The sequence below is a fragment of the Rhizobacter sp. P5_A1 genome (genome assembly GCF_056400745.1).
Map to the genome: position 1 here is coordinate 167,601 of NZ_JBFUKR010000001.1, position 111,763 is coordinate 279,363.

Below are 111,763 nucleotides of genomic sequence, written 5' to 3' on the forward strand. Positions count from 1 at the left end.
AGGCGCGTTCCGGCGCGGGCCTGGTCCAGGCCACCGCAGTCTGCGCAGAAGCGATCGCCGAGCGCTTCGGCGCAGGGCCGGTCGATGCGAAGATCCAGGCGCACGTCGTCGCCGTCGCGCGCTGATCCGCGCCGGCCGCACCGCTTCGACAGGCTCTTGCAGAAATTGCCGCAAACCGCGGCGCCGGGTGCGCATCTCGACCGTCGCGCACGGGTACGGCGATTGCCCGACGAGACACTTATTTCCGTCGCCACTCGCATCGGAGCCGCGCATGAGCAAGTCACCAGGCCATCAGAAGATGCCGGAGCACCAGGTCCGCGAGGAACGCGTGGCGCAGGTCGTGAAGGTCCGGGTCGGCGATGAAGTCATCGCCGAATCGGAAGACGTGATCCGCGTCGTCGAAGACGGCGCGCCGCTGCGCTACTACTTCCCGCGCTCCGACGTGCACATGGAAACGCTGCAGCCGACCGACACGACGACCGATTGCCCGTTCAAGGGCCGGGCCAGGTACTTCGACCTGAACGTCGGCGGCACCGCGATCAAGGACGCGGTGTGGAGCTACGAGATGCCCTACGACGAGCATGTCGACCTGGCCCAGCGCCTCGCGTTCTACGACGACAAGTACCCGCAGATCCGCGTTCAGCTCGGCGACTGAACCGGCCAGGCGGCCGATTCGATCAACCCTTCGGATCGGGCACGAAGGCCGGGAACGGGTCCGGCGCGAAGGGCACGCGGCGCGGCCGGATCACGCCGAGCGCGACCAGCCGGTCGTGGCTGTCGTAGCGGATCCGCACGAGCTCGTTCGGCTGCTCGCCGGCGCGCTCGAAGTGGGTCTGCGAGGTCGGCATGTACTCGCGTTCGCCGTGGCCCGTTCCGAGTCGATCCAGGCGCTCGTCGCGCGCCAGGCTGCCGGCGGATTGACTCTTCTGCATCGGTGCCGGTGCCGCGGCGCGCGGCGATGACTCGGCTTCGCGCAGGCGGCCGGCGGCGCTGTCGGCGGCGTCGATGTCGTTGCGGCTGTAGGGCTGCGGACGGACGACACGCTCGCGAAACACCGCGGCGCCGATCACGCCGACGTTGTCCGGCCGGTCGGTGCGCGCCGCATACGAATCCGGCAGCGCGGTGAAGTAGAACGCGGCGGCCTCGGTCAGGCTCTTGCGCCAGCCGGTGATCTCGGTGGTCTGGTACGGCGCGAGCACGTAGCCGGTCTGGCCCGTCGCCGCGGTCTCGCCGCTGACCGCGTTGACGCCGTCGATCGACAGCACGACCAGCACCCGTGCGCCGCTGCGGTTGCTCAGCCGCACCGCGTAGCGGCTGCCGGGCCGCCCGGCGACCCACGCGGCACCCTGGTGCGACCAGACCGGCAGGGCCTCGCCGCGGCCGCGGTCGACGAGTTCGACATCGACGAGCGTGCCGAGCGCGAACGCCGGGGCGGTGAAGGCGGCGGCAGCAGCGGCGGCCAGGGCGATGAAACGGCGGCGGTTCGGCATGACGATCTCCTGAAGAGGTGGGCGACATGCGTTGAACGGCGCAGCGCGCGCCACGGGGTGAACCCGTGCGCGCGATTTCTTCTTCGGGCGCGCCGCGAACCGGGCGCGCCCACCGTCACATCGTCTCGGAGAACAGTTCGCGTCCGATCAGCATGCGGCGGATTTCAGACGTGCCGGCGCCGATCTCGTACAGCTTCGCATCGCGCCACAGGCGGCCGAGCGGGTACTCGTTGATGTAGCCGTTGCCGCCGAAGATCTGGATGCCCTCGCCGGCCATCCAGGTCGCCTTCTCGGCGCACCACAGGATCACGCTCGCGCAGTCCTTGCGCACCTGGCGCACATGTTCGCTGCCCAGCATGTCGAGATTCTTCGCGACCGTGTACGCGAACGCACGGCCGGCCTGCAGCACGGTGTACATGTCGGCGACCTTGCCCTGGATCAGCTGGAACTCGCCGATGCTCTGGCCGAACTGCTTGCGGTCGTGGATGTACGGCACCACGTTGTCCATCACCGACTGCATGATCCCGAGCGGCCCGCCGGTCAGCACCGCGCGTTCGTAGTCGAGGCCGCTCATCAGCACGCGCGCGCCGCCGTTCAGCGCGCCGAGCACGTTCTCGGCCGGCACCTCGACGTTGACGAACACGAGCTCGCCGGTGTGGCTGCCGCGCATGCCGAGCTTGTCGAGCTTCTGCGCGATGCTGAAGCCGCGCATCCCGCGCTCGATCAGGAACGCGGTCACGCCGCGTGCACCCAGCTCGGGCTCGGTCTTCGCATAGACGACGAGCGTGTCGGCGTCGGGCCCGTTGGTGATCCACATCTTGGTGCCGTTGAGCAGGTAGTGGTCGCCCTTGTCCTGGGCTTTCAGCTTCATGCTGATCACGTCGGAGCCGGCCCCCGGCTCGCTCATCGCGAGCGCGCCGACGTGCTCGCCGCTGATCAGCTTCGGCAGGTACTTCGCGCGCTGCGCGTCGCTGCCGTTGCGCCTGATCTGGTTCACGCACAGGTTCGAGTGCGCGCCGTAGCTCAGGCCGACCGACGCCGATGCGCGCGAGATCTCCTCCATCGCGATCATGTGTGCGAGGTAGCCCATGTTCGCGCCGCCGTACTCCTCGTCGACCGTGATGCCGAGCACGCCGAGCGCGCCCATCTTGCGCCACAGGTCCATCGGGAACTGATCGCTCGCGTCGATCTCGGCCGCGCGCGGCGCGATCTCGGCCTGTGCGAACTCGCGCACCGCATCGCGCAGCGCGTCGACGTCTTCACCGAGCTGGAAATTCAGGCCGGGCAGGTTGTCCATGTGCTTGTCTCCTTGAAGGTGGTGTCAATGACGCACGTCGTCGCGGCCCAGCACGGTCATGACGGTCGCGGTCATCGTCGCGACGAGTTTGCGCTCGGCTGCCGTGCCGGGATCGAACTGGAACGCCTGGCCGTCGACCACGCTGATCGTGCGCCCGGACTTGGTCACCTGAGCTTCGAACCGAAGCAACGGACCGCGCGCCGGCGCCAGCAGGTTGATCTTGAACTCGATCGTCAGCACGCCGGCCCCGGCCGGCATCACCGTGAACGCGGCATAGCCGCAGGCCGAGTCGAGTGCGGTGGCGAGCATGCCGGCGTGCAGGAAGCCATGCTGCTGCGTCAGGTCGACGCGATGCGCCATCGCGAGCACGACGCGCCCCGCGGCGACCGCGTCGAGCGTGATCCCGAGCGTGGCCATCGCCGGCTGGCGCGCGAACGAATCGACCGTGCGCTGCTCGAAGTTCGGGTCCGCAATCATGAGGTGTCGGCTCCGGGCGGGAACCCGCCATTGACGTATACGTCAATTCTAGACCGCGGCCTTCTTCTGTCCTTGAGCCAGCAGGCGCCGGGCTTCCTTCTCGTGACTGCGCACCTCGTCGAGCGTGACGTGCAGATCGGCCATCTGCTGCTCGAGCTGCTCGCGGTGCGCCGCCAGCACGACCAGGAACTTCTTCAGCTGCGGCAGCGTGTCGCGCGGCGACTCGTACATGTCGACCAGCTCCTTGACCTCGGCCAGCGTCAGCCCGAGGCGTTTGCCGCGCAAGGTCAGCTTCAACCGCGTGCGGTCGCGCTGCGTGTAAATGCGGTTGCGGCCGCTGCGCTGCGGCGTGATCAGCCCGCAATCCTCGTAGAAGCGGATCGCGCGGGTCGTGAGGTCGAACTCGCGCGCGAGTTCGCCGATCGTGAAGGTCGAAGACATCTGCGTGACAGCGGTGGGAAGCGAAGCGGCCTACACTGGCCGATTGACGTTTACGTAAAGTGCGTCAACCGATCAAAGTGTAAATGGGGAACACGACGATGGCGATGAACGCACTCGAACTGCAGCTCGGCTATCCGCTCGGCGAGGCGCTGCCGGCACTCGGCACGACGCTCGAGGTCGCACCGGGCGTGCGCTGGCTGCGCATGGCGCTGCCGTTCCAGCTCGACCACATCAACCTGTGGCTGCTGCGCGATTCGATCGACGGCCGCGAAGGCTGGAGCATCGTCGACTGCGGCATCACGAACGACGCGACCCGCGCCGCCTGGGAGACGATCTTCGCGAACGAGCTGCAGGGCCTGCCGGTGCTGCGCGTGATCGTGACCCACATGCACCCCGACCACATCGGCCTCGCGCACTGGCTGACCGAGCGCTGGGGCGTGCGGCTGTGGGCCAGCGCGACCGACTACAACGTCGCGCGCATGGCCAGCAGCGGCCTGGCCACGATCGGCGGCGAGGCCACCGCGCGCTTCATGGCGAGCCACGGCCTGACCGACCCCGAATCGCAGGCCAAGATCAGGGCGCGCACGAACTACTACGCGAGCATGGTGCCGCAGCTGCCGGCGAGCTTCAGGCGCATGCTCGGCGGCGACACGCTGACGATCGGCGGCCGCGCCTGGACCTGCCACGTCGGCTACGGCCACGCGCCAGAGCACATCTCGCTGCATTGCCCCGAGCTGGGCGCATTGATCAGCGGCGACATGGTGCTGCCGCGCATCTCGACCAACGTCAGCGTGCACGAGGGCGAGCCCGAGTCGAACCCGCTGCGCCTGTACCTCGATTCGATCACCCGCATGAAGGCGCTGCCGGCGGATGTGCTGGTGCTGCCGTCGCACGGCCGGCCGTTCACGGGGCTGCACACCCGTGTCGACCAGCTCGTCGCCCACCACGACGAACGGCTCGCCGACGTGATCACCGCGTGCGGCGAGGCGCCGCAATGCGCGGCCGACCTGCTGATGATCCTGTTCCGCCGCAAGCTCGACCTGCACCAGACCACCTTCGCGATGGGCGAGTCGATCGCGCATCTGCATGCGCTGTGGCTCGACGGCCGGCTGACGCGCCGGCTCGATGCCGACGGCGTCTACCGCTTCTCGTTGGCCTGAGCCCTCAGACCGTGCGGCCGCCGTCGACCGGGAACTCGACGCCGGTGATGAACTCGGCGTCGTCGCTGGCGAGGTAGACCGCGGCGCGCGCGATGTCCTTCGGGTCGGACAGGCGCCCCAGCGGGATCGTCGCGACGAACTTCTTGCGGTTCTCCGGCGTGTCGGGCATGCCCATGAAGGATTCGAGCAGGCCGGTGGCGCCCATCACCGGGCAGATCGCGTTGACGCGGATGTTGTCCGGACCGAGCTCGACCGCGAGCGACTTGCTCATCAGGTTCACCGCGCCCTTCGAACTGTTGTACCAGGTGAGGCCGGGGCGCGGGCGGATGCCGGCGGTCGAGCCGATGTTCAGGATCACGCCGCTGCGCTGCCTGCGCAGCAGCGGCACGACCGCATGGACCATGTGGAAGATCGACTTGACGTTGATGTCGTAGACACGGTCGAAGGTGGCCTCGTCGACATCGAGCAGCGGCCCGTTGCGGTGCGTCCAGCCGGCGTTGTTGACGACGATGTCGAGCTTGCCGAATCGGTCGACGGTGGCCTTCACCAGCGCGTCGATGTCGGCGCGCTGCGTCACGTCGCATTTCACCGCGAACGCGTTGGTCCCGAGCGACGCGGCCACGTCGCGCGCGCCGGTCTCGTTGATGTCGGCCACCGCCACCTTGGCGCCCTCCGCGACGTACTGGCGCGCGATCTCGGCGCCGAAGCCGCTCGCGGCGCCGGTCACGATCGCGACCTTGTCGTTCAGTCTCATGATGATTCCTTTGTCATTTGCCGAAATACTGGACCACGGTCTTCACGCTGCAGAACTCTTCGAGCGCCATGAAGCCCTTCTCGCGTCCGTGGCCGCTCTTCTTCACGCCGCCGAACGGCAGCTCGACGCCGCCACCCGCGCCATAGCAATTGATGTAGACCTGGCCGCAGCGCATGCGCCGGGCGACCCGGGTCTGACGGCCGCCGTCGCGCGTCCAGATGCCGGCGATCAGGCCGAAGTCGGTCGCGTTCGCGAGCGCGATCGCGTCGTCCTCGTCGTCGAACGGGATCACCGCGAGCACCGGGCCGAACACCTCCTGGCGCGCCAGACGGTGATCGCGCGGTACCGGGCCGAACAGCACCGGCGCGACATAGAAGCCGCCGGCCGGCACGCCCTCGGCGACACGGCCTTGCGCGAGCACCGGGATGCCGCTCGCGCGCGCCTCGTCGATGAAGCGCTGCACGCGGCTTTGCTGCTCGGCGTTGATCAGCGGGCCGCAATCCTTGTCCATCGCCGGCGTGCCGGCCGACGACCGCGCGAAACGCTCGGCCACCTTCTTGACGAAGGTGTCGCAGATCGAACGCTGCACCAGCAGCCGGCTGCCGGCCGAGCAGGTCTGGCCGCCGTTCTGCGTGATCGCCTTCAGCACGAAGCCGGCCGCGCGGTCGAGGTCGGCGTCGTCGAAGACGATCTGCGGGCTCTTGCCGCCGAGTTCGAGCACGCACTTCAGCGTGCGCTCGGCCGCGGCCTTCTGCACCAGCGTGCCGACTTCGGGCGAGCCGGTGAAGGTGACGAAATCGATGTCGCGGTGCGCCGTCAGCGCGGCACCCGCTTCTTCGCCGAGGCCAGTGACGATGTTCAGCGCGCCGGCCGGCAGCCCGGCCTCCTTCGCGATCTCGCAGAACGCGAGCGGCGACAGGCACGCGTCTTCCGAGGGCTTGAGCACCGCGGCGTTGCCGGTGGCCAGCGCCGGCACGACCGAGCGGCCGAACATCTGCGCCGGGTAGTTCCACGGCAGGATGTGCGCGGTCACGCCGTAGGGTTCGCGCAGCACGACGACATGAAAGTCTTCGAGGTACGGGATCTGCTCGCCGTGCAGCTTGTCGGCCGCGCCGCCGTAGAACTCGCAGTAGCGCGCGGCGACGCTGATGTCGTTGCGCGCCTGGCCGATCGGCTTGCCGGTGTCGCGCGCCTCGAGCTGCGCGAGCTCTTCGTGGCGCGCGAGGATCAGCGCCGACATCTTCATCAGGATGCGGCCGCGCTCGGTCGCGGTCATGCGGCCCCACGCGCCGCCGAGCGCCGCGCGCGCGGCACGCACCGCGCGATCGACATCGGTGGCCGTGCCGCGCGCGAGCTGGTCGAACACCTCGCCGGTGCTCGGGTCGATGACGGGCAGCGTCTCGCCGCCGCTCGAGGGGGCCCAGTGGCCGCCGATGAAATGCTGTTGCATGGAGCTTCTCCTTAGCGCACGAACTGGTCGACGTAGCCCGCGCCGAGGCCGACGGCCTCGTAGTGAGCGCGGCAAATCTCGAGCTTCGTGAATACGTCTTCGCAGCCGGTCTGCCGGCCCTGCGCGTCGAGGTAGATCATCGCGCCGGCGATGTTCGCGCGGCCGATCCCGCTGCTGCCGCCGACGACCACCACGCGACGGGTCATGGGCGACTCGCGATGAAGGCCCGCACATCGGCCGGCCGCGGGATCGGCGCGACGGCGCCGAAGCCGGTCGTCGTCAGCGCCGCGGCGGCGTTCGCGTACTGCACCGCATCGAGCATCGCGTCGCCGGCGGCGAGGCGCGCGAGCAGCGCGCCGGCGAAGCAGTCGCCGGCGCCGGTCGCGTCGACCGCGTCGACGATGCGACCGGGCACCTGCGTCCTGCCTTCGGCGCTGCCGAGCATCGCGCCGTCGCGGCCGAGCTTGAGCACGACGGCCGGCGCGCCGGCGGCAAGGCACCAGTCCATGATGGCGTCGCGGCCACTGAGGCCGGTGAACTGCTCGGCGTCTTCGAGGCTCGGCAGGAACAGGTCGCAATGCGCGATCGTCTCCTTGATGATCGCGCGGGCCCGGTCCAGCGGCCACAGCTTCAGGCGCAGGTTCGAGTCGTACGCGACCCTGCAGCCGGCCGCGCGCGCCAGCGCAATCGCCGCGAACACCGTGTCGCACGCGCTGGCGCTGATGGCCTGGCTGATGCCCGAGACATGCAGGAACTTCGCGCCGCCGATCAGTGCGGCCGGCAGGTCGGCCGGCGTCATCCGGCTCGCGGCGCTGCCGGCCCGCAGGTAGCTGAAGGCATGGCCGTTCGCAGCGTGGGTCACGAAGTACACGCCGGTCGGCGCCTGCGGGTCGCGAATCACCGCGTCGGCGCCGACGTTCTCGGCCGCCCACAACGCCATCAGTCGATCGCCGAACGCATCGGCGCCGAGCCGCGAGATGTAGGCGGTGCGCGCGCCCTGGCGCGCCGCCGCGATGATCGCGTTCGAGGTGTCGCCGCCGAAGCCCTGGATGAAGTCCGGCGCGTTCGGCCGCTGCTGGTTGAATTCGACCATCGCCTCGCCGATGGCGACGATGTCGAGCCCTGCGTTGTCTGCGACCATCCGGATGCGCCCGTGTTTTCCGACGGCCTCACCGCGACGCCATCGCTGTTGCCGGCGATGATATGCCGGCTCGACGGGGTCGAATTGCAACGGCGGCGCGAATCCATTTCGTGCTCAACGCCGCTGGTGCGCGCAGGCAGTGTCGTATTGCGAGACGCTGGCGGTATTGCGCGAGTTCTGCGGCTGCTCTCCCGCATAGACGGTGCCCGCCCTGCCGTCCGGGTTGAAGGCCGAGCCGGGCGCCTGCGCCGAGTTGCCCGGCGTGTTGGGCGCGCTGGGGCTGCCGCACTCCTGGCTCGGCTGGCCGGTGCGCGTCGGGCCGAGCGTGGTGGGCTGCGTCGCGCGGCTCGGCGGCGCCGTCATCGTGTGGGCTGGCGGCGCGGCCCGACTCCCGGCCATCGGGGCCGCGGACATTGCGCCCGGCACCAGCACGAACGAGAACGCCGCGACGACTGAGGTGCAAGCGATCGGAATCCTGGCTTTCATGGTTCAGCTCCTTGCTCAAGTGCACGCTTGTGCGTGTCACGTGTATGCCGAGCCGCGGCGCGGCGGTTCATCGCTCGCGATGCGCAACCAATGAACCGATCGCGCCCGCGCCGGCATATACGCACACCGACGTAACGGACACGCACGGCGCGCGGCGCCGCGGCGCGAAGGAGACGCTCATGCGTTCATTCACCACCTGGCTGCTGCTCTCGTTGTTGGCCGGCTGCGTCACACAAGCCGACCGGACAGCGCGCATGCAGCGCGAAGTCGACGAGATGGTCGCAACCTATGGCCCGGCCTGCGAAAGGCTCGGCTACAAAAGCGATTCGGACCCCTGGCGCGACTGCGTGCTGCGCCTCAGCGCGAAGGACACCGCGGCGCGTTACAGCCGGATGCCGACGACGACATCCTGTTTCGGTCACCGCGGCTTCTTTCAGTGCTCGACGTTCTGAGCCGCGGCAGATGCGGCCCGCCGATTCAGGTCAGCCGGCGGCCAGGATGCGGCCGCGGCGGCGGTTCAGCAGCTTCATCAGCGCCAGCGTGCCGCCCATCACCGCGAACGAGACGATCGTGGTCACGGTGCCGAGCGCATAGATCGCCGGTGTCGTCACGGTGCTGGTCAGACCCTGCAGCTCGAGCGGCAAGGTGTTGACATCGCCGATCGCCTGCGAGGTGCGCGCGATCTCGTCCCAGCTCAGCGTGAAGCCGAACATGCCGACACCGACGAGGCTGGGCGCGATCAGCGGCAGCACGACGTGGCGGAAGCTCTGCCAGCGTGTTGCGCCGAGGTCGGCCGCGGCTTCTTCGAACGCCGGGTTGAAGCGGTTGAACACCGCCAGCATGATCAGCAGGCCGAACGGCAAGGTCCAGGTCAGGTGCGCGCCGAGCGCCGAGCTGAACAGGCCCATCGCGGTGCCGTAGCTTTCGAGCAGGCCGCCCAGGCCCCAGCGTTCGAGCAGCGTCTTGACGGCGGTGTCGATCAGACGGAACTGCAGCCCGATGCCGAGCGAGACGACGATCGACGGCATGATCAGGCTCGCGACCGAGGTGTAGAACAGCAGGCCCGAGCCGGCGAACTTCTTGCGAAACGCCAGGCCCGCGCCGAGCGACAGCAGCACGGTCGCGACCATCACGACCGCGCCGAGCGCGACCGAGCGGCGGAACGCCGCAGCGATGTCGACGACGCCCATGCCCTCCCAGAGCTTGCCGAACCAGTGCAGCGAGGCGCCGCGCATCGGAAAGGTCAGCCCGCCCTCCGGCCCCTGGAAGCTGAGCACGAAGATCGTGACCATCGGGCCGTACAGGAACAGCACGAACGCGGCGAACACGAACGCGAGCGCGTAGAAGCTGGCGGGGCGCCGGCCTTCGCGGGTCATCACAATTCCTTGCGGATGTCGACGAGCCGCGTCAGACCCCAGATCATCATCAGCGTGATCGCGAGCAGGATCACCGCGTTCGCCGCGGCCATCGGGAACTGCAGGTACGAGGTCTGGACCTGGATGATCTTGCCGATCGATGCGATCTGCTGGCCGCCCATCACGCCGATCGTCACGAAGTCGCCCATCACGATCGTGATCACGAAGATCGAACCGATGATGATGCCGGTGCGCGAGAGCGGCACGACGACGTTCCACACGGTCTGCCAGCCGGACGCACCCGCATCGCGTGCGGCCTCGATCAGCGCGCGGTCGATGCGCATCATCGAGTTGAAGATCGGCACGATCATGAACATCGTGTAGAGGTGCACGAACGCGAGCACGACCGAGAAGTTGCTGAACAGCAGCCACTCGATCGGCGTGTCGATCAGCCCGAGGCCCTGCAGCCCCTGGTTGATCACGCCGTTGCGGCCGAGCAGCGGCACCCACGAGATCATGCGGATCACGTTGCTGGTCCAGAACGGCACGGTGCACAGGATGAACAGCAAGGTCTGCGCGCCGACCGAGCGCACATGGAACGCGAGGAAGTACGCGACCGCGAAGCCTGCGACCAAGGTGATCAGCCAGACGAGGAAGCAGAACTTCAGCGTCGACAGATAGGTCTTCAGCGTGACGCACAGCTCGGCCGTGTTGCCGCAGCCGTTGAACACGTCGAGGTAGTTCTGCACCGTGAACGCCGGGATCAGCTCGTAGTCGGTCGCGCGCCAGGTGCTGACCGCCGCGACGAGCACGAGCGGCAGCACCAGGAACAGCACGAAGACGAGCGTGAACGGCGTGGCCTGTAGCCAGGCCGACGCGCGCGCCCGGTCAGGCCGCGACGAACTCATTCCACTTCTGGACCATGTACGCGTTCTCGTCCATGATCGCGTTCCAGCAGGCGATGCCGCCCATGCGCGTTTCGTAGCTGCCGCCGTCGCGCAGCGCGCCGGTCTTCGCGAGCAGGTCGCCGTTCGGCGACTTGATGTCCTGCGTCGCGGGCTTGCCTTCCATCCAGTAGGCCCATTCGTAGGCCTCCATCTTCGCCTTTGCGGTCTCGAGCACCGCGCTGTAGTAGCCCTGGCGGTTCAGGTACGCTCCGGCCCAGCCGTCGAGGAACCAGTTGATGAATTCGTAGACGGCGTCGGCCTTTTTGCCGGTCACCGACTTCGGCACGCCGAAGCCTGCCGCCCATGCGCGGTAGCCTTCCTTCAGCGGCTGGAAGCGGCAGTCGATGCCCTTCGTGCGCACCGCGGTGACCGCCGGCGACCACATCGACTGGATCACGACCTCGCCCGAGGCCATCAGGTTCACGCTCTCGTTGAAGTCTTTCCAGAGGGCCCGGAACTGGCCGGCCTTCTTCGCCTCGATCAGCGTCTTGATCGTCAGGTCGATCTCCTTCTTGGTCATGTTGCCCTTGTCGGGGTACTTGTACAGACCCGCGGCCTCGACGACCATCGCCGCGTCCATGATGCCGATCGACGGGATGTTCAGGATCGCGGCCTTGCCCTTGAACTCGGGGTTCAGCAACTCCTTCCAGCTGTCGATCGGGCGCTTGATCAGGTCGGGGCGGATGCCCAGCGTGTCGGCGTTGTAGACCGTCGGGATCAAGGTCATGAACTGCGTCGGCGCGGCCGAGAACGTCTTGGCGTCCGGCTTCTCGAGGTACATCACCTTCTTCGGCGCGGTGCCCTGGTCGCCGACCTTCTTGCCGGCGACCTCGCCCTTCGTGAACAGCGAGGTGATCTTGTCGGCGTTCTTGATCCGCTTGGTGTCGATGCCGAGCAGGTTGCCGGTCGGAATGATCTTCTTCAGCGAGAAGTACTCGGTGTCGATCAGGTCGAACGAGTTCGGCGCGGTCACGGCGCGCTTGGTCACGTCGTCGGTCGTGACCGGGATGTACTGGATCGTGATGCCGGTGTCGGCCTTGAACTTCTCGGCGATCGCCTTGTCCTGGTTCACCGCGGTGCCCAGGTAGCGCAAGGTGATCGGCTCGGCCGCGCGCACAGACGGGAAGCCCATCGTGCCGGTCGCGGCGGCCGCAGCGCCCTTGATCAGCGTGCGGCGGGTCGAGTTGAAGGGGGTGCTGTTGTCGGACATCGTCGTCTCCTGGAGCGGGCTGAAGGTTGAAGGGAAGTGCGAGGAGGGCCGCGATCAGGCCAGCGCGTGCGCTTCGTTGTCGGCCCACGAGACGAACACGGTCTCGCCGGCGGCCAGCGGGTGGGCGTCGAACTCGTCGTCGGGCAGGGTCACGGTCCATTGGCCGTCGGTCGCGTCGTGCGGCGCCAGGCTGACCTGCACGTAGCTGCCCTGGTACTCGACCGCGCGCACCGCCGCCTGGCGCGCGTCGTTGCCGGTGGTCGCGAGGCTGCGCTGCAGCCGCAGCCGGTCGGAGCGCACCGCGACCTTGCCGGTCGGCGTCTCGATCACGTTGTGCGCCCCCATGAAGCGCGCGACGAACTCCGAACGCGGCGCATTGAACACCTCGCGCGGCGACCCGGTCTGCTCGATGCGGCCCTGGTTCATCACGACGACCTGGTCGGCCAGCGCCATCGCCTCTTCCTGCGAGTGCGTGACGTGCACGAACGTGAAGCCGAGCTCCTGCTGCCAACGCTTCAGCTCGGCACGCATCTGCACGCGCAGGAACGGGTCGAGCGCCGAGAGCGGCTCGTCGAGCAGCAGCACGCGTGGTTCGGTCATCAGCGCACGCGCGAGCGCGACGCGCTGCTGCTGGCCGCCGGAGAGCTCGCTCGGCAGGCGGCTCAGGTACGGCGTCATCGCGACCAGCTGCAGCAGTTCCTTCGCGCGCGCATGGCGCTCGGCCACCGACTTGCCGCGCATCTTCCAGCTGAACGCGACGTTGTCGAGCACGCTGAGGTGCGGGAACAGCGCGTAGCTCTGGAACATCATCGCGGTGCCGCGCTCGGCCGGGCTGCGGTCGGTGACGTACTTGCCGCCGAGCAGGATCTGCCCCTCGGACGCCAGCTCGTGACCCGCGATCATGCGCAGGGTCGAGGTCTTGCCGCAGCCGGAAGGGCCGAGCAGGCAGCAGTAACTGCCCGACGGAATCGTCAGGTCGATGCCATCGACCGCGCGGGTGTCGCCGTAGCGCTTCACCAGCGACGTCAGCACGAGGGTGGAGTCGACAGTTGCCATTCGGCAGGGCGTACGCAAAGCATGTGCCACGGTTCGGCCGCACCGGGTCGCGCCGGCGCGACGCCAACGCAGTGCGCGCGCCCTGCGTTGGGGCGCAGCCGGCCCGCGCCCCGGGCGCGTGACTTGCTGGCGAGACTGCCATGAAGATTCGCGTCATCAACCCCAACACCAGCGCCGCGATGACGGCCGGCATCGGCGCCGCCGCGCGCGCCGTCGCGGCACCGGGCACGCTGATCGAGGCGGTGAACCCGAGCTTCGGCGCGGCCTCGATCGAAGACCACCACGACGATGTCTGGGCCGCCGCCGGCGTGACCGAACAGGTGCGCGCCGGCGAGGCGGCCGGCAGCACCGACGCCTACGTCATCGCCTGCTTCGGCGACCCCGGCCTGCACGCCGCGCGCGAGCTCGCGCGCGGGCCGGTGATCGGCATCGCCGAGGCCGCGTTCCATGCGGCGACCCTGCTCGCGACCGGTTTCTCGATCGTCACGACGCTGACGCGCACCTGCGTGATCGCCGAGCACCTGCTGCTGCAGTACGGCTTCGAGCGCCGCTGCCGCGGCATCCACGGCACCGACATCGCGGTGCTCGAACTCGACGACCCGGCGAGCCGCGCGTTCGAGCGCATCCTGGCCTGCGCCGAGCAGGCCCTGGCGAGCGACCGCAGCGGCGCGATCGTGCTCGGCTGCGCCGGGATGGCCGACCTGTGCCACGCACTGCAGCAGCGGCTCGGCGTGCCGGTGATCGACGGCGTCGGCGCCGCGGTGAAGCTCGCCGAGGGGCTCGTCACGCTCGGCCTCTCGACCAGCAAGCGCGGCGACTACGCGGCGCCGATCGCGAAGGACTACACGGGGCTGGCGGCGCCGTTCGCGCCGGGCCGCTGACGCGGTCGAAACACGCCGCGGTTCAGCGCCGCCGACCGCGCAGCCATTCGAGCGCCAGCAGCAGGCTCGTCGTGAACAGGATCAGCAAGGTCGCGACCGCGGCGATCGTCGGCGAGATGTTCTCGCGGATGCCGTTGAACATCTGGCGCGGCAGGGTCATCTGCTCCGGCCCGGCGAGAAACAACGCGACCACGACTTCGTCGAACGAAGTCGCGAACGCGAACAGCGCGCCCGAGATCACGCCCGGCGCGATCACCGGCAGCGTGATGCGGAAGAAGGTTTCCAGCGGGCTCGCGCCCAGCCCCTGGCTCGCACGCACCAGGTTGTGGTTGAAGCCCTGCAAGGTGGCGAGCACGGTGGTCAGCACGAACGGCGCACCGAGCGCGGCGTGCACCAGGATCAGCGCGGTGTAGGTGTCGCCCAGCCCGATGTTCGCGAAGAACAGGTAGGTGCCGACGCCGACGACGACGATCGGCACGACCATCGGCGCGATCAGCAGGCTCATCAGCAGCCCCTTGAAGCGGAACTGCGTGCGCGCGAGACCCACCGCGGCGCTCGTGCCGAGCACCGTCGCGATCAAGGTCGCGAGCGGCGCGACGATGAAGCTGTTCTTCGCGGCGCGCGCCCACTCGGCCGACGAGAACAGGTTGTGGTACCACTTCAGCGACCAGGCCGGGATCGGGTAGACGAGGAAGGAACTGTCGCTGAACGACAGCGGGATGATCACCAGGATCGGCAGCAGCAGGAAGCCGAGCACGCCGATGCACGCGGCGCGCAGCGCGTACCAGCCGAGCTTGTCGAGCGGCGTGGCGTAGGCAGGAAAGATCGGCAGCAGTCGCGTCAGCGCGGTCATCGTCTCGTCCTCAGCCCAGGCTCAACTCGGAGTTCGTCACGCGCCGGTAGATCGCATACAGCACCAGCGTCGCGCCGAGCAGCAACGCGCCGAGCGCGCAGGCCATGCCCCAGTTGACGTTGACGTTGGTGTACTGCGCGATGTAGTAGCTCAGCATCTGGTCGTCCGGGCCGCCGAGCAGCGCCGGCGTCACGTAGTAGCCGATGCTCAGGATGAACACCAGCAGCGCGCCGGCGCCGATGCCCGCGTAGGTCTGCGGCACATAGACGCGGAAGAACGCGGCCAGCGGCGGGCTGCCGAGCGACACCGCCGCGCGCAGGTAGGTCGGCGGCACGCTCTGCATCACGCTGTACAGCGGCAGGATCATGAACGGCAGCAGGATGTGCACCATCGCGATCACGACGCCGGTGCGGTTGAACAGCAGCGCGAGCGGCTGGTTGATCAGGTGCAGGTTCTGCAGCGCGTGGTTCACCAGGCCCTCGGACTGCAGCAGCACGATCCACGCCGCGACGCGCACCAGGATCGAGGTCCAGAACGGCACCAGCACCAGGATCATCAACACGTTGGCCTGGCGCACCGACAGCGTCGTCAGCCAGTACGCGAGCGGGTATGCGAGCAGCAGGCACCACAGCGTCACGATCAGGCTGATCTGGAACGTGCGCACGAGGATGCGGCCGAACGCGCGCTGCTCGGGGTCGACGCGTTCGACCGCGCCTTTCGCGTCGCGCCGCAGATCGACCGAGGTCAGCAGGTAGTCGGGCGTCCAGCGCGACGCGTTCTTCGCGATCGCCTGCCAGTACGGCGCTTCGCCCCAGCGCGCATCGAGCGCGAGCAGCGCGACCTGCACGTCTGCGGCCGGAGTGGCCGGCGTGGTCTGCGGCAGCGGCAGCGCCTTGTAGGTCGTCATCACCAGCGAGCGCGCGCCGGGCATCTCGCTGTTCAGGCGGCGCGCGAGCGCGCCCGCATCGGCGCTGTCGGGCAGGCTCGCGAGATCCCGGGTCAACGCCGCGAAGGCCTCGGCCGGCGGCGTGCCCTCGCGGTTCCAGCCCTGCAGCGCCACGGCGGTGCGCGGCAGCGCGTTCGCGACTTCGGGGTTCTCGACCGCGCGCTTCAGCAGCACGACGATCGGCACCAGAAAGGTCAGCGCCAGAAACAGCAGCAGCGGCAGCGTCAGCGAGAACGCGCGCCACTGGCGCTGCTTCTGCGCACGCGCCAGCGACTGGCGCAACGCGCGCGGATCGCCGATGGCCGCCGCTGCACCCATCACTGCGCTGCCCAGGCGGCGAAGCGCTTCTCGAGCTGCTCGCCCTGGTCGGCCCAGAACTTCAGGTCGAACTGCAGCGCGTCGGCCGAATTGGCCGGCGAGGTCGGCAGGTTGCCGAGCACCTTGGCGTCGAGCTTGGCCAGCGCCTTGGTGTTGGTCGGGCCGTAGGCGATGTTCTTCGCGTACTCGGCCTGCGCGTCGGGCGTGCTGGCGAAGGCGATGAACTTCAGCGCCGCATCCTTGTTCGGCGTGCCCTTCGGGACGACCCAGTAGTCGAGGTCGTAGATGCCGCCGGTCCAGGTGATCTTCAGGTTCTTGCCTTCGCGGTTCGCGGCATCGATGCGGCCGTTGTAGACCGTGCTGATCGTCACGTCACCGGCGACGAGGAACTGCGGCGGCTGCGCGCCGGCTTCCCACCACTGGATGCTCGGCTTCAGCTCGGTCAGCTTCTTGAACGCACGGTCGGCGCCGTCTTTCGTCGCGAGCACCTTGTAGACGTCGCCCGGCTTCACGCCGTCGGCCATCAGCGCGAACTCGACGTTGTAGCGCGCGCCCTTGCGCATGCCGCGCTTGCCGGCGAACTTCTTGGTGTCGAAGAAGTCGGCCCAGGTCTTCGGGCCGTCCTTCAGCTTGTCGCCGTTGTAGGCCATCACGGTGGACCAAACGAACACGCCGATGCCGCATTCGGTCACCGCCGCGGGCAGGAAGTCGCTCTTGTTGCCGATCTTCGAGTAGTCGAGCTTCTCGAACAGGCCCTCGTCGCAGCCGCGCGCGACGTCGGGCGACTCGACCTCGACCACGTCCCAGGTGACCTTCTTGGTCTCGACCATCGCCTTGATCTTGGCCTGCTCGCCGTTGTATTCGACCGCGACGACCTTCGTGCCGGTCTTCTCGAACGGCTCGTAGTAGGCCTTCTTCTGCGCGTTCGCATTGGCGCCGCCGAAGTTGACGACGGTGATCTGCTGCGCCAGGACCGGCAGCGACATTCCCGCAACGATGGCGGCGACCAAGAGACTCTTTTTCATGGTGAGACGTGCTCCAGTGGAGTGACAAGGGAAACGGATGACATCGGAAACGCCGCGCTCAGGCATAGATGCGCGTCAAGTCCGGCGGGAATTCCAGCCAGACGCTGTCGCCGACCGCCGGCACGGCCGGCGCCGACAGCGGCAGCTTGACGGTCGAATCGCTCTGCCCTTCGCCGACCTTGCAGAGCAGCCGCAGGTGGTCGCCGAAATAGATCACGCTGGCCACGCGCGCCTGCAGCACGTTGCTGCGGTCGCTGAGGCTCTGCGCGTGCAGCACGATGCGCTCGGGGCGGATGCCGGCCTGCACCGTCGCACCCACCGCCGCGCCGTTGACGTTGACGCCGGTCAGCACGCGGCCGTCGGTCAGCACGATGCCGCAGCGCTCGTCATCGGCGGCGCGCACCGTGCCGCCGAGCATCGTGCTGTCGCCGATGAAGCCGGCGACGAAGCGGTTCGCCGGCGCCTCGTACATGCGGTCGACGACGTCGATCTGCTGGATCGCGCCGTCGTTGAACACCGCGACGCGGTCCGACATCGTCAGCGCCTCGCTCTGGTCGTGCGTCACATAGACGAAGGTCACGCCGAGCTGGCGGTGCAGCTCCTTCAGCTCGATCTGCATGTGCTCGCGCAGCTGCTTGTCGAGCGCGCCGAGGGGCTCGTCCATCAGCACCAGCTGCGGCTCGAACACGAGCGCGCGCGCGAGCGCGACGCGCTGCTGCTGGCCGCCCGAGAGCTGGGCCGGATAGCGCTCCGTCATGCCGCGCAGCTGCACCATCTCGAGCGCCTTCGCGACGCGCGCGGCCTGCGCGGCCTTGTCGACCTTGCGCACCGTGAGCGGGTACGCAACGTTCTGGCCAACCGTCAGGTGCGGGAACAGCGCGTAGTTCTGGAACACCATGCCGAAGTCGCGCTTGTGCGGCGGCGTGCGCGTGATCGGCCGGCCGTCGAGCACGATCTCGCCGGCGGTCGGCGACTCGAAGCCGGCCAGCATCATCAGCGTCGTCGTCTTGCCCGAGCCGGATGGCCCGAGCAAGGTCAGGAATTCGCCGCGGCGGATGTCGAGGTCGAGCTGGCGCACGACGAGCTGCACGCCGTCGTACGTCTTCTGCACGCCGACGAAGCGCACCAGCGGTTCGGCACCATCGGGCACGTGGCGCGGGCGCGCGCCGGGCGCGGCGGGGGCGAGGTCGGATGTGGACATGGCGTGCGGCCCGGCTCGGTTCAGGCGGCCGCCGCGGTGCACGCGGCCAGGCTCTCGGCAAGGATCGCCATGCCTTCGTCAAGCAGCGCATCGGCGGCCGTCAGCGGCACCAGGATGCGGATCACGTTGCCCGAGGTGCCGCACGACAGCAGGATCAGCCCGCGCCGCGCCGCCTCGGTGACGACGCGCTTGGTGAGATCGGCATCGGGCTGCGCCACGTCGCCGTTCTTGCAGAGCTCGATCGCGACCATCGCGCCGAGCCCGCGCACATCGACGATCGCGGGCGTTCCGCCGGCCAGCGCCTGCAGGCCGACGAGCAGCCGCGTGCCGACGGCCTTCGCGCGCTCGAGCAAGCGATCGCTCTCGAACACGCGCAGCACCGCGAGCGCGGCGGCACAACCGAGCGGGCTGCCGGCGTAGGTGCCACCGAGGCCCCCGGGGCCGGGCGCATCCATCACCTCGGCACGACCGACGACGCCCGAGATCGGGAAGCCGCCGGCCATCGATTTCGCGGTCGCGATCAGGTCGGGCGCGACCGGCCATTGCTCGCTCGCAAACCAGGTGCCGGTGCGGCCGGCGCCTGTCTGGACCTCGTCGGCGATCAGCAGGATGCCGTGCTGGTCGGCGAGCGCCTTCAGGCCGCCGATGAACTCGGGCGGCGCGACGTAGAAGCCGCCCTCGCCCTGCACCGGCTCGACGATGAACGCGGCGACGCGGCTCGGCTCGATGTCGTTCTTGAAGATCAGCTCGACCGAGTGCAGCGCGTCGTCCACGCTGATGCCGTGCAGCGGGTTCGGGAACAGCGCGTGGAACACCTCGCCGGGGAACGGCCCGAAGCCGGTCTTGTACGGCGCGACCTTGCCGGTCAGCCCGAGCGTCATCAGCGTGCGGCCGTGGTAGCCGCCGGTGAACGCGATCACGCCACCGCGGCCGGTGGCGGCGCGCGCGATCTTCACCGCGTTCTCGACCGCCTCGGCGCCGGTGCTCAGGAACAGGCTCTTCTTCGCGAACGCGCCGGGCGCCAGCGCGTTCAGGCGCTCGGCCAGTTCGACATAGCCCTCGTACGCCAAGACCTGGAAGCAGGTGTGGCTGAAGCGGTCGAGCTGCTCCTTGATCGCGTCGACGATCTCGGGCCGGGTGTGGCCGGTGTTCAGCACCGCGATGCCGCCGGCGAAGTCGATGTAGCGCCGGCCTTCGACGTCCCACAGCTCGGCATTGCTGGCGCGCTGCACGAAGATCTCGTGGGCCTGGCCGACACCGCGGGCCACGGCGGCGCGGCGGCGGGTCATCAGGGCGGCGTTGTTCAGGTGGGCATCGCGTTGCATCGGCGGCATTCCTTGGTCGGAGTGGCGGGACTGTAGGCACGCGGCATGCGGTGCGCCATGTACAAAACGCCACGGCGGCCGGTGTACTGTACTGGTCTGCCGCCCTGTACATGGAAGCACTGATCCGGTGCAACACAATCGAGCATGCTGACGCTGCACCCCGACACCTCCGTCCCGCTGGTCAGCCAGATCGTCGACGGGCTGCGCCGCCTGATCTCCGATCAGACGCTGCGCCCCGGCGCCAAGCTGCCGTCGATCCGCGCGTTCGCCGCGGCCCACTCGGTCAGCGTGTTCACGGTCGTCGAGGCGTATGACCGGCTGGTCGCGCAGGGCTGGCTGGTGTCGCGCACGAACGCCGGCTTCTTCGTCGTCAAGCGCCGTACCGACGAGGCCGCCGCGCCGGGCGAAGCGCCGCGCGACGACCCGCGCTTCGACGCGCGCTGGTACCTGCAGCACATCTTCGAGACCCGCCGCCTCGCGCTCAAGCCCGGCTGCGGCTGGCTCCCCAACGACTGGCTGTTCGAGGAGGGCGTGCGCCGCAGCCTGCGCCACCTGGCCGGCGACGGCGCCGAACTCGGCGGCTACGGCCTGCCGCACGGCCACATGGCCTTGCGGGTGCTGATCACCGAGTCGCTGGCCGAGCAGCAGATCGCCGCGGGGCCCGAGCACGTGCTGCTGACGCAGGGCTCGAGCCAGGCGCTCGACCTGGCGGCGCGGCGGCTGCTCAAGGCGGGCGACGCGGTGCTGGTCGACGACCCCGGCTACCCGAACCTGATGTTCATGCTGCGCTTTCTCGGCGCACGCGTGATCGGCGTGCCGCGCACCCCGAACGGCTACGACCTGGCCGCGCTCGAGGCGCTGCTGATCGAGCACCGCCCCAAGGCCTTCTTCACGCAGCCGCGGCTGCAGAGCCCGACCGGCTCCGTGACACCGGTGGCGCAGCTGTTCCGCGTGCTGCAGCTGGCCGGCCAGCACGACCTCACGCTGGTCGAGAACGACCTCTACGTCGACCTCGACACCGAACGCCGCCCGTCGCTCGCCAGCCTCGACCAACTGCAGCGCGTCGTCTACATCGGCAGCTACTCGAAGACGATCTCGCCGAACATCCGCGTCGGCTACCTGGTCGCCCGACCCGACCTGCTCGACGACCTCGCCCAGTTGAAGATGCTGTCGGGCCTGACTTCGTCGGACCTGACCGAGCGGCTCGCGTTCGGCGCGATCTCCGAGGGCCGCTGGCGCAAGCACCTGAAGTCGTTGCGCGAGCGGCTCGGATCGGCCCACCAGCAGGTGGCGCAACAACTGACCGAGCTCGGCTTCGAGCTCTTCAGCGAGCCGAAGGCCGGCATGTACCTGTGGGCGCGCCACCCCGACCTGACCGACAGTGCGACGCTCAGCCAACAGGCCGCGACCGAAGGCCTGATGCTCGGCCCCGGACACCTGTTCCTGGTCGAGCCGCGCAGCACCGGCTGGCTGCGTTTCAACGTCGCGTTCAGCACCGATCCGCGCGTGACGGCGTTCCTCGCGCGCCAGATCGACGAGCAGGCCGGCAAGAGCTGAGCCGCGCCGCGGGCCGCCTCGGCACGCGCCGCTCAGTCGAGCAGCGGCACCAGCCCGTCCTTCAGGCTGCCGCGCGCGTGCTCGTAGTCGGGCAGCACCGAGCGCACGACATCCCAGAAGCGCGGGCTGTGGTTCATCTCGCGCAGGTGCGCGAGCTCGTGCGCGACGACGTAGTCGATGCTCGACATCGCGAAGTGGATCAAGCGCCAGTTCAGGCGAATCGAGCCGTCGGCGCTGGCGCTGCCCCAGCGCGTCTGCGCCGACGACAGGCTGAGCCGGGTCACGCGCACGTTCAGCTGCGCCGCGAAGTGCGCACAACGTTCCTCGAACACGCGCCGCGCCTGGCGCTGCAGCCAGCTCTGCACCGTGTCGCGGATCTGCTCCGGCGCCGCGGTGTGCGGCAGGCCGACGTGCAAGGTGAGCCGAGGCACGCCGGGCAGCGCAGCGGCATCGGTGTTGAGCACCGCGCCGCGCCCGGTCAGGCCGGCGCGCGGATCGAGCACGACGATCACGGTCTCGCCGAGAAAGGGCAGGCTCGCGCCGTCGCGCCACTCGACCTTCGCCGATTGCAAGCGCTGTGCGCGTTCCTGCTGTTCCTGCAGCTTCTTCAGGATCCAGCGCGCCTTCTCCTGCAGCGCCGCTTCGATGTCGTGCACGCCGACCCACTTCGGCGCGTTCACGCTCAGGCCCTCGGTGCCAACGATGAAGCCGATGCTGCGCCGGCGCGCGCGCTTCAGCGCATACGCGACGACGTGCTCGTTGAGCCGGATCTCGCGATCGGCCTGCGGGTGGCGGAAGACGGCAGGGGCAAGCACGCTGGCGATCGAGACCGGTTCGGGAATGGGCGCCGCAGGGGCGACGGAGATGGCAGGCGCCGCGACTTTCTCTTCGACGAAGGCCAGCGGCGTGACCTCCGGCGCCGGATCCTCGAACAGCGACAGCTGTTGTGCGTCGAGGGCTTCGGAGCGGCGGCGCATCGGCGGGGCAGTCAGCTCGGGGTGGTGGCGACGGGCGCGGCCAACGGCGGCTGGCCGACATAGGCCTGCGGATCGAGCCGGCGCATCTCGGTTTCGATCCAGTGCTCGACCTCGCGCATCAGCTCGTCGGGCTGGCGGCCGGTCGACGCGATCGGCTTGCCGACCGACACGTCGATCACGCCGGGCCGCAGCACGAAGCTCTTGCGCGGCCAGCAACGTGCCGAGGTCACGGCGATCGGCAGCACCGGCCGCTCGGTCTGAATTGCCAGCCGCGTGCCGCCGGCCTTGTAGACACCTTTGGCGCCGCGCGCCGCACGCGTGCCTTCGGGGAACATGATGACCCAGTGGCCCTTCGCCATGAACCTGCGGCCCTGCGCGGCGACCAGGTTCCAGGCCTCGGCGCGCTTGCTGCGGTCGATGTGGATCATGTCCATGCGCGCCATCGCCCAGCCGAAGAACGGGATGTAGAGCAGCTCGCGCTTGAACACGTAGCACAGCGGGTGCGGCATCAGGCCCGGGAACGCGAAGGTCTCCCAGGTCGACTGGTGCTTGGGCAGCAGCACGACCGGCGAATCCGGCAGGTTCTCGAAGCCGTGCAGCCGCGCGTGCACACCGCAGATCACCTTGGCGCCCCAGATCGCGGTGCGCAGCCAGCCGACGCACATCCAGTAGACGACGTTGCCCTTCGCGAAGATCGAGACGACCAGCACCGACAGCGCCCACGGGATCACCGTGATCGCCATGAACAGCACGAACAGCGCGGAGCGCAGCGCGTTGACGAACAAGCCCATCAGTCGAGCCTCCCGAAGCCCGAATCGGACTCGCCGGTGTCCGTGCGGCTCTTGCGCTCCTCGCGGATCAGGTGTTCGGCGAACGCGGTCAGGTCGGCATGCACGTGCGTGCCCGGCACCTGCGCGCACAGTGCCTCGATCTGCGCGCTGCTCATCTGCCCGCCCTTGCCGGTGCACACGAGGTGCGGCCGGCAACCGACCGCGACGCCGGCCTGCAGGTCGCGCAGCGTGTCGCCGACCACCGGCACGTCGCGCAGCTCGACGCCGAAGCGCTCGCCGATCTGCTCGAACAGGCCCGGCAGCGGCTTGCGGCAATTGCACGCGTCCTCGGGCGTGTGCGGGCAGAAGAACACCGCATCGATGCGGCCACCGTGCTTCGCGAGCAGCTGGTTCATCTTGACGTGCATCGCGTTCAGCGTGGCCATGTCGAAGGTGCCGCGGCCCAGGCCCGACTGGTTCGTCGCGACCACCGTGCGCCAGCCGGCATGGTTGAGCCGCGCGATCGCCTCGAGCGCACCGGGAATCGGCACCCACTCGTCCGGCGTCTTGACGAAATCGTCGCGGTCTTCGTTGATCGTGCCGTCGCGGTCGAGGATCACGAGCTTGATGGGGTTCATGTCAGCCTGCCAGCTTCGCCAGATCGGCGACGCGGTTCATCGCGGCGTGCAGCGTCGCGAGCAGGCCGAGGCGGTTGGCGCGCAGCGCGGCGTCGTCGGCGTTGACCATCACGCTGTCGAAGAAGGCATCGACCGGCGCTTTCAACACTGCCAGCGCCTGCAGCGAGGCGGCGTAGTCGCCGCGCTCGAACGCGGCGTCGGCGAGCGGTCGCGCGATGCGCAGCGCGTCGAACAGCGCGGTCTCGGCGGGTTCGCCCAGCAACGCGGGGTCGACGTGCGCGAGCACCGCGGCCTCGGCCTTCTTCAGGATGTTGCCGACGCGCTTGTTCGCCGCGGCCAGCGAGGCGGCTTCGGGCAGCGCCGCAAAGGCACGCACCGCGGCGAGGCGGGCCGACACGTCGGCGAGGCGGGGCGGGCGCAGCGACAGCACCGCGTCGACCTCCTGCGCGCTGTAGCCCTGCTCGCGCAGGCTGCCGGCGAGGCGCTCGTAGACGAAGTCGAGCAGCTGCGCGGGCGCGAGCTTCTCGGTCAGCAGCGGGCCCATCGCCTGCGCGGCGAGGCCGACGAGCTCGTCGAGCCGCAGCGGCAGGTCGGGTTCGACCAGCATGCGGATCACGCCGAGCGCGTGGCGGCGCAGCGCGAACGGATCGCGATCGCCGGTGGGCAACTGGCCGATGCCGAACAGGCCGACCAGGGTCTCGAGCTTGTCGGCGAGCGCGACCGCGAGGCCCGCATCGTTGCGCGGCAGATCGTCGCCGGCGAAGCGCGGCCTGTAGTGGTCCTCGATCGCGAGCGCGACTGCCGCGCTCTCGCCGTCGTGGCGTGCGTAGTAGCCGCCCATCGTGCCCTGCAGCTCCGGGAACTCGCCGACCATGTCGGTGACGAGATCGGCCTTCGCGAGCAGCGCGGCGCGGTCGGCGCCGGCCGCCAGTTCAGCGTCGCCGCGCCACTCGCCGAGCGCCGCGCCGATCTCCCGGGCGATCGCGCGCACGCGCTGCGTGCGATCGCCCTGCGTGCCGAGCTTGCCGTGGTAGACGACCTTGTCGAGCCCGGCGACGCGCGACTCGAGCGTGCGCCTGCGGTCCTGGTCGAAGAAGAACTTCGCGTCGGCCAGGCGCGGCCGCACGACACGCTCGTTGCCTTCGATCACGCGGGTCGGGTCGGACGGGCGGATGTTGCTGACGACGAGAAACCGGTTCGTCAGCTGCCCCGCTGCGTCGAGCAGCGGGAAGTACTTCTGGTTCGCCTTCATCGTCAGGATCAGGCACTCGGCCGGCACCGCGAGGAACTCGGCCTCGAAGCGGCAGACCAGCACGTTCGGGCGCTCGACCAGCGCGGTGACCTCGTCGAGCAGCGCGGCGTCGTCGATCGGCGTCAGGCCCTGCGTGGCCGCGGCGGCCTGCAGCTGCGCCGCGATCTCGGCGCGGCGTGCCTCGAAGCTCGCGATCACCGCGCCTTGCGTCGCGAGCGGATCGGCGTAGTGGTCGGCGTCTCTGAGCTCGATCGGGTCGACCGTGGCCTCGAAGCGATGGCCATGCGTCGCGCGCCCCGCGGTCAGCCCGAGTGCGCTGACCGGAACCACGTCGTCACCGAACAAGGCCACCAGCCCATGTGCAGGCCGCACGAAGTTGACGCTGGTCCAGCCGTCGGCGAGCTGGTACTGCATCAGCTTCGGGATCGGCAGCTTCGCGAGCGTCTCGTCGAGTGCCTTCTGCAGGCCCTCGGTCAGGGTCGCGCCGGTGAGGACGCTGTCGAAGAACAGCGCTTCGGCCTTGCCGTCCATCTGGCGCTTCAGCCGCGGCACCGCCGAAGCATCGGCGCCGACGCCGGCAAGCCGCTTCAGCAACGCCGGCGTGGCTTCACCCGCGGCGTTCAGGCCGACGCTGACCGGCATCAGCTTCTGCGAGACGGCCTTGTCGGCAGCCTGCGCGTGCACCGCGGTGACATGTGCAGCAAGGCGGCGCGGCGACGCGAACGGCGTGACGACCGACGCCTCGCTCGCGAGGCCTTGCGCGTTCAGGCTCGCAGCCAGCACCTGGGCAAACGCGTCGCCGAGCTTCTTCAGCGCTTTCGGCGGCAGCTCTTCGACGAACAGTTCGACGAGCAGGTTCTTCGTGGTGGTCGACATCACGCGGCCTTCTTCGCGAGCTGGGCGGCCACTTCGTGGCCCCAAGCCTTCGGCGCCATCGGAAACCCGAGGCGCGCGCGGCTCTCGAGGTAGCTCTGCGCGACCGCGCGCGCGAGGTTGCGGATGCGGCCGATGTAGGCCGCGCGCTCGGTCACGCTGATCGCGCCGCGCGCGTCGAGCAGGTTGAAGCTGTGGCCGGCCTTCAGCAGCTGTTCGTAGGCCGGCAGCGCGAGCTGCTGTTGCATCAGGTACTTCGACTGCTTCTCGTGCGCGCCGAACGCGCTCAGCAGGAACTCGACGTCGCTGTGCTCGAAGTTGTAGGTGCTCTGCTCGATCTCGTTCTGCTTGTAGACATCGCCGTAGCTCAGGCCGTCGGTCCAGGTCAGGTTGTAGACGTTGTCGACGCCCTGCAGGTACATCGCGAGGCGCTCGAGGCCGTAGGTGATCTCGCCGGTCGCCGGCTTGCAGTCGATGCCGCCGACCTGCTGGAAGTAGGTGAACTGCGTGACCTCCATGCCGTTCAGCCAGACCTCCCAGCCCAGGCCCCAGCAGCCGAGCGTCGGGTTCTCCCAATCGTCCTCGACGAAGCGGATGTCGTTCGCCTTCAGGTCGAAGCCGAGCGCTTCGAGCGAGCCGAGGTAGAGCTCGAGGATGTTCGCCGGCGCGGGCTTCAGCACGACCTGGTACTGGTAGTAGTGCTGCAGCCGATTCGGGTTCTCGCCGTAGCGGCCGTCCTTCGGGCGACGGCTCGGCTGCACGTAGGCGGCCTTCCAGAGCTCGGGGCCGAGCGCGCGCAGAAAGGTCGCGGTGTGGCTGGTGCCGGCTCCGACTTCCATGTCGTAGGGCTGCAGCAGCGCACAACCCTGTGCGCCCCAGTAGTCCTGCAACTTGAGAATGATCTGCTGGAAGGTGAGCATCGGCGGAGGTCTGCGTAAACCTTCGATTCTAGGGGCGCGCCGCGCGACGACCGCGTGCGCGCAGCACGCCCGCGCCGACGATCCCCAGCGCCAGCAGCGCCAGCGGCCACAGGCCGAAGTGCGCCGCCCACCAGGCGAACGGCGTGAGGCCGGTGCGGCCCTGCACCCGCGCATCCAGCACACCTTGTGTCAGGCGCGGCAGGCTCGCGGTGACGCGGCCGGTGTGGTCGATCACCGCGGTCGCGCCGGTGTTCGTCGCGCGCAGCATCGGGCGCTGGAACTCGAGCGTGCGCATGCGCGAGATCTCGAGGTGCTGCGCGATCGCGATCGTGTCGCCGAACCAGCCGATGTTGCTGAGGTTCGCGAACATCGTCGGCGCGTTGGCCTCGTCGGCGAAGCGCGCCGCGAGCTCTTCGCCGAACAGATCTTCGTAGCAGATGTTCGCGCCGATGCGCTCGCCGCGAAACGCGAACGATGCGGCGCCGGCCGGGCCGCGATTGAAGTCGCCGAGCGGGATGTTCATCAGCTCGGTGAACCAGCGAAAGCCGTACGGGATGAATTCGCCGAACGGCACCAGGTGGTGCTTGTCGTAGCGGTAGATGCCGTCCGGCAGCGCGGCGGTCGCCGCCGAGATGCCGGCCGCCGAGTTGGTGTAGCCGACGCGCTCGTCGCCGAGCGGCAGCCCGAGCAGCACCGCCTGCGGGCCGCGCCGGAAGTGCTCGGCGATCTCGTTCCAGTACGCCGGGTCGAGCTGGCTCGGCAGCAGCGGGATCACGGTCTCGGGCGCGACGACGAGCTGGCCGCGCGCGCCGAGCAATTGCGCACGCGTCCATTCGAGCGCTTGCGGCATCTGCGCGATCGCGAACTTTTCGTCCTGCGCCACGTTGCCCTGCAGCAGCGTGACGCTGAGCATGCCGTTCGGCTGCGAGAACCGCCCCGGGCCGAGCAGCGCGGCCGCGCCGAGCACACCGGCAAACGCGACCAGCGGCAGCGCGCGGGCGCGCCAACCGCGCGCCAGCACCGGCCACGCGGCGAGCACTGCAGCGACGAAGCCGATGCCGTAGACGCCGAGCCACGGCGCGAGCGCGGCGAGCGGGCCGTCGACATGCGCGTAGCCGCTCGCGACCCACGGGAAGCCGGTGAAGATCACGCCGCGCGCGAGTTCGGCGAGCAGCCAGAGCGCGCCGAACAGCAGCGCATCGGGCAGCGCCGCGCCGCTGCGCAAGCGCGCGAACGCCGCCAGTGCAGCCGCGAGGTAGAGCGCCAGGAACGCGCTGAGCAGCGCGATCGCCAGCACCGCGAGCCACGCCGGCAGCCCGCCGTACAGGTGCATGCTGATGAACAGCCACCAGGTGCCGGCCGCGAACCAGGCGGTGCCGAACGCGAGGCCGAGCGCCGCCGCGCGGCGCGGTGACGCGGCTGTCGCGCGCCCGGCGAGCGCCGCGACGACCAGCATCTGCAGCGGCCAGGCCGCGGTGTGGACGAACGGCAGGCTGTGGGCGACGCCGAGCAGCGCGGTGAGCACGAGCTCCGCAGCGAGCGGGAACCGCGAAGGACGCGCCGGGCGCGTCAAGCGCCGTCCGCCGCCGGCTCGGGGGCGCGCGTGACCTTGAACCAGCGCACCGCGCCGCCGCGTGTCAGCATCACCGTGAACACGAGATCGCCGATCATCACGGCCTCGCCGCGCCGTGGGACGCGGCCGAGCTCGTGGGCGACCAGCCCGCCGATGCTGTCGAACTCATCGTTCGGCAGCAAGGTGCCGAATGCCTCGTTGACGTTGACGATGTCGACATCGCCGGCGACGCGCTGGCTGCCGTCGGCCAGCGTGTAGATGCCGGATTCGGCGTCCTTGTCGTCGAACTCGTCTTCGATCTCGCCGACGATCTCTTCGAGCACGTCCTCGATCGTGATCAGCCCGGCGGTGTTGCCGAACTCGTCGATCACGATCGCAAGGTGGTTGCGGTTCGAGCGAAAGTCGCGCAGCAGCTCGTTCAGCCCCTTCGATTCGGGCACGAAGACCGCCGGGCGCAGCAGCGTGCGCAGGTTCAGGTCGGGCGAGCGCTGCAGCTTCAGCAGGTCTTTCGCCATCAGGATGCCGATGACGTTCTCGCGCGCGCCCTCGTAGACCGGGAAGCGCGAGTGGCCGGTGTCGATCACCAGGTGCAGCAGTTCGTCGTAGTCGGAGGCGATGTCGAGCTGGTCCATGCGGCCCGCCGGCACCATCACGTCACCGGCGCTCATGTCGGCCATCCGGATCACGCCCTCGAGCATCATCCGCGATTCGGGCGCGATCAGCGACTTGTGCTCGGCGTCGGCCAGCGACTCGATCAGCTGGTCACGCGATTCGGGGCCCGGCGCGATGAACTCGATCACCTTCTGGAACAGCGTGCGCCGCGTCGGCGGGGGCGCGGCGTGCTTGTCGCCCCAACGAGAGGGGCGACCGGATAGCGGCTCGGACATCGCGCGGGGGGCGGAAAGTTCAGGACGGGCAAGCTTAACTGAACAGGCGCGGTGCCTTGGGCGGCCCCACGCGAGCGCTCGCTTGACACATCTGCTACCTTGAAAGAGAGTCGAAGACCCTCAGCTTTGCGAGCGCTCCGGCGCAAGCACCCTTCCCCAGGCCTTTCCCTCCGCTTCCAAGGCAGATTCTCATGGCATTGATCCCCGCAACCATCCTGACCGGCTTTCTCGGCTCGGGCAAGACCACCCTGCTCAAGCGCGTGCTGACCGAGGCTCACGGCCAGAAGATCGCCGTGATCGAGAACGAGTTCGGCGACGAGAACATCGACAACGAGATCCTGGTGCAGGACAGCAAGGAACAGATCATCCAGCTCAACAACGGCTGCGTCTGCTGCTCGATCCGCGAAGACCTGCGCACGACGCTTTCCGACCTGGCCGAGAAGAAGCGCAAGGGTGAGCTCGATTTCGATCGCGTCGTGATCGAGACCACCGGGCTGGCCGACCCGGGCCCGGTGGCCCAGACCTTCTTCATGGACGACGAGATCGCCGAGAGCTACCTGCTCGATTCGATCCTGACGCTGGTCGACGCCAAGCACGGCGACCAGCAGCTCGACGACCGCCAGGAGGCGCGCCGCCAGGTCGGCTTCGCGGATCAGATCTTCATCAGCAAGACCGACCTGGTCGACGGCGCGACGGTCGACGCGCTGACCCACCGCATCAAGCACATGAACCCGCGCGCGCCGCAGACCCAGGTCAACTTCGGCGAGGTGCCGCTCGCCGACGTGTTCGACCTGCGTGGCTTCAACCTGAACGCGAAGCTCGACATCGACCCGGAGTTCCTGAAGGCCGCCGACGACCACGACCACGACCATCACGACCACGAGCACGGTGAGCACTGCGATCACCCGCACCACCATGTGCACGACGACGACGTCAAGTCCTTCGTGTTCCGTGCCGACAAGGCCTTCAACCCGGCCAAGCTCGAGGACTTCCTGGGCGCGATCGTGCAGGTCTACGGCCCGAAGATGCTGCGCTACAAGGGCGTGCTGAACATGAAGGGCAGCGATCGCAAGGTGATCTTCCAGGGCGTGCACCAGCTGATGGGCAGCGACCTGGGGCCGAAGTGGGCGCCGGGCGAGAAGAAGACCAGCAAGATGGTCTTCATCGGCCTGGATCTGCCGCGCGATATCTTCCTGCAGGGGCTCGAAGGCTGCCTCGTTTGACGTCTGTCGCAAGGGCGGCGCGAGCCGTGAAGTTTTCGCCGCTTGCGCCGGTGCAACGTGGCTACAATCCGCGGCGGCCGAAGACCTGCCCCTGTGCACAGGGTATAACCGCCGACGCGAGGAGAACGCTGTGAGCAAGACACCGGCCCCGAAAGCGCCCCCCAAGAAGACCGCCAGCGGCAAGGCGACCCCTGCTGCGTCGGCCTCGGCGAAGGCGGCCAAGTCGGCGAAGGCGGGCAAGCCGGCCGCGAAGGTGGCGTCCGCGAAGGCGGCGCCCGCCAAGAAGCCAGCGACCGTGAAGGCGGCGCCGGCGCACACCAAACAACCGGCGGCGGCGCCCCGCGCCACCGCCAAACTCGCGACCGCCCCCGCCAAGGCCAAGGCTCCGGCGGCGGCTCCAAAGCCACCCGTGATGAAACCCGCACCTGCTCCCGTTGTCGTTCCCGCCGCCCCGGTGGCCGCTGCCACCCCGGCGGCGCCGAAGAAATCCCGCGGCGCATCCAAATACCCCGCGCCGGCGGTGCAGGCCCCGCTGCCACCGCCCACGTCCCGCTTTGCCGACCGGTTCGCACCGCCCCGGCCCCCGACCCGTCAGATGAACAATCTCGAACTCGACACCCCGCGCCACGCGCAAAAGTCCGACCCGAAGCTCGCGAACGCCTGGAAGACCAAGACCGGGCGCGATCTGACCGAAGCCGAAATCCTCGCGATGCCTGAGTCGGAATACATGAACGACAAGCAGCTCGAATTCTTCCGCGTCAAACTGCAGACGCTGAAGGACGACCTGCTCAGCAACGCCGGCGAAACCACCGAGCACCTGCGCGAAGACACGTCGATCGTGCCCGACCCCGCCGACCGCGCGACGATCGAGGAAGAGCATGCCCTCGAATTGCGCACCCGTGACCGGGAACGCAAGTTGCTCAAGAAGATCTCGCAATCGTTGCAGCGCATCGATTCGGGCGACTACGGCTTTTGTGACGAAACCGGCGAACCGATCGGCCTCGGCCGCCTGATCGCGCGACCCACCGCTACACTGTCCCTCGAAGCCCAGCAGCGGCGCGAACTCAAGCAGAAGATGTTCGGCGACTGAACCGGCCCGGCCTGCCACGCGACGGCAGGCCCTGCGCACTGACTTTCATCCAGGAGCCCGCGAGCCCCGCGACATGTCGGAACCGAAAGACACGACAAGCTTCTTCCGCAAGGTCGTCAAGTTCGTCGCCAACCCGACCACGGAGTGGGCCGAACTCGGCGTGCCTGCCGAAGAGGCGCGCGAGACCGAGTTCGCCAAGGGCGAGTTGAAGGCGATGATCGAGCGCAAGCGGCGCAACGATTTCGTTCGCAAGCGCGAGTTCGACATGCTGCGCAAGGTGCGCCGCGAAGGCTTGACCAGCGAACAGCTCGCCGCGCTCGGCGGCTCGTCGCGCATCGACGACTCCGAAGCCAAGTTGCCCGACAGCGGTGCCAAGGCCGACAGCGGCGTGAAGGCCAAGATCGACGAGATCGAACAGCAGATGGTCGGCGGCGACGCACCCTACGGCAGCGCGCGCCGCACGCCCGAGTTCTACAACGCACCGACCGTGCCGGCCGCGATGAGCATGACCGCAGCGCGCGCCGCAACGCCGGCGCCGGTCAACTTCGAAGGCGCGCAGGTCGAAGACTTCATCACCGAGCGCGCAGTGCCGATGGCAAGCTCGCCGGTCGTGATGGGCGCGGGCGTCTCGCCGCTGAGCGCGGTCAAGTTCGACCCGACCGCCGCCGACCTCGCGCAGCCGTTCGCGCAGGAGATGACCGAGATCGCGCACGACCCGGAGCTCGACGAGGCGGTGATCGCGTTCGCGAACGCCGATTTCGAGCAGTGCGAGCAGGCCCTGTCGGCGCTCACCGGCCCCGGCGGCGAGCGCGCCCAGCACGCCGAGACCTGGCTGGTGCTGTTCGACCTGTACCGCGCGATCGGCCAGCAGCACAAGTTCGAGAGCCTCGCGCTCGATTACGCGCAGCAGTTCGGCTGGTCGGCGCCGCAGTGGTTTTCGCTGCCCAAGCTGGTCGCCGAGGCCGCGAGCGAAGACCGGCCGCGCAGCTCGCGCATCGACGGCCAGATCGGCTGGACCAGCCCCGAGCACATCGACCCCGACGCCGTCGCGCGGCTCGCATCGGTCTCGCTGCAGATGCCGTTGCCGTGGGTGTTCGACTGGAGCGCGCTGCGCGGCATCGATGCCGAGGCCTGCGCGCGCCTTTCCGATCTGTTCCGCAACTGGATCGGGCAGGATCTCGACATGCGCTGGCTCGGCGGCGAGCGCCTGTTCGCGGTGCTGCAGGAATCCGCCCCCACCGGCGTGCGCGATGCCGACCCCGCCTACTGGCAACTGCGCCTCGATGCGCTGCGCATGGCGAACCGTCCCGATCAATTCGACGAAGCGGCGATCGACTACTGCGTGACCTACGAAGTCTCGCCGCCCTCGTGGGAACCGGCGCGCTGCGAGGTGCGCGTGAGCGGCACCGGTTCGACGACCTCGTCGCCGCCGCTATCGCTGGTCAGCGATGTCTCGACCAGCTTTCTCGAATCGCGGCTGACCGAAGACACCGGAATGGTGCAGGTCGGCACGGTCGAACTGTCGGGCCAGCTCGTCGGCGACATCGGCGCCACGCTGAAGAAGATGGACACCGAGCTCGGCCCGGCAAGCATCGTCAACGTCTCGTGCGCCCGGCTGATCCGGGTCGACTTCATCGCCGCCGGCGACCTGCTGAACTGGGTGCTGGCGCGCCGCGGCGAGAATCGCAGCGTGCGTTTCATCGAGGCGCACCGGATGGTCGCGCTGTTCTTCGGTGCGATGGGCATCAACGAGCATGCCAAGGTAAAGGTCCGGACCGTCTAGATGGAACCCCCGGCTGCGGGTACGCAGCCACCCCCCGAGGGGGTCGCCCCTGGCTTGGGGCGGCCCGGCGCTCAGGGGCGCCGCTCCGACAACGGCTGCGATGGCGCTTGACCTCGCCGCAATCAACCCTATCTTCAACCGATGGAAAACTATCACGGCACGACCATCCTGAGCGTGCGTCGAGGCAATGTGGTCGCGCTCGGGGGTGACGGCCAGGTCACGCTCGGCACGATCGTCGTCAAGTCGTCGGCGCGCAAGGTGCGCAAGCTGTACCGCGATCAGGTGCTCGCCGGGTTCGCCGGTGCGACCGCGGATGCGTTCACGCTGTTCGAGCGCTTCGAGGCCAAGCTCGAGAAGCACCAGGGTCATCTGGTGCGCGCGGCGATCGAGCTGACGAAGGACTGGCGCACCGACCGCGTGCTGCGCCGCCTTGAAGCGATGCTCGCGGTCGCCGACCGCGAGGCTTCGCTGATCATCACCGGCAACGGCGACGTGCTCGAGCCCGAGTACGGGATCGTGTCGATCGGCTCGGGCGGCGCCTACGCCCATGCGAGCGCGCGTGCACTGCTCGCCAACACCGAGCTCGCGCCGGCCGAGATCGTCAAGAAATCGCTCGAGATCGCGGCCGATCTGTGCATCTACACGAATCAGAACCACATCATCGAGACATTGGAATGAAGTCGAGCATGACGCCTCAAGAGATCGTGTCGGAGCTCGACCGGCACATCGTCGGCCAGTCCGGCGCGAAGCGCGCGGTCGCGATCGCGCTGCGCAACCGCTGGCGCCGCCAGCAGGTCGCCGAGCCGATGCGCGCGGAAATCACGCCGAAGAACATCCTGATGATCGGGCCGACCGGTGTCGGCAAGACCGAGATCGCGCGGCGCCTGGCGAAGCTCGCCGACGCGCCGTTCATCAAGGTCGAGGCAACCAAGTTCACCGAGGTCGGCTATGTCGGCAAGGATGTCGATTCGATCGTCCGCGACCTGGTCGACATGAGCGTCAAGCAGGAGCGCGAGAGCGCGATGCGCCGGCACCGCAGCCGCGCGGAAGACGCGGCCGAAGATCGCGTGCTCGACATCCTCGTGCCGCCGGCGCGCAGTTCGAGCAACGACTTCGGCCTGGCGCCGCCGGCCACCAAACCCGAGGCCGACAACACCGCGCGCCAGGTGATGCGCAAGCGCCTGCGCGAAGGCTTGCTCGCCGACAAGGAGATCGAGATCGAGGTCGCCGACCCGAAGGCCTCGCTCGAGATCATGGGCCCGCCCGGCATGGAAGAGATGACCGAGCAGTTGAAGGGCCTGTTCGCGAGCGCCGGCGGCACGAAGAAGAAGGTGCGCAAGCTGCGCATCGCCGAAGCGCACAAGCTGCTGATCGACGAAGAGGCCGCCAAGCTCGTCAACGACGACGAGGTGAAGACCGCGGCGCTCGCGAACGCCGAGCAGAACGGCATCGTCTTCATCGACGAGATCGACAAGGTCGCGAGCCGCTCGGCGTACGGCGCCGAGGGCGGCGGCGGCGGCGCCGATGTCTCGCGCCAGGGCGTGCAGCGCGACCTGCTGCCGCTCGTCGAGGGCACGACCGTGAACACGAAGTACGGCATGGTCAAGACCGACCACATGCTGTTCATCGCGTCGGGCGCGTTCCATGTCAGCAAGCCGAGCGACCTGATCCCAGAACTGCAGGGGCGTTTTCCGATCCGCGTCGAGCTGGGTTCGCTCAGCGTCGATGACTTCGAGGCGATCCTGACGCAGACGCACGCGAGCCTGGTCAAGCAGTACACGCTGCTGCTCGCGACCGAGGGCGTGACGCTGGAGTTGCAGCCCGAGGCGATCCGCCGCATTGCGCAGATCGCGTTCGACGTCAACGAGCGCACCGAGAACATCGGTGCACGGCGCCTGTCGACCGTGATGGAACGGCTGCTCGACGAGATCAGCTTCGACGCGCCGAACCGCGACGGCCAGACCGTGCGCGTCGACGCCGCCGAGGTCAACGCCAAGCTCGCCGAGCTGGCGAAGAACGAAGACCTGTCGCGCTACATCCTCTGAGAGCGTGAGGGGCCGGCGCGGCCCGCGCTGCGCCGTTCCGCGCGTGCAACAATTGATTCATCGAATGGATCGGTGTTGCATCGGGAGGTGCCGTGAGCGCGAGAGAAGGAATCCTGGCGCGGTTCGCGTCGCTGAGCCCGAAGCTGCAGGCGGCGGCGCGTTTCGTCGTCGACCACCCCAATGAGGTCGTCATCGGGTCGATGCGCTCGCTTGCCGAGCGGGCCGGCGCGCAGCCGGCAACCCTGGTCCGGCTGGCCCAGCAGCTGGGCTACGCGGGCTGGCCGGAGCTGAAGTCGGCCTTCGCCGAAGAACTCGGGCTGCACACCGAGGGCTACGGTGAACGCGCGAAGGGTCTCGCTGCGCGCCGGCGCGATGCCGGTCTGCTGAGCGAGATGTTCTCTGCGCAGCAGCGCAACCTGGTCGCGACCGAGGCGTTGTGCGCGCCGGCGCTGAAAGATGCCGCGCGGCTGTTGCGCAAGGCGCGCAGCGTTCACATCGCCGGGTTCCGCGCCAGCTTTCCGGTCGCCTATGCCCTGATGTACGGCTACCGGCTGTTTCGCGACAGCGTGTCGCTGATCGACGGCCAGAGCGGCGCGCTCGAGATGCAGCTGCGCCCGCTCGATCGCCGCGACAGCGTCGTCGTGATCAGCTTCGCCCCGTATTCGCGCGAGGCGGTGATGGTCGTCGAAGGTGCTCGCGCGGCCGGCGCCCGCATCGTCGCGCTGACCGACAGCCTGGCGTCGCCGCTGGCCTTGGCCGCGGACGTGCCCGTGCTGTTCTCGACGGCCAGCCCGTCGTTCTTTCCTTCCGTCGCGGCCGCGGTGGCGGTCGTCGAGGCCTTGCTCGAGATCCTGGTGGCGGAGTCCGGCGAAGGCATCGCGCAGCGGATCGACAGCGCCGAGCAGCGCCTGTTCGAATCGGGCGCCTACCTCCAGGCGCCGACCCGGCGGCACGCTGGCCCAGCCCCCAAGTAATTCCCTCCTTGCCAGAATGGCACAAACGTTGCAACATACGATTGTGAAGAATCATTTGTTTCCACCTCGAGTCTGAGTCATGAGTCATGTGATCCATCGCTCGCTGCGCGCCGTGCCGCTGACGGCCGTCGGCGCCAGCGGCATCCGCATCACCGACCAGGCCGGCAAGTCCTACATCGACGCCAGCGGCGGCGCCGCGGTGTCGTGCCTCGGCCATGCGCACCCCGACGTGCTCGCGGCGATGCACGCGCAGATCGACAAGCTGGCCTATGCGCACACCAGCTTCTTCACCAGCGAAGCTTCGGAAGCGCTCGCCGATCGGCTGGTGCGCCATGCGCCACCGGGGCTGGACCAGGTCTACTTCCTGTCCGGCGGCTCCGAGGCCATCGAGGCCGCGCTGAAGCTCGCGCGGCAGCACTTCGTCGAGCTCGGCCAGCCCGAGCGCACGATGTTCGTCGCGCGGCGCCAGAGCTACCACGGCAACACGCTGGGGGCGCTGGCGGTCGGCGGCAACGAGTGGCGACGGCGGCAGTTCGCGCCGCTGCTCATCGATGTCGGCCGGGTCGCGCCCTGCTACGAGTACCGCGATCGCCAGGCGGGCGAAACGCGGGACGCCTACACGCAGCGCCTGCTCGCCGAACTCGACGCCGAGTTCCAGCGCATCGGCCCGCAGCGCGTGATCGCGTTCGTCGCCGAAACCGTCGTCGGCGCGACGCTCGGCGCCGTGCCGCCGACGCCCGGCTACTTCAAGGGCGTGCGCGCGCTGTGCGACCGCCACGGCATCCTCTACATCGCCGACGAGGTGATGTGCGGCATGGGCCGCACCGGCACGCTGCACGCGGTCGAACAGGAAGGCGTGGCGCCCGACCTGATGGTCGTCGCGAAGGGCCTGGGCGGCGGCTACCAGCCGATCGGCGCGGTGCTGGCCGGCGCGCGCGTGCTCGATCCGATCCGCCGCGGCAGCGGGCTGTTCCAGCACGGCCACACCTACATCGGCCATCCGACGGCGGCAGCGGCGGCGCTCGCCGTGCAGCAGGTCATCGAGCGCGACGACCTGCTGCGCTGCGTGCGCGAGCGCGGTGCCTTCCTGCAGCGCGCGCTGCTCGATCGCCTCGGCGAGCACCCGAACATCGGCGACATCCGCGGCCGCGGGCTGTTCGTCGGCGTCGAGCTGGTGCGCGACCGCGCCAGCAAGCTGCCGTTCGATCCGGGCCTGAAGCTGCATGCGCAGATCAAGGCGCAGGCGATGGCCAACGGCCTGCTCGTCTACCCGATGGGCGGCACGATCGACGGCCGGCACGGCGACCACGTGCTGCTCGCGCCGCCGTTCATCGTCAGCGAGGCCGAGATCGCGCAGATCGTCGACCTGCTGTCACTGTCGATCGAGCAGGCGCTCGCCGGCGCGGCCAGCGGCGCCTGAGCCGTTTTACCTCTCACCCCAGCGTCACCCGGAAAGACCGTCATGAACCCACGCACCACCCGCCCGCGCCTGCTGCGCCGCGCCGCCATCGCCGCCGCCTTCCTTGCCACCGGGAGCCTGGGCGCCCTCGCGGCCGAGCCGGGCGGCGTCTTGAAGAAGATCAAGGACAGCGGCGAGATCGGAATCGGCTACCGCGAGAGCTCGATCCCGTTCTCGTACCTGGACGACAAGGCGCAGCCGATCGGCTACACGATGGAACTGTGCAACCGCGCCGTCGACGCGCTGAAGAAGGAGCTCAAGCTGCCCGGGCTGAAGACCAAGCTGCAGGCCGTGACCTCGGGCAACCGCATCGCGCTGGTCGTCAACGGCACGATCGACATGGAGTGCGGTTCGACCGTCAACAACCCCGAGCGCCAGGCGCAGGTCGCGTTCAGCGACACCACCTTCGTGGTCGCGACCCGCTTCGTCGCCAGGAAGGCCGACAACCTGAAGACGCTGGCCGATCTGAAGGGAAAGACCGTCGCGGTGACCACCGGCACCAACACCGTCAAGCGCGTGCGCGAGCTCGACGCCGCGCAGGGCCTCGGGCTGACGATCATCAACGGCAAGGACCACGCCGATTCGTTCCTGCTGATGACCTCGGGCCGCGCGGTCGCGTTCTTCGAGGACGACATCCTGCTGACCGGCATCGCCGCGACCTCGAAGGCGCCGAACGACTACGCGCTGAGCACCGAGGGCTACAGCGTCGACCCGTACGCGATCATGATCCCGAAGGGCGACGCCGAGCTCAAGCGCGTCGTCGATGGTGTGCTTGCCGAGTTGTTCCGAAGCGGCGAGATCAACGCGATCTACGAGCGCTGGTTCATGAAGCCGATCCCGCCGAAGGGCATCACGCTGAACTTTCCCGTGGGCGCGGCGCTGAAGAAGGCGATCGCGAAGCCGACCGACTCGGCCGATTCGGCCGACTACCGGTGAGCACATCGTCCGCCGGCGCCGACCGGCTTGCGCCGATCCCCGAGGCGCAGTGGAGCGCCGCGCAGCGCCAATCCGCGCAGGAGATCATCGACGGTCCGCGCGGCGCGCTGCTCGCCCCGTTCATCCCGCTGCTGCGCAGCCCGGAACTGCTGACGCACGCGCAGCGCATGGGCGAGTACCTACGCTACCGCAGCGCGATCGGGCAGCGCCTGTCGGAGCTGGCGATCCTCGTGACGGCGCGGCAATGGTCGCAGCAGGTCGAATGGGCCATCCATGCGCCGATCGCGCGGCGCGAGGGCATCGCCGCCGAGACCGTCGAGGCGATCGCCGACGGGCGCCGGCCGTCGGGCATGCCGGACGACGAGGCGGCGGTCCACGACTTCTGCATCGAGCTGCATCGGCATCGCGGCATCAGCGACGCGACCTGGGCCGACGCGATCGCGCGTTTCGGCGAAGCCGGGGCGGTCGACCTGATCGGCATCAACGGCTACTACACGCTGCTGTCGATGGTGATGAACGCGGCTCGCACCCCGCCGCCGCCCGGCGCCACGGTGCCGCCGCTGCGCTGGCTCGCAACCTGACGCGAACTACAACGCGAGGCGGTGCGACTGCAGCTGCAGCAGCCCGTCGAAGATCAGCGTCTCGACGGTCTCGAACGGCAGGTCGATGATCGGCGCCAGCTTGACCGCGGCGCCGCCGGTCATCAGCAGCAGCGGCGTCTGGCCGGTGTGCTCGAGCAGCTTGCGGTTCATGCGCTCGACCGCGCCGGCGATCGCGTCGGCACCGCCGCTCATCAATGCATCGCTGGTGTTGGTCGGGAAGTCGACCGCCTCGCCGGTCGGCGCCTTCAGCCCGGCGGTACCCATCTCGAGCGCGCGCAGCATCAGGCCGAAGCCCGGCAGGATCAGGCCGCCGAGAAAGCGCCCGGACGTGTCGAGCGCATCGACCGTCACCGCGGTGCCGACCATCACGACCAGCGCCGGTCGCGCCGGCCCTTGCGCGAGCACGCGGTGGCGCGCACCGATCAGCGCGACCCAGCGATCGACGCCGAGCCGGCTCGGGTGGTCGTAGCTGTTGACGACGCCGCAGGCCTGGCTGCTCGAGACGACCCAGCGGGGCTCGACATCCCAGATCTCGAGCTGCTCCTCGACGCGGCGCTTCACGCCCTCGCCAGCGACCACGCAACCCAGCATGCTGCCGGGCGGCGGCAGTGAATGCCATTCGTTCTCGGCCAGGCTGTCGATCGTCTCGAGGAACACCGCACCGTGGTGCAGCAGCGTTGCACCGGGTTTCGGCGAGGTGTACTGGGCCCACTTCAGGCGGGTGTTGCCGATGTCGATCGCAAGAAAGGTCATGAGGGTCTCTCGATCAGGCCGGCGCGAGCGACGAGTCGACGCGGCTGCTGAGCAGCTGGCGCACGCGACGCATCGTCTGGCTCGCGGCCAGCGCGCGGTGCGGCTTCGTGATGCGGGCCTCGACCTCGTCGAGCAGGCCAGCGAGTTCGGCGCGCGTGCGTGCGCGGCGCAAGCGCATCAGGGTCAGCGAACCGGCCAGCGGCGCCTCGGCGCGCACCGCGCGCAGCAGGATCAGGCGCGCCTCGGCGACCACTGGATCGATCGCCCCGAGCGCGCCCGCGTCAGATGGCTGCCACAAGTTGGCCGTCGAGGGCCCGCCCAGCATCGAATCGCCCGACAGCGTCGGGTACAGCGAGCGCGATGGCGGCAGCAGCGAATCGGCCGCGACGGCGCCGCCATCGAAGCCCGACAACGGCAGGTCGACGTGCAGCACATCGGCCGGCGCCACCGGCGCGTCGATCAGCACCGCGAAGGTCGGCTCCGGCAGCATGATCAGCCCCATCTCGAGCAGCTCGCCGAAGCAGCTCTCGGGCACGCCGGCCTGCAGCGCCATGCTGCGCACCTCGGTCGCGCTGCGCCGGCCATCGACCAGAAACAGCACGGTGCGGTGGCGCTGGCTCACGCGGCGTTGGCGCGTGCTCAGTTCGGCCTGCCCTTCCGGGGTCTTGATCGGAATCGTGCCTGCGACCACGAGCGTCTCCTGTTTCTGCGACCCGGCCGGGGCGTTCAGCGCCCTTCTGACCCGGGGTATCCGCAGCATCCCAACGGCCGCGATTGTGCCGCCAAACGGAGGGCGCGGCGAGCTCGGGGGTGCCAGCGCGGGCGGTGCAATGTCACGAAGCGCGGAGGCCCGCCCCGGCGTTCGCCGCAGTCGGTCGCTCAGGCGAACGCGGCCAGCAGCGCGGATGACGCCTGCGCCGGCCCGAGCCGTGCGCGCAGCGCGTTGCCATCCAGCGCCGGGTGCTCGGCGCAGGCGCGTTCGAGCATCTCGGTCGCGAGCACGCGCAGCTGCGCGGCCGAGGCCCGCACGCGCGCGCGGAACTGCGCGTCGTCGAGCGTGTCGTTCAGGCCGCGGTTCAGTTCGGCGAACCACGGCAGCGCGGCATGGTCGAGCATCACCGCCGGGTTGCGCTTCGCGCTGAGCGCCGACCACGCGCGCAGGAAGGCCTGCACCGCGAGGTTCAGGGCCTGACACTGCGCAAGCTCGTCGCGCAGGCTGCCGAGCGCCGCGAGGTCGGTCAGCCGGCGCTGGAAGAAGAACTGCGCCAGCACGCCCCAGTAGTAGGTGTAGTCCCAGATCACCTTGACCGGCAGCACCTCGGGGTCGCCGAACAGCGCGTACTGGTCGGTGTACAGCGCCAGCGTGCTCTCGTAGAACGAGTGGTAGATCTGGTCGTAGACCCGGGCATGGGCGCCGAGTGCGCGGCCCGCGCGGTCACGCGCGATCAGCTCGGTGATGTAGGTGTTGGCGATGCCGATGAAGTCGCTGCCAGGCGAGTAGAACGGATCGAGGAACAGCCCGGCCTCGCCGGTCAGCGCCCAGCGCTGCGCCGAGAACACGCGGCTGCAGCCGTACGAGAAATCGCGCAAGAACGCGAAGTCCTGCAGCCGTCCGCGCTTGTCGTCGAGCGCGTCGAACAAGCGCGGCTGGTAGCGCTCGAGCCAGCGCATCGCCTTGTCGAAACTGTTCATCGTCTCGAGCGGGTGCAGGCGCGGGTCGGCGACGATGCCCACCGAATGCGAACCCGACGCGAGCGGGATCAGCCAGACCCAGTAGCCGGCGCCGACCAGGTGGTTCGTCGAGAGCCAGCGGGCCTGCGGGTCGCAGCGCGCGCGCCACGCGAGGTTGTCGGACCAGCGGTCGATGTCGATGCGGTCCTTGATGCGGAACCAGACCGCGTTGGCCTCGTGCGCGTTCGGTTGCGCGAGGCCGAGCTTGCGCTTGAGCAGCCCGGCGCGGCCGCAGGCGTCGACGAGCCAGCGCGCCGCGGCGTGCTGCGTCGCACCGGCCGCATCGAAGCTCAGCCGATGCGGGGCAGCGTCGTCCGGCGCGAGCTCGATGGTGCGCACGATCGCACCGTCGACGAAGCGGATGCCGCGCCGCTGCGCCTCTGCACCGAGGAAGTTCTCGAAGATGCCGCGGTCGATCTGGTAGCTCGGAACCGACAGGTAGCGGCTCGCGCCGATCTCGGTGACCTGGTCGATGTCGCGTCGCCCTTCCGAGAAGAAGAAGCGGAAGCCGAACTTGCGCAGCTGCGCCTGGTCGAGGTGATCCTTCAGCCCGAGCACCTGGCTGAAGTAGTGCGCGCCGATCTCGACCGACGACTCGCCGACCTTGTGCGCGGCCTCGGGCACCGGGTGGCGGCGGCGCTCGATCACCAGCACATCGAGGTCGGCAAAGCGCTGCTTCAGCTGCAGCGCGAGCGTCAGGCCGGCGAGGCCGCCGCCCATGATGACGACGTCGTGCGAAGGAGGCGCCAGACTCATGTCACGCAGTATGCCGACAGGCCACATCGTGCAGCCGCACGCGCAGCGCCAGCCGCGCCGACAGCGGCAGCGCCAGCGCCGCCGTGTCGCCCTGCGCGAGCGCCTCGAACAGCGGCAGCGCATCGCACATCGCATTGCCCGCGAGCGCCTGCGCCGCGCGCGAGCGCAACGCGATCGGCGCACTCGACCCGCTCGCGAGCGACCCCTCGAGCGCGGCCAGCGCGTGCGCGCTGCGCCGCGGCGCGATGACCAGCGCGACCGCGAGCAGGCCGCGGCTGTCGTTGGTCGACGCGAGCGCGCCGACGGCCGCGACATCGCAGCCGACCAGCAGCACCGGCCGCTCGTCGACGACGCACTGCGTCAGCGCCTCGAGCAGCCCGGCCGCGAAGCTGCGGTCGAACCCGCTGACGGCGGTGCTCGCGTGATGGCAACCGGTCGCGATGCCCCAGTAGCCCGACGCGGCGTTGTGCACCGAGTTGTGGAACTTCGTCGGCGAGAGCAGCGCCGGCGCGCTGGCCAGCGTGCTGCAGACCGCGTCGATCACCGCCAGATCGCCATGCGCCGACGTGAACACGCTGAGCAGCGTGTCGGCGCGCCGGCCGGATTGCGCGACCGCGTGCGTCGCGACCTCGAGCGCCAGCGCGACCGTGTCGGGCGCACGGCGGCGCTCGGCCAGCGGCAGAAGTTCCGGCGCGGGCCGGCGCACCGGCGGATCGACGCCGGCGCCTTCGTCACGGAATGCGGCGCGCGCGATCTCCCAGCCCGGCAGCGTCGGCGCCCACAGGGCGGCGCCCTCGATGAACACGCTCGGCAAGGCACTCATCTCACGCGCCTCGCGCGAACGCCAGCACGCAGTTCGTGCCGCCGAAGCCGAAGGAGTGACTGAGCGCGACACGCACGTCGCCGCGCGCCGGTCGCAGCCGGATCTGCGGACCGCATGCCGGATCGAGCCGCTCGCTGTTCACGGTGCCCGGCATGAGCCCGGTCTCGATCGCGAGCAGGCTGAAGGCGGCCTCGACGATGCCGGCCGCACCCAGCGTGTGGCCGGTGAAGCCCTTTGTCGAACTCGCATGCGTGCGCGGACCGAGGCGGCGCGCGACCAGGGCCGCCTCGACCGCGTCGTTCTGCTGACTCGCGGTGCCGTGCAGGTTGATGTGATCGACGGCCTCGGCTTCGATCCCGGCCCGCGCGAGCGCATCGTCGAGCGCGTGCTCGGCGCCCAGGCCCCCGGGGTGCGGCGCCGACATGTGGTGTGCATCGCTGGCCTCGCCGTGGCCGATCAGCTGCAGCGGCCCCGGCCCGCGCTGCAGCAGCGCGAAGCCCGCCGCCTCGCCGAGGTTGATGCCGCGCCGTGCCGCATCGAAGGGCTGGCACGGCTCGGGCGAGACCAGCTGCAGGGCGTTGAAGCCGAACAGCACGCTGTCGCACAGGCTGTCGACGCCGCCGACGACCGCGGCATCGATCAGCGCCAGCCGCAGCATCCGTTCGGCGGCCGCGAACGCCTTCGCGCTCGACGAGCACGCGGTCGAGATCGTCAGGCACGGGCCTTCGAGGCGCAGCGCCTGCTGCACGAAGTTCGCGAGCGAGTGCGGGGTGTGCAGCGTCGGGTTGCGCAGCGCGGCCGGGAACCGGCCCTGCGCATCGAGCACGCGGTAAGCGTCTTCGGTCGCGCCGATGCTGGAGGTCGAGGTGCCGACGACGAGGCCGACACGCGCTGGGCCGAAGCGCTCTCGCGCCGCCGCGACCGCATCGAGAAAGCCATCGGCGTTCAGACCCAGCCACGCGAGCCGGTGGTTGCGGCAATCCCAGCGCGCGAACCGGCCCGGCAGCGCTGCATCGAGCCCGTCGACGCGGCCGATCCAGGTCGGCAGTGGCGCGGGCCCGAAGTCGTTGCGGCGCAGCCCGCTGCGCTGCGCGCCGACCGCCGCGAGCATCTCCGCTTTGCCCGCGCCGACGGCCGAGGTCGCGGTGTAGGCGCTGACCTGAATCGGTTTCAGGGTCGGTGGCATGGCAGTCGAAGCGCAATGGCCGCAAAAGTCTATCGGAAGCGCAGGGCGATACACTCCCACACTCGCACTTGACGTATACGTCAATTGAACGACCTCCGGAGCCCGCGTGGCGAAACAAACACCCTCCCTGGCGGACTACCAGTTCAGCGCCGCGCTCGCCAAGGGCGCGGCTGGCCGCTTCGACCTGAAACGCTTCGATCCGGCCGCGAAGCCGTTCGGCAGCGGCGACAAGGCAAGCGACAAGCTCGCGGCCATCGCGCTCGCGACCGAGCTCGACGAGCTGCAGAACCTGTTCTATGCCGACCGTCGATTCCGCCTGCTGGTCGTGCTGCAGGGCACCGACACCGCCGGCAAGGACGGCACGATCCGCGGCGTGTTCGGCCAGATGAGCGCGCTCGGCGTGCACACGGTCGCCTGGAAGGCGCCCACCGAGCCCGAGCGCGCCCGCGACTACCTCTGGCGCATTCACGCCCAGGTGCCCGCCAACGGCGAGGTGACGATCTTCAACCGCAGCCACTACGAAGACGTGCTGGTGCCGCCGGTCAGCGGCTGGATCACGCCCGCGCAGACGCGGCAGCGCTACGCGCAGATCAATGACTTCGAGCGCATGCTGTGCGAGAACGGCACCGTGATCGTCAAGTTCCTGCTGCACATCTCGAAGGAAGAGCAGCGCCTGCGGCTGCAGGAACGGCTCGACGACCCGGCCAAGAACTGGAAGTTCGCGCCCGGCGATCTGGAGGTGCGCAAGCAGTGGAACGCCTACCAGAAGGCCTACAGTGCGGCGATCGCCGCGACCGGAACGAAGTGGGCGCCATGGACGATCGTGCCGGCCGACTCGAAGACGCACCGCAACCTGATGATCGCGACCGCGATGAAGCAGGTGCTGACCGCCCTTGCGCTGCGCTACCCGCCGACCGACCCGGCGCTGAAGAACATCACCGTCGTCTGAAGACCTTGCGAGGAGACAAACATGAGACAACCTTCCATCAACGCATTGCGGGTCGAGCGCCGGGCCGCTCCCAAGCCGGCCCGCACCCCCTCGGGGGGTCGAGCGACGTACCCGGCGCTCGGGGGGCTGTCATGACCGACCTGTCCGCCGAATTCAAGGCCCTCGCGAACTACCGCCCGACGCACAAGGTGCGCTTCGTCACCGCGGCGTCGCTGTTCGACGGCCACGACGCGGCGATCAACATCATGCGGCGCATCCTGCAGGGCATGGGCGCCGAGGTGATCCACCTCGGGCACAACCGCTCGGTCGACGAGGTCGTGACCGCGGCCTTGCAGGAAGACGTACAGGGCATCGCGATCAGCTCGTACCAGGGCGGCCACGTCGAGTACTTCAAGTACATGGTCGACCTGCTGAAGAGCCGCGGCGGCGCGCACATCCAGGTCTTCGGCGGCGGCGGCGGCGTGATCGTCGGCAGCGAGATCGCGGAGCTGCAGGGTTACGGCGTGACGCGCATCTACAGCCCCGAGGACGGCCAGCGCATGGGGCTGGCCGGGATGATCGGCGAGATGGTGATGCGCTGCGATATCGATCTGTCGGTGCACGCGCCGAAGACCGTGTCCGCGATCCAGGGCAGGACCGAGCCGCACTGGCGTGCACTGGCGCAGCTGATCACCGCGCTCGAGAACGGCCAGGCGAACGATGCGCTGAAGAGCGCGCTGCACGCCGAGGCCGCGAGCGCGAAGACGCCGGTGCTCGGCATCACCGGCACCGGCGGCGCCGGCAAATCGAGCCTGACCGACGAGCTGATCCGCCGGCTGCGTCTCGATCAGGGCGACGCGCTGCGGGTGGCGGTCATCAGCATCGATCCGTCGCGCCGCAAGAGCGGCGGCGCGCTGCTCGGCGACCGCATCCGGATGAACGCGATCCAGCCGTGGCGCGGCGAGCAAAAGGTCTTCATGCGCAGCCTCGCGACACGCGACTTCGGCAGCGAGATCAGCCAGGCCCTGCCCGACGTGCTCGCCGCGGTGAAGGCATCGGCCGGCTTCGACCTGATCATCGTCGAGACCTCTGGCATCGGCCAGGGCGACGCGGCGATCGTGCCGCTCGTCGACGTGCCGATGTACGTGATGACGCCCGAGTTCGGTGCCGCGAGCCAGCTCGAGAAGATCGACATGCTCGACTTCGCCGAGTTCGTCGCGATCAACAAGTTCGACCGCAAGGGCGCGGCCGATGCGCTGCGCGATGTCGCAAAACAGGTGCAGCGCAACCAGGAGGCGTGGAAGAGCCGGCCCGACGAGATGCCGGTGTTCGGCACGATGGCCAGCCGCTTCAACGACGACGGCGTGACCGCGCTGTACCAGGCGCTGCTGCCGCGGCTCGCTCAGCTCGGCATGCGCGTGTGCGACGGCATGCTGCCGAAAGCCGCGACACGCCACAGCACGCACCAGGTGCCGATCGTGCCGGCCGCGCGCGTGCGCTACCTCGCCGACATCGCCGACACCGTGCGCGGCTACAAGGCGCATGCGCGCGCGCAGGCGGCGCTGGCGCGCGAGATCCAGCAGCTGCGTGCGTCGGCTGCGATGCTGGTGGTCGACAAGCCGGATCGCTCGCGCGCCGCCGAGGCCGTGCGCAACCTCGCCGAGGAGCGCGAGGCGCGCCAGAGCCCGGCCGCAGCCAAGCTGCTCGGCATGTGGCCCGACATGCAGCGCGCCTACGCCGGCGACGAATACGTCGTGAAGATCCGCGGCCAGGAACTGCGCACCGCGCTGACCTACACGACGCTCAGCGGCAACAAGATCCGCAAGGTCGCGCTGCCGACCTATGAAGACCACGGCGAGATCCTGAAGTGGCTGATGCTCGACAACGTGCCCGGCTCGTTCCCGTACACCGCCGGCAGCTTCGCGTTCAAGCGCGAGGGCGAAGACCCGACGCGCATGTTCGCCGGCGAAGGCGACGCGTTCCGCACCAACACGCGCTTCAAGCTGCTGAGCGCGGGGATGGCGGCAAAGCGCCTGAGCACCGCGTTTGACTCGGTCACGCTGTACGGCAACGACCCGGCCGAGCGCCCCGACATCTATGGCAAGGTCGGCAACTCGGGCGTCAGCATCGCGACGCTCGACGACATGAAGGTGCTGTATTCGGGCTTCGACCTGACGAACCCGGCGACGAGCGTCAGCATGACGATCAACGGCCCGGCGCCGACGATCCTGGCGATGTTCATGAACACCGCGATCGACCAGAACCTCGACAAGTTCCGCGCCGACAACGGCCGCGCGCCTACGTCTGAGGAAGCCGCGAAGATCGGCGCGTGGGTCAAGGAGAACGTGCGCGGCACCGTGCAGGCCGACATCCTGAAGGAAGACCAGGGCCAGAACACCTGCATCTTCTCGACCGAGTTCTCGCTGAAGGTGATGGGCGACATCGCCGAGTACTTCGTGCACCACAAGGTGCGCAACTTCTACTCGGTCAGCATCAGCGGCTATCACATCGCCGAGGCCGGCGCGAACCCGATCAGCCAGCTCGCGTTCACGCTGTCGAACGGCTTCACGTTCGTCGAGGCGTATCTCGCGCGCGGCATGCACATCGACGACTTCGCGCCGAACCTCTCCTTCTTCTTCAGCAACGGCATGGACCCGGAATACACGGTGCTCGGGCGCGTCGCGCGGCGCATCTGGGCGGTCGCGATGCGCGAGCGCTACGGCGCCAACGAGCGCAGCCAGAAGCTGAAGTACCACGTGCAGACCAGCGGCCGCTCGCTGCACGCGCAGGAGATCCAGTTCAACGACATCCGCACGACCCTGCAGGCGCTGATCGCGATCTACGACAACTGCAACTCGCTGCACACCAACGCGTTCGACGAGGCGATCACGACACCGACGGAAGACTCGGTGCGCCGCGCGATGGCGATCCAGCTGATCATCAACCGCGAGTGGGGGCTGGCGAAGAACGAGAACCCGAACCAGGGCGCGTTCATCATCGACGAGCTGACCGAGCTGGTCGAGGAGATGGTGCTGCAGGAGTTCGAGAAGATCGCCGAACGCGGCGGCGTGCTCGGTGCGATGGAGACCGGCTACCAGCGCGGCAAGATCCAGGAAGAGAGCATGCACTACGAGATGCTGAAGCACACCGGCGAGTACCCGATCGTCGGCGTCAACACCTTCCGCAACCCGCACGGCGATCCGGTCGTCGACACGCTCGAGCTCGCGCGCTCGACCGACAACGAGAAGCAAAGTCAGCTGAAGCGGCTGGCCGACTTCCAGGCACGCCACGCGAAGGAGGCCCCGGCGATGCTGAAGCGCCTGCAGGACGCGGTGATCGCGAACGCCAATGTCTTCGAGGTGCTGATGGACGCGGTGCGATGCTGCTCGCTCGGGCAGATCACGAACGCGCTGTTCGAGGTCGGCGGGCAGTACCGGCGCAGCATGTAGCGCAGCGCGCGTCGGCTCACAGGGTCGAACGCAGATCGGTGACCTTGACCGCGTCGAGCACCAGCGCCGACGCCGGGATCGCCACGCACGGCAGGATGAAGCCTTCGGTTTTTTCCTCGGCGCTCAGGCCAGGCCACTCGATCGCGTAGCGCACGCGCCCGCTGACCAGCCGGCAGATGCACGCGCGGCAGGTTCCATTGCGACACGAGCTCGGCAGCATCAGGCCGGCGTCGCGCGCCGACCGCAGGATCGGCGCGCCGGCCGGCGCCTGGAAGCGATGCCCCGATGGCTCGAGGACGATACTGAATCGATCCGGCATGGCGCCCGCAGCTCCTATCATTGACAACCACCTCTGCGACGCGTGCCGATGACACTGTCCCTGATCGAACGATACCTCGCGAAGGCTGCCGCCTGATGAGCCTCCTGTTGATCCGCCACGGCGAGACCGCGCTGAACGTTGCGCGCGTGCTGCAACCGGCGGACACACCACTGAGCGAGCGCGGCGTCGCGCAGGCCGAGGCGCTGGCGCGCAGGCTCGGGGCGATGGGCCTGCGCGCGATCGTCAGCAGCGACCTGCCGCGCGCGTTGCGCAGCGCGCAGGCGATCGCCGCGGCCACCGGCGCCGCGATCGAGATCACGCCGCTGCTGCAGGAGCGCAATTTCGGCGACTGGCGCGGCCAGCCTTACGACGGCTTCGCGATCGACCCGCTGGGCTTCGATGGCGCGCCGCCGAACGGCGAATCGGCGGCCGCGTTCGAGCAGCGCGTCGCGACCGCCTTCGCGCACCTGGTGCGACGGCGTGCCGAGCTCGGCGGCCCGGTCGCGGTCGTGACGCACGGGCTCGTGCTGCGCGTGCTGCTGGCCGCACATGTGCGCCTGGCCGACGGCATGCGCCCGCCGACGCACCTGGGCAACACCAGCCTGAGCATCGTCGACGCGCTGCCGCCGCACCCGGTGAGCCTGCTGAACTGCACGCGCCATCTGGACGACATCGTGCCCGACGATGCGCAGGCGCTGTCGGGCGGGTAGGAGCCTCAGCCCGGCCGCTCCCGAAGGGAGCGGGAGTGAAGCCCTTATCGCAGAGTCCACTGCCCCTCGTGCTCGGCCGCCGTGCCTTCGTCGCGCAGCTTGAACAGGTGCGCACGCAGCGAGCGCAGCGCCATCGCGAGCAGCTGCGGCTTCACGTCGTCGTAGACGCGCGCGAGCAGCGCGTCGGCATCGACGGGGCCGAGCGCGCGCAGCGCAGCGACGACCTTGGCCTCGCGCTTCAGCCGGTGCGCGACGATGGCCTCGATCGCGCGCTTCGGCTGCGCCATCAGGAAACCGTGGCCGGGCGCGAGCCATTCGAGATCGAGCCCGGCGAGGGCGCGCAGCGAAGCGAGGTAGGCGGCCATGTCGCCGTCCGGCGGGTTGATCACGACGGTCGACAACTGCATCACGTGGTCGCCGGTGAACAGCAGCTTCTCTTCTTCGAGCAGGTAGCAGATGTGGTTCGACGCATGGCCGGGGGTGCGGATCGCCCGCAGCGTCGTGCGTTCGCCGTCCGGGCCGGGCAGCTCGAAGCGCTCGCCCCCTTGCAGCGTCACGTCGGGCGCGAAGCTCGCGTCCTGCCATTCGGCGTGATCGGCCACGCGGCCATGCACGACCGCGCCGGTGCGCTCCTGCAGCGGCACGCAGGCCGGCGAGTGGTCGTTGTGGGTGTGGGTCGCGAAGATCCAGCGGATCGGCCCCGGCGCCGCCGCGACGATCGCATCGACGTGCGCCGCATGCAGCGGCCCCGGATCGATCACCGCCCATTCGTTGCGCGCGCCGCCGCCGAGCAGGTAGGTGTTCGTGCCCGGCCCGGTCATCAGGCTGCCGTTGTCCGCGGTGACGCGGATCAGCCGCGGCGACAACCGCACCGGCGTTCCGACCTGGATGTCGTAGCAACCGCTGCCATGGCCTTCGGGATCGATCCGGCCGAGCTCGGCGAACGCCGGCTCGTCGGGCAACACCGGCCGCGTGCCCTGCCGGCCGCGGCCGACGCGCGGCATGATCAGCGCAACCTCGCGCGGCGCACGCGCCCACGCGAGCAGCGCATCGACGCGCTCGTAGCGGCCCACCAGTTCGAGCGTCTTCTGCGTCGGCGTCATCAGCTTCAGTTCGTCGGCACGCGCGAGCGCCTCGGCGGGGCGCAACCAGAGCTGCTCGACCATCTCGGTGCCGTCGAACGCGGCGATCTGCGCGCGTGGCGCGGCGGCGATGAAGAAGCGCGTGTCGAAGCGCTTCGGCCGCGCCAGCGGCGTCAGCCAGTGGCTCAGGTATTCGAGGCGATCGAGCGCGAGCGTCAGGCCGAACTCACGGCACATCTCGCCCAGCGTGCGTTCGTTGCGATGCAGCAGGCCACGCCATGCGCCGAGGCGCGCGCCTGGCGCGTCGTCGAGGCGCACGAGCTCGCCGGAGCGATCGGTTGCGAACAGCAGGCCCGATTCCTCGAAGCATTCGCGCACCGCGGCGACGTAGTAGTCGAGGCCGTTGGCCGGCAGGCCCAGCCGCGCGCTCGCCGCGGCATCGTCGACGCCGGCGCAGCAGCCGTGCGAGCGCCGATCGCCCGGGTCGACGATGCCGCCCGGGAAGACCCAGGCGCCGCTGTTGTGGTCGCCGCGCTCGGCGCGGCGCGACAGCAGCACCTCGATGCCGCTCGGGCCATCGCGCACGACGACGATGGTGGCCGCGGCGCGCGGCGGCGTGCCCGACGAGGGCATCACGCCAGCTCCCGGATCAGCGCCATCGCCGCCGCCGGCGCCTTCTCCTTGGCACCGCTGATGAAGTACAGGAACACGTCGCGCGGCGGCCCGGCGGGCTGCGCGGCTTCGACGCGCGGCAGTCCGTCAGGCTCGCCGCCGTCACGCCAGGCCCTCGCGCAAGCGGCGAGCGGCGCAAAGACCTCCGCCGCGCAGCCCTCGGGCTGCGCGGCCTCGGTGCGCATCAGGCGCGCGTAGACGAAATCGCCGCTCAGGTCGGCGAACGAGGGGTAGTCGTCGGAGTCGGTGAACACCGTGGCGGCCCGGTAGCGGCGTGCGAGCGCGAGGTACTGCGGCGACTTGAAGCTCTCGTGCCGCACATCGAGCGCATGACGCAGCGGCAAGCCGGCGATCTCGGCCGGCAGCAACTTCAGAAAGGCCTCGAAGTCATCGGACTCGAAGCGCTTGGTCGGCGCGAACTGCCAGACGATCGGTCCGAGCTTCTCGCGCAGCTCGGCAATGCCCTGATTCACGAAGCGCTGGATCGATTCGCCGGCCTCGGCGAGCACGCGGCGGTTCGTCGCGAAGCGCGAGGCCTTCAGCGAGAACACGAAGTCGTCGGGCGTCTCGTCACGCCACTTCGCGAAGGTCGCCGGCTTCTGCGAGCTGTAGTAGGTGCCGTTGACCTCGATCGCGCTGAGCTTGCGGCTCGCGTATTCGAGCTCGCGGGCGTGCGGCCAGCCGGCGGGGAAGAAGTTGTCGCGCCAGGGTTCGAAGGTCCAGCCGCCGACCCCGACGCGGATCCGCGGGGCCGTGTTCGTCGTCGCTTCGCTCATCAAAATTTCTCCTGGCGTGGACAGGCCCTAGACTCTAGAGCATGCCGTGGACACTGCTCTTCCTCGCCGGGCTTTTCGAGATCGCGTGGGCCATCGGCCTGAAGTACACCGACGGCTTCAGCAAGCTCGTGCCGAGCGCGTTGACCGTTGGCGCGATGATCGCCAGCATCGTGCTGCTCGGCCTCGCGATGAAGCAGCTGCCGGTCGGCACCGCGTACGCGGTCTGGACCGGCATCGGCACCGTCGGCACCGTGATCCTCGGCATCGTGCTGATGGGCGACTCGGCGGCGCCGATGCGGCTGGTGTGCCTGAGCCTGATCGTGCTGGGGATACTCGGGCTCAAGCTGTCAGCGTAGGAGCCTGGGCGGCATTCAAGGGGCGCCCTTCAGGTTCTTGTCGAGGAAGGTTTCGACGCGCTTCCAGAAGTCGATCTGGTTCGCGGGCAGCATCCAGCCGTGCCCTTCGTCGGCGTAGACCTTCCATTCGACTTTCGGGTTGGCCCGGCCTATCGCATCGCGCAACTGCGTGCCGTGGTCGATCGGTACCCGCTGATCGACGCCCCCGTAAGCCATGAACAGTGGCTGCGTGATCCTGGAAGCGAGCTTGATCGGCGAGGTGGCCGCGAGTTGAGCGGCATCCTTCTCGCGATCGCCGATCAGGATCGGCATGCCATAGCGCTTGTACTCGCTGTCGAGGTCGCTCCAGTGGATCGAGTACATCAGGTCGATGTCGGTGACGCCCGCCCACTCGACGCCGCAACGAAACAGCTCGGGGTTGCGGATCAGCCCCATCAGCGTCGCATAGCCGCCATAGCTTGCGCCGGCGATGCAGATGCGGTCCTTGTCGGCGTAGCCCTGCTTGACGGCCCACAGCGCCGCGTCCGCGACGTCGTCCTGCATCGCCAGGCCCCACTGTTTCCAGCCGGCCCGATACAGCTTGGCGCCGTACCCGGTGCTGCCGCGGAACTCGGGTTCGATGACGACGTAGCCGCGTGACGCGAGGAATTGCGCCTCGTCGCGCCATTCCCACTCGACCCCGCGCAGCCACGGCCCGCCATGCACGAGGACCACCGCCGGGCCGGCGGCCTTCTGTCCCTTTGGACGGGTCACATAGACCGGGATCGACAGGCCGTCGCGCGCATGGATGCGGACCATGTCGGTCATCGCCATGTCCTGCGGCTTGACCCAGGGGCGCGCCGCGACCATCGGCTCGAGCGTCCCCTTGCCGACGCCGTAGATCCGGTACACCCGCGGCGAGCGGTCGGACGACGACGTCACGAGCACGTTCTCGACGTTCTCGCAATCGCCGCAATCGAGCAGGTTGTTCGACGCCGGCAGCAGCGTGTCGACCGTCTGCTGGATCTTCTGCATCGCCGGATCGAACCAGTGCGTTGCGTGCGCCTCGGTCAGGTAGTTGACACCCAGCACCGCGCCTGACCGATTGCGCACGACACCGCCGCGAAAGTCGAATCCGGGGGCAGTCAACAGCGGCTCGGCCGACACCTTCCCTGCGGCGGCCGCTCCGGGATTCATCGCGACCAGCGAGGTCACGTCCCTGTTGGGCGCGACGCGCGCCACCGCGTAGACACGGCTCTCCGACTCGACGTAGACGGGCGAGATGACCCCTTCGACACTCGAGGCCTCCTGGATCCTGACCCACGACGCGGACGCATTGGCCTTCCAGTGCAGCGCCTGCCTGCCTTCAGACTCGGTGACGACGAAGCGAGGTTCGCCCAGCCGATCGACGGTCCATGCCAGCACATGCTCCGGCGCTCCTGCCGACAGGTTCCGCGTGCTGCCATTGCGGGTGTTCACCCGGAGCAGGCTGATGTGCGACAGCTCCCCGGAGTTCGTCCAGACCCAGCGCGCGACCAGCACGTCGTCGCTGCCGTCATGCAACATCTGATACAGACCATGATCCGGCTGCAGCGTGCGGCTGCTGATGTTCGAGCCCGTGTTGCCGCCCATCCAGACCGGCGCGATCAGTGCGCGCGGCGAGTCCTTACCGTCGGCATCGACCGCGAACAGCCCCGCGCCGTCGCGCTGATTGGCGCGCGCCTCCTGCTGATCGAAGACCCGATACACGAGACGCTCGTCGTTGACCCACTGCACGCCCACGATGTCGGCGTTCGAGTAGGCGGCGACGACCTTGCTCTTGCTCGGATCGGCGATGTCGACGATCGCGAGCGAACGTCGCCCCGTCGAGGCGGGAATCGTGGCCGCGAGGCGCTTGCCGGAAGGCGACAACTGCACGTCCGCGTAGGCGTCGGGCTTGAAGAAGTCGGCCACCGGCACCGATTGGGCGGCCGCCGGCAGGGCGGCGGCGCCGAGGTTCCAGGCCACCAGCAAGGCAAGCGCGGATCGAAGCGCGCGCGTCCATCGGTCCACAGCTGCTGAGCGTTGCAAGAAATCCTCCGGTGCGATGAGCAGCCCTGGATTGTGCTGTCACGAAGCCCGCGCGGGGCCCGCGAAAGCACTGGGTTTGTCATGCACGCGACGCCTCGACGACGCGGTCGGCCGGCCTGACCCGCAGCACCGCCTGCGCCGCCTGCTCATAGGCCTGCGCCAGCCGCAGCAGCGCCGCATCGCCCTGCGGCCGACCGATCAGCTGGAGGCCCATCGGCAGGCCGGCCGCGCTGAAGCCGGCCGGCACACTGATGCAGGGCAGGCCGGCGAAGCTGGCGTAGATCACGACCTCCATCCAGCGGTGGTAGGTGTCCATCTCGCGGCCGGCGATGTGGGTCGGCCAGCGCAGGTCGGCTTCGAAAGGCCAGACCTGCGCGCACGGCAGCGCGAGCACGTCGAAGCGTTCGAACAGGCTCAGCAGGTGCCGGTAAAACGCGCTGCGCTGCGCGCTCGCCTGCAGCGTCTGCGCGCCGGTCAGGCCGGCGGCCTGGTCGTGCTCCCACAGCGCCTCGGGCTTGATCAGCGCGCGGTTCGCGGGGTCCAGCAGGAACGGCGCGATGCGCCCGGCGACGAGCCAGCGCCGCCACACCAGCCAGGCTTGCCAGACGGCTTCGGGCGAGTGACCGAGCGCGGTCGGCTCGATCGCACAGCCGGTGCCCTCGAGTCGTTTCAGCGCCTGCTCGCACACGTCGAGAACGCCGGGCTCCATCGCCAGGTAGCCGTCCAGGTCGCCGAGCCAGCCCACCCGCGCCGAGGCACCGTCGATCTCGTTCAAGCCCGCTGCGAAAGACGGATGCGCCGCCAGCGACAGCGGCACTCGCGCATCCGGACCGGCCTGCACATCGAGCAGGCGCGCGACGTCTTCGACCGTGCGACCCATCGGCCCTTCGGTGCCGAGCTGCGTGACCCAGACGTCGGCGGCCGGGAACAGCGGCACGCGGCCCTGGCTGGGCCGCAGCCCGAACACGTTGTTCCAGCCGGCGGGGTTGCGCAGGCTGCCCATGAAGTCGCTGCCGTCGGCGACCGGCAGCATGCGCAGCGCCAGCGCGACGGCCGCGCCGCCGCTGCTGCCGCCGGCCGACTTGCGCGCATCGAAGGCATTGCGCGTGACGCCGAACACCTCGTTGAAGGTGTGCGAGCCCAGGCCGAACTCGGGCGTGTTGCTCTTGCCGATCACGAGGCAGCCGGCGGCCTTCATGCGCTGGACCATCAGGCCGTCTTCGCGCGGGATGACGTCACGCAGCAGCGGCGAGCCCATCGTGCTGCGCAGGCCGGCCGTCGGTGCGATGTCCTTGATCGCCTGCGGCATGCCGTGCAGGAAACCGCGGCTCGTGCCACGCGCGAGTTCGGCGTCGCAGGCCTCGGCCTCGCGCAGCAGCGCGTCGCCGTCGCGCAGGCTGACGAGCGCGTTGTGCGCCGCGTTGACCGCGGCGATGCGCGCGAGATAGGCCTGCATCACCTCGCGGCACGAGACCACCTTGGCGTGGATCGCCGCCGAGAGCGCGGTCGCGGACAGGTCGGTGAGCTGCGGCATCGGGCCCGTTCAGTCTCTCGACCGCCGCCACACCGCGATCAGCGCCTTGGTCTTGGTCCACACCGACAGCTTCTCGTCGGACAAGGCATCGAGAAAGTCCGACAGGCCCTTGGACTTGCCCATCGTGTAGAAGGTCAGCACAGTCGTGAAGACGAACACGACCGCGAAGATCCAGAGCTTGCGGCTCATCGGCGCGTCGGCCTCGGCGAGCAGGTTCATGCCGAGGAAGCCGGTCGTCACGGTGCCGATCAGCCCGAGGATCGTGACGACCGTCAGCCGCACGACCGTGTTCGCCTGGCGGCGCAGGCTGTCGGCGTCGAGGTAGCTGTTCATGTCGGCGATACGCTCCTTGACCTCGTCGTAGAGCGGGTCCAGGCCGAGGTGCGTTGCGCACAAGTGGAACAGCGCGCGCACCTGCGCCTGCTCGGAGACCTCGTGGAACCAGTAGCGGTGCGTGAAGCGCAGAAAGCCTTCGAAGCTGCCGCGGATCGAGCGCTTGAACCGGCGCACGCTGCCGGCGTCGCCGACATCGAGGTTCTTCAGCGCCTCGACGAGCCGATCGGACGACATCAGCAGTGCCGCCTTCTGGAAGTGCGCAATCATGAACAGCAGGAAGTGCTGGTGCCGGAACTGCGCGAGCACGCCGCGGTCGCGGCAGCCGTAGAACTGCGAGCGCGCGTCACCGATCACGATCAGCGCGTGACCGCTGCACAGGTAGCGCGTGTTCGGCGCCGCGCCGGCGTTGGCCCAGAAGCGGTCATAGCAGTAGCGCTGCTCGAAATCGGCGAGGTGGTCGGCGCCGTAGGGCAATGCGCTGTCGTCGCTCAGGCTGCCGTTGTCGCTGCCGCCCGCGCCGGTCACGAGGCCGAGGCGGATGAAATCGTTGCGGGTCAGCGCGCGCGGGTCGTCGAGCGCGAGGTAGCCCATCAGCGGCATGCGGTAGTACTCGATCTGCCGGTAGCGCAGTTCGCCGGGCTCGTCGGAGTGGTCGGCGACCAGCGGCTGCAGCATGAAGGCCCAGTGCGCCGCGGTGCGCGGCGCGCGGTGCTCGGCGACGTGCGCCATGAAGACCTCGCGCTGCTGCGAATCCGAGCGCGCCATCACCCCGCCCCGCGCATCCAGCCATTCGACGCTGGCCATCGTGTGCAGCGCGTGACCGTTCGCGTCCCACCCCGCCGGGTAGCCGCGGCCGAAACGGTAGAGCTGCTCCTGCGCCTGGTCGAGCGTCAGGTCGTTGGCGCCGAGCTCGAGATTGAGCAGCACGACGTCGACGTCGAAGAAGAAGTACAGGTCGACGTGGATCACCTCCAGCGTCAGCGGCGCGTCGCCGGGCCGTGCGACGACGCGCACGTGGGCGATGTCGTCGCGGCGGAACACGCGCATCGGCGCGTCGGCATCGCGCCCGCCGCCAGTAGCCCCGCCGGGGCTGCCTCGTGGCCCTTCGCGCGCCTTGCGCCCTTCGCCGTACAGGAAGCGCTGCACATAGGGCAGGAAGGTCACGAACTCGTTGTAATGGCGCTCGTGGAAGCGCGCGCTGTCGCCGGTGTATTCGTCGACGACCTCGCGCCACGGCGACGCGTCGCCCAGGTCGCGCAGGACCTGCCACGGCGTGCGGCGCGGCTGGCCCTCGGCGCCGCGCAGCGGCATCAGGCGCAGTGGCCACAGCAGCACCTGGCGCAGATGGCGCACGGCCGGGCCGCCGGGGGCCTGGGCCGCGGTCGTCAGCGGTGCGGTGGTGGCGTCGATACGGTCCATGTGCTCAGCTCTCGTTGTGCTCGAGGTTCACCTTGCGGCGTGTGCCCGCTGCCACATCGTAGAGGTGAAAGCTGTTCATGTGGCGGCCGTACAGGTGCAGGCTCACCGCCTGCGGCCGGTCGGCGCCGACGCCGGTCAGGTGGATGTGGTCGGGATTCGGCACGAAACTGGTCACGCTGCCTGCGCCGATCAGGATCACGCCGCCGCGCTGCAGTTCGATCCCGGTGTCGGCCGAGCGCGTGTTCGCGTCCTGGGCGCCGGTGCGGATGTAGCTGCGCTCCTCCAGCATGCCACGCAGCACGCCGACGACGCCCCAGCTGCCATGGTCGTGAACGGGCGTCCACTGCCCCGGCGTCCAGACCAGCGCATACAGCGACAGGCTCTGGTCGGGCGCGACATAGATCGCGTTGCGCGCGTAGTGCGCGGGGTCGGCGCGCAGGTGTTGCGGCGCGAGGAACGCGTCGGCGTGCTGCAGCAGCGCCTGCATCAGCGGCGCGATCGCGACGACGCAATCGGCCGGCTCCGAGTGCGCGCGAGCGAGCGCGGCCGAGCCCGCGATGAACTGTTCGAGGACGGATGAATTCATCGCGTGATTCTGCCGGCACCGGCCCCGACGCGATGCGTAGGCGAACCCCTACAGCGATTCGATCGATCACCCGATGGTGTGCCGCCGCCCGGCCGTCGACATTCGCTCCATCGAGGGCCGCATGTCGCGGTCGGTACGGAGGCGGTGATGGCGAACGATGCGGATTGGGTGGCAGACGTGCGACGCTGGTACTTTGCAAGCCAGCGCGCCGAAGCGGCGATCGTCGCCGCAGCCGACGACGGCGAGCCGGTCGAACTCGGCTACGAGGCTGCGCACCCGGCGCTGCAGTCGCACCACTGGCCGGACGCGCCGCACTCCGGCTTCACCGGCCCGAAGTAGCCGCTACCACGGGTCGATGCCGGCGGGCCGCCGCGTGCCGATCCGCGCCGACGCCAGCCCGCGCGACAGCCACTGGCGCGTCTGCGCCGGGTCGATCACCGCATCGATCTCGAGCGTCGCGGCCATGTTGATCGCCTTGCCCTTCGCGTAGTGTTCGTCGACATGGCGCTGGTACAGCGCATCGCGCTGCGGCCCTTCCGGCAGCGCCTCGAGTTCCTTGCGATAGCCCAGGCGCACCGCCCCTTCCAGACCCATCGCGCCGAACTCGCCGCTCGGCCACGCGACCGTGAACACCGGCTCGTGGAAACCGCCGCCGGCCATCGCCATCGCGCCCAGCCCATAGCCTTTGCGCAGCACGACCGCGAAGAACGGCACGCGCAGATGCGCCGCCGCGACGAACATCCGGCTGACATGACGCACCTGCGCTTGCGCCTCGATCTCGGGGCCGACCATGAAGCCCGGCGTGTCGATCAGCGAGACCAGCGGCAGGCCGTGCGCGTTGCACAGCTGCATGAAGCGCGCGGCCTTGTCGGCGGCGTCGGCATCGATCGCGCCGCCGAGGTGCGATGGGTTGCTCGCAAGCAGCCCGATCGGCCGGCCTTCGATCCGCGCCAGCGCGGTGAAGATGCCCGCACCGAAGCCGGCGCGCAGCTCGAGCAGCGAGCCGATGTCGGCCACGCAGTGCATCACCTCGCGCATGTCGTAGGCGCGCACGCGGTTCTCGGGCAGCAGGTCGCGCAGCAGCAGCGGGTCGGCCGCCGACCCCTCGGCGGTTGAGCCCTGGAAGTACGACAGGTACTGCTGCGCCGCGGCCACCGCCGCCGCTTCGTCGTCGACCAGCAGGTCGATCACACCGTTGCCCGACTGCAGCGCGCTCGGCCCGATCTGCTCGGGCGTGAAGACGCCGAGGCCACCGCCTTCGACCATCGCCGGGCCGCCCATGCCGATGTTGCTGCGCTTCGTCGCGATGATCACGTCGCTGCAGCCGAGCAGCGCCGCGTTGCCGGCGAAGCAGCGGCCGGCGACGATGCCGATCACCGGCACCTGCCCGGACAGGCGCGCATAGCTCGCGAAGCTCGCGACATGCAGCCCGGCAACGACCGGCATGTCGGTGTCGCCGGGCCGGCCGCCGCCGCCCTCGGCGAACATCACGACCGGCAGCTGCTGGGCCAGCGCGATGCCGAGCAGGCGGTCGGTCTTCTGGTGGTTGCGCATGCCCTGCGTGCCGGCCAGCACGGTCGCGTCGTAAGCCATCACGACGCAGCGCGACCGCTCGGTGCCGAACCGCGCGCCGTTGATGCTGCCGATGCCGGCGACCAGGCCGTCGGCCGGCGTGTTCGCGATCAGGTCGGCCTCGCTGCGGCGCGAGCGCTGCGCCGCGATCGCGAGCGCGCCGTACTCGACGAAGCTGCCGGCGTCGCACAGGTCGGAGACGTTCTCGCGCGCGCTGCGCATCCCGAGCGCGTGGCGCTTCGCGATCGCCTCGGGGCGCTGCGCGTCGAGCGTGAAGGCCTGCCGGGTGATGAGTTCCTGCAAGTCGGCGCGCAGTGTCGGGTCGGCCGCGGCGCGCGCCGGCGGTGCCGCTTCGCCGGTCGCGGTCGATGTCGCGGCGCCGAGCCGCATCAGGCAGTCGCCCTCGCAGACCTGCTCGCCGATGTGCGTGTCGATGTGCAGCACCTGCGCGTCGGCCTGAGCGCGGATCTCGTGCTCCATCTTCATCGCTTCGAGCACCAGCAGCGCCTGCCCGGCGCGCACCGCCTGGCCGACCGTGACCGGCAGCTCGACGACGGTGCCGGCCATCGGCGCGTGAATCCTGTCGTGTGGCATCGGGCCTCCTCGCCGGCGACTGTAACGAAGTCACACCTCGCGGACTGACGCCTGCACGACAGCCGCATGCCGATGACGTATCGTCGGCGCCTTTCAAATGCTGCTCGACACCGACCGATGACCGTCCTGCTTCGCGCCCTCAGACCCCTCGCTGTCGTCCCGCTGTTGATGGCGCTGCCCGCCACCGCGCCACACGCCGCGACATCGCCGAACGACACACCGTACCCCGGTATGTTGACCTTGCACGTTGACGCGACCGATCTCGACCGCCGCATCTTTCGCATCAAGGAGAGCATCCCCGTCGCGCCCGGCCCGCTGCGCCTGAACTACCCGCAGTGGCTGCCCGGCAACCACGCGCCGAACGGCCGCATCGGCGAGCTCGCCGGGCTGAAGATCAGCGCGGCCGGCCGGCCGGTGGCGTGGAAGCGCGATCCGCTCGACGTCTACGCGTTCGCGCTCGACGTGCCTGCCGGCACGAACATGTTGGAGATCGAGTTCCAGCACCTGTCGCCGGTCGACGGCGACAGCGGCCGCGTCGTCGTGACGCCCGAAATGCTGAACGTGCAGTGGAACGCGATGCTGCTGTACCCCGCCGGGCCGCTCGACAGCAGGATCACCATTCAGCCCAGCCTGCGGCTGCCCGACCGCTGGCAATTCGGCACCGCGCTCGAAGCCGCGGCACAGCGCGGCGCGACGACGCAGTTCAAGCCGGTCAGCGTCGAGACGCTGATCGACTCGCCGGTCTTCGCCGGCAGGCACATGACCCGCGTCGAACTCGACCCGCAGGCCGCCGCGAGCGGCCGCACGCCGGTCATGCTGAACGTCATGGCCGACACGCCGAGCGAACTCGCGATCACGCCGGAGCAGCTCGCCGCGCACCGCGCGCTGGTGACGCAGGCCGATCGGCTGTTCGGCGCACGCCACTATGCGCACTACGACTTCCTGTTCGCGGTCAGCGACCATTTCGGCTGGATCGGCCTCGAGCACCAGCAGTCGAGCGAAAACGGCGTGTCGCCGGGCTACTTCAGCGAGTGGGCGAAGTCATCGGTCGGCCGCGACCTGCTCGCGCACGAGTACGTGCACTCGTGGAACGGCAAGTTCCGGCGCCCGGCCGACTTGTGGACGCCGGACACGAACACGCCGATGCAGAACTCGCTGCTCTGGATGTACGAGGGCCAGACCCAGTTCTGGGGCGACGTGCTCGCGGCGCGCTCGGGCCTGGTGCCGTTGGCCGACATGCGCGACAACCTCGCGAGCGTCGCCGCGTGGCTCGATGCGCAGGCGGGCCGCCGGTGGCGCAACCTGCAGGACACGACGAACCAGGCCGTGATGGGCGATCGGCACGAGGGCCGCGACTGGCGCGACTGGCAGCGCGGGGCCGACTACTACGACGAGATGGTGCTGGTCTGGCTCGAGGCCGACATGCTGATCCGCGACGCCTCGGGCGGGCAGCGCTCGCTCGATGATTTCGCGCGCGACTTCTTCGGTGCCGCGCCCGACCGTGCGGGTTCGAGTCTCGCGCCGCTGACCTACGACTTCGATGCGATCGTCGCGGCGCTGAACCGCGTCCAGCCGCACGACTGGGCCGGCTTCCTGCGCGAACGGCTCGACACGAACCGGCCCGGCGCGCCGCTGAAGGGCCTGGAGCAGGCCGGCTGGCGCCTCGCGTGGAGCGAGGAACCGAACAGCTTCACGAAGGGCTTCGCCGAGCGCCGCAAGTTCGACGACTTCGCCTACTCGCTCGGCATCGAGGTCGGCAAGGAGAGCATGCTGACGATGGTGCGCTGGGGCAGCCCGGCGTTCGACGCGGGGTTGCGCAACTCGGTGCAGCTGGTCGCGGTCGACGGCCTGGCCTACAAGCCCGAGCGTCTGAAGGCCGCGATCACCGCCGCAAAGACGAGCAAGGCGCCGATCCAGCTGCTGATGAAGGACGGCGATCACTATCGGTCGGTCGCGATCGCCTACAGCGGCGGGTTGCGCTACCCGAAACTGGAGCGAATCGAGGGGACGGAGGACCGGCTGAGCAAGCTGCTGTCGCCCCGGTTGTAAGTCGAACTCGTCAGGCGTAGGCGCGCGGATAACGCTCCAACGTCAGGCCATTCATGTCGATCGCCGGCGCGCGGCCGGAGATCACGTCGGCCATCACGCGGCCGGTGCCGGCGGCCATGGTCCAGCCCAGCGTGCCGTGGCCGGTGGCGAGAAACAGGTTCGGCAGCCGCGTGCTGCCGACGACCGGCGTGCCGTCCGGCGTCATCGGGCGCAGGCCGCACCAGAACTCGGCGCGCTCCACGTCGCCGCCGTGGGGGAACAGGTCGGTGACGACGTGCTCGAGCGTCTGCCGGCGCGCGTCATGCAACTTCAGCGTGTAGCCGGCGAGCTCCGCGGTGCCGCCGACGCGAATGCGGTCGCCCAGGCGCGTCACGGCGACCTTGTGGCTCTCGTCCATCACGGTCGACTCGGGCGCGCCGGCCGCGTCGGTGATCGGCACCGTGATCGAGTAGCCCTTGACCGGGTAGACCGGGATGCGGATGCCGACGTTCTTCAGCAGCAGCGGCGAGTAGCTGCCGAGCGCGACCAGGTAGGCGTCGGCCTTGAGGGTGCCCGAATCGGTGACGACACCGTCGATCTGCTTGCCGGCCAGCGCCAGCTTCTTGATCTGCGTGCCATAGCGGAACTGCACCCCTTGCTTGACCGCCAGCGCAGCGAGGTTCTGCGTGAACTTGAAGCAGTCGCCGGTCTCGTCGCCGGGCAGCAGGAGGCCGCCGACGAATTTGTCTCTGACCGTCGCGAGCGCGGGCTCGTGGCGGATGCAGCCGTCACGGTCGAGCAGCTCGAACGCGACCCCGTAGCGCCGCAGGATCGCGATGTCGGCGGCCGTGCCGTCGAGCTGCGCCTGCGTGCGAAAGAGCTGCAAGGTGCCCTGCATGCGCTCGTCGTATCGGATGCCGGTTTCGCTGCGCAGCGCCCTCAGGCAGTCGCGGCTGTACTCGGCCAGCCGCACCATCCGGCTCTTGTTCAATTCGTAGCGCGCGCTGGTGCAGTTGCGCAGCATCGCGACGCCCCAGCGCAGCAGGTTCAGGTCGATGTTGGGGCGGATCACGAGCGGCCGGTGCTGCATCAGCAGCCACTTGATCGCCTTGATCGGCACGCCCGGCCCCGCCCACGGCGCCGAGTAGCCGGGCGAGACTTCGCCGGCGTTGCCGTAGCTCGTTTCGAGCGCCGCCGCGGGCTGGCGGTCGACCACCGTCACCTCGTGGCCCGCCAGCGCGAGCTGGTAGGCGGATGACACACCGATCACGCCGCTGCCGAGTACCAACACCTTCATCGTCACGCTCCATGCACTGTTCGTGCCGGGGCGCAGTGTACGGGTGTGTCCGCTAGAGCCTGGGCGTGGCCTCGCGGTTCGCGAGTTCGATCGGGCCGAACAGTGCCTGCACCGGGCTCGCCTCGGGCAGCACATAGACGACGCCGCGATGCTGACCGAGGCTCGGCTCGACGACAGCGTCGTAGAACGCGACCGGCACGACGACGCAGCCGTACGAGATGCGGTTGTCGTCAGGCTCGGGCGACGCGAGCCGTTCGGCACGGTGCTCGTACCAGGGCGCCGGGCGCAGCCGGTGGATCGCGAGCGACGCGGCATAGTCGATCCAGACGATCGCTTCGCCCTTGTCGTTGTGGCCAGGCTGCGATTCGAAACGGCCCGCCGGCGTGCTGCGCTCGTGCGGGGCCAGGCTCGCGGGTTGGCGCTGCGCGATGTCGGCAATCGCGGTGTCGCCGGCGGCGAGGCCGAGCAGCACGGCCGAGGCGCCGGCCAGGCGGCCGGCCGGATCGAACACGTAGAGCCGCGCGTTGCGCTTGTCGACGATCGCGAATGGCTGGCCGCGGTGGTCGGCGCTTGCGAGCACCTGGCTCGCGGCATAACGGGCCGCGTCCGAAGCCGGTTCGGCGCCGAAATCGGGCGCTGCGGCAGCTTGGCACAGCGAGGCACAAAACAACACGGCGGCTGCGGCAAACAGCCTCTTGCCTCGACGGGCCATCGGAACAATCCTCGGTGGAAACAATGGTCAGCGGCGAGGCTGAACGAGCTACTCCCACCGGGCGGCCGCGATGGCGGCACGCCGGGGCGAATTGTCGTTGGAGTGAGCGGCCGCGCGGCCAAAGACCGGCCGGCGCGACGGGGAATCTGTTACATCCGATGCAGTTCCGGATCGACCGGATACGCGCCGGCAAACACCTGCCGCACGCCCTTCGATTCGGGCAGCACGTAGATCACGCCACGCTGAGCGCCGAGCAGCGGCTCGATGACGCTGTTGAAGAACGCCACCGGTACGTTGATGCAGCCGTATGAGATGCGGCGCTGCGACGGGTCATTGGATGCAAGCCGTTCGAGCCGACGTTCTTTCGGGTCGACCGGCCGCACGCGGTGCATCGAGACGGCCGCGTCGTAGTCGACCCAGATCACTTCTTCGCCCGAGGCGTTGCGCCCGGGCTGGCTGTTGAAGCGCCCTGCCGGCGTCGTGCGCTCGGTCTCGCGCACCTGCGCGATCGGGCGCTTGCCGATGCCGGCGACCGAGTCGTCGCCGACGGCGAATCCGAGCAGCACGGGGCTGGAGTCGATCAGCCTGGCCTGGCCGTCGAACACGAAGACGCGCGCGTCGCGCTTGTCGAGAATCACGAACGGCAGGTGCCGGTTGTCGTGCGCATCGGCGACCCAGTTCGCGACGAAACGGGCATCGGCCGAAGCCGCGTGCCCGGCGAAATCGGCCAGATGCGGCACAAGCGCGGCGCTCGCGTGGGGCACACGCGGGGGCGCCATCGCGCGCAGGGTTGCCAGACCCGCCGGCGGGAGCGTCAGCACCAGCACGGCGGCGCCCAGCAACACCCCTTGCCTGAGGCCCGCGAAGAGCTCGACGTCGAGGGCGAAGGGGCTGCCGAACTTCATCGCGACCTCAGTTGCGGTCGGCCTTCGGTTGCGGCTCGCTGGTCGCCGGTGTGCTGCTGCTGTCCGACGATGACGGCGTGCTGCTGCTCGACGACGGTGTGCTCGAGGTATCCGGCGTGGTCGAGGGTGTCGACTGCGTCGACGTGTCGGGCGCCGGGGCGGCAGGCTGCGCGCTCTGGCTCGGCATCGGCTCGGTGCTCTGCGACGGGGTCGTCGCCGGTTCGTTGCTCTGGGTCTGCGCGGACACATACCCAACGGTGCCGACGATCGCCGAAGCGGCGATCAGGGCGGTCAGGGTCTTGGAAACTTTCATCGTGGAGCTCCTTGAGGCATGAATGAGTGAAAAGGCCGATTCGCAAATCAGCTGCTCAACCATAGGAGTGACCCCGGCGGCGGTCGGTCGGCCGAGTGGTGACTAGCCTGTAGGACAAGCGAGGTCACGAAATGCAACCGGCGCCGCCGGCGCACGGACGATCCCGGGCGAAAATGGGCGGCACCGCAGAAGGAAAACCATGTCCGTTGTACCGAACTATGTCGCCCCCGCCCGCTTCACCGACCCGGCCGCCGCACTCGCGCAGGTGCGCGCGATCTACGACGGCAGCATCCAGCACTTGCGCGGCGCACTGCAGGCCTTCGTCGCCGGCGACGCGATGAGCGAGCGCGTGCGCGCCTGCTACCCCTTCGTGCGCGTGCACACCGACACCGTCGCGCGCGCCGACTCGCGCCTGAGCTACGGCTTCGTCGCCGGCCCGGGCACCTTCGAGACCACATTGACCCGGCCCGACCTGTTCTCCAACTACTACCTCGAGCAGTTCCGGCTGCTGCTGAAGAACCACCATGTCGCGCTCGAGATCGGCACCAGCGCACACCCGATCCCGGTCCACTTCTCGCTCGCCGAGAACGACCACCTCGAGGGCAACCTGAGTGCCGAGCGCCGGCTGCTGATGCGTGACCGCTTCGACCTGCCCGATCTGAACGCGATGGACGACGGCATCGCCAACGGCACCTTCGAGGCCGGCCCGGGCGATGCGCAGCCGCTGGCGCTGTTCACCGCGCCGCGCGTCGACTATTCGCTGCACCGGCTGCGCCACTACACCGGCACCGCGCCCGAGCACTTCCAGAACTTCGTGCTGTTCACGAACTACCAGTTCTACATCGACGAGTTCGTGCGCCTGGGCCACGAGACGATGACCAGCGCCGCCAAAGCGCAGGACTACATCGCCTTCGTCGAGCCGGGCAACGTGATCACGCGCCGCAGCGGGCTGCCGTCACAGCCCGGCGATGAGCTCGGCGCCGCGCCGCCGCGCTTGCCGCAGATGCCGGCCTACCACCTGGTGCGCGCCGACGGCAGCGGCATCACGATGGTCAACATCGGCGTCGGCCCGGCCAACGCGAAGACGATCACCGACCACATCGCAGTGCTGCGCCCGCACGCGTGGGTCATGCTCGGGCACTGCGCCGGGCTGCGCAACACGCAGCAGCTCGGCGACTACGTGCTCGCCCACGGCTACGTGCGCGAAGACCACGTCCTCGACGAAGAACTGCCACTGTGGGTGCCGATCCCGGCGCTGGCCGAGGTGCAGGTCGCGCTCGAGACCGCGGTCGAACAGATCACGCAACTGAAGGGCTACGAGCTCAAGCGCATCATGCGCACCGGCACGGTCGCGAGCACGGACAACCGCAACTGGGAGCTGCTGCCGTCGCAGCACGCCGTGAGCACGCCGGAGCGGCGCTTCAGCCAGAGCCGTGCGATCGCGCTCGACATGGAAAGCGCGACGATCGCCGCGAACGGCTTCCGCTTCCGCGTGCCCTACGGCACCTTGCTGTGCGTCAGCGACAAGCCGCTGCACGGCGAGATCAAGCTGCCGGGGATGGCGAATCACTTCTACCGCGAGCGTGTCGACCAGCATCTGCGCATCGGCATCCGCGCGATCGAACTGCTGCGCGAGGCCGGCGTCGACCAGCTCCACAGCCGCAAGCTGCGCAGCTTCGCCGAGGTCGCGTTCCAATAGCTCTCGTCACGAACAGGCTTGTTCCGGCGGCAGCACGCCGAGCGTGACGGTCTTGCCCAGCCGGCCCGGGTGCGCGCCGCGCACGATGTCGAACACGAGCAGATCGGTCACGCCGGGCGGCACCGGGTCGCCCTCGTCGAGCACGTAAAGCGCGCCTCGGCGGCGCAACTCGGCGGCGGGCACCCAGGGCGTGGCCGATTCGTTGTCGAATACGCCGAGGCTGCCGCCGGAATACAGCGAGACCAGCCCGGCGTCGAACACCGAGCCGGCGACGTAGCGCAACGGGCAGCCGGTCGACGCGCTCCAGTGCGCGACCGCGGCGAGCGCGAGACGCCGCGCCGGGTACATCGTGTCGATGCGCCGGCTCGTCAGCACGGCGTTCGGGTCGTTGTGCTCGCTCGCATACCAGGCCAGGCTCGCGGCATGGATCGCGAGCGCGGCACAGACCAGGCGCCGCAGGTCGAGCGTGCCGGCACGATCCCAGCGCCACGCGAGCCAGATGCCGAAGAATTGCAGCGCCTGCACGCCCCAGTGGTTGCGCAGGCTGGCGCCGGCCCCGAGCGCCATCACCGCCAACACCGCGAGGCCGGCCCAGACCAGGCCGAACATCCAGGCCGGGAACTCGGGCACGGTCGCGTCATCGGCATCCGCCGCGACAGGCCGCGGCGACAGCCGCTGCCAGCCCCAGCACAGCGCGAGCGCCAGCAGGGCCGGGGACCAGAGACGGACCTGATTCGCGACAAAGCCGACGACGAAGCCGATGCGCTGGCGCGGCCCCGCGCTCTCGATCGCCTCGGAGACGTAGCGCAGCGTGCTGAAGTCATGCCGCACGACCCAGACGGCGTGCGGCGTGCACAGCGCGAGCATCACGATCGCTGCCAGCATCAGGCCGCCGCGCTGTGCCGGCGTTTTCATCCGGCCGGATCCGACGAGTGCCAGCAACAGAGCGGCCAGCGGCACCAGCGCTTGGTACTTGGACAGCGTCGCCGCGCCGGCGACGAGGCCGGTCGCGAGCCACCAGAGCGGCGCCGCGCGCTGTGCACGGGTCGCACGCATCGCGCACCAGACGGTCGCCGCGAAGAACAGGACCAGCACCGTGTTGTGGTTGTAGAGCTGCACGCGCTGCGAGAAGGTCATGTTCAACCCCCACAGCAGGCATGCAGCGGCCGCGACCCGATCGCCGACCAGCTCGCGCGCGATCATCCACGTGAACAGCGCAGTGCCGAGCAGGCACAGTGTCGCGAGCACGTAGGCCCAGTAGATCGACGGCCCGAACAGCTTGATGACCGCGCCGAGCGCCCACGACGGCAGCGGTGGGTGCTTGTGGTAGCCGAGCTCGAGGCTCTGGGCCCAGTTGAACTGCTCGACGTTGTCGCCGAACTGCGCGGTGTTGAAGTACGCCGCCCACATGGCCCACACGACGATCGCGATCAGGCTGACCGCCACCCCATACAGCGGCGGCAGGTTGCGCGTGCGTGGCACGCCGGGCAGCGGAAGGGCGATCGAGAAGTTCACGGCTGCGGGCCCCACAGATGCGGTATACCGGCCGAGCTGCGGGCCACGTGTAACCGAATGTTTGAATCGCGCATTCTACCGGCTGCCGGCCTGTCGAGAGCACCGATTGCCGCTGATCGATCGATCCCGTACGCTGTACCCGATCGAGCCTGTCTTGCAAGGAGAGCCTCATGCCGCAGCCCAACCCGCACGTCGCCATCCGGGCGATCCGAACGCTCGCGCTCGTCGGCCAGACGGGCGCGGGAAAAACCAGCCTTGCCGAGGCCTTGCTGTGCAAGGCCGGCGCGATCGGTGCGCCCGGCAGCCTCGAGCGCGGCAGCACGGTCAGCGACTTCGATCCAATGGAGCGTCGTGCCCAGCACTCGCTGAACTCGGCCGTGCTGCACCTGACGCACCGCGACACCCGCATCCACCTGATCGACACGCCGGGGTATCCGGATTTCGTCGGCCAGTCGATGACAGCGCTCGAGGCGGTCGAGACCGCGGCGGTCGTCGTCAACGCGGTGACCGGCATCGAGATGATGAGCGCGCGGATGATGGACTGGGCGGCCGGGCGGCAGCTCTGCCGCATCGTGATCGTCAACAAGATCGACGCGGCCGGCGTCGATCTGGCCGCGCTGGTCGGGCAGATCCAGGCCGCGTTCGGAAAGGAGTGCCTGCCGCTGAACCTGCCGGCCGCGGGCGGCACGAAGGTCGTCGACTGCTTCTTCAATCCGCGCTCGGTCCCCGGTATGAAGGAGGATTTTTCGGGCGTTGAGGCAGCGCATCGCGCGCTGGTCGAGCAGGTGGTCGAGGTCGACCCGGCGTTCGTCGAGCGCTACCTGAACGACGGCGATGTCGACCCGCGCGAGCTGCACGCGCCCCTCGAGGAGGCGCTGCGTCAGGGCCACCTGATCCCGATCTGCTTCGTCTCGGCGCGCAACGGCGCCGGCATCGCCGAACTGCTCGACGTGTTCGAGGCGCTGATGCCGAATCCGGCCGAGGGCAACCCGCCGCAGTTCTTCAAGGGCGAAGGCGCGGCCGCGAAGGAACTGCATGCGCAGACCGATCCCGACCAGCACGTCATCGCGCACGTGTTCAAGGTCACCGTCGACCCGTATGTCGGCAAGATGGGCGTGTTCCGCATCCACCAGGGCACCGTCACGCGCGACAGCCAGCTCTTCATCGGCGACGGGCGCAAGCCGTTCAAGGTCGGTCACCTGTTCATGCTGCAGGGCAAGGAGCATGTCGAGGTCGTGCGCGGCGTGCCGGGCGACATCTGCGCGGTCGCGAAGATCGACGAGATGCACTTCGACGCCGTGCTGCACGACGCCGCCGAAGACGACCATCTGCACCTGATGTCGCTGCCATTCCCGGTGCCGGTGCACGGATTGGCGATCGAGCCGAAGCGCCGCGGCGACGAGCAGCGCATGTGGGAGATTCTGCAGAAGCTCGTCGACGAAGACCCGTGCCTGAAGGTCGAGCACGTGATCGCAACCAACGAGACGGTCGTCTACGGCCTGGGCGAGCTGCACCTGCGCACGCTGCTCGAGCGCATGACCGATGTCTACAAGTGCGAGGTCAACACCCGGCCGCCGCGCATCGCCTACCGCGAAACCGTCACCGCGCCGGCCGAGGGCCACCACCGGCACAAGAAGCAGAGCGGCGGCGCGGGCCAGTTCGGCGAGGTCTTCCTGCGCATCGAACCGCTGCCGCGCGGTGCCGGCTTCGAGTTCGTCGACCAGGTCAAGGGCGGCACGATCCCGACCCAGTTCATCCCGGCGGTCGAGAAAGGCGTGCGCCAGGTGCTCGACACCGGCGTGATCGCCGGCCATCCGCTGCGTGACGTGCGCGTGATCGTCTATGACGGCAAGTCGCATTCGGTCGACTCGAAAGACATCGCGTTCGCGACCGCCGGGCGCAAGGCCTTCATCGACGCGGTCAAGAAGGCGAACCCGATCGTGCTCGAGCCGATCGTCAAGGTCGAGATCACCGCGCCCGAGAGCAGCATGGGCGATGTGACCGGGGACCTCTCGGCCAAGCGCGGCCAGGTCAGCGGCACGCAGGCGCTGGCCGGTAACGTGGTGATGGTCAACGGGCAGGTGCCGCTGTCGGAGCTCCTGAACTACCAGGCGCGACTCAACGGGATGACCGGCGGCCAGGGCCGCTACACGCTGGAACTGAGCCACTACGAGGCCGTGCCGCCATCAGCGCAGGCGGCGCTGATGAGCCAGTACCAGGCGAAGGACGAGGACTGAGCCGAGTCACCCGTTGTTTGCCGAGGCCGACGGGCCGAGCGCCGGGCCGCCCCAAGCCAGCCCGCATCCCCTTGGGGGATCGGCGAAGGTACTCCTTCGCCGAGGGGCACCAGCTCACATGCCGTCGTGCATCGGGCGTGTCGGGGCGAAACCATCGGTCAATTCGGCGCTCTCGGAATCCGGCGGCATCGCGCCGCGACGCATCCGGTCCATCTCGTCGTAAGCGGCGCGCAGGCGCGCCTCGGCGCGCGCGGCGGCAGCGCGAGGCTCGTCGGCCACCACCGCGAGTTGGCGCCGGAACGAGTTGCGCGCCTGTTCGAGCTCGGTCTGCGCCCGCACCTGCGCCGCACGGACCTGAGCGAGGGTGCCCGAGAACCGCTGCAGCAACTCGTCGGTCAGGCGCTTGCTTGCGGCGGCGTGGCGCTTGCGTGCGAAGCGCAGCGCGAGCCAGCCACCCGCGGCCAACCCGACGGCCAGCGCCAGGCTGACGAGCATCCACCATTCGTTGGTTGTCATGGGCTTTCCTGTGCGTGACCGGCTCGCTGTTCCCGCGCGGCCAGGCAGCGTAACGACTTGCCGGTGGCAAGTGCTGCGGGACAGAAAAGTTGACATTTCGGCGAACGGCGGGCGTGCAAACCGCACGCCACGCGCGGTCCACGCGCCTCAGGCGGCCGGCGAACCTTGATGCCGTCGCATCGTCACGCCGCGCGCGGCTTCACGCAGGCGGCGGCCTGCTTGGCGTGCCTGCGCGCACGCTCGACGTCGGCATCGAACGCGAGCGCGACGCCCATCCGGCGCTTCTTGAAGCTCTCCGGCTTGCCGAACAGGCGCAGGTCGGTGTTCGGCACGCGCAGCGCGGCATCGACGCCGTCGAATACCAGCGCCTGCGCATCGACGCCGCCGTAGATCACCGCACTCGCACCCGGGCTCTTCAGCGCGGTGTCCACCGGCAGCCCGAGGATCGCGCGTGCGTGCAGCTCGAATTCGTTCTGCCACTGCGTGATCATCGTCACCATCCCGGTGTCGTGCGGGCGCGGCGAGACTTCGCTGAACCACACGTCGTCGCCTTTCACGAAGAGCTCGACGCCGAACAGGCCCTGGCCACCGAGGTTGTCGGTCACCGCCTTCGCGATCTCGCGCGAGCGCTGCAGCGCGGCCGGGCGCATCGGCTGCGGCTGCCAGCTTTCGACATAGTCGCCGCCGACCTGCACATGGCCGATCGGCTCGCAGAAGTGCGTCCCGACCTGTCCATCGGCCCCGAGCGCGCGCACGGTCAGCTGCGTGATCTCGTAGTCGAAGTCGATGAAGCCCTCGACGATCACGCGACCATGGCTGACGCGACCGCCGGCCATCGCGTGGTCCCACGCTGCGGCCACATCGGCCGGGCCGTCGAGTCGGCTCTGGCCTTTGCCCGAACTGCTCATCACCGGCTTGACGACGCACGGATAGCCGATCGCGCCATCGATCGCGGCCCGCAGCTCCGCCAGCGAATCGCAGAAGCGGTATGGGCTGGTCGGCAGCGCGAGCGTTTCGGCGGCGAGGCGGCGGATGCCTTCGCGATCCATCGTCAGGCGCGCCGCGCGCGCCGTCGGGATCACGCGCACGACGCCTGCGGCTTCAAGCTCCTCGAGCATCGCCGTGGCGATCGCCTCGATCTCGGGCACGACCAGCATCGGGCGCTCGGCCTCGATCAGCGCCGCAAGCGCAGCCGGGTCGCTCATCGTGATCGTGCGGGCGTGGTGTGCGACCTGCTGGCCGGGCGCGTTCGGGTAACGGTCGACCGCGATCGTCTCGACGCCCAGGCGCTGCAGCGCGATCAGCACCTCCTTGCCGAGTTCGCCGCTACCCAGCAGCATGACCTTGGTGGCGTGGGGTGAGAGCGGCGTTCCGAGCGTGGTCATCGAGCGTGTCCTGTTGGCGTTGAAGCAGACGATTTTCCCTCGAAGGCGTCGCGATCGGCGGGTCGCCGAGCCGCTTCGCCAGCACAACGCCGCTTTATCATCTGCGACATGAATTCCGGCCCGCGCGATGTCGCACAGATTCGCCTCGCGAACGCCCTGATCCTCTTCGACGAGTTCGTCCACGCGACCGTCAAGCACGCCGATGCGGCAACGCTGCGCGGCCTCGAAGGCCGTTTCGCCGAGCGGCTGCAGATCCAGCCGAGCTACTGGAGCCAGATCAAGGGCCGTTCGCGCCAGATCGGTGAGCGCCTCGCGCGGCAGTTCGAGCAGCTGTGCAAGAAGCCCACGGGCTGGATGGACCAGCCGCACGGCCCGCACGAGTGGGCCGCCAATACATCGCAGCCCGCCGCTCCTTCGCGCGCGGCGGCGCCCACTGCGAAAGACGACGACAGCCAGCGCAACGTGCCGCAGGACGACGACGAGCGCTTCATCGTCGGCCTGGTGCTGACCTACTACCGGCGCCACCCGCAGCGCGCCCGCGCGCGCCTGCTCGATCTGCTCGGCGAGGTGCTGACACCGGGCCCGGCGACCGCCGCGAAGCCCGGCGCGACGCGCCCGGCCGCGCCCGCCGACGACGGCCGCGATCTGTGGAGCAAGACCCGGGCGGCGGTGAAGCCGCTCAAGCCCAAGCGTTGACCGACCGCCCGGACGCCGATCCGTGCGGGCTCCTTTTGCAACACCCCTTGAAGAAACTTGCGCAATACCCCTTGCGCAAGATAATCAAAGGTTTATCATTTGCGCAAGTTGTAGGCCAAGATGTTCGCCGCAACGAGCCCCTCGATCAACCTCACCGACCTTTCATGACCCTCGTCAATGCACCGATCGTTGCCCTGGCCCTGCGCACCGCGCCGGGCGCCGCGGCGTCGCTCAAGGTGCAGTTCGAGTCGGTCACCGGCGCTCACGCAGCACGGCCAGGATCACCGCCACGCTGAAACGTCGCACGCGACGCTTCAGTCGTCACACGGCCCGGGTTGCGCTCTTGCCCCCGGGCCGTCTTGTTTTCTGTCTCGCCTCTTTCACTTTCTCGGTCGGCAACCTGGAGAACGTTCATGAAGATCACCGTCAATCACCGCAAGCCTCGCAATCCGTTCATCGCCCACGCGCAGTTTCGCCGTGCCGGCAGTCACCGACCCGGTGGCGGCTCGATGCGACAGCAAGCCGGGCGTTCGCTGAAGCGCGAACTGGACCAGATGAAACAACGGCACAGCCCATGACACACGCGCGGTCGACCCGCGCCAGCCTTGAAGGACAACACCATGTCGAGCCTCAAATATCCCCGCGCCGGCTTCGTCGAAGCACCGCGGCCCGCCCGTGAAGCCGCGTTGCGCGTGGCCGCCGTGAGCCTGCGCGTCGCGAGTGCAGCGCTGGCGCGCTGGTCGCGCCGTCTGGCGCAGCCGACCGGATGCCCCGGGCGGCCGGCGCCGCAACTCGAGTTCTATGCGGAAGCCGGAGCGCCCGAAGGCGCCTTGTACCTGGACGGCCAATTCGTCGGCTGGGTCAGCGGCGTGCAGCGCCTGTGAACGCGCGCCGATGCGGCGCACCGGGGGTCGTCCGGTGCGCCGCACTTTCTTTCCGGGTGTCGTTGCTCAACGCATCGCCAGCGCCATCTTGCGGCGCGGCGCCGGAAAGCGTTGCGCGATCTCCCCGAGATCGGCAGCACTGAGCGCGAGTTCGCCGGCCGCGAAGTTCTCGCGCAGATGCACTTCGCGCAGCGCCTTCGGAATCACCATCACGCCGGGCTCGGCCATCAGCGCCGCGAGCGCGACCTGCGACGCCGACGCGCCGTGCCGTGCGCCGATCTGTCGCAGCACCGCCTGGTTCGCCAACCCGCCCTGGTCGAGCGGGCAATATGCCATCAGCGGCATCGAGCGTTCGCGCTGCCACGGCAGCAAGTCGAACTCGGCGCCGCGCGCGCTGAGCGAGTAGTACACCTGGTTCGCGGTGCAGCGTTTGCCGCCTGCGATGCGGCCGAGTGCGCGCATCTCGTCGGTGTCGAAGTTGCTGACACCCCAATGCAGGATCCGGCCTTCGGCCTGCAGCGCCTCGAAGCCGGCGAGCGTCTCGCGCAGCGGATGCGGCCCGGGCCAGTGCAGCAGGTACAGATCGATATGGTCGAGTCCGAGGCGCCGTCGGCTGCGCTCGCAGGCCGCCACGGTGCCGCTGCGACTCGCGTTGTGCGGGTAGACCTTGCTGACGATGAAGAGCTGTTCGCGCGTCGCCGTGCCAGCGCGCATGGCCTCGGCCACCGCCTGGCCGATGACCTCCTCGGCGCCGCCCTCGCCGTACATCTCGGCGGTGTCGATCACGCGATAGCCGATCTCGATCGCCAGGCGCACCGCCGCGATCTCGAGCGCGCGGTTGCGCGCCGACTCGCCCAGGTGCCAGGTACCCAGGCCGAGAGAAGGCAGCGAGGTTCCGTCTGGCAGTGCGACCGTGTTCATGGCGGCTCCGAAAACGCGATACTCGATGGTAGAGCGCAGGCTTGCATCGCGCCGAGTCCGGAGACAAGACCGATGACCCAGACCTTCGTCGTCGACCGACGCAACCTGAGCGCGACGCGCTGGATCGAGACCGACCCGGGGCCGCTGCCGGACGGCGCCGTGCACCTGGCGATCGACACCTTCGCGCTGACCGCCAACAACATCACCTACGCAGCGTTCGGCGACGCGATGAACTACTGGGGCTTCTTCCCGACCGGCGACGCCGTGACCGGCTGCATCCCGGTGTGGGGCTTCGCGAACGTGACGGAGTCGCGCTGCGAAGGCGTGGCGGTCGGCGAGCGCTTCTACGGCTACTTTCCGATCGCCAGCGATGTCGTGCTGCAGCCCACGCGCATCAATACCACTGGTTTCTCCGATGGCGCGGAACACCGCCGCGAGCTGCACCCGGTCTACAACCACTACCTGCGCTGCAGCACCGACCCCGGCTACGCGCCGGCTCGTGAGGCCGAACAGGCGCTGTTGCGGCCGCTGTTCGCTACCTCGTTCCTGATCGACGATTTTCTGGCCGACAACGGCTTCTTCGACGCCGATGCGGTGATCCTGTCGAGCGCGTCGAGCAAGACCGCCTATGGCACCGCGTTCTGCCTGGCGCAGCGGCGCGGCGCAGGTGGCACGAGGGTCGTCGGCCTGACCTCGCCGCCGAACCTGGCGTTCACGCGATCGCTGGGCTGCTACGACGCGGTGTTGGCCTACGACGCGATCGACACATTGCCGGCCGACGCGCCAACCGTGTACGTCGACTTCAGCGGCAGCGCCGAGTTGCGCGCACGCGTCCACCAGCGCTTCGGTGAACAGCTGATGTACAGCTGTTCGGTCGGCGGCACGCACTGGGACGAGCTCGGCAGCGGCAAGGGCCTGCCCGGGCCGAAGCCGACGCTGTTCTTCGCACCAGCGCAGATCAAGAAGCGCAACGCCGACTGGGGCCCGGCGGGGCTGCAGCAGCGCATCGCCGAGGCCTGGACCGCCTTCATGCGGCCGGTGACAGCGGCGCAGCGCCCGTGGCTGCGCGTCGTGCACGATCACGGACGGGCGGCGATCGAGGCCACCTATGCCGAGTTGCTCGGGGGCCGCGTGAATCCCGCCGAGGGCCACGTGCTGTCGATCGGCCCGCCAGGCTGACGCTCAAGCCAGACACCCATCGCGCCGATATCGTGTCATGCCGATGACCGACCATGGCCTGCCGCCACCGCAGCTGACACAGCCGCTGCGTGACTTGGCTGCCTGGACGGCGCACTTCCACAGCGCCGAGATCCCGGTGCTCGCGCACACCGCCGACGCGCTCGAAGCGCTGCGCGCGAACGAAGACAGCGTCGATGCGAATGGCATCGGCGAGATGATCGCGGGCGACCCGCTGATGACGCTCAAGGTGCTGGCCTATGCCTGCGCCCATCGCAGTGCACGGGTCGTCACCGATGTCGAGACCGTGACCTCGGCGCTGGTGATGATGGGCATCTCGCCGTTCTTCGCCGCGTTCGGTGCACAGCCGACGATCGAGGATCGGCTCGCCGACATGCCCGAGGCGCTGGACGGCCTGACCGACACGCTGAGCCGCGCGCATCGCGGCGCGAACTTCGCGCTCGGTTTCGCGGTGCACCGGATGGACCACGACGCCGCGGTGATCCATGCCGCCGCTCTGCTGCACGACTTTGCCGAGATGCTGCTGTGGTGCCATGCACCGGTGCTGGCGCTGCGCATCCGCCTTGCCCAGCGCGCCGATCCGGCGCTGCGCTCGAGCGCCGCCCAGCGGGCCGTGCTCGGCATCGAGCTGGCCGATCTGCAGCAGGCGCTGATGAAGGCCTGGCGCCTGCCGGAACTGCTGATCCGCATCAGCGACGATCGCCACGCGGACAGCCCCAGCGTGCAAAGCGTGACGCTGGCGCTGCGCCTTGCGCGCCACACCGCGCAGGGCTGGGACAACCCGGCGATCCCGGACGACGTGAACGACATCGCGACGTTGTTGAACCTCTCGCAGACCGCCACGCTGCAACTGGTGCGCGAGATCTGACGCTGCATCGGCACGTATCGCTTCTCAGACCGGCATCGCGGTCGTGTTCTTGACCCGGTCGAGCACAAAGCTGGTCTTGCAGTCTTCGACGCTCGGGTGCTTCAGCAGCGTGTCCATGATGAAGCGTGAGTAATGCGCCATGTCTTGCACGACGACGCGCAGCAGGTAGTCCATCTCGCCAGTCAGCGCGGCGCACTCGACCACCTCGGGCCAGGTCTGCACCGCGGCGCGGAACAGGTCCATCGGGTTGCGCTTGTGCACTTCCGAATGCTTCTCGAGCCGCACGTTCAGGTAGGCCGTGAGGCCGAGGCCGACACGCTCCGGCGCGACCAGCGCGACATAGCCCTTGATGACGCCCGATTCCTCGAGCCGCTTGACGCGCCGCAACGCGGCCGACGGCGACAGGCTGACCTGCGCGGCGAGTGTGTCATAGATCATCCGGCCGTCGGCTTGCAACGCCCGAAGAATGCGTCGATCGATCGCATCCAGCTGTTCTGCAGTTTCCATTAACTGTATTTTGCATCTTTCATGCGCATGCCAGTCAAAACGAGCCTGAACTTGCAACAAACCTGCGAGCCGACGAATCTACAGTCTCGGATCGACTGCAAGGAGCGCGAGCATGCAATTCATCCCCTGGGAAAATCCGATGGGCACCGACGGCTTCGAGTTCGTCGAGTACGCGGCGCCCGACCCGGCCGCGCTCGGCGACCTCTTCCGCACGATGGGCTTCACGGCCATCGCCAAGCACCGCACCAAGAGCGTGACGCTGTACCGCCAGGGCGAGGTCAACTTCATCATCAACGCCGAGCCGAACTCGTTCGCGCAGCGTTTCGCGCGCCAGCACGGGCCGAGCGTCTGTGCGATGGCATTTCGCGTGAAGGATGCGAAGCAGGCCTACGAGCGCGCCCTCGAACTCGGCGCCTGGGGCTTCGACAACCACACCGGTCCGATGGAGCTGAACATTCCGGCGATCAAGGGCATCGGTGACAGCCTGATCTACTTCGTCGACCGCTGGCACGGCAAGGACGGTGCGGCCGCGGGCGCCATCGGCAACATCAGCATCTACGACGTCGACTTCGTGCCGATCGAGGGGGCGCCGGCCAATCCGGAGGGCAACGGCCTGACCTACATCGACCACCTGACGCACAACGTGCACCGCGGCCGCATGAAGGAATGGGCCGACTTCTACGAGCGCCTGTTCAACTTCCGCGAGGTGCGCTACTTCGACATCGAAGGCCAGCTGACCGGCCTGAAGAGCAAGGCGATGACGAGCCCGTGCGGGAAGATTCGCATCCCGATCAACGAGAGCTCGGACGACAAGAGCCAGATCGCCGAATACCTCGACCTGTACCACGGCGAAGGCATCCAACACATCGCGATGGGCACCGACGACATCTACACGACCATCGACGGTATGAGGACGCAAGGCGTCAAGTTCCAGGACACGATCGCCACCTACTACGACCTCGTGAACCGGCGCCTCCCGAACCACGGCGAGAACCTCGACGAGCTCAAGCGCCTGCGCATCCTGATCGACGGCGCGACCCACCTCGGCGCGCCAAACGAACTGCTGCTGCAGATCTTCACGCAGACGGTGATCGGCCCGATCTTCTTCGAGATCATCCAGCGCAAGGGCGATCAGGGTTTCGGCGAGGGCAACTTCCGGGCATTGTTTGAGAGCATCGAGCTCGACCAGGTGCGGCGCGGCGTGTTGAAGGCCGAGCCAGAATCTGGCGTTCGATGAACCTGCCCCACGGAGTGACCATGACGCTGACCTGTTTCCGCTTCGCCACCGCCATCGCGCTGGCCGCCTGCAGCCTTGCGAGCCCGGCCCAGACGGTCGGCGCCGAATCGACCCTCGATGCGGTGATGAAGAAGGGCGTGCTGCGCGCCTGTACGCCGGGCGACTACAAGCCGTTCAGCTTCCTGCGCACCGACGGCACGTACGAGGGCATCGACATCGAGCTCGCGAACTCGCTCGCCACCGCGATGGGCGCGAAGCTCGAGATCGTCAAGACCAGTTGGGCGAATCTGCTGCCCGACTTCAGCGCGGCCAAATGCGAGATCGCGATCGGTGGTATCTCGGTGAGCCTCGAACGTCAGAAGAAGGCGTTCTTCAGCAGCGCGTACATGGTCAACGGCAAGACGCCGATCGCGCGCTGCGAAGACGTCTCGCGGTTCCAGAATGTGACCGACATCGACAAGGCCGGCGTGCGTGTGATCGCGAATCCGGGTGGCAGCAATGAGCGCTTCGCGAAAGCGAACTTCAAAACCGCGCAACTGACGATCCACCCCGAAAACCTGACCATCTTCGACGAGATCCTCGCCAAGCGCGCCGACGTGTTCGTCACCGAGGCGGCCGAGGCACTGACGCAGCAGAAGCTCAAGCCGGGCCTGTGCGCGATCAATCCCGACAAGCCGCTGCAATACGGCGAGATGGCGTGGCTGCTGCCGCGCGGCGACGCGGTGATGAAGTCCTTCGTCGATCAGTGGCTGCACCTCGCGAAAGCGAACGGCGATTACCAGCGCACGGTGGACAAATGGCTGAAGTAGGCGTGCTCGACAAGGCGGTGAACCGCGGCGCCGCCCCGGTTACCTACGGCCAGGGCGATCGCGTGCCGCGCGGCGACTATGCCGGCGCGCGCAGCGACTACACCTGCGAGCAGGACTGGGACGCGTACAGCGCCGCCGACCACGCCTTGTACCGACGCCTGTACGAGCGCCAAGCCGCGCAGCTGCCCGGCCTCGCGTGCCAGGAGTTCATCGGCGCGCTGCCGCGCCTGGGTGCACCGACGGAAATCCCTCGTTTCGACGCATTGAGCGAGGAGCTCTATCGCGCTACGAAGTGGGAAGTGGTCGCGGTGCCAGGGCTGATTCCGGAAGAGGCGTTCTTCGCGCTGCTGAGCGAGCGCCGCTTTCCGGTCACCGGCTGGATTCGCAAGCCCGAAGAATTCGACTACGTCGTCGAGCCCGACGTGTTCCACGACTTGTTCGGCCATGTGCCGCTGCTGTTCGAGCCGATGTTCGCCGACTACATGCAGGCCTACGGCGCCGGCGGATTGAAGGCAAGCCGGCTGGGGTCGTGCGAGTACCTGGCGCGGCTCTATTGGTACACGGTCGAGTTCGGTTTGATCGCAACCGACACTGGGTTGCGCGCGTATGGCGCGGGCATCCTGTCATCGGCTGGCGAATTGCGCCACAGCATCACGAGCGCCGCCCCGCAGCGGCTCGGCTTCGATCTCGAACGCATCATGCGCACACGCTACAAGATCGACAGCTATCAGTCGACATATTTCGTGATCGATTCGTTCAGCCAGCTGATCGACGCGACCGCACCCGACTTTGCGCCGGTCTACGAACGCGTGGCGTGGAACGGCGAACTCGGCGCCGAACAGCGGCTGCCGACCGACCGCGTGTTCTGACGCGACGACCGTCGCCCCTCAACGGAGCCAGCGACAAACTTCGTCGAACACCTGCGGGTGAAACGCCATGTGAACATGGGCCGTGCCTGGCAGGTGGATGTTCTGCGCCCCCGGCAACATGCCCGAGGCGGCCGGGAACACGATGTTGTCGCAGTGTCCGAAGAAGCAGGAGAAGCGCTCGTAGTGCTTGGCGGTCTCGCCGGTCGCGAGCTTCGCGAGCCACGGGTTCTCGAGCCGCATCTCCCGACCGTTGATCGTGTGGCCGAAGCGCGCAAGCCATGTCCCCTGGTGCGGGCTACCGATCGTGATCGCGCGGTGAACGCGCGCATGCGCGTCGAAGCGCGCCAGCCACGCGCGAATCGCGACGCCACCCATGCTGTGGCCGACGAGCACCGCCGGCATCCCGGTCGCCGACTCGATCCGCGCGACTGCAGCGTCGATGCGCTCGGCGTACCGGTCGATCGATCCGAACACCGGCTCCAGGTTGATCGCGACGAACGGAATCCCGCGCGCGCGAAGTTCGCGCATCCATGGATTCCACAGCCCGCGGTTGCAGACGAAGCCGTGCACTAGCAGAACGCCGCGTCGGCCATCGGGCCGCTCGGGCAGGTGGTCAGGCTCGACGTTCGAGCGAAACGGCTGGCGCCAGAGAAAGACGCGAGGCGCTGTGATCGCCTCGTTGAACCAGGCGCGAACGAGCTGGCTCGCCGACGGTCGCGGCGCGACGTCGCCCTTCTGCACAAAGTGAAGGAGCACGAACTCGGCGCCGAGAAAAAGGGCGTAGCCGAGCAAGATCAGGGACGCGCCCAGCCCCGCCCACAGCGGATGGCCGAATGCGACGAAGCAGGTGGCCCACGCGACGGCGCAGAAGACGAGTGAGATCGCGATGAACTTCTGCAGGCGCGCAAGCATCCGGTCATGCTATCAGCGGCCTTGCGACGCCCGGGCTGGGTACAGTAGGCGCATCGCCCGAACGCCGCCCGCATGTCGACCACCGCCGTCAAGATCCTCGCGCATCTGACGACCGTCGACAACGAGCGCGACCGCCGCGCGGCAGTCGCCGGGCTGGACGGGAAGGTCGTCGCGCTGAAGCGCTACCAGCAGCGGCGGTTCTCGCACACCTATGCGGATCTGCTGGACAGTCCCCGCTATGGCGCCGCATCGCGCTTCTTTCTGAACGAGCTGTATGGACCCAGCGACTTCACGCGGCGGGATGCGCAGTTCGCGCGCGTGGTGCCGGCGCTCGTGCGCTTGTTTCCGAGCGAGATTGTCGACACCGTGGCCGCGTTGGCGGAACTGCACGCACTTTCGGAGACGCTCGACACCGTGATGGCCGAGCAACTCGAAGGGCAGGCGATTGCGGGCATCGACTACGTCGTCGCCTGGCAAGCGACCGGGCGGATGGCGCAACGTGACGCACAGGTCGCGCTGACGCTGGATGTCGCAGGCCGGCTCGATCGCTTCACCCGCCGCGTGCTCGTGCGCAACAGCCTGCGGCTGATGCGTGGTCCCGCGCGCGCCGCCGGGTTGGCCGAGCTTCAGCGCTTTCTCGAGAGCGGTTTCGACACCTTTCGAGCTATGCAAGGGGCTCAGGAGTTCATCGCGATTGTCAGCGAGCGTGAGCGTGCGCTCGCTTCTTCCCTCTTTGACGCGGCCGTAACCGGGCCGAGCGATCCATCGATGCAGATCGCCCTGGCCCGTTTGCCCTGAGCATCGGCAGAATCCGCCACAGCGTGGCTCGAAGCAGCCGCCTGCTCCAAAAGGAGCATATTGCATTTTCGATCAACCGCAGCGGAGCTGGTGCGTATCGCTGCTAGACGAACTCGCCGCGTCGCGCGCGACTGCAATAGACGGCAACTCGATCATCGATATTCGAATGGCCAGTGCGGTTCTGAAAAGCGAAAAGCCCTCGTCTTTCGACGAGGGCTTCTCTAATAGTAGCCTGACAATGTCCTACTTTCACACGGGAACCCGCACTATCATCGGCGCTGAGGCGTTTCACTGTCCTGTTCGGGATGGGAAGGAGTGGGACCACCTCGCTATGGTCATCAGGCTTAACCGGTCACCATCTTGCGTTCTTATTGAACGAGCAAGACGGTCAATTCGCAGAGTCGCTTGTCTGTATTAATACAGACAAGAATCAGATTTTTGATTGCGTACCGAATTCAATGAAGATCGGCATAACATGTAATCCTATATTTGACGGTCTAGTCAAAGTTATAGGGTCAAGCCTCACGGGCAATTAGTACTGGTTAGCTTAACGCATTACTGCGCTTCCACACCCAGCCTATCAACGTCCTGGTCTCGAACGACCCTTCAGGGGGCTCAAGGCCCCGGCAAGACTCATCTTGAGACGAGTTTCCCGCTTAGATGCTTTCAGCGGTTATCTCTTCCGCACTTAGCTACTCGGCAATGCCACTGGCGTGACAACCGATACACCAGAGGTGCGTCCACTCCGGTCCTCTCGTACTAGGAGCAGGCTCTCTCAATCTTGCAGCGCCCACGGAAGATAGGGACCAAACTGTCTCACGACGTTTTAAACCCAGCTCACGTACCTCTTTAAATGGCGAACAGCCATACCCTTGGGACCGGCTACAGCCCCAGGATGAGATGAGCCGACATCGAGGTGCCAAACACCGCCGTCGATATGAACTCTTGGGCGGTATCAGCCTGTTATCCCCAGAGTACCTTTTATCCGTTGAGCGATGGCCCTTCCATACAGAACCACCGGATCACTTTGTCCTACTTTCGTACCTGCTCGACTTGTCAGTCTCGCAGTCAAGCACGCTTATGCCAATGCACTATCACCACGATTTCCGACCGTGGCTAGCGTACCTTCGAACTCCTCCGTTACGCTTTGGGAGGAGACCGCCCCAGTCAAACTGCCCACCATACACTGTCCCCAACCCGGATAACGGGCCAAGGTTAGAACCTCAAACACACCAGGGTGGTATTTCAACGTTGGCTCCACGACACCTAGCGGCACCGCTTCAAAGCCTCCCACCTATCCTACACAGATCTGTTCAAAGTCCAATGTAAAGCTACAGTAAAGGTTCATGGGGTCTTTCCGTCTTTCCGCGGGGAGATTGCATCATCACAAACATTTCAACTTCGCTGAGTCTCTGGAGGAGACAGTGTGGCCATCATTACGCCATTCGTGCAGGTCGGAACTTACCCGACAAGGAATTTCGCTACCTTAGGACCGTTATAGTTACGGCCGCCGTTTACTGGGACTTCAGTCAAGAGCTTGCACCCCATCATTTAATCTTCCAGCACCGGGCAGGCGTCACACCCTATACGTCGACTTTCGTCTTTGCAGAGTGCTGTGTTTTTAATAAACAGTTGCAGCCACCGATTCTCTGCGGCCTCATTGGGCTCACCAAGTAAATGGATCACCTACTAAAGGCACACCTTCTTCCGAAGTTACGGTGTCAATTTGCCGAGTTCCTTCTCCAGAGTTCTCTCAAGCGCCTTAGAATACTCATCTCGCGCACCAGTGTCGGTTTGCGGTACGGTCGTATGTAGCTGAAGCTTAGTGGCTTTTCCTGGAAGCAGGGTATCACTCACTTCGGAGGCAAGCCTCCTCGTTATCACGCCTCATCTAAACCCTCCGGATTTGCCTAAAGGGTATGACTACACGCTTGAACCGGGACATCCAACACCCGGCTGAGCTAACCTTCTCCGTCCCCACATCGCACTACATATCGGTACAGGAATATTGACCTGTTTTCCATCAGCTACGCATCTCTGCCTCGCCTTAGGGGCCGACTCACCCTACGCCGATGAACGTTGCGTAGGAAACCTTGCGCTTTCGGCGAGGGGGCTTTTCACCCCCTTTAACGCTACTCATGTCAGCATTCGCACTTCTGATACCTCCAGCAGCCTTCACAAGCCACCTTCGCAGGCCTACAGAACGCTCTCCTACCACGTACGCTTGCGCGCACATCCGCAGCTTCGGTAACTGGCTTAGCCCCGTTACATCTTCCGCGCAGGACGACTCGATCAGTGAGCTATTACGCTTTCTTTAAATGATGGCTGCTTCTAAGCCAACATCCTGACTGTTTTAGCCTTCCCACTTCGTTTCCCACTTAGCCAATTTTGGGGACCTTAGCTGGCGGTCTGGGTTGTTTCCCTCTTGTGTCCGGACGTTAGCACCCGGTGCACTGTCTCCCAAGCTGTACTCATCGGTATTCGGAGTTTGCAATGGTTTGGTAAGTCGCCATGACCCCCTAGCCATAACAGTGCTCTACCCCCGATGGTAATACTTGAGGCACTACCTAAATAGTTTTCGGAGAGAACCAGCTATTTCCAAGTTTGTTTAGCCTTTCACCCCTATCCACAGCTCATCCGCTAGTTTTGCAACACTAGTCGGTTCGGACCTCCAGTAAGTGTTACCTCACCTTCATCCTGGCCATGGATAGATCACTTGGTTTCGGGTCTACACCCAGCGACTGAACGCCCTATTCGGACTCGATTTCTCTACGGCTTCCCTATTCGGTTAACCTTGCCACTGAATGTAAGTCGCTGACCCATTATACAAAAGGTACGCCGTCACCCGTTTCCAGGCTCCGACTGTTTGTATGCATGCGGTTTCAGGATCTATTTCACTCCCCTCCCGGGGTTCTTTTCGCCTTTCCCTCACGGTACTAGTTCACTATCGGTCGATTACGAGTATTTAGCCTTGGAGGATGGTCCCCCCATCTTCAGACAGGATGTCACGTGTCCCGCCCTACTTGTCGTACGCCTAGTTCCGCCGCCAACATTTTTCATACGGGGCTATCACCCGCTATGGCCGGACTTTCCATTCCGTTCTGATATGTCGATGGTTAAAACGTACAAGGCTGTTCCGATTTCGCTCGCCGCTACTTTCGGAATCTCGGTTGATGTCTTTTCCTCGAGCTACTGAGATGTTTCAGTTCACCCGGTTCGCCTCGCATGACTATGTATTCATCATGCGATACCCCTAAGGGTGGGTTTCCCCATTCGGAAATCTCCGGATCAAAGCTAATTTGCCAGCTCCCCGAAGCTTATCGCAGGCTATCACGTCCTTCATCGCCTGTAATCGCCAAGGCATCCACCACATGCACTTAGTCACTTGACCCTATAACTTTGACCCCTGCACGGCTTTCGCTGGAAGCAAGCATCGAAGCACTGTCAATGACCGTCTATCAATATGAGTATTACGCGTTACGCCGTTCTTCAATTGCTCTCGAAATTTCTTTCGCGAGTTGAATTCTTGGTGACGCAATCAAAAATGTCACCGGCAGGACGGAACGCCATGAAGCGTTATCTGCCGGCAACTCTGATTTTCGACTCTACGAATTGTTAAAGAACAACAGCCGATTCTGACGAATCGCTGAAGCAAGCAGCCAGCGCGGGCTGCTTGCTTCAGCAATCGGTTGGAATGTGAATGGTGGAGGATGACGGGATCGAACCGACGACCCCCTGCTTGCAAAGCAGGTGCTCTCCCAGCTGAGCTAATCCCCCTCGATCGTGAAGATGGTGGGTCTGGTTGGACTCGAACCAACGACCCCCGCCTTATCAAGACGGTGCTCTAACCAGCTGAGCTACAGACCCTTCACTATTTGGTTCGTGAAGCATTGTCCGACGACCTTACGGCGCTCAGCCGGCTCACGTTCACATGCTGTGTTCAACTACAGCCGATAAGAGTGGGCGCTCAAATTTGAGTGCATTTTCCAGAAAGGAGGTGATCCAGCCGCACCTTCCGATACGGCTACCTTGTTACGACTTCACCCCAGTCACGAACCCTGCCGTGGTAATCGCCCTCCTTGCGGTTAGGCTAACTACTTCTGGCAGAACCCGCTCCCATGGTGTGACGGGCGGTGTGTACAAGACCCGGGAACGTATTCACCGCGGCAAGCTGATCCGCGATTACTAGCGATTCCGACTTCACGCAGTCGAGTTGCAGACTGCGATCCGGACTACGACCGGTTTTCTGAGATTAGCTCCCCCTCGCGGGTTGGCAGCCCTCTGTACCGGCCATTGTATGACGTGTGTAGCCCTACCCATAAGGGCCATGATGACCTGACGTCATCCCCACCTTCCTCCGGTTTGTCACCGGCAGTCTCATTAGAGTGCCCTTGCGTAGCAACTAATGATAAGGGTTGCGCTCGTTGCGGGACTTAACCCAACATCTCACGACACGAGCTGACGACGGCCATGCAGCACCTGTGTTCTAGTTCTCTTTCGAGCACGAATCCATCTCTGGAAACTTCTAGACATGTCAAGGGTAGGTAAGGTTTTTCGCGTTGCATCGAATTAAACCACATCATCCACCGCTTGTGCGGGTCCCCGTCAATTCCTTTGAGTTTCAACCTTGCGGCCGTACTCCCCAGGCGGTCAACTTCACGCGTTAGCTTCGTTACTGAACAGCAAGCCGTCCAACAACCAGTTGACATCGTTTAGGGCGTGGACTACCAGGGTATCTAATCCTGTTTGCTCCCCACGCTTTCGTGCATGAGCGTCAGTACAGGTCCAGGGGATTGCCTTCGCCATCGGTGTTCCTCCGCATATCTACGCATTTCACTGCTACACGCGGAATTCCATCCCCCTCTACCGTACTCTAGCCATGCAGTCACAAATGCAGTTCCCAGGTTGAGCCCGGGGATTTCACATCTGTCTTGCAAAGCCGCCTGCGCACGCTTTACGCCCAGTAATTCCGATTAACGCTTGCACCCTACGTATTACCGCGGCTGCTGGCACGTAGTTAGCCGGTGCTTATTCTTCAGGTACCGTCATTAGCTCCTAATATTAGTAAGAGCCGTTTCTTCCCTGACAAAAGTGGTTTACAACCCGAAGGCCTTCTTCCCACACGCGGCATGGCTGGATCAGGCTTGCGCCCATTGTCCAAAATTCCCCACTGCTGCCTCCCGTAGGAGTCTGGGCCGTGTCTCAGTCCCAGTGTGGCTGGTCGTCCTCTCAGACCAGCTACAGATCGTCGCCTTGGTGGGCTTTTACCCCGCCAACAAGCTAATCTGATATCGGCCGCTCCAATAACGCGAGGTCTTGCGATCCCCCGCTTTCACCCGTAGGTCGTATGCGGTATTAATCCGGCTTTCGCCGGGCTATCCCCCATTACTGGGCACGTTCCGATATATTACTCACCCGTTCGCCACTCGCCACCAGGATTGCTCCCGTGCTGCCGTTCGACTTGCATGTGTAAGGCATGCCGCCAGCGTTCAATCTGAGCCAGGATCAAACTCTTCAGTTCGATCTTGATAAATTACTCAAAGAATTGATAGAAACTTCACTTGCATGAAATTCTATTTTCAGTGAGCGTTTAAGGTCCATGAGACCTCGACTTTCCAGGCTTCCCCGGATCGTCTTGGCACTCGCCTTCAAACGCCCACACTTATCGGCTGTTAGTTTTTAAAGAGCTGGCCTTTCGGCGCCTACCGGCTTATCGCCAGTATCTGCTGCTGCGTTGTTTTGCAGTTATCAGCCGAGAGAGCGATTCTGACATGTTTTATATAACCTTGTCAACTGCTCGACTATCTCGTTTTCTTTGCCGCTTGCTTTGTCTCGCCGCTTTCGCTTTGAGCCGCTGCAATCAGCGAAGACCACGACTATAGCATCCTTTCGGAGCGCGTCAACAGGTTGCGGCTCAGGATTTCAAGAATCGGCTGCCACAGCCTTGTCCGCGTGGGTGACGAGGAGCTGCGCAGCCTGCCGGCATTCGCTTTCAGGGTCGTCCGCGGACAGCACGCGCTCGAGCTGCTGCGCCCAGCGGCGTGCATCGGTGCGCAGCACGCGCTGCTTGATCGAGGCGATCTGCGACGGATGCATCGACAGACTGCGCAAACCCATTGCCAGCAGCAATGGCGTGAACTCCGGGTCGCCCGCCATCTCGCCGCACACGCTCACGTGCTTGCCGGCCGCACGGGCCTGCGCGATCACGCGCGACAGCAGACCGAGCACTGCCGGGTGCCACGGGTCATACAGATGGGCGACCGACTCATCCGCGCGGTCGATCGCCAGCGTGTACTGAATGAGGTCGTTGGTGCCGATCGAGACGAAGTCGAAATGGCGCAAAAACGCCGGCAGCATCAGCGCCGCCGCCGGGACCTCGATCATCGCGCCGACTTCGACGTCGACGAACGCCTTGCCCGCCTCGCCCAGTTGCTGCCGCGCACGCGCCAGCGCCTCGAGCGTGTGCCGCACCTCGCTCAGATGCGCCACCATCGGGATCAGCAGGCGCACCTTGCCGTAAGCGCTCGCGCGCAGGATCGCGCGCAGTTGCTGCCGGAACATCGCCGGCTCCGACAGGCTCCAGCGAATCGCCCGCAAACCCAGCGCCGGGTTCAAAGCGTGCTCGTGACGCAATTCGTTTGCCGACATCCGGTCCAGCGGTTTGTCGGCGCCGATGTCCACCGTGCGGATCGTCACCGGCAGGCCCTTCATCGCCTCGACGGCCGCTCGATAGGCTTCGAACTGCTCGTCCTCGCCCGGCAGTTCGCCTTCGCGGTTCATGAACAGAAATTCGGTGCGGAACAGCCCGACGCCGACCGCACCGGCTTCGAGCGCCGCGACCGCGTCGCTCGGCATCTCGATGTTGGCCAGCAGTTCGACACGCTCGCCATCGAGCGTGACCGCTGGTGTATGGCGCAACCGCGACAGCCGTTCTCGGCTCAGCTCGCTCTGGCGCTGGCGGAAGCGGTACTCCTCGAGGACGATCGGCGAAGGATCGACGATCACGATGCCGGCGTCGCCGTCGATCACCACCCAGTCGTCCTGCCGGATGATGCGGCTCGCCTCGCGCGCACCGACCACGGCCGGGATGTCCATGCTGCGCGCAACGATCGCAGTGTGCGAGGTCTTGCCGCCGACATCGGTAATGAAGCCGGTGAACACACTGCGCTTGAACTGCAACATGTCGGCGGGCGCGATGTCGTTGGCGACCAGCACCAGCGGATCCTCGCCGGCAAAATCGCGCGGCCGCACGCCCGGCGCCGGCGCAAAGGACGAAGCCGGCCCGCGCGCCATCGCGCGCAGTAGCCGCTCGACGACTTGCTCCAGATCGGCCTTGCGTTCGCGCAGGTATTCGTCCTCCATCTCGTCGAACTGCCGCGCCAGGACCTCGAGCTGCGCCGACAGTGCCCATTCGGCGTTGTAGTGACGCTCATGGATCCACTGCTTGGTGGCGCCGGTCAGCGTGTCGTCGTGCAGCAGCATCAGGTGCACATCGAGCAGCGCTGAAAGTTCAGCGGGCGCCTCGAGCGGCAGGTCGCGCTGCAAGGTGCTCAGCTCGGTGGCGACCGCGTCGCGCGCAGCGCGCAGACGCATCACCTCGGACTCGACCCGCTCTTCGTCGATGAAGTAGTGCGCCACATCGACGCGGCTCGACGCGACGAGCACCGCGCGGCCGATCGCGACCCCGCGTGACACCGGCAACCCGAACACCTGGAAGCTCATGCGGTCGATGCTAGCAGCGCGCGCGCCGGCGCCGCATGCGGGATTTGCCCCACTTTCACGCCGCGGTCACGCGCGCTTCATGGTCACGTCATCACAAGGCCGGAGCATCTCGGCTGAACCCGACACGGAGTGCCCGATGCGAGACCTGCCGCTGCCCACCTTTCCGCTCGCCGATCTCGTCGGCGGCGCCAGCCCGCGGAGGTCAGTTCATCGACGCGGACCGCCAGACTCCGGCGCCGCTGCTGACGCGCCTCGCTTCGATGTGGTCTGGGCGCGCGACGAAGAAGAGGTCCGCCAGGCCCAGCAGCTGAGACACCTCGTCTTCGCCGAAGAAATGGGCGCGCGGCTGACGCTGCCGCACGGCGCGCCCGCCGGCCACGATATCGACCTGTTCGATCCGTTCTGTGAGCACCTCCTGGTGCGCGCGCCGGGCGCCGACGGCGACCCCGGCCCGGTGATCGGCACCTACCGCGTGCTGACGCCAGCAAACGCGCGGCGCGTCGGCTGCCTCTACAGCGACAACGAGTTCGACCTGATCCGGCTGCGCCCGCTGCGCGCGCGCATGGTCGAGCTCGGCCGCTCCTGCGTTCATCCGGACTGGCGCTCCGGCGGCGCGATCCTGGCGCTGTGGGGCGCGCTGGCCGAGTTCATGCACCGCAACGATCTGGACACGATGATCGGCTGCGCCAGCGTCAGCATGCGCGACGGCGGGCACTTCGCGGCGAGCCTGTGGACTCGCCTGCGCCAGACGCACCTGGCGCCGATTCACTGGCAGGTCACGCCGCGGCTGGCGTTGCCGGTCGACGAACTGCAGCACAACCTGCCGGTCGACCCGCCGGCGCTGATCAAGGGCTATCTGCGCTGCGGCGCCAAGGTGCTGGGCGCACCGGCGTGGGACCCGGACTTCAACACCGCCGACCTGCCGATGCTGCTGCGCATCGAGGATTTGCCGTCACGCTACCGCAAGCACTTTCTGGGCACCTGATTCGGCGGCTCTCTACTGCCCTTCGCCGAACTTGTCGTCGATCAACGCGAGCAGCGCGGCCAGTGCAGCCCGTTCGTCGGCGCCGGTCACTTCGATCTCGACGATGCTGCCGATGCCGGCGGCCAGCATCATCACGCCCATGATGCTTTTTGCGTTGACGCGGCGGTCGTTGCGCGTCATGAACACATCGCTCTGAAAACTGCCGGCCAGCTTGGTCAGCTTGGCCGAGGCGCGGGCGTGAAGACCCAGCTTATTGCTGATGGTGATGCTTTGCTTGATCATTGCCGCCCGGTTTGAGGGTCTGGTTCTGGGGTTTCGACGTCGCGACCTGCATCACGCCCTGCGTGGCGCCGGCCATCGCGCGCATCACGACGGCCTCGAGCGGCTCGGTCGCATAGCAAAGCGAGCGCCACAGCATCGGCACGTTGACGCCGGCGATCACGCGCACCTGAGTGCCGTCTCCCAGGCGCTGGGCAATGTTGCAGGGGGTCGCGCCGAACACGTCGGTGAAGATCAGCGCTTCGGGGTTGCGCACCCGCGCGAGCATTTCACGGGCGCGGGCCTCGACCTCCTCGATCGGCGTGTCGGGCGATACGTCGAGCGCTTCGAGCAGGCGCGAGCAGTCGGGGAACGTGTGCTCGGCCACCGCCTTCAGCGAGGACGCCAGTGGTGCATGGGCAATGATCATCAATCCGGGCATGGCGACAAATTATCGGCAGTTCAGCCGGGTTGATTGAGTTTCGGGGCGTCGATGGGCTCGGCCCGACACAAAAACCACACATACGAAAAGAGGCAGCACGCTGTCAATAACGCAAAACCGCCGCGGTACGCCGACAAGGTCTCCCATCCGCGGGCGCGCAGCAGGTCGATCGCGAGCCCGATGCCCCATTGCAGCGTGAACACGCCGAGAAAGATCACCAGGTTGTAGGCCGACAGCGCCCGGCCCGCGAGCGCCGTCGGCAGCGCCAGACCGACGGCCGGCTGCGACAGCGAGACCACTGTGCAGCCCGCGCAGAACAATACCCAGACCCACGCGCTGGCGCGTGGGCCGAGGATCAGCGCCAACACCAGGGCCGCGAGGCTCAGCGGCGCGCCGCGCGCGATCAGTGTCTGCGCGGTCCAGCCGCGCGCATACAGGCGCGGCACCACGCTGCCCCAGGCCATGAAGCTCAGCAGCATCGCGATGTTGATGACGAACAGGCCCTGCGCGGCCTGCCGTGCCGTCCAGCCGCAGACCTCGACCAGCCACGGCCCGGCCCACAGCGACTGCACCGCGATCAACCCGCCGTAGTGGAAGAAGCCCATCGGTGCAAGCCGCACGAAGGTCGGATGGCGCCAGATCGCGCCGTAGCCCGCGGCGCCGGGCGGCGGCGGCTTGGCGCCGGTTCGCGACGCGGAATCATCCGCCGGCACAAAGCGCGCGATCGCCAGCATCGACAGCAACATCCAGCCGGCGATCGCCCAGAACAGACCGCGCCAGCCGAGCAGCGGCAGCAGCCACTGCACCGGCAGCGTCGACGCGACCATGCCGACCGAACCCGACATCAGCATCCACGAATTCGCGCGCAGCTGCGCGACCGTGTCGAAGCTGCGTCGGAACGCCGTCAGCGGCGCCATCAGGCAGGCGCTGACGCCGACGCCGATCAGCGCGCGCGCCGCCGCAAGGCCGAGGAAATCGTGCGCCAGCGCGAACGCCGCACTGCCGGTCACGGCCACCGCCAGGAACGCCAGCTGCACGCGCTTCGGGCCATGGCGATCGAGGGCGGTGCCCAGCGGCAGTTGGGTCGTCGCGAAGCCGAGGAAGAACGCGCCGGCCAGCAGGCCGAGGTCACCGGCAGTCAGGCCCAGTTCGGTCGTGAAGATCGGCGCCAGCGTCGCGGTCACACCGCGCGCCAGGGCCGAGATGAAGTAGCTGAATGCGAAGATCAGGAACACCGCGACCGCGGTGCGGGCGCTGAGCGGTTGCGCGCCGGGAAGCGTCGGCGCCTCGCTCATCCCGGGAACTTCAACCCGGCGACGAAGACCTCGACCGCTTGCGGCGCCGGCGATGCGCCAATCACCGTCGCCTGGTAGACCCGCAGCCCGCGCGTGAAGAATGCCGCATGCTCCTGGATCGCGGCACCGTCGGGCAGTCGGCCGGTGACCGACAGGCGCCCGCTCTGCGCGTTCGGCGTCATGCCGCGGACCTGCAGCGGCGCGGCTTGCGGCGCACTGCCACCGACGTTGCCGACGGCGGTCGCTCGCAACTCGGCGAGAGTCGCGCCGAGCTGCGCCGGGTCGGCCACGTCGGCGTAGGCGAGCGCGAAGGTCGCGTCACCCGCGTTGCAGCTCAGCATCTGCATCTGCGTTCGTGCCCCGGCCAGCACGACGGCGCGTGCAAAGCGATCCGGACGGCATGGAAAGCTGACGCTGATCTCGCTGCCCTCGGGCACGAATTCGCGCCAGTCGAGCGCCGGCGCGCAGGCCGCCAGGCACAGGGCGGCGAGTGCCGCGATCGAGCTGGTCGGCTGGGTCATCAAGGCATTATCCCGGCGCGGCGAACGTGGGGGTCTGCTCCACAATCGCCGCCATGACGACCGCTTTGCCGCCCCCCACGCCTGCGCTACCGCTCGCCGGCATCCGCGTGCTCGACCTTTCGCGTGTGCTCGCCGGGCCTTGGTGCACACAGACGCTGGCCGATCTCGGCGCCGACGTGATCAAGGTCGAACGCCCGCCGAGCGAGGGCAGCATCGGCGGCGACGACACCCGCGGCTGGGGCCCGCCGTTCCTGAAGGACGGCGCCGGCGCCGACACCCACGAAGCTGCCTACTACCTTGGCACGAACCGCAACAAGCGCTCGATCACGGTCGACATCGCGCGTCCCGAAGGCCAGGCGCTGATCCGCAAGATCGCGCTGCAGAGCGATGTCTTCGTCGAGAACTACAAGGTCGGCGACATGGCGCGCTACGGCCTCGACTTCGCGAGCCTGCAGGTGCTGAATCCGCGCCTCGTCTACTGCTCGGTCACGGGTTTCGGGCAGACCGGCCCGTACCGCGAACGCGCCGGCTACGACTACGCGATCCAGGGCATGGGCGGGCTGATGAGCGTGACCGGCCCGTCGCGCGCCGAGATCGCCGACGACGCGAGCGGTGGCGGGCCGCAGAAGGTCGGTGTTGCGGTGGCCGACCTGTTCACCGGCATGTACGCGACGACCGCGATCCTGGCCGCGCTGCGCCACCGCGACCTGACCGGCGTCGGCCAAGCGATCGACATGGCGCTGCTCGACACGCAGGTCGCGATGCTCGCGAACCTGGGCGCGAACTATCTGACCACCGGCATCGCGCCACAGCGCGTCGGCAACGCGCACCAGAACATCGTGCCGTACCAGGTCTTCGAGGTCGCCGACGGGCACATGATCGTCGCGGTCGGCAACGACGGCCAGTTCGCGAAGTTCTGCACCGTCATCGGCGCACCCGATCTGGCGACCGACCCGCGCTTCGCCCGCAACGCCGGCCGCGTGCGCCACCGCGCGACGCTCGTGCCGCAACTCGCCGCGCTGATGAAGACGCGCGCCCGGGCCGCCTGGCTCGCGTCGCTCGAGGCCGCGAAAGTGCCCTGCGGCCCGATCAACGACCTGGCCGACGTGTTCGCCGACCCCCAGGTGCGCGAGCGCGAGATGACGGTGCAGATGCCGCACCCACTGGCCGGCAGCGTGCGCCTGGTCGCGAGCCCGATGAAGTTCTCGGCGACGCCGATCCAGTACCGCCGCCCGCCGCCGCTGCTGGGCGAACACACCGACGAGCTGCTGCGCGAGTTCGGATTCGACGCCGCCGACATCGCTGCGCTGCGCGACGCGAAAGCCATCTGACGGTCGGGCCGCGCGGCGGGGCGCCGGCTCGCGGACCGCGAAACGTGAATTTTTCACTCCCTGAGTCCGGGGAAACGGCGCCTCCGGCGCTGGCACGCTGTGCTGGCGGGGCGGACACTCCGCCGCAACGCCTGAGAGCCGGCCCCGATCGGGCCGCTCGGCGACCCATCCAGGAAGCGAGCACCACGTGTCAGAAATTCGCCACACTCCGGCCAGGCCAGGTGCCGCGGCGCGCACGCCGCCCGGCGACGGTTCGGCCGGCGAGGATGAGCGCTGGCACGACCTGGTCGCGCAGATCGGCGCCGAGATCGCCGGGCCGCTGACCGCGGCGCTCGAGCGCATCAACACGCTGACCAGCACCGGCAAGATCGATCGCCAGGGGCTGCGCGCACTGCGCGACGAGGTCGAGGCGGCGCGCCAGGCCGGCATGGTCGGCCAGCAGCTGACGCGCTTCGCCTCCGGCCGGGTGCGTCAGTCGCACGAACGGCTGCAATTGGCCGACGTGCTGAACGGCGTGATCGCTCACCGCACGCGCGAGACCACCGCGCGCGGCATCAGCGTGAATCCTTCGCTGAAGCCGGCCGAAGTGATCGTCGATGCCTCGCTGCTGTTCGGCGTGCTGAACACGACCGTCGACTGGGCGCTCGCGAACGCGCATTCGCAGATCGACTTCGCGATCGACATCAAGACCTGGCCCGCGCACGCCCGCCTGAGCTGCCGCTTCGCGCATCGCCCGATCGACGCGCTCGTCGACGGCGCCAGCGCGACCGCGCCGCGCGGGCTGGATTCGCTGACCTGGCGCCTGCTCGAGCAGACCGCGTGGACGATGGGGCTGATCGTCGAGCGCCGCGACGAAGCCCACCTGACGACGCTGACGCTCGAGTTCCCGCGCACCGCGAGCACCGCGATCGAAGGCGTCAGCACGCTGGAGATCAACGATGGCTTCGCCCCCTCGACGAACTCGCAGCCGCTCGCCGGCAGCCACGTGCTGGTGGTCTCGTCGCGGCGCGAAATGCGCGCGCAGATCCGCGATGCGCTGCGCCAGATGAGCCTGATCATCGACTTCGCCAATTCGGTCGAGGAGGCGGCCGCGTTCTGCCGCGAGGGCCTGCCGCATGCGGTGGTCATCGAATCGATCCAGACCGGCGAGCGCTTCGCGCTGTTCCGCGAGGAGATCACGAAAGAGGTCCCCGACTTCGTCTTCATCGAGATCGTCGAAGAAGGCACGGTCTTCGAGATGTCGGGCTTCAGCGGCACGTCGATGGCGCGTGTCGGGCGCCAGGCGCTGGCCAGCTCGCTGCCGTCGGCGCTGTTGTTCGAGTTGTCGAAGGCGCTCTGAGCTCCGACGCCCTACTTCAGCGAACCGAACACCTTCTGCAGGATTGCACTGCCGCTGCCGATCGGATCGCGGCGGATCTTGCGTTCCTCTTCGCCGATCATCAGGTACAGGCCGTCCAGCGCCTTGCCGGTCACGTACTGCTCGATGTTGGCGTCCTCCTGACGCAGCAGGCCCAGGCCGGCGGCCTTGCCGGCAACCGCGTTGTACTTGCCGGCCAGCGATACCTTCTCGGTCGCCTTCGTGACGATCGGCAGAAAGGTCACCGACAACGGCGCGCGCGTCTTGCCCGCGAAGAATTGCGTCACCGCGTTGTCGCCGCCGGTCAGGATCTGCCTGCCGTCCTCGACGCTCATCGACTTCACCGCGTTGACCAGCAAGCTCTTCGCCTGCGGCACCGCCGCCTCGGCAGCGCGATTCATCGCGGTCACGAGCTCGTCGACGCGCTTTTGCTGGCCGGTGTATTTCAGCAGCTTCGCGGCGTCGTCGAGAAAGCCCGGCAGCGGGATCCGCACCTTCGGGTTGTCCAGAAAGCCGCCGCTCCTGCCGAGGGCGCCGACCGCGACGACCGCACCGCGCTCCAGCGCGGCGCGCACGCCGAGCGCGGCGTCGCTTTCGGTGATGCCGGCCGCGCGAGCCGCTGGCCAGCACGCGAGTGACCCCAGCCCGCCCGCGCAGACGAGACCTGACGTAAACTTTCGGCGCTGCATGAAAGAACTCCCCGTGAAACCTGCCAAATACGCTGCCGCCGCCATTGTCGCCCTCGCCGTCGGTGTCGGCGGTTACCTGGCGTACGAGACGCTGAACGGCGGCGCGATGGCACCGAACGTCGCCTACACCCTGCTTGACGGCCGCCAGTCGACGACCGAGCAGCTGCGCGGCAAGGTCGTGCTGGTGAACTTCTGGGCCACCGACTGCACGACCTGCGTGAAGGAAATGCCCCACATCGTCGCGACGCACGAGAAGTACAAGGCGCGCGGCTACGAGACGCTCGCGGTCGCGATGAGCTACGACCCGCCGGCGTACGTGATCAACTTCGCCGAGACGCGCAAGCTGCCGTTCGGCGTCGCGATCGACAACACCGGCGCGATCGCGAAGAGCTTCGGCCAGGTCCAGCTGACGCCCACCAGCGTGCTGATCGACAAGCACGGCCAGATCGTCAAGCGCTATGTCGGCGAGCCCGACTTCGTCGCGCTGCACCAGCTGGTCGAGAAGCTGCTGGCCGAGACCTGATCCCGCGGCCGTTCAGCCACGCGGCCAGAAGTACCAGACGAACCAGATCGCCAGCGCGATGAACACCGCGCGGATCGGGTTCGTGCCGCGACTGAACAGCGACGACCAGTCGGATTCGTCGCCCGCGCGGCCGCGCTGAGCGGCATCCGCCTCCATTTCTGCAACCCAGGCGCGGCGCCGAGGGATATCGGTACCCAGCGCGTCGAGCCGACGTTTGACCACCTCCGGCCCGGGCTTGGCAGCGTGCGCGCGCAGCGCCGGCGCGAGTTCGTTGACGCGCGCGTGCACCTCGGCCAGGCGGCTCACCGCCAACGTGGCGCGGCACTGCGGGCACGACACGGCCTGGCCCGGCGGCAACGCCGCGCCGCACGCGCCGCATTGCAATGCGGCCCGCTGCGGATCGGCGCCGTGCACCGCGTGCGGCGCGAGCGCGCCCTCGGGATCGAGCGCGCGTGCCAGCCGCGCGACATCGAGCAGGCTCGGCACCGAGCGGCAATGCAGGCACTCCGCATCGTCGCGGCCGATCGGCGCGCCGCAGTTGACGCAGTCGATGCGGCCGGCGTCGGCCAGCAGCCGGCCGCGATCGATCGGCGACATCGGCCGCAGCAGCCCCTTCTCGTGCAGGAATTGCGCGAACGACTGGTAGGCGCCGTGCCGGGTCAGGCACTCGAGCTGCAGCGAACGGCCCCAGCGCGTCTGGTTGTGGACCGTCTTCAGCGCGCCGCCGCAGCGCGGGCAGCCGGCCTCGGGCCGCAGCACCTCGTGCGCCAGGCGCTGGGCCTGCGCCATCTGGCCGATCAGCGTGAGCAGCGCCTGGCCGCCGAGGCGCGCGGTCTCGGTCGTGTCGAACCAGACCAGGTGACAGCCCGCGCACAGGTCGAGCTCGACCGGCAGGCCATAGTGGCTGGGCAGCGTGAGGCGCTGCATCGGCTCGCGGCAATTGCCACAGGGAAGCAACGCCTCGACGAACGGCGCCCGGACCACGGACATCGCGTCGTGCCGCCCGGCCAGGCGCTCAGGCGGCCGCGCTGGGTGCGAGCCCGGCCGCTTCGGCCTGCTTGTCGGCGTGGTAGCTCGAACGCACCATCGCCCCGACCGCGGCGTGCGTGAAACCCATCGTCGCGGCCTCGCGCTCGAACATCTTGAAGGTGTCCGGGTGCACATAGCGCCGCACCGGCAGGTGGTGTCCGCTCGGCGCGAGGTACTGGCCGATCGTCAGCATCTCGATGCCGTGTGCGCGCATGTCGCGCATCACCTGCAGGATCTCGTCGTCGGTTTCGCCGAGGCCGACCATCAGCCCGCTCTTGGTTGGCACGTGCGGCGCGAATTCCTTGAAGCGCTTCAGCAGGTTCAGCGAGTACGCGTAGTCGGAACCCGGGCGAGCCTCCTTGTACAGGCGCGGCGCAGTCTCGAGGTTGTGGTTCATCACGTCGGGCGGTGCGGCCTTCAGGATCTCGAGCGCGCGGTCCATCCGGCCGCGGAAGTCGGGCGTCAGGATCTCGATCTGGGTCTGCGGCGAGAGCTCGCGCACCTGGCGGATGCACTCGACGAAGTGGCCGGCGCCGCCGTCGCGAAGGTCGTCGCGGTCGACGCTGGTGATCACGACATAGCGCAGCTTCAGCGCCGCGATCGTCTTCGCGAGGTTCGCGGGCTCGTCGGCATCGAGCGGGTCGGGTCGGCCGTGGCCGACATCGCAGAACGGGCAGCGTCGCGTGCACTTGTCGCCCATGATCATGAAGGTCGCAGTGCCCTTGCCGAAGCACTCGCCGATGTTCGGGCACGAGGCTTCTTCGCAGACGGTGTGCAGCTTGTGCTCGCGCAGGACGTTCTTGATCTCGTAGAAGCGCGTGCTCGGCGACCCGGCCTTGACGCGGATCCAGTCGGGCTTCTTCAGGGTTTCCGCCGGCACGATCTTGATCGGGATGCGCGCGGTCTTGGCCTGCGACTTCTGCTTCGCGGTGGGGTCGTAGGCGTCGGCCGGGGCGGCGTCGCGGGTCACGTTCGGGGTGCTCATGGGCGCTTTCTGATCAGGGGCTCAGGCCGTCCGCGAGCCGGTGGCCGAGGACATCGGCCACCTCGTCGATCGAGGCCGGAACGCCGATTGTAGAAAGGTCGACCGTGCGCAGCCCGGCATAGCCGCAGGGGTTGATGCCGGCGAAGGGTTGCAGGTCCATCGCGACGTTCAGCGCGACGCCGTGGTAAGTGCAATGCCGGCTGACCTTGATGCCCAGCGCGGCGATCTTGCCGAGGCCTGCGAACGGGTCGGCACTCGGCCCGGTCGGTGTCGCATGGCCGAACGGGTCGGCGAGATTCACGTAGATGCCCGGTGCGCCGCCGACGCGATGGCCGGTGACGCCGAAGTGCGCCAGCGTGCGCAGCACCGCCTGCTCGATCCGGAACACATACTCCTTGACGTAGATGTTCAGACGCCGCAGGTCGATCAGCGGATACGCGACGACCTGCCCCGGGCCGTGGTACGTGACCTGCCCGCCGCGGTTCGCCTGCACGACCGGGATGCCGCGTGCCTCGAGCACGTGCTCGGGCCTGCCCGCGAGGCCCTGCGTGTAGACCGGCGGATGCTCGCAGAGCCAGATCTCGTCCGGCGTGTCGGGCGTGCGCGCGTCAGTGAACGCGCGCATCGCGGTCAGCGTCGGCTCGTAGTCGACCGTGCCGAGCCGATGCAGCGCCGCGATGCCGCTCACAGCACCATCTTGACCATTGGATGCGTGCTCAGCGTGCGGTACAGCTCGTCGAGCTGTTCGCGGCTCGTCGCGGTGACGGTGACGGTCACCCCGAGGTATTTGTCGCCTTTGCTCGCGCGCAACTCGACGGTCGCGGCGTCGAAGCTCGGGTCGAAGCGCTCGGCGATCGTCGTGATCGCGTGCACGAAGCCGTCGACGTTCAGGCCCATCACCTTGATGGGGAATTTCGACGGGTACTCGATCAGCGACTGCTCGGGCGGGATGTCTTGCATGAGGGTGTCGGTGGGCATGTCGCCGAAGATGAGGCCGCGTCGCCGGACTTCCAGGCAGTGTCGCGGGCCACTCAGATCGACTGCGTCGCCTTCGCGCGCTGGTACGCCTCGAACAGCCGCGCATAAACCGGCCCGGGCTTGCCGCGCAGCGCGCCGTGGCCGACCGGTTCGCCGTCGAGCGAGGTGACCGGCAGGATCTCCTTGGTCGCCGAACTCAGCAGCAGCTCGTCGGCCGACAGCACATCGGCCTCGGCGATCGGCCGCAGGTTGTAGGCGATGCCGACCTCCTCGCAGAGCTCGCGGATCAGCTCGTAGCGAATACCTTCGAGCACGAGTTCGCTCTTCGGCGGGCCGAGCAGCGCACCCTCGTGCACGATCCAGACGTTGCTCGCCGCCGCCTCGGTCAGAAAGCCGTTGCGAAACATGACGGTCTCGATCGCGCCCTTGTCGGCCGACATCTGCCGCGCCAGCACGTTGCCGAGCAGCGAGATGCTCTTGATGTCGCCGCGCTCCCAGCGGAAGTCGCGCGCGGTGACGCAGGCCACGCCGGCGTGGCGCTGCTCGGGCGTCGCGGGCTTCATCACGCTGCACATCATGAACACGGTCGGCGCGATGTCGGCCGGCATCACGTGGTCGCGCAGCGCGACGCCACGGGTCAGCTGGATGTAGACCAGCTGGTCGCCCGGCCCGCCCTTCTCGGCCAGCGCCGCGAGCAGCTTGCGGCAGCGTTCGAGCCACTCCTCGCGCGTGTGCGGGTTCGCGATGCGCAGCTTCGCGAGGCTGCGGTTCAGGCGCGCCAGATGTTCGTCGAAGCGGAACAGCTTGCCGCGGTACGCCGGCACGACCTCGTAGATGCCGTCGCCGAAGACGAAGCCGCGGTCGAGAACCGACACCTTCGCGTCGCAGAGCCGAACGTAATCGCCGTTCAGGTAGCACAGGGTGTCGGGCAGGTTCTGCATGGCGGCAACTCCGGATTGAAAGCGAAGACTACTACTTGATCCACAGTCGCAGGGCGTCCCAGGCCCGGCCGAAGATGCCGGCCTGCTCGATCGATTCCTGCACGACCAGTGGCACGTCGACCACCGGGGCGCCCGACGCGGTCGCGACCTTGATCGTGCCGACGCGCTGGCCCTTCGCGAGCGGCGCGACGAGCGGATCGGTGCGCTCGACCTTGGTCTGCAGCTTGCCGCCCTCGCCCTTCGGGATGCTGACGAACAGGCCGCCGCTGGCGCCGAGCTTCGCCTCGGGGGCCTTGCCCTTCCAGACCGGCACCGTGACGATGGCCTTGCCGTCGTCGAACAGGCGGATCGTGTCGAAGGCCTGGAAGCCCCAGTTCAGCAGCTTCTGGCTCTCACTGGCGCGCGCCTCCATCGACGTGGTGTTCAGCACCACGGTCAGGATGCGACGCTTGCCCGGACCCTTGCCGTCAGGGCTCAGGTTCGGGAATTCGCGCTGCGCGGTCGCGATCAGGCAGTAGCCAGCCGCCTCGGTGTAGCCGGTCTTCAGACCATCGACGCTCGGGTCGCGGCGCAGCAGCAGGTTGCGGTTCGGCTGGTTGATATTGTTGTACTTGTATTCCTTGATCGCGTAGTACGCGAAGAATTCGGGGTAGTCGCGGATGATGTGCGCGGCGATCACCGACAGATCGCGCGCGCTGCTGTGGTGGCCGGCCTCGCTCAGCCCGGTGACGTTCTTGAACACGGTGTTCTTCAGGCCGAAGGCCTGCGCCTGGCGGTTCATCATCGCGACGAACTGGTCGAGCGTGCCGCCGACCGCCTCGGCCAGCACGACCGCGGCATCGTTGCCCGACTGCACGATCTCCCCCTTCAGCAGCTCTTCGACGGTCGGCGTCATCGTGGTGTCGATGAACATCAGCGAGCCGCCGGACTTGCGCTCGTCCCATGCGCGCTTCGAGACCGGCAGCTTCTGCTCGAGCGTCAGCTTCTTGTCGTGGATCGCGGTGAAGACCACGTACAGGCTCATCAGCTTCGTCAGCGACGCGGGATCGGACGGCGCGTCGGCATTGCGCTCGGCGAGCGTCTGGTTGCTGGTCAGGTCGACGACGAGAAAGCTCTTGGCCGCGACTTCGGGAGGCTGCGGCGCCTGGGCCGACGCGGCGGCCGCGAACGCGAGCGACACGATGAAAGCGGAAACGGGAGCGAAGAGACGATTCATTGGAATACCGGTGATGGAAATGGAAGGCGCCGGGGCATGCGGCCCGTGCGCGTCGGTCAGAGGGGTAGGCGCGGCTGCAGCTCGCGCACGACGGTGTTTTTGAGCAGGCCCAGCTGCCCGTGGAAGAAGTGCCCGACGCCGGGAAACACGATGACCGGCAGCGTTTGCGGCCGCGCCCAGGCCAGCGTCGCGGCGAGCGGCACGACATCGTCGGTCTCGCCGTGGATCACGACGCTGTCGGCCGGCACGTTCGCCATCGGCTGCTTCAGCGTCGACGGGCCGACCAGCACCATGCGCTGCGGCTTCGCGCCATCGGGCAAGCGCGCCGCGGCGTGCGACGCGACGTAGGCGCCGAATGAAAACCCGGCCAGCATGAAAGGCGCATCGGCTGCGCGCGTCGCGGCGATCACCGCGAGCGCGTCGTCGACTTCGCCGGCCCCATCGTCCCAGGCACCGGCCGAGCCGCCGATGCCGCGGAAGTTGAAGCGCACGCTGCGCCAGCCGAGCTGCACGAACGCGCGCGCGAGTGTCTGCACGACCTTGTTGTCCATCGTGCCGCCGAACTGCGGATGCGGATGGCACACCACCGCGACGCCGAGCGGCGCGCCGTCCGGCGCGTCGATCGCGCACTCGATCGGCCCGGCGGGGCCGGCCACGGTCTGGCGCACGGTGTTCGAGTTCATGCGCGCACTCCGCTCAACGGCCCACGTTCGGCGGCAGCAGCAGGCGCTCGACGACCTTGCCCTGCTTCAGGTGCGAATCGACGATCTCGTCGATGTCGGCGGTGTCGACGAAGGTGTACCAGACCGCGTCGGGGTACACGACCGCGACCGGCCCGCCGGCGCAGCGGTCCAGGCACCCCGCCTTGTTGACGCGCACACCGCCCGGCCCCGCCATCTGCTCGCCCTTCACGCGCTTCTTGCAATGGTCGAAGCCGGTCTGCGCACCGAGGCGGGCGCAGGAATCCTCGCCCTCGTCGCGCTCGTTCAGGCAAAAGAAGATGTGCCGCTGGTAATAGCTCATCACGGCATTTTAGGAGGCGCGCTCGGCGCGGCCTCGCCGGGCACACCGAGGCGCGCCAGCAGGTAGACGATCGCCGCATACGGCCAGAGCCAGCCGACCCAGCGCGCGACGCCGTAGAAGCGAATGAAGCGCCCCTGCTCCCAGCCCTGCAGGCTCTGCGCGAAGAACGGATCGGACGGCGCCTGCGCGACGACGATCACCAGCGCGGTCAGCGCGACGAGCCCGAGACCGGCCGCCGCGCGCGGCGGCAACAGGCTCAGCGGCACGGCCAGCGCGATCGCGAACGCGAGCGCCGCCAGCGCCTGTGGCGTGCTCCAGGCCAGCAGATGCTGCGGACCGAAATTCAGCGCGGTCGACAGCGTCGTCGTGAGCACGCCGAACGCGGCGGCGCCCAACACCAGCACGAGGCGCCGCCAGCCCGGGCGCGCGACCGTGAACGCCACCAGGCAAGGCGCGAGCAGGCCGAGCGCGATCAGCGCGAATTCGCCGCCCGGCGACAGCACATCGCGGTTCAGTTCGGCATCGGCCCAGTCTTCGACCCAGGGCCCGACCGAGGTGCCGGCGAGCAGGTTCGCGATGGCTTGCTGCAGCTTCGCGAGCACCTGCCCCTGCGCGAGCGGCACCGGCAGCGGGAACAGCATGCCGACCGGCCACAGCAGCAGCAACGCGAGCCCGCCGGCACTGCGGCCGATGAACCAGCGATCGCGCGCCGTCTGCCAGCGCTCGACGCCGCCGCGCACATGGATCCAGAAGCCCAGCGCCGCGCCGATCAGCGTGCCGAGCGCATTCAGGCCCAGGTCGACGTTCGACGCGACGCGGTGCGGCAGAAAGTTCTGCAAGAACTCCATCAGCAGCGACCACGCCGTCCCGATCGCGAGTGCCAGCAGCAGCGCCGGCTTCGCGCGCCCACCGCTGCGCACGATCGCGCCGAACGCGAGCGCCCCGAGCGGGACATAGCCGAGCAGGTTCGCGACCAGGTCGAACCAGGTCCAGTAGCGCGGCCATGGCAGGGCCAGGAACGCGAGCGGCGAGACGCCCGGCGTCTTCCAGGGCACGAACGGATACAGGCTCGCGTAGGCGATCAGCGCGGCATACAACCAGGCCAGCGGCGTGGCGGAACTGCGGTGGCGCGGCATGACCTGTGGTGAGCCGGTCGGGTTCAGAACGGCTTCACGACCACCAGCACGACGATCACGGTGAACAGCAGCACCGCCGATTCGTTGAAGATGCGAAACCAGCGCTCGCTGCGCTGGTTCTCGAAGCGCTCGAAGCGGCGCAGCAGCGAGCGGCAGATGTGGTGGTAGCCGAGCGCGAGCACGACGAAGAACAGTTTCGCGTGCAGCCAGGCTCCGGTGATCCCGTAGCCCAGCCAGAGCCACAACCCCAGGCCGAGCGCCGGGATCATCAGCAGGCTGCCGAAGCGGTAGAGCTTGCGCGCCATCAGCAACAGGCGCTCGCGTTCGGCGTGGCTGTCGGCCGGCACCTGCGCGAGGTTCACGAACAGCCGCGGCAGGTAGAACAGCGCGGCGAACCAGCTCGCGACGAAGACGATGTGGAAGGCTTTGATCCAGGGCATCGGGGCATTATGGACGGGGCTGTTTTCGCGACGCCGCGCGCCCCGAGCCGCACCGGACCAAAAGAAAGCCCCGGCCTCGGCCGGGGCTTGAAATGCCTTCACGCTGTCATCACGGTCGGGCACCTGCTCAGGGAGGAAAAGCAGGGAATGACGACCTTGCGGCTATCATTCGATTCCTACTTTAGCAGATGCCGTGCGCTTTGCTACAGCCGTGTGACCCCCGGCAAATACTTGGTTTCAATATCAAAGATTTGCAAAGAGGCCACCTGCGGCGCGGGCCGCGCACCCTCCTCGGACGCGCCCATGCACTCCCCCGCTTCCTTCCCTGCGAACCGCCCGCGCCGCCTGCGCCGCGATGCCTTCACGCGCGATCTCGTGCGCGAACACCGGCTGCATCCATCCGACCTGATCCTGCCGGTGTTCGTGCTCGCCGGCCGAGACACCGTGCAGGACGTGAGCTCGATGCCCGGCGTGCAGCGCATGACGCTCGATCGCCTGCTGCCGGTCGCCGAAGAGTGCGTGCGGCTCGGCATCCCGGTGCTCGCGCTGTTCCCGGTCATCGAGCCATCGCTGAAGACTGCCGACGGGCGCGAGGCGCTGAACCCGGAAGGCCTGGTCCCGACCGTCGTGCGCGAACTGAAGAAGCGCTTCCCCGAGCTCGGCGTGATGACCGACGTCGCGCTCGACCCGTTCACTTCGCACGGCCAGGATGGCCTGCTCGATCCGAGCGGCTACATCCTGAACGACGAGACCGTCGCGGTGCTGACGGACCAGGCGCTGACGCAGGCGCAGGCCGGTGTCGACATCGTCGCGCCGAGCGACATGATGGACGGCAGGATCGGTGCGATCCGCCAGGCGCTCGAAGCGAACGGCCGCGTCCACACCCGCATCATGGCGTACAGCGCCAAGTACGCGAGCGCGTTCTACGGCCCGTTCCGCGACGCGGTGGGCTCGGCCGCGAACCTCGGCAAGAGCGACAAGAAGGTCTACCAGATGGACCCGGGCAACAGCGACGAGGCGCTGCGCGAGGTCGCACTCGATCTCGCCGAGGGCGCCGACATGGTGATGGTCAAGCCCGGCATGCCCTACCTGGACATCGTGCGCCGCGTGAAGGAGGAGTTCCGCGTGCCGACCTTTGCCTACCAGGTCAGCGGCGAGTACGCGATGCTGAAGGCCGCCGCGCTGAACGGCTGGCTCGACCACGACGCGGTGATGATGGAAAGCCTGCTCGCGTTCAAGCGCGCCGGTGCCGATGGCGTGCTGACCTACTTCGCACTCGACGCGGCGCGGCGCCTGCGGAACAGCGAGCGCAACTCGTGACCGTCGCCGGGGTGTCGGCATAGTGCGCATCTTCCACATCCAGGGCGACCAGTTCAGCGAGCTGCAGACGCTGCCCGACGCGGCGCCGGCCTCCGGTTATCTCTGGATCGGCATCGCGCGCGCCGAGTTCGAATCGAAGGTCGGCATGCTGCAGGGCGGGCTGCAGCGCTGGAGCGGCGGGCAGCTCGTCGACCTGCACATCTCCGACCTGCTGAACCCGCAGCTGACCTCGCACTTCGACTACACCTCGTGGTACGACCTGCTGGTGTTCCGCCGGCTCGCCGCCGTGGCCGCCGGCGACGAGCCTGGCGGTGCACCGGCGGCACTGACGCGCATCGACACCAGCCCGGTCGGCTTCGCGGTCTTCGACCGCGTGCTGCTGACGGTGCACCCGGCCGATTGCATGGTGCGCGAATACTTCGCGAACCGGCTGCAGCAGCAGACCCCCGGGGGCGACATGCGCAACAGCGCGCGCGTTCCCCCCAGCCCGGCCGACATGGCGCTGCGCATGGTCAACTACATCGTCGACAGCTACCTCGACCTGCGCCGGTTGCTGACCAGGCAACTCGACCAGCTGCAGCAGGAACTGTTCAGCCCGAATGCCAGCTACAGCAGCTGGAAACTGCTGCTCGACTCGCGCAACAGCCTGCACCTGCTCGAAGACACCTGCGAAGACCAGCGCGCCGCGATCACCGAGTGGATCGACGCATTCGACGAGCTGCCGCCCGAGGGCGACCCGCCGGTGCTGCGCGAACGCGAGCTGCTGCGCGTGCGCGCACGCGACGTGCTCGAGCACATCGAGCGCGTGCTGACGCACGTGCGGCGGCTCGAGTCGTCGGCCGAGAACGCGGTGCAGATGCACTTCTCGGCGCAGAGCAACCGCACCAACGAGATCATGCGCACGCTGACCGTGTTGACCGCGATCTTTCTGCCGCTGAACCTGGTCACCGGCTTCTTCGGCATGAACTTCGAAGGGCTGCCGCTGATCCACAGCGCGAAGGGCTTCTGGTGGACCTTCGGCTTCATGCTGCTGATCGGCTGCGCGCTGAGCTGGTACTTCTGGCGCAAGCGCTACCTGAGCCGCCCACCGCCGCACTGATCCCTCAGGGCTGGCCGAGGAAGAAGTACGCGGCCTGGTTGCCGCCGTCGCCGCGCCCGTACGCGATGTAGACCGGGCCGAGCGGCGTGTCGAACGCGAAGTACACCGCGTTGCCGCGGCGCAGCGACGAGCGCGTCGCGCCGGCCACCGAATCGCCGATGCGCCCGGCCTCGAGCGAGACGCCGACATACGCACCGTCGAGCAGACCCGGCGCACTGACGCGGTAGTTGTAGACGAGCCGGCCGAAGGTCATCTCGCGCCCGACCAGTTCGCCGGTCCGGTAGCCCGACAGCTGCAGAAACCCGCCGAGGCTGAACAGCTCGTACTGCGGCAACGCGTCGCTGCCGAGGCTCTTCGCGCCGCGCAAGTGCAGCTGCAGCGAGTGCGCCCCGCTCGCGAACGCGGTGCTCGCGCTCGCCGAGAGCTTCGTGTAGTCATCGGTCGCGCCCAGGCGCTGGCGCGACGCATAGAGCTGCACGTCGGCCTCGTAGCCGGCCCGCGGGAAGCGCAGGTTGTCGAGCGTGTCGATGCGCAGCCGCGCGGTCAGGCCGGCCATGTCGGTGTCGGGCAGCACCAGCGCGGCGGGCAGCGCCGCGGTGTCGTTGTACAGCTTCAGGCGCCCGCGCGAGACGCCAAGCCGGAACTCGCCAATGTTGCCGAGCGGCGTGCCCAGGTCGAACCCGCCGCCGTAGGTGCCGCGCCGGTAGCGCGCGAGCCGCTCGCCGTTGTCGTAGACGTCGAAGGGCTCGCGCGTCAGCTCCGCATGCACGGCGACGAACAAGCGCTGCGCCGGTGTCAGCGGCTGGTAGAACTCGGTCGCGAGCCGGTCGGCGTGACCGATCTGCACATCGTTGCGCCACTCGCCGCCCAGGCTGTTGAGCCAGGTCGCGCGGTGCGTGCCGACCAGCGTGAAGAACGAGTCGCCGCGCAGGTCCGACGACAGGCCGAGGCCGAAGCGCAGGTAGTTCGGGCCCCACGACTTCTCGACCACGTCGGCGGTCAGCACGCGGCCGACGGCGGGGTCGCTGGTCAGCGCGTAGCTGACGCGCTCGAAGTCGCCGCGCGCATAGATGCGCTTGACGTCCTCGTCGGCGATGCGCGGATCGAATTCACCGCCGGGTTGGGTGCGGATCGCCGCGGCGATCACCTCGGGGTTCACGCGCTGCGCGCCGGTGACGCGCACCGCGTCGATGCGGCCCGGCGTTTCGGCCGGCTCGCGCACCAGCGCGCTGTGCCACTGCCGATACGCGTCGGCATCGACGGCATAGCGTGCCAGCTGCGCCGCCACCTCGCGGGCTGCCTTTTCGCCGGCGCTCGCGGCCTCGGCGAGGCGGTCGAAGTCGCCGGTCTCGACGTTGCCGAGGTCGGGCGTGACGAGCACGTCGTCGGGCCGCAACTCGGCCAGCGACCGATTGACGTTGGTGTTGGTCAGGATGCGCGAGATCTGGTCGGACACGGTGAAGATGCCGGTGATCTCGCTGCGCCTGCGCAGCGGCGTGCCGATGTTGATCGCGATGATCACGTCGGCGCCCATCGCGCGCGCGACGTCTACCGGCAGGTTGCGGCTCAGGCCGCCGTCGACCAGCAGCCGGCCGTCGAGCTCGACCGGATCGAGGGCGGCGGGAATCGCCATGCTCGCGCGCACCGCGACCGCGAGGTTGCCGTGGTCGATCACGACCATCTCGGAACTGCTCAGGTCGGTTGCGACGGCGCGGAACGGGATCGGCAGCCGATCGAAGTTGTCGCTGCGCTGGCGTGCGGTGAGCTGGCGCAGCACCGCCTCGATCGACACGCCGGCGACCACGCCCTTCGGCAGCGCGATGCCGCCGTCGCGCAGGCCGATCTCGGGGCCGACGTAGTTGGTCGCGTCGTTGACCTTGCTGCGCAGCGGCGTCTCGCCGCGGTTCACGTCGCGGAACAGCATCTCGGTGCGCAGCGCGCTCATTTCGCGTGCGATCACCGGCAGCGGCAGGCCGCTCGCATACGACGCCGCGACGATCGCGCCGGCGCTGGTGCCGACGATCACGTCGACCGGCACCTGCAGTTCCTCGAGCACCTTCAGCACGCCCAGGTGCGCGCCGCCGCGCGCGCCGCCGCCGGAGAGCACGAGCCCGATGCGCGGCCGCGCCGGCATCGGCGCGCTGGTGGATGCCGTGGCGGCGGCCGCGCTGGCCGGCGCGACCGGCGCCGTCTGTGCCGACGCATCGAACACGACGCTCGTCGCGGCGCACAGGATCAGCAGCGCATCATGGCGCCACCTGCGCCGCAGACTCATTTCGCGTACGGGTCGGCGAAGCCGAGCACGTGCATCAGCTCGGTCTCGCGCGCTTCCATCGCGCGCGCCTCGTCGGCGTCTTCATGGTCGTAGCCCTGCGCGTGCAGCGTGCCGTGCACCAGCAGGTGCGCGTAGTGCGCCTCGAGCGCGATGCCGAGCTCGCGCGCCTCGCGCTGCAGCACCGGTGCGCACAGCACGAGATCGGCCGCGACGACCGGCTCGGTGCCGTAGTCGAAGGTCAGCACGTTGGTCGCGTAGTCCTTCGCGCGGTACTCGCGATTCAGCGCCCGGCCTTCGTCGGCGCCGACGATGCGCACGGTGATCTCGCCGGGCGCTTCGAGCGCCGCGCGAATCCAGCGCGCGACCTTGTGGCGCGTGACGATCGCGCGATCGCTCGGATCGGCGAACTGCAGCGACAGCGTGAGCGGCGGGCGCGCGGCCTTCACCTTACGCATCGTCGAGCCGCGCCGCGTCGTAGGCCTCGACGATGCGTGCGACCAGCGGGTGGCGCACGACATCGGACGAGGTGAAGTGCGTCGTCGCGATGCCGCGCACGCGGCGCAGCACGCGCTCGGCGTCGATCAGTCCGCTCTCGGTGCCGCGCGGCAGATCGATCTGGCTCACGTCGCCGTTGACGACGACCTTGCTGCCGAAGCCTATGCGCGTCAGAAACATCTTCATCTGCTCGGAGGTGCTGTTCTGCGCTTCGTCGAGGATCACGAACGCGTGATTCAGCGTGCGCCCGCGCATGAACGCGAGCGGCGCGATCTCGAGCGTGCCCTTCTCGAACGCCCGGACGACCTTGTCGACGCCCATCAGGTCGTAGAGCGCGTCGTAGAGCGGGCGCAGGTACGGGTCGACCTTCTGGGCCAGGTCGCCGGGCAGGAAGC

105 protein-coding genes, 2 tRNA genes, 3 rRNA genes and 1 pseudogene (2 of these 111 only partly in view) are annotated in these 111,763 nt (G+C 68.1%); 40 read left to right on the plus strand and 71 right to left on the minus strand.

The window, feature by feature from the left end; genetic code table 11:
• Positions 1-125 carry the 3' end of a class I SAM-dependent methyltransferase gene (locus AC1DTW_RS00795; RefSeq protein WP_477978119.1) on the plus strand. It extends 694 nt beyond the left edge of the window, so only the last 125 of its 819 coding nucleotides appear in the window; the start codon falls outside the window, past its left edge; its stop codon occupies positions 123-125.
• A 146-nt stretch (positions 126-271) separates the two neighbouring features.
• The gene (locus AC1DTW_RS00800) at positions 272-655 is read left to right on the plus strand and encodes a DUF427 domain-containing protein (protein WP_477978121.1); all 384 of its coding nucleotides are present in this window, start codon (positions 272-274) and stop codon (positions 653-655) included.
• 22 nt (positions 656-677) lie between these two features.
• Here AC1DTW_RS00800 and AC1DTW_RS00805 read toward each other — a convergent pair whose 3' ends face one another.
• The 4 genes from AC1DTW_RS00805 to AC1DTW_RS00820 all read right to left on the minus strand — a co-directional run bounded on the left by AC1DTW_RS00805 (position 678) and on the right by AC1DTW_RS00820 (position 3,705).
• The gene (locus AC1DTW_RS00805; protein WP_477978123.1) at positions 678-1,490 is read right to left on the minus strand and encodes a hypothetical protein; all 813 of its coding nucleotides are present in this window, start codon (positions 1,488-1,490) and stop codon (positions 678-680) included.
• 115 nt (positions 1,491-1,605) lie between these two features.
• Positions 1,606-2,787, minus strand: coding sequence for an isovaleryl-CoA dehydrogenase (locus tag AC1DTW_RS00810; RefSeq protein WP_477978125.1), 1,182 nt, complete (start codon positions 2,785-2,787; stop codon positions 1,606-1,608).
• A 24-nt stretch (positions 2,788-2,811) separates the two neighbouring features.
• Complete coding sequence (locus AC1DTW_RS00815) at positions 2,812-3,264, minus strand: PaaI family thioesterase (protein ID WP_477978127.1); 453 nt, start codon at positions 3,262-3,264, stop codon at positions 2,812-2,814.
• Positions 3,265-3,312: 48 nt separating this feature from the next.
• Complete coding sequence (locus tag AC1DTW_RS00820; RefSeq protein WP_477978129.1) at positions 3,313-3,705, minus strand: MerR family transcriptional regulator; 393 nt, start codon at positions 3,703-3,705, stop codon at positions 3,313-3,315.
• 104 nt (positions 3,706-3,809) lie between these two features.
• Here AC1DTW_RS00820 and AC1DTW_RS00825 point away from each other — a divergent pair, with 104 nt between their 5' ends.
• On the plus strand, positions 3,810-4,865 hold the full coding sequence (locus tag AC1DTW_RS00825; protein ID WP_477978505.1) for an MBL fold metallo-hydrolase: 1,056 nt from the start codon (positions 3,810-3,812) through the stop codon (positions 4,863-4,865).
• A gap of 4 nt (positions 4,866-4,869) precedes the next feature.
• Here the strand turns inward: AC1DTW_RS00825 and AC1DTW_RS00830 are convergent, their stop codons facing one another.
• The 5 genes and pseudogenes from AC1DTW_RS00830 to AC1DTW_RS00850 form a co-directional block, all read right to left on the minus strand.
• Positions 4,870-5,619: an SDR family oxidoreductase gene (locus tag AC1DTW_RS00830; protein ID WP_477978131.1), complete on the minus strand. Its 750-nt coding sequence runs from the start codon at positions 5,617-5,619 to the stop codon at positions 4,870-4,872.
• Between the two features lie 13 nt (positions 5,620-5,632).
• Positions 5,633-7,069: an aldehyde dehydrogenase family protein gene (locus AC1DTW_RS00835; protein WP_477978133.1), complete on the minus strand. Its 1,437-nt coding sequence runs from the start codon at positions 7,067-7,069 to the stop codon at positions 5,633-5,635.
• Positions 7,070-7,080: 11 nt separating this feature from the next.
• Positions 7,081-7,221, minus strand: a pseudogene (locus AC1DTW_RS00840) (cupin); the annotation flags it as partial.
• Positions 7,222-7,271: 50 nt separating this feature from the next.
• Positions 7,272-8,210 (minus strand): sugar kinase, encoded by a 939-nt coding sequence (locus tag AC1DTW_RS00845; RefSeq protein WP_477978135.1) that lies wholly within the window; start codon positions 8,208-8,210, stop codon positions 7,272-7,274.
• 114 nt (positions 8,211-8,324) lie between these two features.
• Positions 8,325-8,696: a hypothetical protein gene (locus tag AC1DTW_RS00850; protein ID WP_477978137.1), complete on the minus strand. Its 372-nt coding sequence runs from the start codon at positions 8,694-8,696 to the stop codon at positions 8,325-8,327.
• A 179-nt stretch (positions 8,697-8,875) separates the two neighbouring features.
• On the opposite strand from AC1DTW_RS00850, the gene AC1DTW_RS00855 reads away from it, so the two are divergent.
• Entirely contained in the window at positions 8,876-9,148 is a 273-nt protein-coding gene (locus AC1DTW_RS00855; protein ID WP_477978139.1) for a hypothetical protein, read from the plus strand.
• 30 nt (positions 9,149-9,178) lie between these two features.
• On the opposite strand, the gene AC1DTW_RS00860 is transcribed toward AC1DTW_RS00855, so the two are convergent.
• The 4 genes from AC1DTW_RS00860 to AC1DTW_RS00875 are packed head-to-tail and all read right to left on the minus strand — an operon-like array spanning position 9,179 to position 13,264.
• On the minus strand, positions 9,179-10,072 hold the full coding sequence (locus tag AC1DTW_RS00860) for an ABC transporter permease (protein WP_477978141.1): 894 nt from the start codon (positions 10,070-10,072) through the stop codon (positions 9,179-9,181).
• Entirely contained in the window at positions 10,072-10,959 is an 888-nt protein-coding gene (locus AC1DTW_RS00865; RefSeq protein ID WP_477978143.1) for an ABC transporter permease, read from the minus strand. Before AC1DTW_RS00865 ends, AC1DTW_RS00860 begins: the two co-directional genes overlap by 1 nt.
• Positions 10,940-12,208, minus strand: a complete 1,269-nt coding sequence (locus AC1DTW_RS00870; protein WP_477978145.1) for an ABC transporter substrate-binding protein — start codon at positions 12,206-12,208, stop codon at positions 10,940-10,942. The genes AC1DTW_RS00865 and AC1DTW_RS00870 overlap by 20 nt, the downstream gene beginning before the upstream one ends.
• Positions 12,209-12,262: 54 nt before the next feature.
• Positions 12,263-13,264, minus strand: a complete 1,002-nt coding sequence (locus tag AC1DTW_RS00875) for an ABC transporter ATP-binding protein (RefSeq protein ID WP_477978147.1) — start codon at positions 13,262-13,264, stop codon at positions 12,263-12,265.
• A 140-nt stretch (positions 13,265-13,404) separates the two neighbouring features.
• Between AC1DTW_RS00875 and AC1DTW_RS00880 the strand changes: the two genes are divergently transcribed.
• Positions 13,405-14,145 (plus strand): aspartate/glutamate racemase family protein, encoded by a 741-nt coding sequence (locus tag AC1DTW_RS00880; RefSeq protein ID WP_477978149.1) that lies wholly within the window; start codon positions 13,405-13,407, stop codon positions 14,143-14,145.
• Positions 14,146-14,167: 22 nt separating this feature from the next.
• On the opposite strand, the gene AC1DTW_RS00885 is transcribed toward AC1DTW_RS00880, so the two are convergent.
• The 5 genes from AC1DTW_RS00885 to gabT are packed head-to-tail and all read right to left on the minus strand — an operon-like array spanning position 14,168 to position 19,813.
• Complete coding sequence (locus AC1DTW_RS00885; RefSeq protein ID WP_477978151.1) at positions 14,168-14,998, minus strand: ABC transporter permease; 831 nt, start codon at positions 14,996-14,998, stop codon at positions 14,168-14,170.
• Between the two features lie 10 nt (positions 14,999-15,008).
• Positions 15,009-16,262 (minus strand): ABC transporter permease, encoded by a 1,254-nt coding sequence (locus AC1DTW_RS00890; RefSeq protein WP_477978153.1) that lies wholly within the window; start codon positions 16,260-16,262, stop codon positions 15,009-15,011.
• Positions 16,262-17,287: an ABC transporter substrate-binding protein gene (locus AC1DTW_RS00895; protein WP_477978155.1), complete on the minus strand. Its 1,026-nt coding sequence runs from the start codon at positions 17,285-17,287 to the stop codon at positions 16,262-16,264. Before AC1DTW_RS00895 ends, AC1DTW_RS00890 begins: the two co-directional genes overlap by 1 nt.
• Before the next feature lie 58 nt (positions 17,288-17,345).
• Complete coding sequence (locus tag AC1DTW_RS00900) at positions 17,346-18,488, minus strand: ABC transporter ATP-binding protein (RefSeq protein WP_477978157.1); 1,143 nt, start codon at positions 18,486-18,488, stop codon at positions 17,346-17,348.
• A gap of 20 nt (positions 18,489-18,508) precedes the next feature.
• Positions 18,509-19,813, minus strand: a complete 1,305-nt coding sequence (gene gabT / locus AC1DTW_RS00905; protein WP_477978159.1) for a 4-aminobutyrate--2-oxoglutarate transaminase — start codon at positions 19,811-19,813, stop codon at positions 18,509-18,511.
• 144 nt (positions 19,814-19,957) lie between these two features.
• Here gabT and AC1DTW_RS00910 point away from each other — a divergent pair, with 144 nt between their 5' ends.
• Entirely contained in the window at positions 19,958-21,370 is a 1,413-nt protein-coding gene (locus AC1DTW_RS00910) for an aminotransferase-like domain-containing protein (protein ID WP_477978161.1), read from the plus strand.
• Between the two features lie 32 nt (positions 21,371-21,402).
• Here AC1DTW_RS00910 and AC1DTW_RS00915 read toward each other — a convergent pair whose 3' ends face one another.
• From AC1DTW_RS00915 to AC1DTW_RS00945, 7 genes are read right to left on the minus strand one after another with little or no spacing between them, the layout of a single operon-like run.
• Positions 21,403-22,347: a M48 family metallopeptidase gene (locus AC1DTW_RS00915; RefSeq protein ID WP_477978163.1), complete on the minus strand. Its 945-nt coding sequence runs from the start codon at positions 22,345-22,347 to the stop codon at positions 21,403-21,405.
• 11 nt (positions 22,348-22,358) lie between these two features.
• Complete coding sequence (locus tag AC1DTW_RS00920) at positions 22,359-23,138, minus strand: lysophospholipid acyltransferase family protein (RefSeq protein ID WP_477978165.1); 780 nt, start codon at positions 23,136-23,138, stop codon at positions 22,359-22,361.
• The gene (gene gmhB, locus AC1DTW_RS00925; protein ID WP_477978167.1) at positions 23,138-23,755 is read right to left on the minus strand and encodes a D-glycero-beta-D-manno-heptose 1,7-bisphosphate 7-phosphatase; all 618 of its coding nucleotides are present in this window, start codon (positions 23,753-23,755) and stop codon (positions 23,138-23,140) included. Before gmhB ends, AC1DTW_RS00920 begins: the two co-directional genes overlap by 1 nt.
• A gap of 1 nt (position 23,756) precedes the next feature.
• Positions 23,757-25,883, minus strand: a complete 2,127-nt coding sequence (glyS, locus tag AC1DTW_RS00930) for a glycine--tRNA ligase subunit beta (RefSeq protein WP_477978169.1) — start codon at positions 25,881-25,883, stop codon at positions 23,757-23,759.
• Positions 25,883-26,800 carry a glycine--tRNA ligase subunit alpha gene (gene glyQ, locus AC1DTW_RS00935; protein WP_477978171.1) on the minus strand — a complete coding sequence of 306 codons (918 nt, stop codon included), beginning with the start codon at positions 26,798-26,800 and terminating at the stop codon, positions 25,883-25,885. The genes glyS and glyQ overlap by 1 nt, the downstream gene beginning before the upstream one ends.
• Positions 26,801-26,828: 28 nt before the next feature.
• Complete coding sequence (lnt, locus tag AC1DTW_RS00940) at positions 26,829-28,325, minus strand: apolipoprotein N-acyltransferase (RefSeq protein WP_477978173.1); 1,497 nt, start codon at positions 28,323-28,325, stop codon at positions 26,829-26,831.
• A 44-nt stretch (positions 28,326-28,369) separates the two neighbouring features.
• On the minus strand, positions 28,370-29,260 hold the full coding sequence (locus AC1DTW_RS00945) for a CorC family transporter (RefSeq protein WP_477978175.1): 891 nt from the start codon (positions 29,258-29,260) through the stop codon (positions 28,370-28,372).
• A gap of 191 nt (positions 29,261-29,451) precedes the next feature.
• On the opposite strand from AC1DTW_RS00945, the gene AC1DTW_RS00950 reads away from it, so the two are divergent.
• The 9 genes from AC1DTW_RS00950 (at position 29,452) to AC1DTW_RS00990 (ending at position 39,351) form a co-directional block, all read left to right on the plus strand.
• Positions 29,452-30,483, plus strand: a complete 1,032-nt coding sequence (locus AC1DTW_RS00950) for a CobW family GTP-binding protein (RefSeq protein ID WP_477978177.1) — start codon at positions 29,452-29,454, stop codon at positions 30,481-30,483.
• A gap of 130 nt (positions 30,484-30,613) precedes the next feature.
• Positions 30,614-31,573, plus strand: a complete 960-nt coding sequence (gene dksA / locus AC1DTW_RS00955) for an RNA polymerase-binding protein DksA (protein ID WP_477978179.1) — start codon at positions 30,614-30,616, stop codon at positions 31,571-31,573.
• A 73-nt stretch (positions 31,574-31,646) separates the two neighbouring features.
• Complete coding sequence (locus AC1DTW_RS00960) at positions 31,647-33,356, plus strand: hypothetical protein (RefSeq protein ID WP_477978181.1); 1,710 nt, start codon at positions 31,647-31,649, stop codon at positions 33,354-33,356.
• 141 nt (positions 33,357-33,497) lie between these two features.
• Complete coding sequence (gene hslV, locus AC1DTW_RS00965; RefSeq protein ID WP_477978183.1) at positions 33,498-34,034, plus strand: ATP-dependent protease subunit HslV; 537 nt, start codon at positions 33,498-33,500, stop codon at positions 34,032-34,034.
• Complete coding sequence (gene hslU / locus AC1DTW_RS00970) at positions 34,031-35,401, plus strand: ATP-dependent protease ATPase subunit HslU (RefSeq protein WP_477978185.1); 1,371 nt, start codon at positions 34,031-34,033, stop codon at positions 35,399-35,401. Before hslV ends, hslU begins: the two co-directional genes overlap by 4 nt.
• Positions 35,402-35,493: 92 nt before the next feature.
• A complete protein-coding gene (locus AC1DTW_RS00975; protein WP_477978187.1) occupies positions 35,494-36,375 on the plus strand; it encodes a MurR/RpiR family transcriptional regulator in 882 nt (293 codons plus the stop codon).
• A gap of 79 nt (positions 36,376-36,454) precedes the next feature.
• A complete protein-coding gene (locus AC1DTW_RS00980) occupies positions 36,455-37,795 on the plus strand; it encodes an aspartate aminotransferase family protein (RefSeq protein WP_477978189.1) in 1,341 nt (446 codons plus the stop codon).
• A 42-nt stretch (positions 37,796-37,837) separates the two neighbouring features.
• Positions 37,838-38,770, plus strand: a complete 933-nt coding sequence (locus AC1DTW_RS00985; RefSeq protein WP_477978191.1) for an amino acid ABC transporter substrate-binding protein — start codon at positions 37,838-37,840, stop codon at positions 38,768-38,770.
• Entirely contained in the window at positions 38,767-39,351 is a 585-nt protein-coding gene (locus AC1DTW_RS00990) for a carboxymuconolactone decarboxylase family protein (protein ID WP_477978193.1), read from the plus strand. The genes AC1DTW_RS00985 and AC1DTW_RS00990 overlap by 4 nt, the downstream gene beginning before the upstream one ends.
• Positions 39,352-39,357: 6 nt before the next feature.
• On the opposite strand, the gene AC1DTW_RS00995 is transcribed toward AC1DTW_RS00990, so the two are convergent.
• The 5 genes from AC1DTW_RS00995 to AC1DTW_RS01015 form a co-directional block, all read right to left on the minus strand.
• Positions 39,358-40,125, minus strand: a complete 768-nt coding sequence (locus tag AC1DTW_RS00995; RefSeq protein ID WP_477978195.1) for a type III pantothenate kinase — start codon at positions 40,123-40,125, stop codon at positions 39,358-39,360.
• A 13-nt stretch (positions 40,126-40,138) separates the two neighbouring features.
• Positions 40,139-40,816, minus strand: a complete 678-nt coding sequence (locus AC1DTW_RS01000) for a hypothetical protein (protein ID WP_477978197.1) — start codon at positions 40,814-40,816, stop codon at positions 40,139-40,141.
• 188 nt (positions 40,817-41,004) lie between these two features.
• Positions 41,005-42,612 carry an NAD(P)/FAD-dependent oxidoreductase gene (locus AC1DTW_RS01005; protein ID WP_477978199.1) on the minus strand — a complete coding sequence of 536 codons (1,608 nt, stop codon included), beginning with the start codon at positions 42,610-42,612 and terminating at the stop codon, positions 41,005-41,007.
• 1 nt (position 42,613) lies between these two features.
• Positions 42,614-43,435, minus strand: coding sequence for a beta-ketoacyl synthase chain length factor (locus tag AC1DTW_RS01010; RefSeq protein WP_477978201.1), 822 nt, complete (start codon positions 43,433-43,435; stop codon positions 42,614-42,616).
• A 1-nt stretch (position 43,436) separates the two neighbouring features.
• Complete coding sequence (locus tag AC1DTW_RS01015; RefSeq protein ID WP_477978203.1) at positions 43,437-44,621, minus strand: beta-ketoacyl-ACP synthase; 1,185 nt, start codon at positions 44,619-44,621, stop codon at positions 43,437-43,439.
• 127 nt (positions 44,622-44,748) lie between these two features.
• Between AC1DTW_RS01015 and AC1DTW_RS01020 the strand changes: the two genes are divergently transcribed.
• Positions 44,749-45,570, plus strand: coding sequence for a PPK2 family polyphosphate kinase (locus tag AC1DTW_RS01020; protein WP_477978507.1), 822 nt, complete (start codon positions 44,749-44,751; stop codon positions 45,568-45,570).
• A gap of 131 nt (positions 45,571-45,701) precedes the next feature.
• Positions 45,702-48,998, plus strand: a complete 3,297-nt coding sequence (icmF, locus tag AC1DTW_RS01025) for a fused isobutyryl-CoA mutase/GTPase IcmF (RefSeq protein ID WP_477978205.1) — start codon at positions 45,702-45,704, stop codon at positions 48,996-48,998.
• A 16-nt stretch (positions 48,999-49,014) separates the two neighbouring features.
• Here icmF and AC1DTW_RS01030 read toward each other — a convergent pair whose 3' ends face one another.
• Positions 49,015-49,317 (minus strand): 2Fe-2S iron-sulfur cluster-binding protein, encoded by a 303-nt coding sequence (locus AC1DTW_RS01030; RefSeq protein WP_477978207.1) that lies wholly within the window; start codon positions 49,315-49,317, stop codon positions 49,015-49,017.
• 95 nt (positions 49,318-49,412) lie between these two features.
• On the opposite strand from AC1DTW_RS01030, the gene AC1DTW_RS01035 reads away from it, so the two are divergent.
• Positions 49,413-50,027 carry a histidine phosphatase family protein gene (locus AC1DTW_RS01035; protein WP_477978209.1) on the plus strand — a complete coding sequence of 205 codons (615 nt, stop codon included), beginning with the start codon at positions 49,413-49,415 and terminating at the stop codon, positions 50,025-50,027.
• 44 nt (positions 50,028-50,071) lie between these two features.
• On the opposite strand, the gene AC1DTW_RS01040 is transcribed toward AC1DTW_RS01035, so the two are convergent.
• Positions 50,072-51,742 (minus strand): MBL fold metallo-hydrolase, encoded by a 1,671-nt coding sequence (locus AC1DTW_RS01040; RefSeq protein ID WP_477978211.1) that lies wholly within the window; start codon positions 51,740-51,742, stop codon positions 50,072-50,074.
• Entirely contained in the window at positions 51,742-52,557 is an 816-nt protein-coding gene (locus AC1DTW_RS01045; protein WP_477978213.1) for a DUF72 domain-containing protein, read from the minus strand. Before AC1DTW_RS01045 ends, AC1DTW_RS01040 begins: the two co-directional genes overlap by 1 nt.
• Positions 52,558-52,598: 41 nt before the next feature.
• On the opposite strand from AC1DTW_RS01045, the gene sugE reads away from it, so the two are divergent.
• Positions 52,599-52,913, plus strand: coding sequence for a quaternary ammonium compound efflux SMR transporter SugE (sugE, locus tag AC1DTW_RS01050; RefSeq protein ID WP_477978215.1), 315 nt, complete (start codon positions 52,599-52,601; stop codon positions 52,911-52,913).
• Between the two features lie 15 nt (positions 52,914-52,928).
• Here the strand turns inward: sugE and AC1DTW_RS01055 are convergent, their stop codons facing one another.
• The 4 genes from AC1DTW_RS01055 to AC1DTW_RS01070 all read right to left on the minus strand — a co-directional run bounded on the left by AC1DTW_RS01055 (position 52,929) and on the right by AC1DTW_RS01070 (position 58,837).
• Positions 52,929-54,899 carry an alpha/beta hydrolase family protein gene (locus AC1DTW_RS01055; protein WP_477978217.1) on the minus strand — a complete coding sequence of 657 codons (1,971 nt, stop codon included), beginning with the start codon at positions 54,897-54,899 and terminating at the stop codon, positions 52,929-52,931.
• A 142-nt stretch (positions 54,900-55,041) separates the two neighbouring features.
• Positions 55,042-56,496 carry an amidase gene (locus AC1DTW_RS01060; protein WP_477978219.1) on the minus strand — a complete coding sequence of 485 codons (1,455 nt, stop codon included), beginning with the start codon at positions 56,494-56,496 and terminating at the stop codon, positions 55,042-55,044.
• A 9-nt stretch (positions 56,497-56,505) separates the two neighbouring features.
• Positions 56,506-58,251, minus strand: a complete 1,746-nt coding sequence (locus tag AC1DTW_RS01065) for a hypothetical protein (protein WP_477978221.1) — start codon at positions 58,249-58,251, stop codon at positions 56,506-56,508.
• A gap of 4 nt (positions 58,252-58,255) precedes the next feature.
• Complete coding sequence (locus tag AC1DTW_RS01070; protein WP_477978223.1) at positions 58,256-58,837, minus strand: cysteine dioxygenase family protein; 582 nt, start codon at positions 58,835-58,837, stop codon at positions 58,256-58,258.
• Between the two features lie 147 nt (positions 58,838-58,984).
• On the opposite strand from AC1DTW_RS01070, the gene AC1DTW_RS01075 reads away from it, so the two are divergent.
• Positions 58,985-59,176, plus strand: a complete 192-nt coding sequence (locus AC1DTW_RS01075; protein ID WP_477978225.1) for a hypothetical protein — start codon at positions 58,985-58,987, stop codon at positions 59,174-59,176.
• 3 nt (positions 59,177-59,179) lie between these two features.
• Here the strand turns inward: AC1DTW_RS01075 and AC1DTW_RS01080 are convergent, their stop codons facing one another.
• On the minus strand, positions 59,180-60,988 hold the full coding sequence (locus AC1DTW_RS01080; RefSeq protein ID WP_477978509.1) for a carboxyl transferase domain-containing protein: 1,809 nt from the start codon (positions 60,986-60,988) through the stop codon (positions 59,180-59,182).
• A 132-nt stretch (positions 60,989-61,120) separates the two neighbouring features.
• Here AC1DTW_RS01080 and AC1DTW_RS01085 point away from each other — a divergent pair, with 132 nt between their 5' ends.
• Positions 61,121-63,052: a M61 family metallopeptidase gene (locus AC1DTW_RS01085; protein ID WP_477978227.1), complete on the plus strand. Its 1,932-nt coding sequence runs from the start codon at positions 61,121-61,123 to the stop codon at positions 63,050-63,052.
• A 10-nt stretch (positions 63,053-63,062) separates the two neighbouring features.
• Here the strand turns inward: AC1DTW_RS01085 and AC1DTW_RS01090 are convergent, their stop codons facing one another.
• The 3 genes from AC1DTW_RS01090 to AC1DTW_RS01100 form a co-directional block, all read right to left on the minus strand.
• Entirely contained in the window at positions 63,063-64,328 is a 1,266-nt protein-coding gene (locus AC1DTW_RS01090) for a D-amino acid dehydrogenase (protein ID WP_477978229.1), read from the minus strand.
• Between the two features lie 52 nt (positions 64,329-64,380).
• A complete protein-coding gene (locus tag AC1DTW_RS01095) occupies positions 64,381-65,040 on the minus strand; it encodes a hypothetical protein (RefSeq protein ID WP_477978231.1) in 660 nt (219 codons plus the stop codon).
• 149 nt (positions 65,041-65,189) lie between these two features.
• The gene (locus AC1DTW_RS01100; protein WP_477978233.1) at positions 65,190-65,945 is read right to left on the minus strand and encodes a hypothetical protein; all 756 of its coding nucleotides are present in this window, start codon (positions 65,943-65,945) and stop codon (positions 65,190-65,192) included.
• A gap of 50 nt (positions 65,946-65,995) precedes the next feature.
• Between AC1DTW_RS01100 and AC1DTW_RS01105 the strand changes: the two genes are divergently transcribed.
• Entirely contained in the window at positions 65,996-66,280 is a 285-nt protein-coding gene (locus tag AC1DTW_RS01105; RefSeq protein ID WP_477978235.1) for a hypothetical protein, read from the plus strand.
• 177 nt (positions 66,281-66,457) lie between these two features.
• Positions 66,458-67,957, plus strand: a complete 1,500-nt coding sequence (locus AC1DTW_RS01110) for an AMP nucleosidase (protein ID WP_477978237.1) — start codon at positions 66,458-66,460, stop codon at positions 67,955-67,957.
• Positions 67,958-67,963: 6 nt separating this feature from the next.
• Here the strand turns inward: AC1DTW_RS01110 and AC1DTW_RS01115 are convergent, their stop codons facing one another.
• A complete protein-coding gene (locus AC1DTW_RS01115) occupies positions 67,964-69,472 on the minus strand; it encodes a glycosyltransferase family 39 protein (RefSeq protein WP_477978239.1) in 1,509 nt (502 codons plus the stop codon).
• A gap of 170 nt (positions 69,473-69,642) precedes the next feature.
• Here AC1DTW_RS01115 and fusA point away from each other — a divergent pair, with 170 nt between their 5' ends.
• Positions 69,643-71,709, plus strand: coding sequence for an elongation factor G (fusA, locus tag AC1DTW_RS01120; RefSeq protein WP_477978241.1), 2,067 nt, complete (start codon positions 69,643-69,645; stop codon positions 71,707-71,709).
• Positions 71,710-71,823: 114 nt separating this feature from the next.
• Here the strand turns inward: fusA and AC1DTW_RS01125 are convergent, their stop codons facing one another.
• Together AC1DTW_RS01125 and purT are read right to left on the minus strand one after the other, a co-directional pair.
• Positions 71,824-72,225 carry a hypothetical protein gene (locus tag AC1DTW_RS01125; RefSeq protein WP_477978243.1) on the minus strand — a complete coding sequence of 134 codons (402 nt, stop codon included), beginning with the start codon at positions 72,223-72,225 and terminating at the stop codon, positions 71,824-71,826.
• 182 nt (positions 72,226-72,407) lie between these two features.
• Positions 72,408-73,610, minus strand: coding sequence for a formate-dependent phosphoribosylglycinamide formyltransferase (gene purT / locus AC1DTW_RS01130; RefSeq protein WP_477978245.1), 1,203 nt, complete (start codon positions 73,608-73,610; stop codon positions 72,408-72,410).
• 108 nt (positions 73,611-73,718) lie between these two features.
• Here purT and AC1DTW_RS01135 point away from each other — a divergent pair, with 108 nt between their 5' ends.
• The 4 genes from AC1DTW_RS01135 to AC1DTW_RS01150 all read left to right on the plus strand — a co-directional run bounded on the left by AC1DTW_RS01135 (position 73,719) and on the right by AC1DTW_RS01150 (position 75,190).
• Positions 73,719-74,306, plus strand: a complete 588-nt coding sequence (locus AC1DTW_RS01135; RefSeq protein WP_477978247.1) for a hypothetical protein — start codon at positions 73,719-73,721, stop codon at positions 74,304-74,306.
• On the plus strand, positions 74,303-74,602 hold the full coding sequence (locus AC1DTW_RS01140; RefSeq protein ID WP_477978249.1) for a hypothetical protein: 300 nt from the start codon (positions 74,303-74,305) through the stop codon (positions 74,600-74,602). The genes AC1DTW_RS01135 and AC1DTW_RS01140 overlap by 4 nt, the downstream gene beginning before the upstream one ends.
• A 117-nt stretch (positions 74,603-74,719) precedes the next feature.
• The gene (locus AC1DTW_RS01145) at positions 74,720-74,884 is read left to right on the plus strand and encodes a hypothetical protein (protein WP_477978251.1); all 165 of its coding nucleotides are present in this window, start codon (positions 74,720-74,722) and stop codon (positions 74,882-74,884) included.
• A 42-nt stretch (positions 74,885-74,926) separates the two neighbouring features.
• Entirely contained in the window at positions 74,927-75,190 is a 264-nt protein-coding gene (locus AC1DTW_RS01150; protein WP_477978253.1) for a hypothetical protein, read from the plus strand.
• 66 nt (positions 75,191-75,256) lie between these two features.
• Here the strand turns inward: AC1DTW_RS01150 and AC1DTW_RS01155 are convergent, their stop codons facing one another.
• On the minus strand, positions 75,257-76,111 hold the full coding sequence (locus AC1DTW_RS01155; protein WP_477978255.1) for an aldo/keto reductase: 855 nt from the start codon (positions 76,109-76,111) through the stop codon (positions 75,257-75,259).
• Between the two features lie 72 nt (positions 76,112-76,183).
• On the opposite strand from AC1DTW_RS01155, the gene AC1DTW_RS01160 reads away from it, so the two are divergent.
• Together AC1DTW_RS01160 and AC1DTW_RS01165 are read left to right on the plus strand one after the other, a co-directional pair.
• On the plus strand, positions 76,184-77,290 hold the full coding sequence (locus AC1DTW_RS01160) for a DUF2855 family protein (protein WP_477978257.1): 1,107 nt from the start codon (positions 76,184-76,186) through the stop codon (positions 77,288-77,290).
• Between the two features lie 37 nt (positions 77,291-77,327).
• Positions 77,328-78,176 (plus strand): HDOD domain-containing protein, encoded by an 849-nt coding sequence (locus AC1DTW_RS01165; protein WP_477978259.1) that lies wholly within the window; start codon positions 77,328-77,330, stop codon positions 78,174-78,176.
• A gap of 24 nt (positions 78,177-78,200) precedes the next feature.
• Here AC1DTW_RS01165 and AC1DTW_RS01170 read toward each other — a convergent pair whose 3' ends face one another.
• Positions 78,201-78,683, minus strand: coding sequence for an Lrp/AsnC family transcriptional regulator (locus AC1DTW_RS01170; protein ID WP_477978261.1), 483 nt, complete (start codon positions 78,681-78,683; stop codon positions 78,201-78,203).
• A 112-nt stretch (positions 78,684-78,795) separates the two neighbouring features.
• Between AC1DTW_RS01170 and hppD the strand changes: the two genes are divergently transcribed.
• From hppD to phhA, 3 genes are read left to right on the plus strand one after another with little or no spacing between them, the layout of a single operon-like run.
• Positions 78,796-79,920: a 4-hydroxyphenylpyruvate dioxygenase gene (gene hppD / locus AC1DTW_RS01175; RefSeq protein ID WP_477978263.1), complete on the plus strand. Its 1,125-nt coding sequence runs from the start codon at positions 78,796-78,798 to the stop codon at positions 79,918-79,920.
• 20 nt (positions 79,921-79,940) lie between these two features.
• Positions 79,941-80,729, plus strand: a complete 789-nt coding sequence (locus AC1DTW_RS01180; RefSeq protein ID WP_477978265.1) for a transporter substrate-binding domain-containing protein — start codon at positions 79,941-79,943, stop codon at positions 80,727-80,729.
• On the plus strand, positions 80,717-81,598 hold the full coding sequence (gene phhA, locus AC1DTW_RS01185; protein WP_477978267.1) for a phenylalanine 4-monooxygenase: 882 nt from the start codon (positions 80,717-80,719) through the stop codon (positions 81,596-81,598). Before AC1DTW_RS01180 ends, phhA begins: the two co-directional genes overlap by 13 nt.
• An 18-nt stretch (positions 81,599-81,616) precedes the next feature.
• Here the strand turns inward: phhA and AC1DTW_RS01190 are convergent, their stop codons facing one another.
• On the minus strand, positions 81,617-82,510 hold the full coding sequence (locus AC1DTW_RS01190; protein ID WP_477978269.1) for an esterase/lipase family protein: 894 nt from the start codon (positions 82,508-82,510) through the stop codon (positions 81,617-81,619).
• Between the two features lie 72 nt (positions 82,511-82,582).
• Here AC1DTW_RS01190 and AC1DTW_RS01195 point away from each other — a divergent pair, with 72 nt between their 5' ends.
• Positions 82,583-83,308 carry a DUF8198 family protein gene (locus tag AC1DTW_RS01195; RefSeq protein WP_477978271.1) on the plus strand — a complete coding sequence of 242 codons (726 nt, stop codon included), beginning with the start codon at positions 82,583-82,585 and terminating at the stop codon, positions 83,306-83,308.
• 230 nt (positions 83,309-83,538) lie between these two features.
• On the opposite strand, the gene rrf is transcribed toward AC1DTW_RS01195, so the two are convergent.
• From rrf to ptsP, 6 genes are all read right to left on the minus strand, one after another.
• Positions 83,539-83,651: ribosomal RNA gene (rrf, locus tag AC1DTW_RS01200) — 5S ribosomal RNA — on the minus strand.
• Positions 83,652-83,819: 168 nt separating this feature from the next.
• A 23S ribosomal RNA gene (locus AC1DTW_RS01205) occupies positions 83,820-86,699 on the minus strand.
• Between the two features lie 310 nt (positions 86,700-87,009).
• A tRNA-Ala gene (locus AC1DTW_RS01210) sits at positions 87,010-87,085 on the minus strand.
• A gap of 13 nt (positions 87,086-87,098) precedes the next feature.
• A tRNA-Ile gene (locus tag AC1DTW_RS01215) sits at positions 87,099-87,175 on the minus strand.
• Between the two features lie 123 nt (positions 87,176-87,298).
• Positions 87,299-88,829 (minus strand): 16S ribosomal RNA (locus AC1DTW_RS01220).
• The 16S, 23S and 5S rRNA genes sit together here with 2 tRNA genes alongside, the layout of an rRNA operon.
• 401 nt (positions 88,830-89,230) lie before the next feature.
• Positions 89,231-91,030, minus strand: coding sequence for a phosphoenolpyruvate--protein phosphotransferase (ptsP, locus tag AC1DTW_RS01225; protein WP_477978273.1), 1,800 nt, complete (start codon positions 91,028-91,030; stop codon positions 89,231-89,233).
• A gap of 136 nt (positions 91,031-91,166) precedes the next feature.
• On the opposite strand from ptsP, the gene AC1DTW_RS01230 reads away from it, so the two are divergent.
• Positions 91,167-92,015: a GNAT family N-acetyltransferase gene (locus AC1DTW_RS01230; protein WP_477978275.1), complete on the plus strand. Its 849-nt coding sequence runs from the start codon at positions 91,167-91,169 to the stop codon at positions 92,013-92,015.
• Between the two features lie 12 nt (positions 92,016-92,027).
• On the opposite strand, the gene AC1DTW_RS01235 is transcribed toward AC1DTW_RS01230, so the two are convergent.
• From AC1DTW_RS01235 to AC1DTW_RS01250, 4 genes are read right to left on the minus strand one after another with little or no spacing between them, the layout of a single operon-like run.
• Positions 92,028-92,297, minus strand: a complete 270-nt coding sequence (locus tag AC1DTW_RS01235; RefSeq protein WP_477978277.1) for an HPr family phosphocarrier protein — start codon at positions 92,295-92,297, stop codon at positions 92,028-92,030.
• Positions 92,266-92,715 (minus strand): PTS sugar transporter subunit IIA, encoded by a 450-nt coding sequence (locus AC1DTW_RS01240; RefSeq protein WP_477978279.1) that lies wholly within the window; start codon positions 92,713-92,715, stop codon positions 92,266-92,268. The genes AC1DTW_RS01235 and AC1DTW_RS01240 overlap by 32 nt, the downstream gene beginning before the upstream one ends.
• Before the next feature lie 20 nt (positions 92,716-92,735).
• Positions 92,736-94,010, minus strand: coding sequence for an MFS transporter (locus tag AC1DTW_RS01245; RefSeq protein ID WP_477978281.1), 1,275 nt, complete (start codon positions 94,008-94,010; stop codon positions 92,736-92,738).
• Positions 94,007-94,531, minus strand: coding sequence for a hypothetical protein (locus tag AC1DTW_RS01250; RefSeq protein WP_477978283.1), 525 nt, complete (start codon positions 94,529-94,531; stop codon positions 94,007-94,009). The genes AC1DTW_RS01245 and AC1DTW_RS01250 overlap by 4 nt, the downstream gene beginning before the upstream one ends.
• A 53-nt stretch (positions 94,532-94,584) precedes the next feature.
• Between AC1DTW_RS01250 and AC1DTW_RS01255 the strand changes: the two genes are divergently transcribed.
• Both AC1DTW_RS01255 and AC1DTW_RS01260 read left to right on the plus strand, forming a co-directional pair.
• A complete protein-coding gene (locus tag AC1DTW_RS01255; protein ID WP_477978284.1) occupies positions 94,585-95,862 on the plus strand; it encodes a CaiB/BaiF CoA transferase family protein in 1,278 nt (425 codons plus the stop codon).
• A gap of 187 nt (positions 95,863-96,049) precedes the next feature.
• Complete coding sequence (locus tag AC1DTW_RS01260; RefSeq protein ID WP_477978286.1) at positions 96,050-97,201, plus strand: hypothetical protein; 1,152 nt, start codon at positions 96,050-96,052, stop codon at positions 97,199-97,201.
• Between the two features lie 11 nt (positions 97,202-97,212).
• On the opposite strand, the gene AC1DTW_RS01265 is transcribed toward AC1DTW_RS01260, so the two are convergent.
• On the minus strand, positions 97,213-97,908 hold the full coding sequence (locus AC1DTW_RS01265; RefSeq protein WP_477978288.1) for a DUF4197 domain-containing protein: 696 nt from the start codon (positions 97,906-97,908) through the stop codon (positions 97,213-97,215).
• 13 nt (positions 97,909-97,921) lie between these two features.
• Between AC1DTW_RS01265 and AC1DTW_RS01270 the strand changes: the two genes are divergently transcribed.
• Entirely contained in the window at positions 97,922-98,431 is a 510-nt protein-coding gene (locus AC1DTW_RS01270; RefSeq protein WP_477978290.1) for a TlpA disulfide reductase family protein, read from the plus strand.
• 12 nt (positions 98,432-98,443) lie between these two features.
• On the opposite strand, the gene AC1DTW_RS01275 is transcribed toward AC1DTW_RS01270, so the two are convergent.
• The 10 genes from AC1DTW_RS01275 to AC1DTW_RS01320 form a co-directional block, all read right to left on the minus strand.
• The gene (locus AC1DTW_RS01275) at positions 98,444-99,421 is read right to left on the minus strand and encodes a TFIIB-type zinc ribbon-containing protein (RefSeq protein ID WP_477978292.1); all 978 of its coding nucleotides are present in this window, start codon (positions 99,419-99,421) and stop codon (positions 98,444-98,446) included.
• Positions 99,422-99,446: 25 nt separating this feature from the next.
• On the minus strand, positions 99,447-100,445 hold the full coding sequence (lipA, locus tag AC1DTW_RS01280; RefSeq protein ID WP_477978294.1) for a lipoyl synthase: 999 nt from the start codon (positions 100,443-100,445) through the stop codon (positions 99,447-99,449).
• Between the two features lie 13 nt (positions 100,446-100,458).
• Complete coding sequence (lipB, locus tag AC1DTW_RS01285) at positions 100,459-101,133, minus strand: lipoyl(octanoyl) transferase LipB (protein ID WP_477978296.1); 675 nt, start codon at positions 101,131-101,133, stop codon at positions 100,459-100,461.
• A complete protein-coding gene (locus AC1DTW_RS01290; RefSeq protein WP_477978298.1) occupies positions 101,130-101,405 on the minus strand; it encodes a YbeD family protein in 276 nt (91 codons plus the stop codon). Before AC1DTW_RS01290 ends, lipB begins: the two co-directional genes overlap by 4 nt.
• 71 nt (positions 101,406-101,476) lie before the next feature.
• On the minus strand, positions 101,477-102,364 hold the full coding sequence (locus AC1DTW_RS01295; protein ID WP_477978300.1) for a D-amino acid aminotransferase: 888 nt from the start codon (positions 102,362-102,364) through the stop codon (positions 101,477-101,479).
• A 31-nt stretch (positions 102,365-102,395) separates the two neighbouring features.
• Positions 102,396-103,580, minus strand: coding sequence for a D-alanyl-D-alanine carboxypeptidase family protein (locus AC1DTW_RS01300; protein ID WP_477978302.1), 1,185 nt, complete (start codon positions 103,578-103,580; stop codon positions 102,396-102,398).
• 56 nt (positions 103,581-103,636) lie between these two features.
• A complete protein-coding gene (locus AC1DTW_RS01305) occupies positions 103,637-104,263 on the minus strand; it encodes an alpha/beta hydrolase (RefSeq protein WP_477978304.1) in 627 nt (208 codons plus the stop codon).
• 13 nt (positions 104,264-104,276) lie between these two features.
• Positions 104,277-104,603 (minus strand): (2Fe-2S) ferredoxin domain-containing protein, encoded by a 327-nt coding sequence (locus AC1DTW_RS01310; RefSeq protein ID WP_477978306.1) that lies wholly within the window; start codon positions 104,601-104,603, stop codon positions 104,277-104,279.
• Positions 104,603-105,739: a VanZ family protein gene (locus AC1DTW_RS01315; RefSeq protein WP_477978308.1), complete on the minus strand. Its 1,137-nt coding sequence runs from the start codon at positions 105,737-105,739 to the stop codon at positions 104,603-104,605. Before AC1DTW_RS01315 ends, AC1DTW_RS01310 begins: the two co-directional genes overlap by 1 nt.
• 23 nt (positions 105,740-105,762) lie before the next feature.
• A complete protein-coding gene (locus AC1DTW_RS01320; protein ID WP_477978310.1) occupies positions 105,763-106,179 on the minus strand; it encodes a CopD family protein in 417 nt (138 codons plus the stop codon).
• Positions 106,180-106,482: 303 nt separating this feature from the next.
• On the opposite strand from AC1DTW_RS01320, the gene hemB reads away from it, so the two are divergent.
• Positions 106,483-107,499, plus strand: coding sequence for a porphobilinogen synthase (gene hemB, locus AC1DTW_RS01325; protein WP_477978312.1), 1,017 nt, complete (start codon positions 106,483-106,485; stop codon positions 107,497-107,499).
• 22 nt (positions 107,500-107,521) lie between these two features.
• The gene (locus AC1DTW_RS01330) at positions 107,522-108,598 is read left to right on the plus strand and encodes a magnesium transporter CorA family protein (RefSeq protein WP_477978314.1); all 1,077 of its coding nucleotides are present in this window, start codon (positions 107,522-107,524) and stop codon (positions 108,596-108,598) included.
• A 4-nt stretch (positions 108,599-108,602) separates the two neighbouring features.
• Here the strand turns inward: AC1DTW_RS01330 and AC1DTW_RS01335 are convergent, their stop codons facing one another.
• The 3 genes in view from AC1DTW_RS01335 to AC1DTW_RS01345 are tightly spaced (each overlapping or abutting the next) and all read right to left on the minus strand, a layout consistent with a single transcriptional unit that may run on beyond the window.
• A complete protein-coding gene (locus AC1DTW_RS01335) occupies positions 108,603-110,873 on the minus strand; it encodes a patatin-like phospholipase family protein (RefSeq protein ID WP_477978316.1) in 2,271 nt (756 codons plus the stop codon).
• On the minus strand, positions 110,870-111,328 hold the full coding sequence (gene ybeY / locus AC1DTW_RS01340) for an rRNA maturation RNase YbeY (RefSeq protein ID WP_477978318.1): 459 nt from the start codon (positions 111,326-111,328) through the stop codon (positions 110,870-110,872). Before ybeY ends, AC1DTW_RS01335 begins: the two co-directional genes overlap by 4 nt.
• Positions 111,321-111,763, minus strand: partial view of a PhoH family protein gene (locus AC1DTW_RS01345; RefSeq protein ID WP_477978320.1) — the final stretch only. It continues 520 nt past the right edge of the window; only the last 443 of its 963 coding nucleotides appear in the window; its start codon lies beyond the right edge, outside the window; the stop codon is at positions 111,321-111,323. The genes ybeY and AC1DTW_RS01345 overlap by 8 nt, the downstream gene beginning before the upstream one ends.

Coding starts and splice junctions, on each gene's coding strand:
- AC1DTW_RS00800 (WP_477978121.1), top strand. CDS start 272: ATGAGCAAGTCACCAGGCCATCAGAAGATGCCGGAGCACCAGGTCCGC.
- AC1DTW_RS00805 (WP_477978123.1), bottom strand. CDS start 1,490: ATGCCGAACCGCCGCCGTTTCATCGCCCTGGCCGCCGCTGCTGCCGCC.
- AC1DTW_RS00810 (WP_477978125.1), bottom strand. CDS start 2,787: ATGGACAACCTGCCCGGCCTGAATTTCCAGCTCGGTGAAGACGTCGAC.
- AC1DTW_RS00815 (WP_477978127.1), bottom strand. CDS start 3,264: ATGATTGCGGACCCGAACTTCGAGCAGCGCACGGTCGATTCGTTCGCG.
- AC1DTW_RS00820 (WP_477978129.1), bottom strand. CDS start 3,705: ATGTCTTCGACCTTCACGATCGGCGAACTCGCGCGCGAGTTCGACCTC.
- AC1DTW_RS00825 (WP_477978505.1), top strand. CDS start 3,810: ATGAACGCACTCGAACTGCAGCTCGGCTATCCGCTCGGCGAGGCGCTG.
- AC1DTW_RS00830 (WP_477978131.1), bottom strand. CDS start 5,619: ATGAGACTGAACGACAAGGTCGCGATCGTGACCGGCGCCGCGAGCGGC.
- AC1DTW_RS00835 (WP_477978133.1), bottom strand. CDS start 7,069: ATGCAACAGCATTTCATCGGCGGCCACTGGGCCCCCTCGAGCGGCGGC.
- AC1DTW_RS00845 (WP_477978135.1), bottom strand. CDS start 8,210: ATGGTCGCAGACAACGCAGGGCTCGACATCGTCGCCATCGGCGAGGCG.
- AC1DTW_RS00850 (WP_477978137.1), bottom strand. CDS start 8,696: ATGAAAGCCAGGATTCCGATCGCTTGCACCTCAGTCGTCGCGGCGTTC.
- AC1DTW_RS00855 (WP_477978139.1), top strand. CDS start 8,876: ATGCGTTCATTCACCACCTGGCTGCTGCTCTCGTTGTTGGCCGGCTGC.
- AC1DTW_RS00860 (WP_477978141.1), bottom strand. CDS start 10,072: ATGACCCGCGAAGGCCGGCGCCCCGCCAGCTTCTACGCGCTCGCGTTC.
- AC1DTW_RS00865 (WP_477978143.1), bottom strand. CDS start 10,959: ATGAGTTCGTCGCGGCCTGACCGGGCGCGCGCGTCGGCCTGGCTACAG.
- AC1DTW_RS00870 (WP_477978145.1), bottom strand. CDS start 12,208: ATGTCCGACAACAGCACCCCCTTCAACTCGACCCGCCGCACGCTGATC.
- AC1DTW_RS00875 (WP_477978147.1), bottom strand. CDS start 13,264: ATGGCAACTGTCGACTCCACCCTCGTGCTGACGTCGCTGGTGAAGCGC.
- AC1DTW_RS00880 (WP_477978149.1), top strand. CDS start 13,405: ATGAAGATTCGCGTCATCAACCCCAACACCAGCGCCGCGATGACGGCC.
- AC1DTW_RS00885 (WP_477978151.1), bottom strand. CDS start 14,998: ATGACCGCGCTGACGCGACTGCTGCCGATCTTTCCTGCCTACGCCACG.
- AC1DTW_RS00890 (WP_477978153.1), bottom strand. CDS start 16,262: ATGGGTGCAGCGGCGGCCATCGGCGATCCGCGCGCGTTGCGCCAGTCG.
- AC1DTW_RS00895 (WP_477978155.1), bottom strand. CDS start 17,287: ATGAAAAAGAGTCTCTTGGTCGCCGCCATCGTTGCGGGAATGTCGCTG.
- AC1DTW_RS00900 (WP_477978157.1), bottom strand. CDS start 18,488: ATGTCCACATCCGACCTCGCCCCCGCCGCGCCCGGCGCGCGCCCGCGC.
- gabT (WP_477978159.1), bottom strand. CDS start 19,813: ATGCAACGCGATGCCCACCTGAACAACGCCGCCCTGATGACCCGCCGC.
- AC1DTW_RS00910 (WP_477978161.1), top strand. CDS start 19,958: ATGCTGACGCTGCACCCCGACACCTCCGTCCCGCTGGTCAGCCAGATC.
- AC1DTW_RS00915 (WP_477978163.1), bottom strand. CDS start 22,347: ATGCGCCGCCGCTCCGAAGCCCTCGACGCACAACAGCTGTCGCTGTTC.
- AC1DTW_RS00920 (WP_477978165.1), bottom strand. CDS start 23,138: ATGGGCTTGTTCGTCAACGCGCTGCGCTCCGCGCTGTTCGTGCTGTTC.
- gmhB (WP_477978167.1), bottom strand. CDS start 23,755: ATGAACCCCATCAAGCTCGTGATCCTCGACCGCGACGGCACGATCAAC.
- glyS (WP_477978169.1), bottom strand. CDS start 25,883: ATGTCGACCACCACGAAGAACCTGCTCGTCGAACTGTTCGTCGAAGAG.
- glyQ (WP_477978171.1), bottom strand. CDS start 26,800: ATGCTCACCTTCCAGCAGATCATTCTCAAGTTGCAGGACTACTGGGGC.
- AC1DTW_RS00945 (WP_477978175.1), bottom strand. CDS start 29,260: ATGTCCGAGCCGCTATCCGGTCGCCCCTCTCGTTGGGGCGACAAGCAC.
- AC1DTW_RS00950 (WP_477978177.1), top strand. CDS start 29,452: ATGGCATTGATCCCCGCAACCATCCTGACCGGCTTTCTCGGCTCGGGC.
- AC1DTW_RS00960 (WP_477978181.1), top strand. CDS start 31,647: ATGTCGGAACCGAAAGACACGACAAGCTTCTTCCGCAAGGTCGTCAAG.
- hslV (WP_477978183.1), top strand. CDS start 33,498: ATGGAAAACTATCACGGCACGACCATCCTGAGCGTGCGTCGAGGCAAT.
- hslU (WP_477978185.1), top strand. CDS start 34,031: ATGAAGTCGAGCATGACGCCTCAAGAGATCGTGTCGGAGCTCGACCGG.
- AC1DTW_RS00980 (WP_477978189.1), top strand. CDS start 36,455: ATGAGTCATGTGATCCATCGCTCGCTGCGCGCCGTGCCGCTGACGGCC.
- AC1DTW_RS00985 (WP_477978191.1), top strand. CDS start 37,838: ATGAACCCACGCACCACCCGCCCGCGCCTGCTGCGCCGCGCCGCCATC.
- AC1DTW_RS00995 (WP_477978195.1), bottom strand. CDS start 40,125: ATGACCTTTCTTGCGATCGACATCGGCAACACCCGCCTGAAGTGGGCC.
- AC1DTW_RS01005 (WP_477978199.1), bottom strand. CDS start 42,612: ATGAGTCTGGCGCCTCCTTCGCACGACGTCGTCATCATGGGCGGCGGC.
- AC1DTW_RS01010 (WP_477978201.1), bottom strand. CDS start 43,435: ATGAGTGCCTTGCCGAGCGTGTTCATCGAGGGCGCCGCCCTGTGGGCG.
- AC1DTW_RS01015 (WP_477978203.1), bottom strand. CDS start 44,621: ATGCCACCGACCCTGAAACCGATTCAGGTCAGCGCCTACACCGCGACC.
- icmF (WP_477978205.1), top strand. CDS start 45,702: ATGACCGACCTGTCCGCCGAATTCAAGGCCCTCGCGAACTACCGCCCG.
- AC1DTW_RS01030 (WP_477978207.1), bottom strand. CDS start 49,317: ATGCCGGATCGATTCAGTATCGTCCTCGAGCCATCGGGGCATCGCTTC.
- AC1DTW_RS01035 (WP_477978209.1), top strand. CDS start 49,413: ATGAGCCTCCTGTTGATCCGCCACGGCGAGACCGCGCTGAACGTTGCG.
- AC1DTW_RS01040 (WP_477978211.1), bottom strand. CDS start 51,742: ATGCCCTCGTCGGGCACGCCGCCGCGCGCCGCGGCCACCATCGTCGTC.
- AC1DTW_RS01045 (WP_477978213.1), bottom strand. CDS start 52,557: ATGAGCGAAGCGACGACGAACACGGCCCCGCGGATCCGCGTCGGGGTC.
- sugE (WP_477978215.1), top strand. CDS start 52,599: ATGCCGTGGACACTGCTCTTCCTCGCCGGGCTTTTCGAGATCGCGTGG.
- AC1DTW_RS01060 (WP_477978219.1), bottom strand. CDS start 56,496: ATGCCGCAGCTCACCGACCTGTCCGCGACCGCGCTCTCGGCGGCGATC.
- AC1DTW_RS01065 (WP_477978221.1), bottom strand. CDS start 58,251: ATGGACCGTATCGACGCCACCACCGCACCGCTGACGACCGCGGCCCAG.
- AC1DTW_RS01070 (WP_477978223.1), bottom strand. CDS start 58,837: ATGAATTCATCCGTCCTCGAACAGTTCATCGCGGGCTCGGCCGCGCTC.
- AC1DTW_RS01075 (WP_477978225.1), top strand. CDS start 58,985: ATGGCGAACGATGCGGATTGGGTGGCAGACGTGCGACGCTGGTACTTT.
- AC1DTW_RS01085 (WP_477978227.1), top strand. CDS start 61,121: ATGACCGTCCTGCTTCGCGCCCTCAGACCCCTCGCTGTCGTCCCGCTG.
- AC1DTW_RS01090 (WP_477978229.1), bottom strand. CDS start 64,328: ATGAAGGTGTTGGTACTCGGCAGCGGCGTGATCGGTGTGTCATCCGCC.
- AC1DTW_RS01095 (WP_477978231.1), bottom strand. CDS start 65,040: ATGGCCCGTCGAGGCAAGAGGCTGTTTGCCGCAGCCGCCGTGTTGTTT.
- AC1DTW_RS01100 (WP_477978233.1), bottom strand. CDS start 65,945: ATGAAGTTCGGCAGCCCCTTCGCCCTCGACGTCGAGCTCTTCGCGGGC.
- AC1DTW_RS01110 (WP_477978237.1), top strand. CDS start 66,458: ATGTCCGTTGTACCGAACTATGTCGCCCCCGCCCGCTTCACCGACCCG.
- fusA (WP_477978241.1), top strand. CDS start 69,643: ATGCCGCAGCCCAACCCGCACGTCGCCATCCGGGCGATCCGAACGCTC.
- AC1DTW_RS01125 (WP_477978243.1), bottom strand. CDS start 72,225: ATGACAACCAACGAATGGTGGATGCTCGTCAGCCTGGCGCTGGCCGTC.
- purT (WP_477978245.1), bottom strand. CDS start 73,610: ATGACCACGCTCGGAACGCCGCTCTCACCCCACGCCACCAAGGTCATG.
- AC1DTW_RS01135 (WP_477978247.1), top strand. CDS start 73,719: ATGAATTCCGGCCCGCGCGATGTCGCACAGATTCGCCTCGCGAACGCC.
- AC1DTW_RS01145 (WP_477978251.1), top strand. CDS start 74,720: ATGAAGATCACCGTCAATCACCGCAAGCCTCGCAATCCGTTCATCGCC.
- AC1DTW_RS01150 (WP_477978253.1), top strand. CDS start 74,927: ATGTCGAGCCTCAAATATCCCCGCGCCGGCTTCGTCGAAGCACCGCGG.
- AC1DTW_RS01155 (WP_477978255.1), bottom strand. CDS start 76,111: ATGAACACGGTCGCACTGCCAGACGGAACCTCGCTGCCTTCTCTCGGC.
- AC1DTW_RS01160 (WP_477978257.1), top strand. CDS start 76,184: ATGACCCAGACCTTCGTCGTCGACCGACGCAACCTGAGCGCGACGCGC.
- AC1DTW_RS01165 (WP_477978259.1), top strand. CDS start 77,328: ATGCCGATGACCGACCATGGCCTGCCGCCACCGCAGCTGACACAGCCG.
- AC1DTW_RS01170 (WP_477978261.1), bottom strand. CDS start 78,683: ATGGAAACTGCAGAACAGCTGGATGCGATCGATCGACGCATTCTTCGG.
- hppD (WP_477978263.1), top strand. CDS start 78,796: ATGCAATTCATCCCCTGGGAAAATCCGATGGGCACCGACGGCTTCGAG.
- AC1DTW_RS01180 (WP_477978265.1), top strand. CDS start 79,941: ATGACGCTGACCTGTTTCCGCTTCGCCACCGCCATCGCGCTGGCCGCC.
- phhA (WP_477978267.1), top strand. CDS start 80,717: ATGGCTGAAGTAGGCGTGCTCGACAAGGCGGTGAACCGCGGCGCCGCC.
- AC1DTW_RS01190 (WP_477978269.1), bottom strand. CDS start 82,510: ATGCTTGCGCGCCTGCAGAAGTTCATCGCGATCTCACTCGTCTTCTGC.
- AC1DTW_RS01195 (WP_477978271.1), top strand. CDS start 82,583: ATGTCGACCACCGCCGTCAAGATCCTCGCGCATCTGACGACCGTCGAC.
- ptsP (WP_477978273.1), bottom strand. CDS start 91,030: ATGAGCTTCCAGGTGTTCGGGTTGCCGGTGTCACGCGGGGTCGCGATC.
- AC1DTW_RS01230 (WP_477978275.1), top strand. CDS start 91,167: ATGCGAGACCTGCCGCTGCCCACCTTTCCGCTCGCCGATCTCGTCGGC.
- AC1DTW_RS01235 (WP_477978277.1), bottom strand. CDS start 92,297: ATGATCAAGCAAAGCATCACCATCAGCAATAAGCTGGGTCTTCACGCC.
- AC1DTW_RS01240 (WP_477978279.1), bottom strand. CDS start 92,715: ATGCCCGGATTGATGATCATTGCCCATGCACCACTGGCGTCCTCGCTG.
- AC1DTW_RS01245 (WP_477978281.1), bottom strand. CDS start 94,010: ATGAGCGAGGCGCCGACGCTTCCCGGCGCGCAACCGCTCAGCGCCCGC.
- AC1DTW_RS01250 (WP_477978283.1), bottom strand. CDS start 94,531: ATGACCCAGCCGACCAGCTCGATCGCGGCACTCGCCGCCCTGTGCCTG.
- AC1DTW_RS01255 (WP_477978284.1), top strand. CDS start 94,585: ATGACGACCGCTTTGCCGCCCCCCACGCCTGCGCTACCGCTCGCCGGC.
- AC1DTW_RS01265 (WP_477978288.1), bottom strand. CDS start 97,908: ATGCAGCGCCGAAAGTTTACGTCAGGTCTCGTCTGCGCGGGCGGGCTG.
- AC1DTW_RS01275 (WP_477978292.1), bottom strand. CDS start 99,421: ATGTCCGTGGTCCGGGCGCCGTTCGTCGAGGCGTTGCTTCCCTGTGGC.
- lipA (WP_477978294.1), bottom strand. CDS start 100,445: ATGAGCACCCCGAACGTGACCCGCGACGCCGCCCCGGCCGACGCCTAC.
- AC1DTW_RS01290 (WP_477978298.1), bottom strand. CDS start 101,405: ATGCAAGACATCCCGCCCGAGCAGTCGCTGATCGAGTACCCGTCGAAA.
- AC1DTW_RS01295 (WP_477978300.1), bottom strand. CDS start 102,364: ATGCAGAACCTGCCCGACACCCTGTGCTACCTGAACGGCGATTACGTT.
- AC1DTW_RS01300 (WP_477978302.1), bottom strand. CDS start 103,580: ATGAATCGTCTCTTCGCTCCCGTTTCCGCTTTCATCGTGTCGCTCGCG.
- AC1DTW_RS01305 (WP_477978304.1), bottom strand. CDS start 104,263: ATGAACTCGAACACCGTGCGCCAGACCGTGGCCGGCCCCGCCGGGCCG.
- AC1DTW_RS01310 (WP_477978306.1), bottom strand. CDS start 104,603: ATGAGCTATTACCAGCGGCACATCTTCTTTTGCCTGAACGAGCGCGAC.
- AC1DTW_RS01315 (WP_477978308.1), bottom strand. CDS start 105,739: ATGCCGCGCCACCGCAGTTCCGCCACGCCGCTGGCCTGGTTGTATGCC.
- AC1DTW_RS01320 (WP_477978310.1), bottom strand. CDS start 106,179: ATGCCCTGGATCAAAGCCTTCCACATCGTCTTCGTCGCGAGCTGGTTC.
- hemB (WP_477978312.1), top strand. CDS start 106,483: ATGCACTCCCCCGCTTCCTTCCCTGCGAACCGCCCGCGCCGCCTGCGC.
- AC1DTW_RS01335 (WP_477978316.1), bottom strand. CDS start 110,873: ATGAGTCTGCGGCGCAGGTGGCGCCATGATGCGCTGCTGATCCTGTGC.
- ybeY (WP_477978318.1), bottom strand. CDS start 111,328: ATGCGTAAGGTGAAGGCCGCGCGCCCGCCGCTCACGCTGTCGCTGCAG.